This is a genomic window from Candidatus Chryseobacterium colombiense (assembly GCA_029203185.1).
Lineage (GTDB): Bacteria > Bacteroidota > Bacteroidia > Flavobacteriales > Weeksellaceae > Chryseobacterium > Chryseobacterium colombiense.
In genome coordinates, this window is record CP119310.1 from 2,018,504 (window position 1) to 2,133,846 (window position 115,343).

Here is a 115,343-nt window from a genome sequence, read left to right on the forward strand (position 1 = left end):
ATCCCCTATTACACAATCATGAGCAATGTGAGATGTAGCCATAATCAGACAGTTTTTTCCGATCTTAGTATGTCCAAGAGCTTTTGTCCCTCTGTTAACTGTTACACACTCTCTGATCGTAGTATCGTCACCTATAATAACCTGTGTATCTTCACCGTCGAATTTCAAATCCTGAGGGATTGCAGAAATGACAGTCCCGGGAAAAATCCTACAGTTTTTACCGATTCTTGCACCATCCATAATGGTAACATTCGGCCCAATCCAGGTTCCTTCTCCTATTTCCACATCTCCTGCAATGGTAGTAAAAGGTTCTACGATTACATTTTTGCTGATTTTCGCACGTTTATCTACGGCTGCTAATTGATGGATCATTTAATCAACTTTATTTTTTGCAACTTGGGCCATTAGTTCTGCTTCTACCGCTACTGTATCTCCAACATAACCATAACCTTGCATGTGTACAATACCTCTTCTGATAGGTTCAATTAATTCAATTTTGAAAATAAGCGTATCTCCTGGAATTACTTTTCTCTTGAATTTTACTTTATCAATTTTAATGAAATAAGTAGAATAGTTTTCAGGATCCGGAACGCTTGCCAAAACAAGAATTCCACCGGTCTGTGCTAAAGCTTCTACCTGAAGAACTCCCGGCATTACAGGTTCTTTAGGAAAATGCCCAACGAAGAAAGGCTCATTCATTGTTACATTTTTAAGACCTACAACATGAGAATCTGAAAGTTCAAGAACTTTATCGATCAATAAGAACGGTGGTCTGTGAGGCATTAATCTCATAATTCCGTTGATATCAAAAACCGGTTCTTTCATTAAATCAAAGTCAGGAACGTTTTTCTTTTTCTGCAATTTCCACTGACGGTTCAGTTTTTTCGCAAATTGAGTATTTACGTAATGGCCTGGTTTATTAGCAATTACTTTACCCTTTATTTTCACTCCCGCCAAAGCCAGATCACCAACTACATCCAGTAATTTGTGTCTTGCAGCTTCGTTTGGATAATTTAGATTTAAGTTATCAAGAATTCCGTTAGGTCTGATTGACACATTGTCTTTACCGAAGGCTTTCTTTAATTTTTCTGTAGTTTCAGGAGTAAGATCCTTATCTACATATACAATGGCATTAGAAATATCTCCACCTTTGATCAAACCGTGATCTAAAAGCATCTCTAATTCATGTAAGAAACTGAAAGTTCTTGCAGAAGAAATTTCTTCTTTGAACTCAGAAATATTTTTTAATGTAGCATTTTGAGTTCCTAAAACTTTAGTCCCAAAATCTACCATAGTAGTGATTTCGTAGGTATCTGAAGGAATGATTGTGATTTCTGATCCGGTTGCAGGATCGCTGTAGGTAAGAACTTCTTTTACAACAAGGTATTCTCTGGCCGTATTTTGTTCTGCAATTCCAACACTTTCGATGGCTTCAACAAAATACTTTGATGATCCGTCTAAGATAGGAGGTTCAGAAGCATCCATTTCCAAAATAGCATTGTCAATATCACAACCGACTAAAGCAGCTAAAAGATGCTCGCAGGTATTGATCTTTACTCCTAATTTTTCTAATGTTGTTCCTCTCTCTGTAGCGACTACATAATTAACATCAGCTTCAACCTGAGGATGTCCCTCTAAGTCTGTTCTTACGAATACAAAACCTGTATTTTCTTTTGCAGGTTTGATGGTTAGTTTTACTTCTTTACCAGTATGAAGTCCGATTCCGGAAAGTGTCACTTCTTGCTGAAGTGTTTTTTGCATATCACTCATTAGTTTTATCTTTTGAGTTATTCTCAAGATTGTTTATTTTGTTTACAATTTCAGGCAAATTCCTGAAATGTACATAACTCCTTAAATAGTCGTTATAGCTGATTGCAGGTGATCCATAAATAGTTTCTCTATCATTCACACTGGAGTTAACCCCACTCTGTGCCTGTATTTTTACCTGATTTCCTATTTTAATGTGTCCTACAACACCAACCTGACCTCCAATTTGATTCCAGTCGCCAATAATGGTAGATCCAGCAATCCCCGCCTGTGCAGCAATCACATTATTCTGTCCTATTTTTACGTTGTGTGCGATTTGGATCAGGTTATCGATTTTAGTTCCCTTTCCGATCATAGTAGAACCAATTGTAGCCCTGTCTATACTACAGTTTGAACCAATTTCAACATCATCTTCAATGATCACGTTTCCTAATTGTGGAATTTTCTTGAATCCTTCCGGAGTAGGCTGAAAACCAAACCCATCACCTCCAATTACCGTATTGGAATGGATGATGCAGTTATCACCAATAATACAATAATCATAAATTCTCGCTCCACTGTCAATCTTACAGTTTTTACCGATCTTTACTCCTTTTCCTATGTAGACATGGGGATAAATCTGAGTTCCTTCTCCTATTTTTGCCTTTTCAGATACATAAGTAAAGGCACCAATATATACATTATCACCTATTGCAGCAGTATCATGAATGGAAGAACCATCTTCAATACCCTGTTTTCTACCCTGCATTTCCTGATACAGATTCATTAAAACCTGAAAAGAAAGGTAAGCATCCTTTACTGCAATTACAGTAGGATTATATATATCTTTTGATAAAAGTTTTTCTGAAACGATGATAACGGAGCATTTGGTCGTATCCAAATAATGAGAAAATCGATCTTGTGCTATAAAAGAAAGATGTCCTGTTTCCCCTCCTTCGATAGGTGAAACTCCAGTAATAAGCGCATTCTCGTCACCTATTATTTTTCCGTCAATAAAACTTGCAATTTGCGAAGCTGTAAATTCCATATTCTGCAAAGATAAGAAATTCTGTAATTCGCAAACATTTTTTTAATTTTTGGATTGTGAATTTTAATATTCTTTAAGAAATCATCTATTAAATATCTCTTGGAAACATGAGAATGTATCTTGTGGTCTTATTGGTAATCAATCCCGATAAAAGCTGATCTTCCGATTCTTCAAGTCTTATTTTTTTTCCATTTTTCTGTAATAGGAATATCGGCTGTTTTTGAGTATCATATGGCAATAATTTTCGTTTAATTTCATGCACTAATTCATTTCCATTATCGATTCCGAAAAATTTATTGGTATTTTTTATTTTTTCTTCAATAAAATTGGCATCAAATGCATGTGACGAAATAATTGTCTTAGGCAGGTTCCTCTGGATCACACATTGGCACCAATATGATAAAATAAAATCATCTGCCGACTGCCAGTTTTTCATTACCTGAATAACGTCGTTATCATCAAGCTGTGTAAATCTTTCAACATCTTCATCTGTAGCGGAGTTTTTTCCTCTGTATAAAAAATATTTCAGATTTTCGGTTGCGGGAAGATCCATACCTTGCGAAATAAGATATTTCGCTCGCTCTAAAATTTTCACCAAAAGAAACTCTGCCAATGCTGAGGTTTTATGATAATATACCTGCCAATACATGAACATTCTTGCCGTCAGAAAATTCTCAATAGAATAAATTCCTTTGGCATCGATCACCAATTCACCTTCTTCGCAAACATTCATCATAGAGATAATCCGTTGCGTATTAATATTACCTTCAGAAACTCCCGTAAAAAAGCTGTCTCTGTTCAGATAATCCAAACGATCGACATCTAATTGTGAAGAGATAAGCTGATTAAAGAATTTTCTATGATATTTTCCCTGAAACATTTCAATGGCAACAGATAGTTTACCTTCGAACTCATCGTTCAATTTATTCATCAAAAGCAGGGAAAGGTTTTCGTGATGCCAATCATCCATCAGCATGCTTTCTAGGGCATGAGAAAACGGACCATGACCTATATCGTGCATCAAAATTGCCAACATTGCTCCTTTTTCTTCATCCTCAGAAATTTTCACTCCTTTTTGCTTAAGTGTTTCGAGTGCTGTAAACATGAGATGCATTGCTCCAATGGCATGATGAAATCTTGTATGGGTAGCTCCAGGAAAAATCAAATTCAGAAGACCAGTCTGCCCTATTCTCCTTAGTCGCTGGAAATAAGGGTGCTCAATAATGTCAAATAATATTTCGTGGGGGATTTTGATAAAACCGTGAACAGGATCGTTGATAATTTTTAACTTATTCTGCATTGAATGTTGATATTGTAACAAAGTTAGGGAAAAATTAACTTTAGCTTTTATTTAAATTTCGTTAATCTTAAAAACATAGGTTTCCATCCTTGACTCCTTCAATACGGTTATCATCGGAAATCAAACTGCCTGAGTTATGGTAATGTCATTCGATTTTCCATGGTTAGTTTGCCACTCGTCATTACCGGAGTAGTATATTTCATCTTACAGGAAAAGAAACCCAACCGATCGGAATTATTCCTGACATTGTAATAAAACCTATTATTGAAGAAATGGATGAAGCCCCGGAAAGGGCATTCGACTAGGCAAAAAGAGTAAATTAGTAAACAATATTTTCATTTAACTAATATTTAACTATTAAAAGCCCTATTTTTATTGTTTGAAAAGAAATTTGGTCGAAATTTTGATACTATAACCATGAAAAATAAATATTATGTCGGAAAAGATATTATGGATAGATGATGAAATAGATTTACTAAAACCTCATATCGTATTCTTAGAAAAAAAAGGGTATCAGGTAACCCCTGTTAATAATGTAAATGAAGCCCTGGAATTGATGGATTCTGAAAAGTTTGCACTGACCCTTATCGATGAAAATATGCCCGGAATTTCCGGACTTGAAGCCATCCCTATGATTAAAGAAAAAGATAATTCTTTAAAAATTGTAATGGTTACCAAAAGTGAAGAAGAACATATCATGGAAGAAGCGATAGGTTCTCAGATTGCGGATTATATATTAAAGCCTGTAAATCCTAATCAGATTTTACTTTCCCTTAAAAAAAATCTTCAGGAAGATAATTTGGTTGAACAAAAAACCATTTTACAATATCAGCAGGAGTTCAGAAATCTTTCTATGGAGCTTTCTTACTTGAGAACATACCAAGAATGGGCGGAATATTATAAAAAGATTGTAAACTGGGAGCTTAAGTTTGACAAAGTTGCCGATAATGAATTTGCAGACCTGCTCCAGTCTCAAAAGGAAGAAGCTAATATTCAGTTTGCAAAATTCATAGAAAAAAACTACGAAGACTGGTTGAACGGTTCTGAAAAGCCTATGATGAGCCACACCTTATTTAAAGACAAAATAAAACCTGAAGTAGAAAAAGAAAAAGTTCTTTTACTGATGGTTGATAATTTAAGGTATGACCAGTGGAAAGTGATTGAACCTTTATTCACCAAACATTATAATAAGGTTTCGGAAGATTATTATTACAGTATTCTTCCTACCGCAACCCAATATGCCAGAAATTCATTTTTTGCGGGTTTAATGCCTTCTGAAATAGAAAAGCGTTTTCCGGACAAATGGTTTAATGACAATGAAGAAGGTAACAAAAACGAATTTGAACGTGACTTTTTGGAAGATCAGATGAAAAGAATTGGTTTAGCTTCTAAATCAATGAAATACTTAAAAGTTCTGAATGCCGATTTTGAAAGAAAGATCTATGATGATTTCAATCAGCACAAGAATAATGATCTTTTGGTGATCGTTTACAACTTTATTGATATTCTTTCTCACGCAAAAACGGATAATCATATTGTAGATCAGCTAATCAGAGATGACAAAACTTTCCGTTCCCTTACCCTGAACTGGTTTGAAAATTCATCTTTATTAAAAATAATTAAAGTTGCTGCTGAAAACGGCTTCAAACTTGTAATTACCACTGACCACGGAACAGTGTATGTGAAAAAACCAAGCCGTGTGGTTGGCGACAGAGAAACTTCTACAAATATCCGCTATAAAACAGGAAAAAGTTTAACCTATGACAACAGTGATGTATGGGCAATCTCAAATCCTGAAAAGCTGTTCCTTCCTAAAGGAAATTTAAGCTCAAAATATATTTTTGCTAAAAACAATATTTTCCTGGCTTATCCTAAAAACTACAATCACTTTGTAAACTATTATAAAGAGACTTATCAGCATGGAGGAATATCTTTGGAAGAATGTATTATTCCAATCAGTGTTTTAGAGCCTAAATAGTTTTTCATAAAACCACCATTACAACCAACCATTAAAATATAAAAAATGAAAAAATCAATTTTAATTTTACCTGCATTGGCAGCCTTATCACTTGTTTCATGTAAAAAAGAAAGCAGTAAGAGTTCAGAAGTTGCTTCAGATTCGACAAAAACGGTAATTACTTCAGATTCGATACAAAAAAGTACTTCAGATCTGTCTGCCGCTACACCAAAAGATTCTGCAGCAGTAAAGAATAATCCTATTGTAAAAGCAAAATCTACTGATACCGATGGAAAAAGCATTGATCTTACTTTTGACAATAGTAAAAATACAGCAACTATTGTTTATCAAGGTGAAACTATTGAATTGAAAGGTCAGCCAGCCGGCTCGGGAATTTATTATAAAAATGATCATTGGGAACTAAGAGGTAAAGGACTGGAAAACGAACTTTCGAAAGACGGAAAAGTAGTTTTTAAAGGAATTAAATAAATTAAATGTCGGCTTTGAGCCGACATTTGTTTTTTAAACAGGCTTTTGATATATTTCAAAAATGAAATTAATTACTTACAACGTAAATGGAATACGCGCGGCATTTACCAAGGATTTTTTAGGATGGCTGAAAACCGCTAATCCGGATATTATCTGCATCCAGGAAAGTAAAGCAGGTAACGATCAGATAGATATAGAAAGTCTTGAAAAGCTAGGATATCACAGCTATTGGCATTCCGCCGTAAGAAAAGGCTATAGCGGCGTTGGAATTGCGTCAAAAATAAAACCCAATCACGTAGAGTTTGGCTGCGGAATTGAAAGCTATGATAATGAAGGTCGAATTATAAGAGCTGATTTTGACGGCTATTCTGCGATTTCAGTATATGTACCTTCTGCGTCCAATATTGAAAGACTAGATTTTAAAATGCAGTTCTGCAACGATTTTTTAGAGTATATCAAAAACTTAAAGCAGACCATTCCTAATCTTATTATTTCCGGTGACTTTAATATTTGTCATGAGGCGATAGATATTCACGATCCGGTACGTTTAAAAAATGTTTCCGGTTTCCTGCCTATGGAAAGGGAATGGATCACCAATTTTATTAATGAATGTGAACTCATAGACAGTTTCAGATTTTTCAATCAGGATCCGGACAATTATACATGGTGGAGCTACAGACAAAATTCGAGAGCAAAAAACAAAGGATGGAGACTCGATTATAATTTTACAAGTTATGCTTTAAAGGATAAGCTTACAGGAGCTGTCATTTTAAAAGAAGCAGTACATTCTGATCATTGTCCAGCCTTGGTAGAATTAAATCTTTAAAAGATATTTTTCTAAATTTATTTTTGAAAGTCATACAATAAAAAAGCCAACTGAATTCAGTTGGCTTTACTTTTAAAATCATAAGTTTAATCGACAATTTCATATTCAACCGGAATCGTACCGTGATTGGTATTTCCGATCTCATCGAACGCGGCTTTAGACATATCTAATGCTCTTGATGAATGGTAAGGTCCTCTATCATTTACTTTTACGATTACTGACTTTCCATTGTCCAAATTGGTGACCTTAATGTTCGTCCCAAATGGAAGCGTTCTGTTTGCTGCTGTGAATTTTGAATTATCAAATACTTCACCGCTAGCTGTTTTTCTACCATTAAATTTATCGTGGTAGTACGATGCATAACTTGTTTTTTTCGCATCTGTGGTATTACTCGTAAAAGAGAAAATACCAAAGGTTGAAATCATCATTATGATTACGAGAATGAATCTTTTCATCATTTTGAATATTTTGGGGGTTTATGACGGAGCAAAAGTAACAGGATAATCTATACACACCTATTCAAAATGTTAAAATTAGTTAATAAAAAGTTAATAAAATATTAATTTAATCTATAACTCCCTATTTTCAGGCACTTTAAGCCATAGTGTTAAAAAATGTTAAAAAAAAGAGCAAAAAGTTAATTTAATTAACTCGCTACAGCATAATTCATTTCCTTTAATTTGAAAAACCCTTTAATAATCAATAATTTAAAGCATTTTAAAACATATTATAATTAATAAAAAAACCAATGAAATAATCACTGGTCTATTTTATATTCATTTTATTCTATACAAGTTCTCCGTACAGATCAAACTCTTCAGCTGAGGTAATTTTTACATTGGCGAATTCCCCGATAGAGATATAGGTATCTTCTGCAGATACTAAAACGGTATTATCTACATCCGGAGAATCATATTCTGTTCTCCCGATAAAATAGTTACCTTCTTTCCTGTCAAAGACACATTTAAAAGTCTTTCCGATTTTCTCCTGATTCTTTTCCCAGGAAATCTGAGACTGAAGCTCCATAATCTCCTCTACTCTGGCTTCTTTTACTTCCTGTGGAATATCATCTTCCAAAACGTAAGCTGTAGTGTTTTCTTCATGCGAATAAGTAAAGCAGCCTAATCGGTCAAATTTCTGTTCTCTTACCCAGTTTTTAAGCTCCTGAAATCTTTCTTGTGTTTCTCCGGGATACCCTACAATAAGCGTAGTTCTGATGGCCATATCAGGAACCTTCTCTCTGAACTTAGCCAATAAAGCATCCGTTTTTTCATGAGTTGTTCCTCTTTTCATCGATTTAAGAAGATCGGAATTGATATGCTGTAAGGGAATATCAATATAGTTACAAACCTTAGGCTCTTCTCTGATAATATCTAATACATCTTCCGGGAATCCACTTGGAAATGCATAATGTAATCTGATCCATTCGATTCCTTCAACCTTTACCAATTCTTTCAGAAGATCTCCCAAAGCTCTCTTTTTATAAATATCTAATCCGTAGTACGTAAGATCCTGAGCAATAAGGATTAATTCTTTGGTTCCTTTTTTGGCAAGTTTAGCTGCTTCATTTACTAATTTCTCAATCGGAGTAGAAACATGTCCTCCTCTCATCAATGGAATAGCACAAAACGAACAAGGTCTGTCACAACCTTCTGATATTTTAAGGTAAGCATAGTGTTTTGGAGTAGTCGTCAATCTTTCTCCTACTAATTCATGCTTATAATCTGCTCCCAAATGTTTCAAAAGAATAGGAAGATCTCTGGTTCCGAAATATTGATCTACATCAGGTATTTCTTTTATCAAATCTGGTTTGTATCTTTCGGAAAGACATCCAGTTACGAAAACTTTCTCAACCTCTCCTCTGTTTTTTGCATCTACATAATCTAAAATAGTATTGATAGATTCTTCCTTGGCATTATCGATAAATCCACAGGTATTAATCACTACAATATCTCCTTTATCCTCATGTACCACTTCTTTACCATTGGCTTTAAGCTGGCTCATTAGAACTTCAGAATCGTACACGTTTTTGGAGCATCCCAATGTGACTACATTAATTTTCTTTTTACCTACAGATTTTGTTCGCATCTTTCTATTTTTCAGGGTGCAAAGATACAAAATATTAAAAAGGATAAATTAAAAAAATAAAACCACCTTAAAAAAGTGGTTTTTAGTATTCTGTTGAATCTTTTCAGTCCAATATTCCGGATTTCTAATCAATAAGCCTGCTCATCTCCTTTTACTATATTATATAAGGTAAGAAAAATGATTTTAATATCCAGGAAAAAAGACCAGTTCTGAATATACCAAATGTCTTTTTCAATACGCTTTTCCATATCTCTGTGAGAAAATATTTCTCCTCTGGAACCCATTACTTGTGCCCACCCCGTAATTCCGGGTTTTACAATATGGCGGGTCATATATTTTTTAGTGATCTTTGAATATGTTTCCGTCTGTGACAACATATGCGGCCTCGGACCGACAATCGACATATCACCAAGAAAAACATTAATAAACTGCGGCAATTCGTCTATACTCGTTTTTCTCATAAATGCCCCAAATTTTGTTACTCTTGCATCATTCTTTTTAGTCGTTTCCAAATCTGCATTTTCATTTGCCGTCATACTTCTGAATTTAATACAATCAAAGGGTTCATTATTCAACCCTGATCTTTTCTGCTTGAAAAATACAGATTCGTTACTCTCGAGTTTTATAATTAAAGCAATAACAGGAATAAGCCAAGACAGAATAAATACGATGACAAAGAAAGAAAAGACAATATCAAATGTTCTTTTCAGTATTTGTTTTTTGGGATTTGCTAATGGCTCTCTTATTAGTTTTAAGAAAGGAATCTCGTGAACGACATCATAATAATGCGGTCCAAGATTCAGATATTTAAAATCAGGAACCATATAAATTCTGATCATTTTATGTTCAGCAACCTCAACAATCTGTTTGTATAATTCAACTTCAATCTTACTATCGCAAAAAATAATATTATTAATTTTAGAATTTTCTAAATCTTCAAATAGTTTATCTATTCTCCCTAAATATTTATTTTTAGTTTCTGTTTCTCCAGCAGTATAAGTACCTCTTATTCCCATAGAATTCCTCAGATCATGATTTGATAACAAGGAGGTCGACAATTTATTCTCTCCAACAAGCACTGTATTCAAAGAATAGAATTTTCGCCCAATTTTAATTCTATTTTTTTTTCTATATAAAAACAAAACAAATCTTGTAAGTGTCATAAAGAAACCAATTAATAGAAAATAAAGGATTACATTTCTATAATTAATTTTTACTGGCAGAATAAGACAAAAGTATATTGCCGAAAATAAGGCTAGTAAAATAAAAGATTTTGTCAATGCGTTAAAATGCAGCGAAGATTCTTTTATTTTAAGACATTTATATGGTTTAGTCATTGTTGTAATAACAAACCAAGAAATATTTAAAAGAATAAATTGAGTAATATAGCTTTGAACCAAATCTCCTTTATCTGAGTTTAAAACATATAATTTCCCCAGAATCAAAAAAAGATTGATAATAATATAATCCCCAATTAGAAAGATTTTGGGTAAATGTTTAAAAAAATAAACTAGCATAATCCGATTATGATTCTTCTAACTTTTAAAGTTGCTGCATATTCAACGTAAATTAAAAATTGGGTTATTAATTCTTATTCAGTTTCGAATATATTAAAAATTTTTCAAAGAAAACACAGGTTGAACTTTATCTTTTTCTGAAAGAATAATATCTTCAAATGGTAACTGCCAATCAATACTTAAATCAGTATCATTCCAAAGAACACCACCTTCGGATTCTTTATCATAAAAATTATCACATTTATAAGAGAACACTGCTGTTTCGCTCAAAACAGAAAAACCATGCCCAAATCCTCTAGGAACATATAATTGTAATTTATTTTCGGCAGTCAATTCAAGCGAAAACCATTTTCCAAACGTGGGAGAATCTTCACGTAAATCTACTGCAACATCAAGAACTTTTCCCTCCAGGCAAGAGACTAATTTAGCTTGAGCTTTGTCTCCCTTCTGTAAATGTAGTCCTCTAAGAACACCATAACTGGATTTTGAAATATTATCTTGTACAAAATGACCATTCATTCCTGTAATCTCATTAAATTTTTGCTCGTTGAATTTTTCGTAAAAATATCCTCTGTCATCTTCAAAAACAGTGGGTTCTATAATATAGCAATCTTTAAGTGAAGTAGATTTTATTTTCATAATTTTATCATCATTCTTTGTTGATCCAATACCATTAATTTTAAAATAAGCACAAATATAAAAAATAGTTGAGTAAGTAATTGTTATTTTATTATTCCTTTATAAATGTTAATAAGCTTCAAAAAATTATTTTTTTTATTGTATTCCTTAAATACTTTTTGATATGAATTATTTCCCATTTCAATTCTTTTTTTTTCATCAAAAAAATACTTAATTTTTTTTATCCCTTCGTCAATTGTATCATAAACAAAACCATTATAATTATTGTCTACTGTATCTTTATTTCCTATGACATTACTTACCACCAGGGGTTTTCTCATTGCCATGGCTTCTAAAATTGCGATGGGTAATCCTTCCCATAACGAAACTTGTAAATAAAGATCTAATGAATTGATTTTTTGTAAAAGTTCCTCTCTTGTTCTGACCCAGCCGGTTACAGTTATGTTTTCCGCAGTAATTTCATCAATAAGCTCCCCGTTTCCAATCCATACGAAATTGACATCAGGCATTTTTAAGGCAATTTCATTAAAGGCCTTTGGATTTTTCTGAGGAGTCAGCCTGCCAATCGTTCCTATGGTTAAAGAAGAATTTACCTGAGGAGAGAATATTTTTTCTGGCAGATCAAAATCGACCCCATTTCTTACCAATACAGACTTACCTATTTTTTTTGACAATTCAAATTCCGTATTTCCAGAAGCTACAGTAGTTCCACCAAATAATAAAGGCATGGCACATTCTATAAATTTGAAAAATAAAACTTTAGCTTTTGAAATATTTTGCTGAACAAAAGAATATCCGTGTGGTGAATAATAAACATTATTTTTTGATACCAGTCCCAAACACGCAACCCTTCCGATAACACATGCTTTGGCAGAATGAAGATGAATAATATCAGGTTTTATCTTTTTTAAGATCTTCCTTGTCTTTTGAATAACGATTGTATCTTTCTTCAGATTTATGGAACGCTGCATATCTATCTCATAGAGAAAAACATCAGAATGAATTTCTTTATGAAATAATTCTTTATCAAGCTCTACACGATTTGGGCTATAAATTAAATGAATCTCACAATTAATATCAGATTGATGCGTTGCTAAGAAGTTACTCAAATCCTTCACATAAGTATAGACCCCTCCCCCAAAAGCTTCTACAAATTGAACGATCTTAATTTTATTTTCCAAAACCAATAACAATTTTATTAATACCTAATCAAATGACATCATTCAAAACTATTTTGAAATCATCACATAATACAACGTCTTGGGACTCATCTCTGCAATAGTAATTGTAGCCCCTTCTTTGCTTACTTTAACACTCTGTTTTTCATAAAAAACTATATTTTCTAAAGGTAACTCTTTTGTTTCAGGAATCTTATATACCTTCAATTCTAAGGTTTTAACATTTTTATGTAAGCTTGATAAATTTTTCAGATTAATTTTAGTATTAACAACCTTATTACCACTATTGTTATTGATTAAAATATATTCTCCGCTATTATCATAAGATGCAAATGCAGAAACATGTTCATAATTAGAAGTAAACTTCACCCTGTTCTTAATACTTTGATTATATAGCTTATAAGCCCACCAAACCGATCTGGGCTTCCCGTCTTTATTCAGTAATCCATTCATGGAATTATTACAATTAAAAACACCGTTGCTTTCGGCCCAACAGCCTTTACAGGCACCATCTATACCATTGCTCTCCAAATACCTGAATACTTCAAGTATTTCTGAGGGAGAGAATTGAGAATACTGATTAATGATTTCACCTAAAACGATTTTCTTAATTCCCACCTTGGAATATTTAGGCAAAATGATCTCTTTCAATTTTTTAATATCTTTCGAGAAATCTTTTAAATAATCCTGATCTCTCCATTCATGCCAGGACAAAACATCTACTCTTATATTATTTTTGTTACAAAAGTTTAAAAAACCCTCTATTTCCTTTTCATCATATCGATCAAAAGATGGTCCGGTTAGTAAAGCCTTTTCTCCTCCCGGTAAAGATCTGATTATATCATGAGCCTTTTTAAAAATCTGATAATATTCTTCCGTGTCAAAATCACCAAAACCTTCCTGATGAAAAGGTTCATTCCAGATATCATAGATGACCGTATTTTTAAATTTTTGGTATTCGGCTGTTATGATATTTTTTAACCTATCTGTATACAAAGGATGAGGCCATTCTTTATTATTTTTTTTGCCTGGATATGCATAAATATCTGACAAAACCAAAATAGGAGTAATATTAAAGCTCCTTAGATAACTGATATCTGAGACCGATTTATAAGACCAGCCGACTCTCCAATATTTGGGTTGTAATGCAATAATATTGTTTTGAAGTGCTCTAATATCATCATAATGTAAAAAACCGGACATTGAGTGAATAGTACCCGCCTTTTTAAGAAAATCAATTTCTAAACTTACAGAATCTTTTATTCTCTGGCTTCTGGCTATATGAAAAGAAAAAAAAGAAATGATTATAAAAATCATTTTATATTTCTTAGAAATAGAATTTGATCTCATATATACTTTATATAGGATTATTTTTGTATACCCAATTTATAAGGAATACCAACTTTTAGCAGTTCCATAAATGTAAGCCATCTTTTATAAAATTTCATATGAAGAGGTCTATCACTTCTGGTTAGCAAACTTCCCAATTGAGTTACTGTATTATTTGATCTCCTATAAAGAAGATAAGGTTTTTCAATAAATTTTACTTTTCCTACAACTTCTGCAACTAATCCCAGCCATAAGTCAATAGCAACTTCTTTATTTTTAGGAAATGGCATAGAATAGTTTAAAACTCTTCTATTAAATGCCATACAGCACCCATAATAAGTACTGCAAATTAAGTTTTTAAAAACTCCTGTTCCTGAATTATATATACTAAAAAAAGAAGAATTAGTTACATTTAAAAATTCATCTGTAACCATAGAGTTTGTTACTACTAAATCGTTGACTTTCAAACTTTCTAAAACAGCAGTGTATTTTCCTGGTAACCAAACATCGTCCTGATCAGATATAAAAATAACATCTCCGAGAGCCTCTTTTAATGCATTTTGAAAATTAGGTGTATAACCTTTTTCACCTTTGTTAATTAAAATTTTTATCCTATGATCTTTAATATTTTTTATAATTTCCAATGTACTATCAATAGAACCGTCATCGGAAACAATGATTTCATCATTGTTTCCGATTTGCTCCAAGATTGAAGTAATTTGCTCTAATATAAACTTCTCACCGTTATAAGTCGCCAGACATACACTTACTTTCATTTCTTTATTATTTTTGTAAATGCATCCATAAATTGATTTGCCGAACTTGCCCAACTTTTTTCTCCTCCAAAATATACTTTCTCTATATTCCGGGACATTTCGTCTAATACGCCTTTATTCTTGTAAAGCTCCCATACAGCATTATAAATGGCATCAGAACTTTTGGGCTCAATTATCAATCCTGTTTTCTTATCTTCCACCATCTCCGGCAGTCCTCCTACATTAGTTGCAATCACAGGTTTCTTAAACGCATAAGCAGACATAATCACCCCGCTTTGGGTAGCATCTGTATAGGGACAAACGACTACCGAAGCCTGAGAAATAAGATCCGCTAAATTTTCAGGATAAATATACTCATTCAGGATATTTATTTGCGGGTATTGTTTATAAACTTCAATATTAAAATCAAAATTTCCACTTCCTGCAATAGTGAGTGTCATATCTGCATCAGGCTGAAGGTCTATCATCTTCACAAAAGCATCTAATAAAAATCTGATTCCTTTATAAGGTGATATTCTACCAAAAAATAACAGATTAAACCCAGAAGGAGGAGAAGAATTATTCGTTTTACAATATCTTAAATAATCATATACACTTAAAAAAGAAGTATAAATATTATCGGGATTATAGTTATAGTGCTGTATAAAATCTTTTTTTTGATTTTTGTTTAATAGTATTTTGTTATCTATAAGACTAAACTGCAGGCTTCGTAACATACGGTCCATCATAAAGTTTTCACCTGAATGTAAAAACGGATCATGTACAATGAGCAACATTTTCTTACGGTATGATAATGTTGAAAAAAAATAGGTAAGCATGTAATTATCTATAATAATCACATCAGGATTTATTTTTTTTAAATATAGATTTATTTTATATGAGATATAAAGCTTTTTAAGAATATTTACAGTACGTGTTCCCTTTATGACATAGGTCTTATCAAGATCTATAAGTTCATGGAAACGGGAGAGTTCATCAACTTCCGTCCCTTTCGAAATATTTTCTTTTAATTTTTCTTTGTTTAAAAAATTATATACTTCGTGAAGTGCTTCTGTAAAGAAATATACATCATTTTTTTTCCTGAGTGCATGAATCAAAGAAATATTGGCATCTAAAGCAAATGTAGATAAAAAAGCAACCTTCATTGTGAAATTTTCCGTTTATACTATTTATTTCTTTGGAGCAAGAATCTTATCTATATGTTTATTAAAAATAAAATAAGCTCTACTGATCGTAGGTTTATCCCATAAGATATTTTCATATTTTCTAATAATAAAATTATTAGCCTTATACATCTTCAAAATCCCAAATAATAACAATACAAAAGTAAAGATAATTTTTACCACCCGATTGAGTACAACATATAAATAAGGATACAATATCCAATAACAAACTACAAAAAGGGTTGTCATTCTGTCAATCAGAACGGAATATTCGGATAAAAACAAGTAGGTTGTCGTAAATATAAAGAACAGATTGAAAAAAATATTAAGCAATTTTTCATCTTTTATATATTCTCCTATTTTATCATAAGATTTATAAAATATGATAAAGGTTAAGAACTTTTCCAGGTATCCTATTGTAATTCCATATCCATAGCTATACATACTGCTTTTTGAATACGCTTCTGCCATGATAGCATAAAATCCTCCAAAAAAATTCCCAATTGCAATAACTATCGGTGTGATAAATTTAATCTGTCCCAAATACAACACATTTCCCAGTATAAAAGTCCCCCAAACAAATGCAGGAGCGAACTTTTTATGCAGAAAAAAGTAAAGAGGAAAATAAAAAATCGCAGAGGAATGGAAAAGCAATCCTATTCCATTACATATAAAATATTTAAAAGCATTTCTTTCTTTAATAAACTGTAAAGAATAGATAAAAAGAAAGATTGCTTTTGAATTTCTAATCAGATTGATTTCTATAACCAAACCTGAAAATATCAAAAACATTATGAAACCCAGTATATACTGAGGAGAATATTTCTTAAAAAAATAATTGAGAAATAGTACATCTATAAAAGAAGAAACGATTTGCAGTGAAAAATAGCTTTTATTAATACTCTTAAGAAGAACCAATACCACTTTAAAACCCGGTTCCACTTTCAAAAGAAAATCTTCACCTCCTGAGAAAAAATTAGAAAGCCCGCGAAAGTCAGAAAGAGTAGGTGCTGTTTCATATAATGGATAATAAACAGCAAAATCTGTATCAATATACCCTCTAAATCCAAAAAAAATAAAAAATATCAACATACCTAAGTATCTGATTATTTTTATATCTCCGTCACTATTTCTTAATTTATTTTCCCAAAGAAAAAGAACAAAATAAATCAAAAAAAGAATAATATATGGGATTGAATATGTAAAACTAAAAGTAGGCTCCATGAATTATCACATTTTCAGATATTTTGTTAATTGCAAATATAAATAAATGATTAACAATCAACTCTCTATAATTAATTTAAAAACTAGTCTTCTTTTTTGATAATCTATTATCTATATACAAATTCAGTCCTTCCTTATAAGCTTTCAAAGCGACCAGCCATTGATGCCGGGAATATCTGAAATACAATATAATTAAAATGTAGAAAAAATTGTACACTACAACATATGTCGCATAAAAAGAATGATAATTTTTAAGTGCGAAATAAATTAAATTCCGCCAAAGAAATCTTACTGAAAAATCGCTCATTTTTCCGGTTGAGGTAGATTCATTATGCTGAATAATTGAATCCGATATATACCATAGTTTTTTCTTCTTGTTCAGAGCCCTGTATACAAAATCGGTATCGTCAAAATACACAAAATAGTTCTCATCCATCATTCCTACACTATCAAACACTTCTTTTTTTATGAGCATAAAACAAGTCGGCGCATAGGTTACCTGCTTATCCAGATTAAACTGTCCGTTGTCTTCCTCTTCCTGCCCATATTGTACCGTAATTCCATTGCGTTTATTATAACCTCCCCCTACTGCCCAGATTGTATTGGTACCATAAAAATATATTTTCGGAACTGCCATATCTGCATTATGCTCATGTAGACCTGTCAGCAATTTTATAAGGGCTTCATTTTCAATTGCAATATCATTATTAGATAATAATATTAAATCACATTGATCTTCAATAGCTCTTCCTATGCCTATATTATTTCCTTTAGCAACGCCATAGTTTGCATTATTCTTAATAATTACAGTTTCAAACTCATAATTTGATGCTAATTTTTCACTTAACAACAAAGAGTTGTCCGGAGAAAGATTATCGACTACATACAAAACAAAATTGGTATAAGTCTGCGTATTTAGGGTCTCAAAAAACTCTTCAAGAACAGATTCACTATTATATAAAACGGTAACTATACCTATTTTTTCACTCATTTATACAAGCCTTTGTTTTTCATCTCCTCAATAGATACTTCATATTTATCCTCAGGAATTTGCTGTTTATTAACCCAACTTGTAAAAGCTTCTATTCCTTTTTCAAAACTCCATTGTGGCTCAAAACCTAATTCTTTCTTAATTTTGGATATGTCTGCAAAATTATGTCTTATATCTCCTAATCTATAATTTCCGGAAATCTGTATTGGGACTTGCTGTTGATAGAATTTAGATAAGGTTTCGGCAACCATTACCACATCCGTTGCAACACCAGTTCCTACATTATATACTTCACCATTGGCCTCTTCTTTTTCCAGTCCTAGAATAGTGGCTTCTGCAACATCATCTATAAAAACAAAATCTCTTGTTTCTTTACCATCTTCAAAGATATTGATTGCATTTCCGTTTTTAATTCGGGTAGAAAAAATAGATAGTATTCCTGTATATGGGTTCGACAAAGACTGTCCGGGACCATACACGTTTTGATATCGATAGGCAACGGCTGCAATTTTTAAAGATTTACATACCGCTAAAACCAGCTGCTCTTGATTTTGTTTAGTAATACCATAAACAGAGGTTGGATGAATTTTACTATCTTCTGTAGTAGGGAGTATTTCAACAGTTTGGTGGCATATAGGACATTTACATAAAAAATCTCCTTTTGCCATATCCTGATCTAATCTTTCGACCGGATATACAGTCCCATGCTCTTGACATTTATATTTACCCTCTCCGTATATCGCCCGGGAAGAAGCAATAATAACTTTTTTCACTTGATGAGAGGTATTCGCAAGTATATCGAGCATACGAGCCGTTCCTCCTATATTTACTTCAGTATATTTTTGAATTTCATACATCGACTGCCCGGTTCCTGTTTCCGCCGCCAAATGAATGATTGCATTCTGATCTTTAACAGCGTTCATCCAGTCATCTATTAATGTGACAGAACCTTTTATAAATCTGACTTTATCAAATATACTTTTGTAAAGAGGTGAAGTGATTTCGGGATTATCACCATGAATCTGTGGTGACAGATTATCTAAAACCGTCACGTTCCATCCTCTTTCTATAAGTTTCAATGCTATATTTGAACCTATAAAACCTGCCCCTCCCGTAATTAATATATTTTTTTTCATCATTCAATAAAATTGCCTTTAGCATCTGTCTTTAACCATGCCTGTTTTTCAAATGAATAACGCTTTATAATTTTTGCCGGCGCGCCTGCCGCAATACAATAATCAGGAATATCTTTTGTAACAACAGAATTTGCTCCTACAATACTGTTTTTACCTACACTCGCTCCGGAAATGCAAACATTTTCCCCGATCCATGAACCCTCCCTTATGATAACATCAGAAAGCTGAACAATTGCCTGCTCAATCACAGGACGGTTAATATCCTTATATCCGTGCTGATTATCCGAAATATAAACTCTGTCTGCAATAAGCACGGACTTTTCAATGATAATACTTTTGGTACAATAAATGTGAGAAGAATTTCCTATATAGGTATTGTCCCCTATTTCCAATTTACAATTATCATAACCAGTTAAAGGATTAGCAGCTAACCATGCGAATTTACCAACAGAAACATTTTTACCTATAAATATATTTTTAGGCTTTTCTATCCGAATACAATTTTTGACCGAAGATCTATATCCAAAAGCTCCGAATTTCATTTTATTTAGTGGATATAATACTAAATTATAGTAAATCATTACAGCAATGGATTAAGGTTAATCAATTTTTTTATGTCACATAGGTTTTCAGAATTCAGCTGTATCCATTCATGGCTTTTATCCCACCATTTTAATTTTAACAAATAATCAATTTCTTCCTGCAGAAACCTATATTTTACCAATTTACCGGGTGAGCCTACAACAATTGCGTATGATTCTACATCAGATGTGACAACAGTGTTTGCTCCGATTATGGCTCCATCCCCGATTTTAACTCCATTAAGTATAATTGCATTTGCTCCAATCCATACATCGTTACCAATCATGACATTTTTTTTATATTCAAAAATATCTTCTTTAGAAAAATTCTTCAAAAGATTAGATGGGTTAGAATAGATGGAAGGATGTGTACTGGCAAATGTATGGGTAGGATGTTTTCCCGGTGCTATTCTGACATTGGGTCCTATGGAACAAAATTTTCCTATTTTAGTTTCACAGATTACCGAACTCTCGGCAATGTATGAGAAATCATCAATGGAAGAATTTATGATAATTACATTATTCCCAATCCAATTGTATTTTCCGAAAACAACATTAATTAATTTAGACATATATCCCAGTCTAAGGTACTCATACTTAGATTGGTATTTTATTTTCGTAACCAACCATTTCAAATAATTAGAAAAGGGATTTTGTAAATAAGATCTATCAAACATTCCTTTTTATTTTTTTATGGATGAAATTAATTGTTTAACATTTTCATTTCTAAAAATAACAGGTAAATATAAAAATAGTGAAAATATGCCTAAAATCACTTTCAGATTATTTCTTTCTGCAGAAATAATCTGATATGAAAGAACATTTATAATAATAATTAACAAACTAACCCATAATAATTTAGCTTCTTCTTTTCGGAAAACATCAAAGAAATTAATTTTTAAAGATTTATTATAGCTGATAATGACCACTATCGATCCGATAGAAAGAGCAATTGTCCATGCTAAAATAATTCCATATCCCCCTGCATACAAACCTAAAACTATTCCTAAAATAATATTAATAACAGCCATACTCACATGAACGATCACTAATACATTCAATTTCCCTTCTCCCATTGAACTAAAATAGGCCGGTCCACACATAATATTAATAAAAGTGGAGATCACTAAAAAAAACATTGAAAAAATAAAATCAAAATTAAAACTACCTAGCCACAGTAAAGAAATTATAGGAGTCGCTAAAATTAAAAAAGTAGATAATGGCAAATTAAATAAAAGTAAAATACGATTCATTTTTATATAAAAGCTTTGTAAAAAAGAAGAGCCTTCTGTTTTAGCTTTTTCGGCAACAACAGGAACTACGACCTGATTTGCACTCGTTAATAAAGCCCGAAACTGATTGACAGCTTTAGTGGCCATTTCATAATGTCCAAGCAATGCAAGCCCGCCATATTTACTCAAAAGAAGTTTCGTAGCCGGCTCATATAAAAGCTGGCTGATTGAAACCAATTGAAATTTATAACCATAATTAAAAAGTTCCTTAAATGAGTCTTTGTTCCATTTCCAATAACGCATTTTATTATTTGGGCTAATTCTCACAGTAAATACTAAGGCTGCAAGAAAAATAAAAACAGACTGAATAAGTTGTGCAATGGCAACCCCTTTAAGATGATATACAGGAGTTAATATAATTGCCCCACCAAACATAATCATCCCTGAGACCACATAAATAAAATTTCTGATATAATTCTTTTGATACCCTTCCAAAACGGAAGTAAAAACCCCTCCTACTGCATTGATGCAAAGTGAAGCTAGAGAATAAGGAAGTATTTCCAATGCAATGCTTAAAAATTGTTTATCAATTACATACTTTAAAAAAAACTCTGCTCCAGAAAGAATAATTAAACTTAGTCCTATAAAAAGAATTGACATTGATAGAACAGAAGTAAAAATCAGTTTTCCCAATTTACTTTTATCATGGTCTAAAATATACTCTGCAACAAATTTTACCAATCCCGAAGTCATTCCTAAATTAGCCAGATTAGCAATAGAAGAAAACGATAATATTAATGACCATATTCCTAATTGTTGCACTCCAATCGTGGTCAACAGGTACTTATATAAAAAAAAATACAATAAAGCTGTAAATACTACTTGTACTACTGCTGAAAAAGCATTTATTGTAATTTTTTTTGAGGATAGCATTATTTTAATTGTATATACTGATTCTAAAATTTTGAATATTCTTTTACTAAAGATATTTTTAAATTTTATTTAAAAATATCTTTGCCACCACTTTTTTTCTTCAGCATGATATCCATATCCATATTTATTTCCATATCCGAAATTAGATTCTTTGATACCATTCAGAACAATACCCACATTCTTAAGTTTATTGTCTTCAATAGAATGATTTAAGAACTCTATATAGCTTTTTTCAGAGATTTCAGATCTTGTAACATACACAATGGCATCACTTTTATCAGCAATAAGGAAAGAATCTGTAACCAATAAAAGAGGGGCTGTATCTAAAACAATATATTTATATTTATTTTTCTCTTTAATAACATATAAAAGCTCATCCAGTCTGCCATTCTGTAAAAGATCTGTTGGATTGGGAGGTATAGAACCCGAATAGATAAAATCACAGTTCTCATTATATCCGCTTGAATGTATAATTTCATTAACATCTGAAACATCTCCACTTAAGAATTCCGTCAAGCCTTTTGCCAATTTCATAGAAGGATTGTAACGCTGAAGTTGTGGATTCCTTACATCTGCTCCTACTACTAGGACTTTATCTCTAGAAGAAGCCAATATAATTGACAAATTGGTAGAAATAAAAGTTTTTCCTTCTCCTTTTACAGAAGAAGTAATCATAATAGTATAAGGAGATTCTTTTCCGGGCAGAAGAAATCTTAGATTTGTAACAAATATCCTAAAAGCCTCAGCAATAGGAGAAACATCATTAAAGTGTACTAGAATATTGTCTTTATTTGTCAGTTTTGGAATTTCAGCAATTACCGGCAGATTAGTTAATTTTGTGAGATCAGCTCTCTTAATAATTGTACTCTGAAGAAGACCTTTTAAATATATCCATGCTAGAGGTATCAAAACACCCAATAAAACGAATGCTCCCAATATCATTAATTTTTTAGGTGCAACAGGTTTTTTAAATACAAATGCTTTATCTATAACTCTTGCTTTCTCCGCAGTAATCTCCATAGTGATCGCGGCTTCTTCCCTTTTCTGCAAAAGTAACAAATATAAATTTTCTTTTATTTGCTGTTGTCTTTCGATACTTCTGAATAACTTCTCCTGAGTTGGTATTTTGCTGATCATATGTTCAGAACCTCCAAGCTGACTTTCTACTTTTCTCTTGGCTAATTCTAAAGAAATTACATTTTTTTGTAAAGATTGTGATAAAGAAGATTTTATTTCTTCAATCTGCTTATTTAGCTCCTTTACCAATGGGTTATCTGGAGTAGCATTTTCCAGATATTTGTTTCTCTGTAATACAAGCGTATTATAATCTTGAATTGATTTTGCTGCGGCGTCACTTTCCAATCCTATATTGATTGGCAAAACATCACCTTTACCTTTTTTATTAAGGGTATTCTGAAGAATTTTATTCAGTTCTAACTGAGTACCCAGTTCCAATATCTGAGCTTTGCTCTGTTCTTTTAACTGAAGATTAATTCGGGCTTCCGATGGTAAATCTACAATATTATTATTGGCCTTATATCCTTCTTTTTGTGTTTCAACATCTCCTAATTCACTAGAAATAAGCGCAATTCTTTTATCAATAAAATCTTTGGTTTTCTTAGACTCAATATTTTTATCGCTAATTGCGTAGATATTATATTGCCTTACTAAACCATTAAGAAAATCTTTCGCTTTTTCTTTATTTTCAAAATCTACCGCAAGGCTAATAATGGTACCATCTTTATCCAGTAAATCAACTGCCAAAGCCTGCTGAAAATCATTTACAGTATTATCAAAACTATTATAAATGAAGAAAATATCAGATAAATTTATTTTTTTAGGCGCCCTATAGCTTGGGTTTTTACCAATCATTATTGTAGCAAAAGGCAAAACCGTTGTTTTGTTAAACGAAGTTTTTATGTCTTGTTTCCACTCCTCAGAAGATAATACAATGTCATTTCCCTCATTTTTAATAGATATAGATTTTTCAGGAAGATCCGCATCTTCTTTTTCCTGAATAATATGGATAATATAAGGATTGGATGCCCCGTAAAGCTCTAAATTATAAAAAGTTTGCTTAGCATATACCGGTGTCTGAAAATTATGCTCTTTTAAAACATCTTCTACAATTGCTTTAGATTGAAAAACTCCTACTTCATTTTCAATACTATTCGTTCCCATTCCACTAAGGCCACCTAAACTCTGAAGCACTCCAATATCTCCTGAGGCAACAGACATTTTTTTAGCATCTTTAATCAAAACTGAAGTCTGAGCTTTATATATAGGCACCGTAGATTTCATATAAAAAACGGCTAAAATAAACATCAACGCTACTGACGCTACAAAATATTTCCAATTTTTTAAATACGGAGCTAAAATTTCCTTTATACTAGTTTCTTCCTTTAAATATTTTTTATCCATTTTTTCGGATTATCACATCAATTATACATTCTCTCAGAATTTTATCTGAAATCCTGCAAATATATATTTTTTTTATAAAAAGCTTGGCCTATTCCTCTTGTTAATTGCTATTTTAGTTATCATTATCTGACTTAATTTATCAATATACAAAGTAAAATCGCATTTAACAATAATCATCTATTTAGATCTGAAGATTCTTTCCAAGAAATGATTTCCAAGGTGATATAAACGTTTCGGCTTGTAAAGAAACTTTAGAATTTATCGGTTTTTCAATTCCTATATTATAAATTCCTATAGGAACAAATAATGTATTGACCTTTAATTCGGTTTGGGCACTTAAAAAAGTAGACGAAAACAAACCGATCATTAATAGAAAACCTTTCAGCATATAACTCATACCTTAATAACTTTTTCCCTTTATAAATATTATCCTTTGAAAATCGAAAACGTTTTGAGCAAAATAAGAATATCAGTCTTAAAAGAAAGCTGATGATAATACTTTAAGTTCATTTTCACTTTATCCGGAAAAAGTACTTCATCATTATACTTTAATGGATATGGTTGACTCTCAAGAATCTTTGATTCATTTCTGTATTTAATACCTGCTTCAGAAGTAAGTCCTGGTTTTAATCCTAATACTAATCGGTCATCACCTTTCAGCAGATCATAATAACCCGGTATATCAGGACGCGGTCCGATAAAAGACATATCCCCCTTAAGGATATTGAAGAGCTGTGGAAGCTCATCTAATTTGGTTTTACGCATCCATTTTCCAAAATTAGACTTTCGTGAAGTCTTCGAATGATAGGTCTGAAACTTATAGATCACAAAAAGCTTTCCTTCCTGTCCAACTCTTTTTTGTGTAAAAATACCCGGAAAACCCGTGTCAATAGAAGTTAAAATTACCAATATTATAAACAAAGGAATAAAAAGCACGACTATAATCAATGCTAAACTATAGTCCATTAAAGCTTTCCACCAAGGATATTTTTTCACCATTTTCGAATTACCTACAAAGATATAAAATATAGCAGATATAGTTTTAAACGCTATATTAAATATCAACCACATCTTGAAAAGATTAGGCTGAAAAGATATGAATTTAATTCCCGAATTTTTTTACCCGGATGTTCTTTTCTTTCACTTTTATAACGAACGGATGAAGTACAGATATTTTACCAGCCATACTTTCCGTATCTATATAGGTCTGTTCACAATATGTATTTACAGGAAGGGTACTTTCATTTAAAGAAATTCTATACTCTCCGGTTCCCAGAAATGCTAAAAACTCTCCGTTTTCATCTGTAGAAATTCTTTGTAGAAGCTTTTCTCCCTGAAAAACATTAATGATAACTCCTCCTAATTTGGGGTTAAATTCTTGTGCGGTTTTAGCATCAAAATCATAGGTTATTTTTCCACGAATGGTTCCGTTTCTGTGAAGCGGTATTTCTAATGAACGTCGGTGAGAATTCATTTCTATATCCATTTCATCATAGTACCAACCCTGCTGAATTACCTGTTTTAAACGATATTTCCCATAAGGAATCTGGTTATATTCAATATTCCCTTCTTTATTACTTTTGAATGAAATAGTATTGATCATAATAACATATCCATCAGCTGCTTCATCTCCTTCATCATATCTTCCGTTATCATTATTATCATAATAAACGAAAGCTTTTATGCTTCCTTTTTTACCCGGATCTAATGTATTGGTTGGAAGATTAAGCGTAACTCCAGCTTCAATTGTCAGCATATTATTATGCAAACTTCCTACAGAATATTTATACCAAGATGAGTTTAAGTAAAGTCCATATTGTTTTCCTAAATATTTCAGGTTAAAAAAAGCGGATGGAGCTTTACCGTACAGAATATCATCTGTATAAGATACTCCCGAAGTAAGATTAATTTTATCCTTAAAAAAAGCCTTATTATAAAAAGCAGATAAAGAGAGCTTTTTATAATCTTCTGTTTTGTTCATTACTTTTGAAAATGCATATTCGGAAAGAAAATAGGCTCCGTACTGATATATATAACTAAAGCTGAAAGCCTTATATCCATAATTCCCTGATAGTTTCATCTGAAATTTTGGTTTCTCCATATCAGGATACGTAACTAACCCTGCTTCGATCCCTAAAATCGAAGAATGCTTTTTATCAGGGCTCGTCCAGTTCGTATATTCTGTTAATCTTTGAGCCTTTAATTGGTTTTGCTCAAAAGAATTTAATATTCCAAGAAAAGCGTTATAGTTATTAGATGTTTCTTCCTGATACTGATATCCTATTCCCCAACCAAAATCTCCTTTTTTAGCAAAATTAATTCCGGTATCCAATCTCAGATTTTTAGACCTTATATTATAATCATAAGAAAAATATTTAGGAGAAAAATCAGAAACAAGGATGTTAGCATACCAATAATGTTCTTTAAAGATATTCTTGGAGAAACTTTGCTGTATCTGTAAAACACCTCTTCTGTTGCCCGGATAGTAATCTGTACTGTAGAAATAACTTCCGTTAAGGTTTATTTTACTGATTATACCTGAGTACTGAGATTCTACTCCAAGAGAAGGTTTTGTAGAGTGATCCGCTTCATAAAAACTCATCCCTGAATATAATTTTGCATTCAGCCTCCAGTCTTTACTGAAAAGATATTGCACATCTGTTCCTAAGAGATTATGATCAGCCTTTTCGTAAGGATCATTTCTAAAAACATACACACCAGAGATACTTCGGGAAGTATTCTGAGCCCCAATTGTCCCTTTGGCATACAAACCATAACCATTTTGCAGGAAAGGTGTTTTGTCAATCAAATTAAAACTCTGATCAATAAATCCAATCTCTACTTTTTTATCTTTATCCGCAGAGGTAAAACTATATTCCGCACCCCTACCAAACAGAGGCATTTCGAGCGATTTATTTACATTTCCTAATGTAACTACAGAATTTCCCCTATGATAAGAAATATATGTATTATTTACTATCGGATCGCTCTGATTATTCATTGCATATATATTTCCACTGATAAAAACATAACCTGCAGGAAGGTTGAATCCTCCCGATCCTATTAACTGGTACATATCCGCATTATCGCCAATTCTTCTATAGCTAGCTGTGATACTGTTTTTTGCATAACTGGTATAACCTGTCAGAGGCTGCATATCACGATAACGCTGCGTAGAAGAAATATTCTGCACGGAAACAGAAGTATTTCCAAAAATTTCTTTTTCAGGTTCTCTAAATCCGACGATGTTTACCGTCATCTGTGTCGATTTCAGAATATGAGCAGGAATAAATTTGAAGCTGAATACAGTATCTTTTAATACATCAACAATTCCCTTTCTCTCTACAAAAATAGTCCCCTGCGCGGTTTCAGGAATTTTAAAGACTACTGTAACCTCCTGTCTTTTATTACCCATGTTGGTTACTCTTGCTTTTATTTCTACAGAATCGTTGATGTTATTCTCATTCATGTAGATAAGAGGATTTTCAGCATTCAGTCTGAGAGCATTATTTTCCTGTACCTTATAAGTGAGTTTCTTTTTTACAATGAGTTCGTTTGCAGAATTGGTACAGCTAAATATAATTTCCTCTTCTCCAGATCCTGCATCATTGCTTACCAGTATCTTTACGGGTAAAAATCTTTTTTCTCCAACATTCAGCTCTACTTTTATCTGATTTCCGGAAACACTTCTAAATCCTTTAGGAACATCAATATAAATATTCCCGTTAAATTTTGAAGAAGTTTCATTTTTCACCAATACCACCAGATCTACAATATTGGGCTTATCTGCAGAAGATTCATTACGAATCTCCATGTCTATTCCGGAATAGACCTGTGCCGAGGTAAATATAAAAGAAATTGATATCAAAAAAATAAGAACTATTTTTCTGAACAAATAATGAAACATTGGGATTGGTTTTGTTATTGAGGTATTATCTCATACTGAATTATAGTTGCATAGTCTTCCATCTTTGCCTGTACAAATCTATTATCATTGGCCGAGGTAGAATATTTGATATCATAATATACATTAGCACTTTGTGTAGTTCCTCCTTTCGCCACCAATTGGGAAGAGGTACTTAATGAAATAGGAAATACACTTCCTGTATTTCCGGAAACGGGGTTTAGTACCATCTGCACTGCATCGAGAGGCAATGTATTCCCCGCCGCAGAAATGAACTGCCCCTGCATCGATTTCACTTTAACCTGATAATTGGTGTTACTTTTTACAATGAGTGCACTTGGATAAGACACACTTACTCCGTTTATATAGTCCTGCATTGTTTTAAACTCCAATGTCCCATTGATTGCATCAGAGGCAAGTTTCAATGACATTTCAGTACTAGTCGGAGGTGTACCCGAAAGCTGTGCAATCTGTAGTTTAAAATAAATGACTGATTTACCAATCAGATTGTTGTACTGGTCATACGCTGCCATTTCAACAGGAACGGTAAATTCTGTCCAAGCAGGATAATTTCCAAGATAAGCGCCACCCGCAACAGTTAAACTGAATCCCATCTCCATATAGAAAGGACCATTTGAGTTAGACGTATTCGAAAGAGGAGCATTAGAACTGGGTACCAAATATTTTTCAACGTTTTCTTGTAAAAAAACACTTGCAGGCATTCCAATCTGCTGAATAGTCGGAACCGGCCCAGGTGTTGCACTTCCTGTAGTAAAAACAGGCTGAAAAGAAACTTTATCTGCAGGAAAAGTATAAGTTCCGTTGGTAATTATTCCTTTTAACTGTGCTGAAAGTCTCCATTTAGGTTCGTCAATATTTCCATTACCATCAAATCTTACCGTGAAAGCATTTTGGCTCATATTTCCATTGTAAGAATTAATTTGAAGAAAGCTATTATTCTCCCAAGGTTTAAAAGTTAATTTCCCCGCAAAACAATAAAACGAAACGAACAAGAATATAATAAAGATTTTTTTAGTCATAATTAAAGTTTAACTCTCCAACTTCCAAATTATTGGCATCGCCGTAGTCAATCATTACAGAGGCTGTATATTTTCCTTTCTCCAATTTTGTAGGCAGAACAATATCCATATCTCTTTTGTTTCCGGGCATCGTATAAAAAACAATATTATCCAGCGTTGTTTTTTTTCCGGTTTGTGTGTTTACTAAGTCAGTGTATACTCTCCCGTCTATCCATACATTTCCCTGGTTTTCAAAAAACAGAGAAAGTTTATTATTAGATTTATCATACACCAGATTCTGAATTTCAATTTTCTTGACATTGGCAGAAGAAAGTTTATGAAAAAGTTTAATTCCAGAACGGATGCTTACTTTTATATTGGCTCCTTTACTATCCACATCATCTACGGGATTCATTTGACTTACATATAAAACCGCAGAATGAGCAGCCAACTTATCCGATAAAGTGTTTGGAACCGTTATAGTAACATCAATATCTTTCCTTTCTCCCGGAGCCAGTGTAAAATAAGAGTCTTCTTTTTTTACAGAAATCCAGTTGGCACAAGAAACAGGTAAAGTATTGGCAGGATACATCATATTTTCACCTTTACCATCATATTCCCAATCTCCTAAACTTACTGCCAAGTCCAATGAATTTTTCACACTTACATTAGTAATGGTAACCTGCTGTGTATTGCTACGTCCTAAATCTGACTCAAAATATAATCTGGGAGGAGAGACTGAAACACCGGTTTGTGCATTTATTTTACACAAAACTGAAACCATAAACAACAAAAAAGTTACAACCCGTATTTTCATTAAAATATTTTTTGTAATAATACAGAAAAAGTGCCACATTTCTCTGCAACACTTTCCCCTTCATATCCTAATTATATATTTTATTTTGCAAGAATTGTATATGTTAGTGTAGTTGTATATGTTGTTGGCGTTTGACCAGCGATATAGTTATTAACATAAGTATCTGCACCTGCACCTGCATAAGTAACGTTAATATTTTTATTTACACCTCCTGTAGCAGAAGTAGCAATCACCTGATCGTTATTAGAAAGCGATACCGGTGTATAAGTAGCACCTGTAATTGAGTTATTTGCTCCGTTACTAGCTGTAATAGTAATCGTGTTTGAAGCGATATTTTTTGCTCCGTTTACCATGTTAGCATCTCCACCTTTTACTTTTACTTCAAATCCTCCTGTACTGTACACCGTTAAGTGATCTGCCTGAGTAGAAGAAACACCACCTGAATAATCAGCAGCAGTTGTATAGATTAAGTCTACAGCTTTTTGAGCCGGGTTTACTACAAGAGTCTGGATTGGCTTTAATTTAACGTTTAATGTAACTTGGTTAGTTTGAGCGTTTACTGTTGCGAATCCTAAAAAAGCGAAAGATGCTAAGATAAATTTTTTCATTGTTGAATTATATTTTCTGTTTATTAATTATTCATTAAATTATCGAGTGCAAAAGTAGACGCAATAAATTAGAGTTATTTTGTAAAAAAAGACTTTAAACTTGTAATTTTAAACAAGTTTTAAAACCATATCTCACAAACTAAAATTGAGAATAAAACAGAATAAAAGAAAAAATACAACAATATTTATTAAGCATAAAATATTATATATATCAAATAATGTTGCAAAAATTTAAAAACGCTAAGAATACAATAAATGCAAAAACAGAAAAAATATTATTTGGCACATAGTGAATTTTCGAAAAAAAGGAAATTTTACTGAGAAATAATCGTATACACTAATGTGTGATATACATTATTTGAACCTAGATTAATTTTATTCACATCGCCTTCTGATAGAAAATCATTACTTATAGCAATTTTTTCATCAATTCCGCCTTTACGTTTATCAATAAAAGCATAGTCTTTATTATAATTATTTTCTACTGCAAAAGTTTTTTTATCGGCATTGTAAATTTCTCTGTGCATTTTCACCTGAAAACCTGAAAGGCTTGATACTTTAATATATTTAGCATCAGATACTACAACAGAAGTTTTATTTTGTGCTAAAGTTTCAGAATTATTGCTCGGAACAGAAAGGGTTTGAATAGGATACAGCTTTATATTAAGTCTCACACTCTCTTGTGCAAGGCATTTCAACGATGCAAATAGGAAAAACATTAATATAAAGTGTTTACAGTACATATCCCGCAATTAGATTTTTCACCAATTAGATACTTAGTAAAAATATGAAAAAATTTTGACTATTTCATATTTTAGGGATTTTTTTATTTATGTTTTTTACCCATGTTTTTTAAATTCCTCTTTAACACTCATTTAGTTTATAAAAACACATTAAATAAGTTGACAATCTATTTTAAAACTTTATTATAATTTCTATAAAAAATATTAGCTTTACCATATTATTTATTTCTATGATGAAAACACTTTTTAGTTTTTTACTCCTTCTATTATTACCTCTTATGTTGTATAGCCAAGAAAATCTGACTTCAGATGACTTGTTTGCTAAAGCCCGGAAAGCAGCTTTTGATGAAAAAGACTATCCTACTGCGATCAAACTTTCTCAGCAAGCTTTGGAAAAATCACCGGATTATACAGATATATCCATTTTTTTAGGAAGAGTATATACTTGGAGTGATGACCTACCTTCTGCAAGACTGGTTTTTGATAAACTCGACCAAAGAAATGTTAAGGATGAAGATTTTTTTATTGCCTACGCTTCTCTTGAATACTGGAACAATCGATATGACAAAGCTATAAACATCCTCGACAAAGGCTTAAACTATCATCCTCAATCAGAAGCATTATGGCTTCTGAAAGCAAAAGTGTACAATAGCAATAATCAATATATTGAAGCTGAGAAGGCTACCTCATCAGTTTTGGGAATCAATCCTAAAAATACCGAAGCCAGAGCCCTTGCTAACAGAATTAAGGAATTAACTTCAAAAAACGCCTTAGGAATTACTTACAATTACTCTCATTTCGATAAACAGTTTGATAACGACTGGCATATTATAGGAGTCAGCTACAAAAGAGCAACTTCCATAGGTTCTTTCATCATAAGAGGTAATTATGCCAATAAATTTGCACAAAACGGAACCCAGATTGAACTGGAGGCTTATCCAAGAATCTCAAAGACATTTTATCTTTACGCAGGAGCAGGGTATTCTAATGATGTAGGCATATTCCCAAAATACCGTACAGGGGTTTCACTGTATGCAAATCTTCCGCACAGTTTTGAAGGAGAACTTGGATACCGACAGCTGTATTTCAGCAGTAATATCTGGATGTATACTGCTTCTATCGGAAAATATTACAAAAACTTCTGGTTTAATCTTCGTACTTATATTTCTCCAGATAATAAAAATATCTCGCAATCCTATACAGGAACGATGCGTTATTATACGAAAGGAGCTTATGATTATTTTGGTTTCCAGATAGGAACAGGAATAAGCCCGGAAGAGAGCATTAATAACCTTCTGCAAAATGAGACCTACAAATTAAAAACCTTCAAGATTGGCGGAGAATATAATTTTTCTATCAACAAATCAAACCTATTTTCGGTTTCAGCCACGTATTACAACCAGGAATACCGGCCAAACGAAAAAGGAAATCAATTTGATATTAATCTAGGATATACCAAAACCTTTTAAGGTTTTGGTATTTTTTTATTCATAAAGTTGGCTACTACAGAATCAGGTAATAGTTTTCCTGAGGAGTAAAACTTATTATTTTTCGTTTTAAATTCATCAAAACGTCTTTTCATATCGTTTTTAACCGATTCATCATTTAGTACATCTTCATCAAGATTAGACTGTAATATAAAAAGGCGATTGTCTACAAAGTGATATTTGCGGTATACATAATCAATAAGCTGATTTTTACTTTCCATTAAAGGAGTTCCCTCGTTTTCATTTTCATCATCATTAGTCAGCCCTTTTCCGATCCATGCTACAGAAGACGGAGTATGCAGTTTATAATTTGTTCTATAATATGCCAGAATAGACGGAGCTAAATCGAAATGAGTTACTCGTTTCTTAAAACGTTTCGCTTCTTTTAATAAAGGAGAATAGATAATCAAAGGAACATGATACCTGTCGATCTTGGTTTCAAAAGGAATCTCCGGCATGCTGTGATCTCCTGTAACCACAAAAATTGTATTATTAAAATCCGGCCGTTTTTTGTAGTTTTCAAAGAATTTCTGCAAAGCATCATTCAGATTGAGAACAGAAACCAGCTGCTTTCTATTTTCCAACGCCCACTTTTTCTGTGATGCCGACATCTGTCCTGACTGCAGTTTTTTGTCAAACACTGATTCGTAATATTTTGAATTGTTAATTAAAAACGGATTATGGGTAGACAATGTAAGAAGCATATTAAAGTATGGCTGATTCCGTACTTTCTGCACTTCAAGCATTTTTCCAAAAACCGCCTGATCTTCATATCCCCAGCTTTCACCGTTATTTTGAGGCAATTTACGATAAGGAGCTTTAAAAGATTGCTGATCTATAATATGATCTACTTTACTATATTCTAAAAACTCTCTCATCCGGTCAAACGAAGAATTACCCCCGTAGTAAAATCCGGTTTCAAATCCGTTTTTTTTCAGAATGTTGAATAAGTTGAAATTGTCAGGAGTTTTCTCGATTTCCAGAAATCCGTTTTTTCCAAAAGGCAAAGAGCCAGTAAGTGTGGGAATTGCAGCAAATGTTCTTCCTGAAGAGCTCAAGTTAAATTCCCAATACAAACTTTTATTTGCCAAAGAGTCGATAAAAGGAGTAAAGTTTCCAATATATCCATTGGGTGAACTATACGCATGGCCAAGTCCTTCTACAGTGATGAAAACCAAATTCGGAGGAGTCTGCGACTGGTTTAAATAGGCTCCGAAAAAATCTTTTGTCTTTTCTTTCCTCCAGAAAGGAAATGCCTGGTCCAGCATTTCAGGATCTGCAGCCAATGTTTCCGGGCCATTTAAAATATCGGATATTTCCGGATGATCACTGATAAAATTATCGGTATTTGAAATAAAGAAATATGCCCATTTGCTCTGTCCTGCCTTTTGTTCAAATTCATTTTCATTTTTTGCTTCTAAAGAGAACAACGTATCTTTAGGAATAAAAAATGCAGATAATCCGATCACCAAAGTGATTGCCCCAATATAAAATGATTTAAAACTTGATTTGGCCGCAAACCAGAAAGGAATGAATGCGCCTACTATTAAAAGGCACATTAATGCTATATTTTCAGTATTCAGCATTCCGCTCGCCTCAAGAATCTGCTTCATTTCATCTTTACTATAATACAATACATCTGCACCTAATATATTATGAGATTCGAAAAAGTATAAAAACAATATATACTGAGCAACTATAATCACCGTAAACAATGTCATGGCCAACATTTTTGCCCATTTCTCTTTTATGAAGTTCAGGGTCAGATACAAAATCCCCATGCCGAAAATAATCTGGAATACAAATATTAAGTTATTTACGAAAAGACTTTTTATTAATAAAGAATCATCAAAATCTTTGAAATTATAGCGATACCACGCCCATTCTATCAATATTCCTAATGTAAATAAAAATAAGAATACCATAGCGAAAACACCCCATTGTCTAAGACCTAGTTTAAATATAGCAAGAACACGCTTCTTCCAGGGTAAATTTTTATCTTCCTGGCTAAAGCCCTGCCTCGTCATTTCGCCCCAGGCATGTGATTTTTTAAAATAATCTATAAATCCTTTTACTCCTGCTTTTACCACGACCGGATGAAAATAAAAAGGTTCTATCACAGCCGTAAAAATTAAGGTAAGAAAATCCTTTCTTTTCGTATATACCTGCCTGCTTATAAGATCTACCAGAATGGCATAGATAGAATAAAGAATCCCGGTGGAGATTACTAATGCAAAAAGTACCAAAAAGAATGGCCAGTTAACTATTCCCAGAATTAAAAAAATAAAGAATATGATAATTCCCGAAAATTCTACCAAAGGACCTAGAAATTCAAAAAAGAACCAATATGGAAGACTTATCATACCCAATTTACCGTAATTAGGATTGAACATAAGTTTTCTATGTTTCCAAAGGGTCTCCATAGTACCACGCATCCAACGGTTTCGCTGTTTTTTCAGAATATCTTTTGTTTCCGGTACTTCCGTCCAGCACAAAGGATCTGGGATATTCACGACTTCATAGGGCTCATTTTTTTCTTCCATGTACCTTCTCATTCGTACCACCAGTTCCATATCTTCTCCTACGGTATTTCTGTCATATCCTCCGCAGGCCAAGACTATACTCCTATCAAACGCTCCGAAAGCTCCTGAGATCAGAATTAATCCGGATGCTCTGGACCACGCCATTCGCCCTAATACAAATGCTCTTATGTATTCTAATGCCTGACTTCTTCCCAGCCAGGTTTTAGGTATATTTACATCGGTAACCTTACCGTTTTCTATTTTACAGTTGTTTGCCAATCGGATTACTCCTCCACAGGCAATTACTTTTTTATCAGTCTGCTCCAAGAATGGTTTTGCCAGCCTCAGAACCGCATCCTGCTCAAGAATACAGTCAACATCTATACATACAATATATTCTCCGGAAGAAATATTGACTCCAACATTCAAAGCATCAGCTTTTCCTCCGTTTTCTTTGTCTACAACGATAAGTTTTTTAAAAGCTGGATTTTTACTTTTATAAATTCCACGTATCGGTTTGGTTTCGATATCTCCCTGTACAAAAAATGAAACGGATTCCAGCTCATATGCCTGAATCAGTTTTTCCATAGAATCATCTTTGCTCCCGTCGTTGACAATAATTATTTCCAGATTATAATAATAGAGCGATAACAGAGATCTCACATTATCTACAATGGTCATCCCTTCATTGTATGCAGGCGCAATAAGACTGAAAACAGGAGCATTGGGATTGGCAGCAATGATACTGTAATCTGTAAAAGTGTTTTCGTTTTTATACCGAACCACCGCTCCGAGGGCATAAATTCCTATCCATGCATAGATGAGAAAAACAGCAGCCGAATAGAGTAAAAACAGCCAAATAACAATCTCATAAATAATATGGGAGAATTCTATCATATCTTTTCTTGTAATGCATGTTTAATAATCTGAACTAATTGCGGACACGAAGCATCATTTTCTATGATTTCCAGCAGATAATCATGATATCCTAACGAAAGAAGGGCTTCAGCAGCAGCAATTTTTATCCCCGGAAGATTTGTTCCGTTCAATTTTTCTTTATAAAAATCAGCACAACGAGGGTCGTGAGATAATTTCATCGCTTTCAGCATTTCTATCTGTACCTCAAGAGGCTGCTCTTCATAGATTTCTTTAAATTCTGTAATGGTAGAAGGTGTTTCCAGCGACTGTAATGCTTTTACCGCTTCTATACGGACATCTATGGCCGGATGAGTCAACAAAGCTCTTGCTTTATTATAAAAAGCCAGCATCTGGAATTTTCTAAGCAATCGCAAGGCAAAAATAATCACCGAAGTATTCTGGCTGTCTAACCAGACATTAACGACCTGCTGACACTGATCGGGATCCAGATTGATTGACCTGAGTAAACGAAGCTGCTGCCAGTCAGAAATGATGTAAGCAAAGTCATTAAGAAAATGCAACCCCTGAAATCCGTTGAACACAACCATTGCATACTGCGCCTCCTGATATACCTGAGGAGAAGGATGCTTCAGAAACGGCATAATTTTAGGAACCGCAGATTCTACTTTCATCGCCGTAAGCTCCTGTATACCTTCTGCAATAAGATGAGGCTTTTTTTGTTCTAGTTTTTTGAAGGCCTCTTTCTGCAGATTATAATCCGTAAAAATTTTTTTAATCTCATCCTGTGCTCCTCCTGAAAATTTTTTCTCAGAAGCCACCAATCTTTCTAAAAACAGGTTTCTGAATGAAGATTCCTGTGAATAGGTATTAAAAATCTCATCGTCTTTTTTTTCTTCCGGACCATAAACGATCGCCTCCGAAACTTTTTCGTCGATCATATCGGACCATTGATGAATATGAGTCAGTGTTTTGTACTGATGAAAGCTATATGAAAGTACAACTATAATTAAAAGCAGTACCAATATTAATATTCCTAAAAAGGTAAGGAACAGCTCATGTACCGAAACATATAGAAATAGTGCGGTCATTTTTTCTATTTAGCGGTGAGTCTTTTTATACGTAGTATTAATTCATTGGGACTAAAAGGCTTTACCATAAAATCTGAAGCTCCTAAATCGAAAGCTTCCAACACCACTTCTTCTTGTCCTAAACTGGAAAGCATGATCACCGGGATTTTTTTACCGAATGATCTTACTGCAGCAAGTATCTCCGTACCTGAAGCAAAAGGCATCATAATGTCTGTAATAATGAGATCTATTTCTCTTTCTTTAATGGTATCAATAGCGTCTTTACCATTGCGTGTAACCACTACTTCATAACCTTCTTTTAAAAGTTTGTGTTCTACTGTTTTTAATATCAACTCATCATCTTCAGCAATCAAGATTAACATACTTATTATTTTTTTAGTTTTTATTGATTTATTAGTTTATTTATTAAGCTTTCTCCTATTGTTATTTCCTCTTTTATGGCAGCTTCCATTACTTCATAATCAGAATTCTGATCTAAATTCTTTTCCCAGTCTGAAGCTGATTGTGCCAATCTAAACAAGCCGGCAGTTCCCGAGGTTCCTTTTAATTTATGTAAAAATGCTTTTGCCGCATTAAGATCTCTTTCTTCTGTAATCTTTTTTAGTTTTTCTGATGATTGGGTAAGCTCCTGAATGACCAAATTTAAGAAGAATGTTTTAAATCCTTCGTCTTCCCCAATCTGCTCTTTCAGCATATCCATATCCAAATATTCTCCTATCGGTACATCATCTTTTATTGGTATTTCTTCTGCGTGTTCATGAGCTAAATACTTTTTCAACATATTGAAGAGATCATTCTGTCTAAGAGGTTTAGGCAGAAAATCTGACATTCCAGATTCTAAGCATTTATCTTTTTCTCCTGTAACGCTTCCTGCTGTTACCCCTATAATAGGAATGTTTACATAATTTGATAACAGACGAATATGTTTTGTAGCTTCAATTCCGTCCATGACAGGCATCTGAACATCCATTAAAACGAGATCAAACTGTTCTTTTTTACATTGATCCAAAGCTTCCTGCCCGTTTACAACTTCTACTAGCGCAGCATTAGGAGTAAGTGAGCTCATCATTCTTTGATTAAGTGCCATATTCACCGGATTATCATCCGCCAATAATACTTTAAGAGGCTGCATAAATACCGACTCATTGGCATTTGGTTTCGCAGCAGGAACTTCAGCATCTTTTTTAGTGTATTGAATTGCCCTGCTCAATGTTGTATAAAGTTCATCAGATTTAATAGGCTTCAGCAAACAATATGATTTTTCATCCTGACGGAAAGAGGAAATCACTTCATGTTCTTCAGAAGAAGTGTGAAGTACAATAAGCGGTGTCATTTCTCCCTGTTTCTTAAACAGCTCTTTAATTTTATCTATCGTTTCAAGACCTGATAAAATTGGCATATGATAGTCCATTAAGATGACATCAAATCTTTCGCCCTGCATCAGGAGCTGAATGGCTTCCAATCCGTTTGCTGCTAATTCAGACTTTATGTTTTTATATTCCAGCATATGCTTCAGGATCATTCTGTTATTTTCATTATCATCCACAATAAGCACACGCTCTATTTCTAAGTCTGCAATATCATCAAGATCCTCTATTTCATAAGGGATTTCAAGATCAAAGAAAAATACGGATCCTTTTCCAATTTCGCTGCTCAATGAAAGGTTGCTTCCCATATATTTCAGGATATTGTTAGAAATAGTGAGGCCAAGACCTGTTCCTCCGTACTTTTTACTTACCGAACTGTCTTCCTGGGTAAAGGCGTCGAAAATACGCTGTTGTTTTTCTAAAGGAATTCCTATTCCTGTATCTCTTACAGAAAAACGAATCGTGACCTTTTTTTCATCACTTTTCAGTTTTTCAATTTTAAGTTCAATTTCTCCCTGTCCTGTAAATTTCACTGCATTTCCCAAAAGATTGATCAAGACCTGCTTGATTCTGGATTCATCCAGCCATAACGTTCGAGGTAATCCCTGCTCGATATTAAGAAGCAGTTCCAGATCTTTTCTTTGTGCCTGATACAGAACTACATTTACAACCTGATTTGCCAGGTCATAGATATTATATTTATCTATAAACAGCTCCAGCTTACCCGATTCTATTTTAGAGAAATCAAGAATATCATTAATTATATTTAATAAACTACTGCCTGATTCGTTTATGTAATTCAGATACTGAACCTGTGTGTCATTTAACGGGGTTTTTAACAAGAGATCTGAGAATCCTATCACACCATTAAGAGGAGTACGGATTTCATGGCTCATATTCGCTAAAAACTCAGATTTTGCTCTACTCGCAAGATCAGCCAGTTCCTTAGCTTTTTTAAGCTCTTCATTAGTTTTTACAAGATTTGTAATATTCTGCGTAAAAATAATGACTCCTCCTATTTCTCCATCATTCATATTCCAAGGAATTACTTCCCAGTTAAAATGTTGAGGTTCATCAAATCCTACGATCTCAAATACCTGGTTTTCATTTTTATATGGAATACCCTGTAGTGCATCTTTATAAATTTTTCTCCTTTCTTCCGGTACATCGGGATAAATACTGAATAGATTTTTCCCAATAATATCCTGGCTTCCTTGGTGAAACTCTTCTTTCCACCTTTTACTTACTGAAACATGGTTCAGGTCTTTGTCAAACATAGCAACCGCAGCAGGTACATTATTGACAAAAGATTGAAGCATCGCCTCTTTTCGTTCCAGTTCAAGATATGTTTTTTTAGCCGCATCGATATCCTGAATAATTCCAAAAATCCTAACACATTCATCACCTTCGAATTCAGGGATTCCTTTTACTCTTACCCAAATAACTGTTCCGTCTGTTCTCTTAAGCTGGAATTCTTCATCAAAGGAAATTCCCTTTTCTATTGCTCTTGTCAGCAGGAATCTCATTCTTTTTTCACTTTCCCTTTCATAAAATGCAATCAGGCTTTCAAAATCCGGAGTAAAATTTTTATCGACTTTATAAATCTCCCTTGTCGATTCTGACCACAGCATTACACGAGATTTAAGATTCATTTCCCAACCTCCTACCTGAGCAACGGAACTCGTTTGTTCCAGTATTTTTTTTGTATTGATCAAATCTCTTTCCAGATGAATACGTTCGGTCATATTCAATGCTGTACTTACTACATATGGAGTGCCTGTTTCGTCGGTTTCTACCATATTGTGATACATCCAGTAGATCTGTTCTCCATCTTTTGCCTGAAGGATCATCATTCCCGAATCTTCTCTATTAGCATTAATGCGCAATAAATACTGATTCAGTAATCCGCGATGACCTGCAGGTACTAAATCCTTCAGATTTAAAGAAGCAACCTCTTCTTTAGGATATTTCAGAACTTCACGCCCTTTTTCATTTACGGACAAAATATTGCCCTCCATATCATGCATACTCATCAATCCGATAGCATTCTCAAAAAAGTTTCTGAATCTGCGCTCCGAACTTTCCAGTTTCTGGCGTTCCTGCATTTCCTGAGTAATATTTCTACCAAAACAGAAAATCTCAGTTTTCCCCATATTCTGTTTCACCTGCCATTCTATAATGATATCTCCGTCAGCTGTTGCAGTATAGGTTGTATAGTCTATTCCATTTTCATTAGAGGGTAAATCCCTGTACAATTCTTTCAGTTTTTCGTTATTTTTCCCTAAAAGACTTATGAAGTCTCTTTCAATAACATCGTTTTTATTCAGCTGAAAGACATTTTCGAAAGCCGGATTTACATTTTTCAATTTGAAGCCGTTATCCAGCACACAAATAATATTGTTGGTTATAGCAAAGGTTTCAGAAAAATATTCTGCCTGAATATTCTTTCTTTTACTTATCAATATTTTGGTAATCGCCTCTCCCAGTTTCTTCAAAGAATTGATTTGAGGTTCGGAAAGTGTTTTAGGCTTGTAATCTATAACGCATAATGTTCCCAGAATCAAACCTACTTCATCAATCAACGGAACTCCGGCATAAAAACGGATACCACCCTCTCTAATGATTGCATTAGAAGATGATCGGTAGTCTAAAAAAGTATCATTAATTACCAATACTTCCCTATCCATAATAGTATATTGACAGACTGTATCCTTACGGGCAACAAAATCTAAAGACATTCCCACACAGCTTTGAATCGTCTGTGTTTCCTGTTCCATCATAGCAATGAGTGAAGCAGGACAATCGGCAATAAGACAAGCCGCTTCGGCAAATACATCCAAATCAGGATCTTTTCCAAGATTTAAAAGATCATAGATTTTCAGTCTTTCCAATCTTTCTGCTTCATTTTCAGGAACAGGGTATTTCTTCATACAGTATAGGTTTGTATATTATTCAATCTAAGCATCAAAATTAGCCATTAAAAGATTAAAATTCATTCAAGAAAATATCAAAATATCTTTATGAAAATATAATCTTCAACTATTTCACTTAATAGCGTTTTAATATGGTATAAAAATAAGGAATTAGAAAATAAGATGACAAACAAATATCGACAGCTTCCATTTATTCTCATAATCCCTTTGCATAAAAAAATCTGTAGTTTCCTACAGATTTCTATTATTTAATGTTAAAATTATTTAGCTAAAGAAATTCTTTATCACATTGGCAATCCTTTCACGGTCTTTATCAGATAAGTTTGATCCTGAAGGTAAACATAGTCCATTATCGAATAATTCTTCCGCAACATTCCCGCCATAGTAAGGAGCATCTGCAAACACTGGCTGTAAATGCATTGGTTTCCATAAAGGACGAGACTCTATAGTATCTTCCAAAAATGCTAATCGCAGTTCTTCACGGTTTCTTCCTGTTATTACCGGATCAATGATAATAGCTGACAGCCAATGATTGGAATAAAAATCTGAAGTCGGCTCTGAAAATACCTCAACTCCATTTATATTATTAAAAAGCTCTACATAAAACTCATGCATTTTTCGGCGAGCATCAACTCTATTTGATAAAACTTCCATCTGCCCTCTTCCTATTCCCGCAGTAATATTACTCATCCGATAATTATATCCAATATGAGAATGCTGATAATGAGGAGCATTATCTCTTGCCTGAGTAGAAAGAAATACTGCTTTATCTTTGTCTTCTTTTGTATGACAAACCAAAGCACCTCCACCTGAAGTTGTAATAATTTTATTTCCGTTAAAGGACAAAATTCCGAAACGTCCAAAAGTTCCGCAAGCCTGATTTTTATAGGTAGAGCCTAAAGCTTCTGCCGCATCCTCAATGACCGGAATCTCATACTTTGCTGCAATTTCATTAATTTCTTTCATTTTCGCAGGCATTCCATAGAGATGTACCACAATGATCGCTTTAGGCTTTTTCCCCTTTTGGGTGCGATCTTCAATAGCTTCTTGTAATGCTTTCGGACAAATGTTCCAAGTTTCTTTTTCCGAGTCGATGAATACAGGAGTGGCTCCGCAATAAGTGATGGGATTGGCCGAAGCAACAAATGAAAAGGTAGAAGTAAGAACCTCATCATGTTTTTCCACATTTAACATTACTAATGCTAAATGAATGGCAGATGTGGCAGAATTCAATGCCACCAGTTCATGATTATTACCTAAGCATTGTTTTAAATCCTGCTCGAAACCATCTATATTTTCCCCAATTGAAGTGACCCAATTTTTCTCAAAGGCATCGCTTACATAAAAAAGTTCTTTTCCTGAAAGATGGGGTGAAGAAAGCCATATTTTATCCTGCATTTTACTGTTTTAAAGTAAATTTAATTGATTTAAAGTAAAATGGAAAATTATTTTTGGATTCTGTCTCCCTGACCTTTTCCGCTAACGGTTGCAAAAATATACTTAAAATAATCTGAAAGTGTAAGGTTCTGAATCATCTCCGCATCTTTAATCGCAAGCTCTAAAGGGGTTGACATATCGATTTCGTTAATCTGTGAAAGACCAGTAATTCCAGGTACTACATTATAAACCCCTCTTTTATCTCTTTCTTCAATTAATTCAGTTTGGTTAAATAAGTTCGGTCTTGGCCCAACTAAACTCATATCGCCGGTTAAAACATTGATCAATTGCGGAAGTTCATCCAGTTTAGATTTACGTAAAAAGCTTCCAAATTTTGTGACTGACGCCTGATTTGAGAGATGTGTAGCCACAGATTTAGTATTGACATGCATGGTTCTGAATTTAATTAGTTTGAACGGCCTCTTATAGCGTCCTACTCTTTCCTGAACAAATATGGGTGAACCTGTATCAAACAATCCTATTATATATAAAATTACAAGAATTGGCCAAAGGAATAAAAGTCCGAAAAATGAAAATAAAAAATCGAATATGCGAATCATAATTTTTAAATGTGAGTGTGATAATTTTAAGTCTATTTTTTTTCTTTAAAGCTTTTAATTGTTTTGATAAGGCCTTCCTCTGCTGATAAGGGTAGTTTTTCAATTCCTAACGCAGATTTTATTTTTTGGTTGGAAACCACATAGGATTCTGTAAGCTTTTTTAACCTTTCAGAATTTAACGGAAGCTTTAGTTTATCCCCTAAACCAGCAATTTTCTCAATCAAGCCTTTAGAAATTGACCAAAGTTTTGGTTTTTTATTCAAAGCTTTATTTATTGTTGAAATTAATTCATTGGTGGAAAGAGCTTCATCATCTGCAAAATTATAAATTCCTGATTGTAAATCATCTTTCATAAGCATTTCATATATCAGATAATTCAAATTATCTATCCCAAAAAAAGATCTTTGATTATGAAATGATGCGAGAGGCCAAGGCAAGCCTTTTTCAACAATTTTATAGAGAAGATTTAGGTTTCCTTTGTTTCCCGGACCATGGATCATACAAGGTCGAATGATATAAACTTTCTTTCCTTCAGGTAAATTTTGATTTAAGATATATTCTTCTGCTTCGATTTTTGACTTCCCATAATGTGTTATCGGATTAGCTTCATCGCTTTCCGTCAAAATTTCTTCGACAGAATCTGCTGCGGCTTTTACAGAACTGAAATAAAAGAATTTTTTTATATCTGAATTTAAAAATTCATTAAATATTTCAATAGTCAAATCACGATTTATTTTATAATACTCATCAGGGTTCGAGACATTTGAAGTGTCGTGAGCTTTACCTGAAAGATGAATAATCGCATCGGAAGATTTTGAAAAACCTGTTTTCCAGTTCTTACTTCTTAAAGAAAAAACGTTTATTACACAATCTTTTTGTTTTAAAAAAAACGAAAGATTTTTTCCTACAAAACCGGATGCTCCCGTAATAGTTACAATCATTTTTTATTTTAATAAATCTTTATAGATTTCCAAATGTCTTTTTATAACAGCATTTACATCAAATTCTTTTTCTGCCTTTATTCTAGATTGATATCCCATCTTTTCTATCAAATCAGGATTTACCACTAACTTTTCTATGGCATCTGCAAGTTCTCTAACAGAATATACCGGTACTTTTAATCCATTAATACCTTCATCTACACACTCCCGGCAACCTATGGCATCAGTTGTAATAATAGCTCTACCAATGGCACAAGCTTCTATTAATGTTTTAGGCATACCTTCTCTATATGACGGTAATATTACAATGTGTGAATCTTTGTAGACCTTTACCATATCTTTTTGGTAGCCAATCCACACGACATAATCTCCATCTTGCCAATCGTTTAAATAGCTTGCAGGAACTCCTGCCTTATTATCTTCGTCTGCCAAACCAGACAAAATGATCTGTAACTGATCATGATATTTTTCCTTGAGCAATTCTGATGCTTCCCTCAGTTCCTTCACCCCTTTATCCCATAACATTCTTATAGGCAAAACTATTTTAATTCTATCAAAAGAAGGGAAAAGACTTTTTTCATATTTTACCAGGTCAACCCCAGAACCTTTTATCCTTGCTATTGTATTTTTTTTAGATAGTATTCTTAAATTTTTGAAAACCCTTTGATCATCATCATTTTGAAAAATAACCGTTAATTTATCTCTATCGAATCCATAACGCATTAATCTTATCATTAACCTCTGGACAGAACCTTTTCGATCACCAGTGAAATTATATCCTAAACCACTTACAGCATTTAATACACCTTTCATATTCAAGGTTCTTGCAATAATTGATCCATAAGTTACCGGCTTTAATGTAATATGGTGAACAACATCTGGCTTAACTTTCTTATATAATTGATAGAACTGACCTAAAGTCTTAAATTCTTTAAGAGGATTTATTCCGGATCTTGAAAATTTAAAATCTATAAAAGTTATCCCATCAACTTCTATTTCTTTTTTTCTTCCTGTGTCTTCACAAGCAACAAATACTTTCCACCCATCTTTACTTGCTTGTTGCGCAATACACAACCGATGAGAAATAAAAAACCAGTCGACGTTAGCAACCATTAAAAGTGTATTCATAACAAACACATATTATCAAAAAACATTAAGCACTATTTTATTTAATATCATCAAATATTTATAAATTCTCATAAATATTTTTATACCATTTTTGGAAACAATAAAACGTCCAAACTTTAAAGGAATGATCTTCCAAAGAATTAATATGACTCTTTACCATATTTACAAGCGAATCTGTGATAAATAAATTTTGTTTATTTAAAAAACCAAGATCAATGTAAGACTCTAATTCTTTTCTCATTCCATGTCTCAACCAATCACCAACAGGGACTCCAAAACCCTGCTTTGATTTTTCTAGAAAATCATTTGGAAAATACTGTTCGAACGCCTTTTTAAGGATATATTTTTTATTATTTCCTTTAAGTAGAAAATGTTCAGGAAGAGAATTGGTGTAATTCCAGAGTTTTCTATTTAGAAAGGGTGCTCTGCACTCGAGAGAAGTAAGCATACTGGTTCTGTCTACTTTAACAATCATATCTCCTTCCAGACTAATCATTTTATCTACTTCCCTGAAATCAGTAAGTGATAGTGGCGCAGGAACTTTAGTTTTATATAATTTTAACGGGTCAGTATCAAAGGAATCATTTTTTAAATAATGCTTCATCTCCAGATCTGAGAAACCAAGCTTGATAATATTATAATAGAATTCACTGCCATAGTTTATTGAGTTTAAAGATTTTCTAATTTTAAATTTAATTCCTCTTTTATCTTCTTTTTGCCTTGTAAATCTATCGGTAATTTGTAAAATATTTTTATGAAATGACTCAGGAACTAAACTTGTGTACCTTCTATTGATTTTTCCAATTAAATATTTGTTATAACCACCAAAGATCTCGTCTCCCCCATCTCCGGTGAGTGCCACCTTAACATATTGACTGGTCTTTTTTGAAACCAGATAGCTCGGTAATGCTGAAGAATCTGCAAAAGGCTCATCAAAATTTAATATTATATCATTTAAATCTTCTGATAAGTCTTTCTCCAAAATTACAAACTCATGATGGTTGCTTCCTATTAATTTAGCTACTAACCGTGATTTTTCTGTTTCATCGAATGCTTTTTTTTCAAAGCCAATTGAAAAGGTATTTATCTTTTCGCTTTTATTTTGTGCCAAGCAAAGACTCACTATTGAAGAATCTACACCACCAGACAGAAAGGTTCCGATAGGGACATCTGATATACTTCTTGATTCTACAGATTCATGTACCAGATCAAAAACTTCTTTTTTTGCATCTTCGAATGAAATATCTTTTTTTCTAATTTCTTCAGGAGCATTTATTATTATAATGTTGAGCTCATCTTTTTTGAGATCATATTCAAGATATTTGTTTGCTTCTAATTTATGAATTCCTTCGTATATTGAATAAGGTGCAGGAATGTATGTAAGCTGGAAAAAAAGAGATAATCCTACTTTGTTGATTTGGGGTTTATAATTCAATATTGACATTATGGATTTCAATTCTGAAGCCCATATTAGTTCATTATTATTTGTAGTATAATACAGTGGTTTTTCTCCAAAGAAATCTCTAACGATGTAGATTTTACCATTTATTTTATCATAAATAGAAAAAACAAACATCCCGTCTAATTTATTAAAAGCTTCCGTCCCATATTGTTCATATAGTTTCAATATGACCTCTGTATCTGAAGTGGTATGGAAAGTAATGCCTTTATCCTCTAAATCAGCTCTTAATATCCTATAATTGTATATTTCACCATTAAAAACAATTACTTTCGACCTGTCATCCGTAAAAATCGGTTGTTTTCCTGATGACAGATCAATAATTGATAAACGACGCATGGCAAAACCTATTCCCGTGTTGTCAAAATGGTTTGTAAAAAAGCCATCATCATCGGGACCGCGATGAATTATATGGCGATTCATCACTTCCAAGTTTTTTAAAATTTCATTCTCAGAAATATTTTTTTTTATAATTCCATTAACACCACACATATTATTATTGTAAAATATTAAAATTTAATTGTTTATAAATTGTTTCTAAAGAAAAGTCAAGTGATCTTTTAAAACTGAGTCCGGAGTATTGCTTTCTTTTTTCCGGATGATGGTATAAAAATGAAATTGCTTTTGCCAAACCAATACTATCATTTACATTCACAAGTATTCCGAATTTTGCTTCAGCAAAGTTACCTTGTGCCACCTGAATATTTTCCCCATTATTCAACAATTCCAACGGTCCTGATTTACAGTTTGTAGAAATAACAGGCAGTCCCATTGCCATTGCCTCTAATAGGGCATTAGGAAAGCCTTCTGAGTCTGAACTTAAAATAAAAAAATCTGCTTTTGCTAAATATTTATTTACATTATTTGAATTACCAACGAGGTTTATATTTAATTTCCCAACATAATACTCTAATTTGCTTCGCAAGTGTCCCTCCCCGACAATTTCTAGAAAAATATTATCTTTTTGTTCTAACAGCTGTATTGCTTTAGGAATTAAAACTTGGTTCTTTACCGGTATTAAACGGCCAACTGTAACAATCCGCAATTTATCATCATTAAGTTCATACTGATTATGAGACATTATATTGACAGGATTATAAAGTACTTTCATTTGATTTCTAACTCCAAAATTACTGAACAAATCATTGTTTATTTCTTTTGAATTCGAAAATACTAAATCTGCCAAATTATAATATTTTTTAATTAAAATTTTATAAAGCTCATATTTCAGTCTCGAAGATTTATATTCCATTGAAGGATAACAGCGTTCACTCAAAATAAACTTTGTATCAGGAAAGTGACTTTTTAGCATTCCATTAATTAAATTTGGCTGTAAAAGAAAAGACATTGAAGCAAAAGGTTTTTTCTTTTGTAACAATTTTCTATATAGAGCCACTATTTTTGGCAGCATTTTAATTCTCTCTAAAGCACCTAGAGCTTGTTTTGGAGAAGCCACCTGTACTTCAACTTCACTAGGTATTGGATAATGAAGATTATTAATCACCAGAAATAAGGTGACTTTATAATCTTTTATCAGCATTGGTAAAAGCAAACTAATTACTCTCTCTGCACCACCGCTTCCCATTGACATAGTAAATATTAAGATTTCTTTTTTGCTCGACATATTTAATTAATTGTGAATAAAAACCAATCAGAGACCGTACAAATGTTAGGTATGTAGTAAATTATACGGTTGATAATAAGTTTTCATACTGTCTGATGATATTCTCTGCATTAAATTTGGAAGTAACAGATTCAGCAACATCTTCTCGTTGAAAATTATTTATTTCCCTGATTTTCCTTAAAATTGTACAAAATTCGGATTCATTTTCTACAAGAAAGCCATTAGTTCCATTTTTTATAATTTCTTTTGTACCACCCGGTGCATTAAATGCTATTACAGGAGTTCCAACACTACAGCTTTCCAACACAGCATTGGGGAATCCTTCTACAAAAGATCCCTGTAAAAAAAAATCATGCTTTTTCAGTTCTTCTAAAACTTCTGAAGTATAAGATATAAAGTTAATTTTCTTATCTAAGCCATTTATTTTTATTTTATCTTTTATAATGTTTTCCTGAGGACCGGAACCAACAATAGTGTATGTAAAGTCATAATCTTTAATTTTTGATAACCCGTCGATTATTCTTAAATATCCTTTTTCCTCGCTTAACCGCCCAATTGTAATAAACTTTATTTCTTTTTTAGCAGCAGAGCCTTCAACTATTGCCGGAACATAAGTCAAAGGATTATTGATAACGACTAAGTTTGATGGTTTTAAGCCAAAATATTTAATACAATCCAAGCGCATGTCTTCTGACTGGCAAACAATCCTTGTTAAGCAGCCATACAAAACCCTAGTTAAACTCTTTAGAATTTTAGAATTAAAATTAGTAAACTGGTTCATCTGAGACATCACACTCGCTTCTCTACCAATAAACTTTATTTTTTTAAAGAAAACACTAAAAAGCCCCATTGCCAAATTTACGTGACTAATGGTGCTAAATACAATATCAGGTCGTTCAGTAAAAATGATCTTAAATAGAGGGGCTATTGAAGTAATCAATCTGTCTTTTTGCAAATATTGGGTATGCATAGAGCCTGTATCATAAACCGTATCTTTTTCAAATCCTAATACAATTAATTTTACTTCAAAAATATCTTCCCTCAGTTTTGCAGCAATATAAGAAATAACACGTTCAGCGCCTCCCGCCTTTAAATTGGGCAAAATAAATATTATTTTTCTCTTCTTGGAACTCAATTTATTAATTTATTTTTTTTTATAAAATCCAAATTCCTGATACCATTTTGATAAAATATAGACTCTCCAAATATAAGACGAGTAATCATGTTTACCTGCTAAATGTAATTTAAACATTTTCTTAAATTTTTTTACATCCAGATTAGGAACCTGATTTAAAAAATCATCCTGTAAGTTATCTACAAATTCCTGTTTCAATTCAGTACGTATCCATGTACCGATAGGAACAGCAAATCCGCGCTTAGGCTGGTCAAAAACTTCTTCTGGTATATACTCTTTCAGAATATCTCTTAGCATTCTTTTTTTTCTACCCGGTACATATCGATAATCAACCGGTAATGTTCTAGCAAACTCTATAATCCTATAATCTAAAAATGGACTTCTTACTTCAACAGAGTAAGCCATACTGGCTCTATCTACTTTTACATTACTGTCATTTTCTAACCAAAGTTTAATGTTTAAATCTGCGGTTCTTTGAATTAAATCATTTGACAATACTAACGAATTTTTATAAGGTTTTAGCCAATTCAAATTACGTTTCTTAATTAAGGAGTTATAGCCAATAAAAACTCCTTTAATAAAATCATTATCAATTTTCGTCCTTAAGATTCTTTTAAAAGGTTCTGTCCTTTTACCAATGATATTTCCTACTAGAAATAAAGAACAAAAATAACGAACTGTAAAAGGTATCTTTAGTAATTTTCGAAATTTCACTACCCAATCGAAATGATTATATCCTAAGAAACTTTCATCTCCTCCATCTCCAGAAAGTGCCATCGTAACATGTTTTTTTGTTACTTTATTGAGCAATAACGAAGGTAATGCAGAACTATCTGCGAAAGGCTCGTCATACACTTCAATCAATTTCGGGATCATTTCCAGGATATCTTCAGGGCGGCAAATAGTTTCAGTATGTATAGACCCCATAATGTCTGCATATTGTGAAGCTATTTTACTTTCATCATATTTCGGATCATCAAACCCAATAGAAAAAGTTTTTATTTGATTCGTTGAAACTTTCGCAGCAATACTAGAGACAAGTGCAGAATCTATTCCTCCTGACAAAAAAGATCCGAAAGGTACATCGGATTGAAGTCTTATTTTCACCGCATCTTTCAGCAATGTGTGCAACTGATTTTTTGCTTCATCATAGGAAAGACCAGAATCTTTCACCTCCTTAAGGTTCCAATATTCTTTAATCTTTAACTCCGAAGTTTTTAAATCTATTATCAGGTTATTGCCGGGTGACAATTTATAAACATCATTATAAATAGTATAAGGACTTGGTATATAGGTACAGTCGAGAAATATTGATACAGCTTCTCGATTGATACTCTTATTTTCATGAATGGGTCTGAGCTGGCTGCAAATTTCAAATTGACCATCTTTCCAATAATAATAGAAGGGTTTAACTCCCAAACGATCTCTCGAACAGAATATTTTGTCGGTTTCGGCATTGTAAATAGCAAAAGCAAACATCCCATTCAGTTTAGGAACAAGAGATTCGCCCCAATGTTCATATCCTTTTAATAAAACTTCTGTATCACCAGTAGTTTCAAAAGAATATCCACACTCTATTAGCTCATTTTTTAAATCTTGAAAATTATAAATCTCCCCATTAAAAACAATTGTAAGATGTTTATATTTCATAGGTTGATGAGACCTTTCTTCTAAGTCTAAAATAGAAAGCCTGAGATGACCAAAAATCAAATTATTATCAGCCGTAACTCCTGTATAATCCGGGCCTCTGAATTGTATCGTCTCTAACTTCCCCTGTATAGCCTTCTCGGTAAAAGGTATGTTTGTTAAATAAATACCGCACATTTTTTATTATTTTATTATTTTATTATTTACTTTTTTATAAAATTAAGATCTAATATAAAATTAAATCATTTCTACGTCTGGTTCTAAAGCCTCATCATAATTTTGGCAATAATCAAAAGCCCTTAAACAGAGAAATACATTTGTTTCTTAATTTTGCCGTGACTTTCATAAAATATCTACAGTATTTTTTGAATTTGGACTTCCCATAGCTTTTTCACTTCAGCCATACTAAACTTTTTGGTAGAGGCCATTGCCTTTTTACTAAATTGATCACAAATATCAGGATTATGCATAAGAATAGATAATCTATCTTCTAATTGTTCTATATTACCCATTTCTATCAGATAGCCATTTTCATCATTTAGTATAATCTCAGAAGGTCCTGATGGGCAGTCTGTTGAAATACATGGTAGTCCAAAAGACATTGCTTCAAGTAAAGCATTCGGAAACCCTTCCGAATTTGAAGTAAAAGCAAAAATTTTAGCCTGATTGTAATAGTCCCAAACATTTTGCACATTTCCGACAAAATCGACCCTGTGATCTATTCCTAAAGATATGACTAGTTCCACATACTCATCTTTCAGAATACCATCTCCAACTATTACTAATTTCCAGCCATCAACGTTTAAATTAGCAAATGCTTCGATCAACATTTTCTGATTTTTATTTGAATCTAAACGGCCTACAGTTAAAATAATATTTTCTCTCTCTTTGTAAACCAATCTTGAAGATGAAACTGACTCATCAATCGGATTAGGAATAGTAATAATCTTACGATTTGAAATAATGTTCTTATAAAAATCATTAATGAATTCTGTTTGAACAACTAATCCATCAGTTAGATGATAAGTTAAATTTCTCAGATTTCTCCAGAAAAAATTTGGTACATAAACCTTTGGATTATTCCTTTCACTGATGATATTAGGTATTCTTAAGAAATACGCACATAATACAGTAATAATATTTACATTGGTTGTAAAGCCAATTAAAATATCTATTTTATTTAATCTTATAATTTTAACAACCTTTTTTAAAAGGAAAAAATTATTTCTGATCGCTTGAAAAAAAGAGACACTATGCGAAAAAGTGTCTTGCAAATAAATTAATTGTACATTATCATTTACTTTATAAATAGCTTTAGCCTTTGTAAAGGCAATTAAAAAGACATTAAATTTATCTGAAAACTTATTGGCTAGCAAAACGCCAACCCTTTCAGCACCGCCAGCTCCTAAACTTGGTAGCAGAAAAGCAATTTTCTTCTTGGACCTCATTTATTTAAATTTATTAGGAAATATCTTGAGAAAGATTTCATAGTATAAATAATATAAAGGTTCTTACTGAAAATAGATCGCATGAATGTTAAATATAATATTTTCTTCAATTTTATTAGAAATTTTATTACAAAATGATGAACAACAATTATAACAATCCCCATTTCGTATAATATCATCAAATGACATTATGAACTAAACTCTCAAAGCTCTTTTTTCTTTCTCAACAATAATCACAGTATGCATCTTATTTAAAATAAAGCTTTAAAGATTAAAAAATAACATACTCGATCTTAAAACTTATGCAGAATCCATCTTTTTTTGATATCTAAAAAAAACAAACAATACTCCGAAATTAACAATATACACTATAGCCGTAGCCAATGCCAAACCATTAATTTCATAAAACTTTACAAAATAAACATTGAGAATGACATTCAAAACTAGATTCAAAACCGAAGCATAAAACATATAATTGTTTTTATTTATACTGGTAAGAAACTTTATTATGATTATTGATGAAACATAAAAAGGGATATATATCAATAGTATCTGCTGTATTCTCGCTACTCTAATAGTATCGTTAGACGTAAAATTACCTTTTTCAAAAAGTACAGATACAATATTCTCTGAAAAAATAAATAAAATTCCAATAAATAGTAAAGAAAATAAAAATGTATATATAATAGATTTATTTACCACTTCATATGCTTTGGTACGATTATCATAAGCCAAATTTGAAAAATAAGGTAACAAAACATTACCTAAAGCAATAATCAGAATTGTTACCAAAAAAGAAGGAATTTTTTGTCCATAGTTAAATGCAGAAAGAGAACCGACCATTAATTGAGCTGCAAAAAATTGATTTACAAAACCTGTTGAACCTGTCAAAAAACTTGATCCTACTTTAGAGGGAATCTGTTTAAACAAAATAATAACATTATCTGATCTGAAATCTGGCTTGGATAGTTTCGTTGTATTTTTATAAATTGAAATAAAAAGTAAATAAACAAATTCTAAAAAACTTCCTAGAAGCATACTGATAGAGAGCAAAAGCCACCCCATTTTATTCTGAAAGAAATATATGTTTACTAAATAAACCAATGACGTAATTATTGGATAAATAGTTGAAAAGCGAAAAAGCCCATTTATTTCCAGTACGCCACTCAATAAAGAAGAAAATGACCAAAAAAATATACAGGGTAGTAAAATGTAAAATTGAATTCTAATCAAATGGTAATACTCAGCAGAATGTCCACTAAATAAATCTTCAATAAAAAAATCTGTAAACCAGTAAGCGATAAAAGACAGTACTAAGGCCATACAAAAAGTAAAAATAACACAAGTACTATAAAATGAGGAGATATCTTTACCTTGTCTCATTTCCATAATATAGTTTGGAATAAATATATTCTGAAAAGATGACATGAAAACATTATTGACAAAACCAGGAACCAAAGAAGCCATAAAAAAAGTATCTATAACTTCTGAAAGTCCAAAAGTTCTTCCAACCTCCATCTCTTTTAGAAATCCGACTGATTTCACTATCAATGTTACCAAACCAACAAGAATAACATTGAAAAACATCGGTTTTTTTAAAACAGTTAGAATATATTTATTTATTCTGTATAATAATTTCATAATAATTTCATCACAATTGATTCTCTTTCCTCAATGTATACTCTGAATGAGTGAGCAAACCTACAATAATATTTGAGATACTTATCATATAAGGATATGTTTTTCTTTAAATCTTAAAATCAATCGATTTATATTATTTTATATGATCTTTTGAATAATTATTTTACGATCTAAGAAAAACACAATTCCTATCTTATATTATTTAAAAACTTAATTTAAATTCCTTTTTATTTTTTTCTGTATTTTCACAAATAGCCACAAAGAAATAAATAGAATTAAATAATTATCAAAATAATTATGATTTGTTAGCATATACATGAATAGAGAAAACGACATTAAAAAAAAGATTGGCTCATCTCTAAATATTTTAATGCCTTTTACCATAAGGGTCCCATAAATCCAAATGAAACATAAGAATGCAAAAATTCCTGATTCCCCTATTATCATTAACGGCGTATTATGAACTCCCATTTTGACAATTCCTGTCTCTCCTGAACCGATTGTTTCTCCAGAAAAAGATAAATAACCATTTCCAAATAATGGCCTCTCAAAAATCTTATCATAATAAAGGGCCCAAGTTTCGGTTCTGGAATCCTCTTCCATATCACTATTTATTTTACCATCTAAAATTGCTGAAAAAGCTTCTAATCGTCTTGTGTTGAAATCAAATTTATCTCCGAAAGAGAGAAAAAAACTAAATAAGATTATCCCAAGAAGAATTTTGTAAGCATTTTTATAACTTACCCACAACGAAACTACATTAATAATAACCCAAAGCAATAAAAAAGTTCTAGAGAAAGTAACAAACCCGGCTATGGAAAACAATATTTGTCCTATTATCCGGAGTCTTTTGTTATTGATGGAAAAACTCAGACAATAACCTAAAATACAAATTAACCCTGCAGAATTCGGATTCAAATAAAAACCACTAAATCTGCCTCCAATATCTTTTATAAAAATTGACTCAAATAAGATACTTAAAGCCCCTAACAACAATACAATGTATATATCCTTGTTTGTGGTATCTTTTACCAGCTTAATACTCAATATTATAAAAATAAAATACTTAATAAAGGTTACTATAAAGCCTTCGGTATCTTGGGCATCCACCAATACTGAAATTAGAAAGTATAAAATTCCTAATATAATAAAAGGACTTGTAGATTTTACTTTTTTATTTAATAAAAAATATACAATAATTAGAAGAAAAGTCCCATAACTTAAAAGTGTCCCAGCCATAGAGTCAACATTGACCAAAGCAAAACTGGGGAGATTCCAAAAAATTAACAGTAAAATAATTAATTTTAAATACTTCATCCCGGGATGTCCTTTTTTTGTTGATACAGTACAGACATAAGTATATTTGATATTAAAAAAGCATTTTTATTAATTAAAATAATAAAGTATTTAAAATATTTATTAGTCTATACATGATAATACAGTTTATAAATAATCTAATATTAAGATGATCTATATTAAAATTTCCTAAACAAGAAGATAGTCAAAATTAATATTATTTTTTACAAATAGTTTATGGCAAGATTTATAAATGATTTTTAAATACTTTATAAAAAGGGATTATAGAAATATAAATTTATTTACAGCTTGCCATCAACTTCGTGATGAAGGATTCCCTTCACATCATATAAAATGGATGTTTCCCTCTGCAATAATTTCAGATCCAGATTCATAAACTCCTTATGTGCTACTCCCAACACCACAGCATCAAATTTATCCGCAGGTAGTTGGTCTGTTGTAATCAAGTTATACTCATGTTCCACTTCCTTAGGATTAGCCCAAGGATCATAAATAGAAACCTTAATTCCGTAGTCAGTTAGAGCCGAAATCACATCTACAATTTTTGTGTTACGAACATCCGGACAGTTTTCTTTAAAAGTAATTCCCAGCATAAGAATTTCCGCACCATTAACGTTGATATTTTTCTTAATCATCGTTTTTACAACTTGTGATGCAACATATTCTCCCATTGAATCGTTCAGTCTTCGTCCTGCCAAAATAATTTCCGGGTGATAGCCAAACTCCTGTGCTCTCTGCGCCAAATAATAGGGATCAACACCAATACAGTGCCCACCAACCAGTCCTGGTTTAAACGGTAAAAAGTTCCATTTAGTACCAGCCGCTTCTAATACAGCATGAGTATCAATATCAAGTAAATTAAAGATCTTAGCCAATTCGTTTACGAAAGCAATATTAATATCCCGTTGAGAATTCTCGATTACTTTAGCTGCCTCGGCTACCTTAATTGTAGGTGCCAAATGAGTCCCCGCAACAATTACAGACTTATACAAATCATCAACAATCTTTCCAATTTCTGGTGTGGAACCAGAGGTTACTTTTAAGATTTTCTCTACTGTATGTTGCTTGTCTCCAGGATTGATTCTTTCCGGTGAATACCCTCCATAAAAATCTTGATTGAACTTTAATCCTGATTGTTTTTCTACTACAGGAATACAATCTTCTTCTGTTGCACCAGGATAAACAGTAGACTCATAAATAACAATATCTCCTTTTTTTATGACTTTACCCACTGTTTCACTTGCCTTTATAAGTGGCGTTAAATCAGGACGATTGTTTTTATCAACAGGTGTAGGAACAGTGATTATATAAATATTTGCTTCAGAAATATCGTCTAAAGTTGAGGAACAAAATAAACCATTTTTTTGTTGAATCGTTGAGTTGTTTAGTTGTTGAGAAAACGGGTTTTCTTTTACTAAAACCGATTGGAGAACATCGTCTTCGACCTCCAGTGTAAGATCTTTACCAGAATTAAGTTCTTCAATTCTTTTTTGATTAATATCAAATCCTACTACAGGATATTTTGTCGCAAATAAACGCGCTAAAGGTAAGCCAACGTATCCTAATCCTATAACCGCTATTTTATGTTGAGTATTCATGTATGTATTATTTTAAGTTTTCCCAATACCATTGTACAGCCTCTTTTAAGCCTTTATCAATCGTATGTGTGGGTTGGAATGTTAATAATTTTTTTGCTTTTTCTATAGAAGCCAATGAATGCGGGATATCCCCTTGTCGATTTGGACCATATATTATCTCAATATCAGCAATTTTTTCATCGAAGTTGCTCAAATACTGTTTTAAGTATTGAACCAGATCATTCAATGTTGTTCTGTCTCCAACTGCCGTATTATATACTGTATTAATTGCGTCTTTATTTTCTGTTAACATTGCCAATTCATTCATTTGAATCACATTGTCTATATAAGTGAAATCACGAGAGTAATCTCCAGTTCCGTTGATTACAGGTGATTCGTGATTCACTAATTTTTTTACAAATAAAGGAATTACCGCTGCATAAGCTCCGTTTGGATCCTGACGACGACCAAATACATTAAAATATCGTAACCCTATGCATTCTATTCCATATGTCTTAGAAAAAATATCTGCATATAGTTCATTAACATATTTTGTAATTGCATATGGTGATAGCGGCTTACCGATCACTTCTTCAACTTTAGGCAGAGATTCAGAATCTCCATACGTAGATGAAGAGGCAGCATAAACAAAACGTTTAACATTAGCATCGCGAGCTGCTGTTAACATGTTTAGAAATCCGGATACATTTACCTCATTACTTGTAATCGGATCTTTAATGGAGCGAGGTACCGATCCTAAGGCAGCCTGATGCAAAACATAATCTATTCCTTGAACCGCCGTATGACAGGTTTGCAAATCACGAATATCTCCTTCAATCAATTGGTAATTCGGGTTTTGAAGAAAGGATTCTATATTATGACGGTGCCCGGTTGCAAAATTGTCTAAACAGCGCACTTCATATCCTTTATTTAAAAAATATTCGGTAAGATTAGAACCAATAAATCCGGCTCCTCCCGTTATTAAAATTTTTTTCATTTATGTTTAACGTTCTTATATTTCTTAATTTAACTTTTTGATTCTACTTGGAATAATTTATACCAAGAACCTACTAAAAATGGTGATTATTATAAATTAATTCATCAATTTTTTCCACCAAGATTTTTTAACATCTGCATTATAACCGTAGCCGTATTTATACCCATAGCCATAGCCACTATTCATTTTTGATACATCATTCAGAACAAATCCAACATTATGAATCTTTTTGTCCTTGATTTGATGATTGGCAAATTTAATTAGCTCTTTTTCTGTATGTCCTGATCTTGTAACATATACTGTAACGTCTGCTACATCCGCAATCAAGAAAGAATCTGTTACCAGCATCAATGGTGCTGTATCTAGAATAATATAGTCATAGTGCGGTTTCAAGCTTTCAACCAATTCCTGATATCTGCCATTTGACAATAGTTCTGTTGGGTTCGGTGTAATAGCTCCTGAATAAATCACATCACAATATGGATTAAATGATGTTGGATGAATTATTTCCGCAGACTTCATCTGGTTATCATACATAAATTCTGAAAGCCCTATTAATCCTCGCCTACTTTCGTTATATCTTTGTAGTTGAGGATTTCTGATATCAGAACCAATAATAATTACTTTCTTTCTAGGGGTAGCCAAGGTTAAAGCTAAGTTCACCGAAGTGAATGTTTTCCCTTCTCCTTTCACTGTAGACGTAACGAAAATAACATTCCCTTTCTTATTTTTGGGTAACATAAAATTCAGATTGGTAATCAGAATACGAAAAGCTTCTGCCAGTGGCGATACATCATTCAACTGTACCAGCTCAGGATCACCTTTTTCCATTGATGGCAATTCACCAATCACAGATGCTCTTTCAGATAACTTTTCTATATCGTGTTTTGTCTGTACCTTATTATTAAACAGTTCTATTAAATAAATTATTCCAAATGGAATCAGTAAACCAATTATTAAGGCTGCCAAATAAATGATCATTTTTTTAGGAGAGACAGGAATAGGGTTTGTTAATGCATCATCTACAATACGTGCTTTTGGTGCTGCAATTGCCAATGAAATAGCCGCCTCTTCCCTTTTCTGTAATAATAATAAATACAACTGCTCTTTGATATTCTGCTGTCTTTCGATACTTCTGAATAACTTCTCCTGTACCGGTATTTTAGAAATCATCCCTGAAAGACGGTTCTGCTCCATCTGGATATTGGACCCAGTAATTTGTAACGCTGATTTGCTTTTCTGCAGGCTCGCTCCAATAGCAGTTCTCATTCCGTTGATCTGCTTAGTAATATCCTGTACCAATGGGTTTGCCGTAGTAGAATTCTCCAACAATCGGTTTCTTTCAATCACCAACTGATTGTATGCTGCAATATCTGAAGCTGTATTTGAATCTTTCAATCCTACATTTAATGGCAGTACCTGAAAATTTCCTTGTCTGTTCAAATAATTTATTAGACTATTCACCAATTCCAACTGTGATTCGTTCTCTAACTGAGTATCCCGAGTAGCAGCAACGCTTTTTAGTGAAATTTCAGCCTCAGTCTGAATATCAGCAATGTTATTTTTAACTTTAAAATCTTCTTTTTGATTTTCTACTTTCCCAAGCTCCTGCCCAATAAGCCTGATTCGTTCATCAATAAATGTTGCTGTTTTTTGTGCTTCGGAACCTTTATCATTAATTGCTTCCTTATTATAGTTAATTGCTAGATGATTCAGAATATTTTCTGTTTTTTCCGGAACAATATCATTCATTGAAATTTTAAGAACTGTTGCTTCTTTCTGTACCAAAGTAACATTCAACTTACTCAAAAGATTTCTTGTACGGTTTATTCCCGACATAAACTGTAAAGCATATTTTCCTTCATCTTTTGAAGTCTTTTCAAAATGATGATTTTTCTGAAAAATTACAATACAAAAAGGTAATCTTATTGCTTTATTGAAATCTGCATATATATCCTGCTTAAAAGATTCTGATTTTAATACAATACGTCCGTTTTGTATTGATGCCAATACTTGTTTGGGTGGATATTTAACCTTAGGAAATTCTTTAATCACTCTTACCGTAAACGGTGCTGTTTCTTGATATAACTCTGTATCCTTTATCTTTCCTTTGGCATAAATACTTGTTTCCAATCCCAGTTCTTTCACCACAGAGAGCATCAGCTTTTTGGATTTAAAAATCTCAATTTCATTATCTACTGAGTTAGTTCCCATTCCGCCAATCCCACTTAATTCTGAAATTACCGATAATTCCGGTTGTCCCGAACTAGATTTTTTAACTTCTTTAATAAGTAATGTCTCTTCCGTATTATAAACAGGAACACTATATCTTAAGAAAAACCAAGCCCCAATAATTGTTATAATAACTCCAATGATAAACCAATACCAACGGTGCAGATAAGGTTTAATTAATTCCCTCAAGTTTAAAGACTCTTCCTGATTCTGATCCAAATAATTCTGATCCACTATAAATGATTAGGTGTGTAAAATTAATTTTTTGTTAATGCTAAAATACCGATTGCTAAAGAAGCAATAACAGATGCAATAGATATATATAACCCAGTATTCGGATCTACCCTTGCCGCTTTTTCTCTGTTGGCATTTGGCTGTACATAAATGATATCGTTCTGTTTTAAATAATAATATGGAGAGTTGATGAATTGAGCACTTGTAAGGTCAATCCTTTCTTTGGTAAACTGGCCATCAATATTTCTTACCACCAATACATTAGTTCTGATTCCAAAAGCCGTAAGATCTCCAGCTAATCCCAACGCACTTAACAAGGTAGCATTTCCATCAGGAACCAAATAAGTTCCCGGCCTTGCAACTTCTCCTAATACAGAAACCCTAAAATTGATAAGTTTGACATCTACTACAGGATCTTTGACATATTCGCGAATTAAATCTGTCAGTTTCAGTCTGAATGTTTCCAGATTTTCATTTTTGGTATTTACCTTTCCTATTTGCGGAAATACGATATTCCCATCAGTATCAACGTTGTAGGTAGGCCCCGAAACAGGAATCTGTTGAGGAAGATTATTGGAACTTGGAGTAGAATATTGTGTAATTGTAGTACCCGATGAATATGTCTGATTAAAAGGCTTGACCACATCCATGTCTTTTGCAGAAACCGTAATCAGCAATTGGTCTCCAGGCTGCAAAGTACTTCTGCTATTCTTAATGGAATTATCTAATGCTAGGTTTTCAATATCTTTCATATAGTTGATCTCCTGTCTTGTTCCACATGAAAACAATAACACCGACAGCACAGCGCCCCAAATACAATTTTTCCAATTCATTCCTAATATATTTTTCACAAAAATATGATTATTATTTTTTAAACTAAAATCTTAATTTTATTTTTTATTAACACTAAAGTTAGTCGCTAAAGAATTAATTTTATTATAATTCGCGAATTTATATTTTCTGTCAGCTAATATTATGGAATGATAAATTCTTCATTTTTAGCATCTAAAATTTCAAATTCTGAATTGTTGCTTATAAATTCTGGAACTATGACTTTCAATATTCTAACAACCTCTAATCTATCTCTTTTAACTGCTGATTTGATAATTTGTAAACACAGCAAATTAATCTTTTCAAAACTTATGCTAGGGTCTTTAGAAATCATAATTTTTTCGTGATGGGTAGAAACTGTAGTTGCATTATCGCTCAACAATTCTTCATATAATTTTTCCCCTGGTCTTAAACCTATAAAGCTAATCTTAATATCCAAATCAGGAGTATATCCCGACAGTTTTATCATTCTTTTTGCCAGATCTAAAATTTTAACAGGTTCACCCATATCAAAAACATAGATTTCACCTCCATTACCCATTGTACCAGCCTGTAATACCAATTCACATGCTTCAGGAATTGTCATAAAGTAACGAATAATATCAGGATGGGTAATCGTAATTGGACCTCCTTTTTCAATCTGTTTTTTAAAATGAGGAATTACCGAACCATTTGATCCCAGTACATTTCCAAAACGTGTTGTAATAAACTTAGTGGTATTATCTTCAGAATTTTGTAGAGACTGTACAAAAAGTTCTGCTGCTCTTTTTGATGCCCCCATCACATTTGTAGGATTCACCGCTTTATCTGTAGAAACCATTACAAAACGATTGACTTTATATTCTTTGGAAAGTAAAGCAACATTTTTAGTTCCTAATACATTAACAAAAATTGCTTCGTGAGGGTTATCCTCTATTATGGGTACATGCTTGTAAGCCGCAGCATGATAGACCATTGAAAACTGATGGTCTTTAAATATTTTTTCTAGTCTATATTTATTTGAAATATCCGCCAGTACAAATTTAAAGTTCTGATTCGGGAATTTCTCCAGCAATTCTAATTCAAGTTCATACAAAGGAGATTCAGCCTGATCAAGAACTACAATTAAAGAAGGACTAAATTGAGCTACTTGTCGTACAATCTCGCTTCCGATAGATCCCGCCCCACCTGTTACTAAAACATTTTTGTTAAAATGCCTTTTTTTCACTTCTTCATTTTCAATTTTGATAGGTCTACGGTTTAGCAAGTCTTCAATCTGAAGCTGACGTATCCCACCTACTAAATCAGAATCTCTCATTTTACTCAATGAAGGTGCTTTCAAAACTTTTAAACCATTATCCAATGCTAAAGTCATCCATTCTTCAAGTTCCTGCTTGGTCATGATTTCCTTAATAATCAATACCGCATCAAACTTTCTGATTAAATTTTCGTTTTTAAAAAAATACTCCTGATTATAGATTTTATGCCCTAATAACATTGCACGGTTGGAATCTGAGCGCTTTGTCAGAAAACCATATAATCTGTAAGGATAGCTAGGATTATGCATAATAGCTCTCGCTACCGAAACCGATGCATCCCCCACTCCTATAACAGCAACCTTTACTTTATATGAAAACCCTTTATAATCAATCAACATATTGAAAAACTGTTTTGTTACCATTCTAAAAAAGAACATCGCAGAAACAGAAATAAAAAAGTAGAGAAACAGATTAGGATAAAGATAAGGAGCTTTTCCAAACATTGTTTCTGAAAAATAATTAATAACCAATAGAGAAACTAAAGTGCTTCCAGAGGAAAACATAATCTTAAAGAAATCAAAAAAAGTTGAATGCCTTATAATACCCGCATACGTTTTAAATACAAACATAAACAGTACATTAATAAAAAGTACTACACTTATTTTTTGAAATGTATATTCTGGAAAACTGTCTCTTACATGGAGCTTCTCTAAAAACAGAGAAGAAAGCACTATAGAAAACAGTACAATAAGAACATCTATGACAATAACTAACCAACGAGGGACATATCTCAACTTGGTAATCTTCAATATGTTATCCCCATCGTACAGTACCCTAAAAGCATCAAGCAGCTTTTTCATTCAACATCAATTGGTTTTATAATTTTGGGACAAAGATAATAATATTATTCATTCTTATCACTTAGTCTTGAATTTATTTTTCATTTGGTAAATATTACTTTAAAAACAATCAAAAAAAACTATTTAGCAATAGAAATATATCTCTATGCCAGCAATTTAATCATTTATTTCAATTACTATTTTTTCAGCAAAATAATAATGTTATATAAAAATCCCGAAGCTAATCGGCTTCGGGATTAAATATGCTGTTAAAAAGAATCAACTGTTTTTTTGCGTTTAGCGAAAACAATCGCCATTCCTATAGCTGCTGCTATTAAAAATGGAATTTGCTCATCTATTGGTGCAGAAGGATCTCCGGGGTCAGCCGGACTTTTTCCCACTTCTGATGTTTGTGATGGTTCATCATATATATAAGGATTATCTGAATGTTGTGCAAAACTAAGACCCGAGAAAACTATCGAACTTATAATTAGTATCTTTTTCATATTTTTTTCTTATTTAATTAGTTTTTTTGTATACTCTTTACCTCCCGATATTGCTCTCAAAATATACATTCCTTTTATTTCTAATTTGAATTTAGCAAAACTCGCGTTAGGTTTTAATTCTACTATTTTTCTACCTGAAGCATCAAATATTTCTATTTTCTCAATGTTTTTAGAGTTTCTTGCTACGAAGTCTTCTCCATCTTTATATACTTCAAGAGTTGTTTTTTCAATTTCCTGTGTTGCTAAAGCTCCAAATTTGTATACAATTTCGAATCTGTTCGTAAATTCACCTGTGTTAGCTGAGAAACTATAATTTCCGTTTTGAAGATTGGTATAAATACCTAATTCTTTATCATGAAGATAAATTGCCTGCCCGTTATTGAAAATACCTTCTTTTTGAGTCAGTGAAATCACAAAGTTACCCGCCTCAAAATGTTTATTTCCTAATGGCACAACATCATCAATGGTAAATGGTGCTTTTCCTTGAATTACCAGTTTTTCAGTACCCACAGTACTATAAAAAGCATCTGATCCGATTCCCATGGCTCTTGAATCAAACTTATCAAATGTATTCTGTGCTCCTGCCTCATAATTAACAGCCAAAGAAGTATAACTTCCATAAGGTGTTGCCAATTTTAACCAATACTTACCTGTATCATTACCATTTAATTTATTAAATGTATTTCCTGTAGTGGAAATTCTCATTGCGTTGGTAAATGTTGCTGTAGTTCCTGTTGCTTCAACAATAAAACCTTGTCCTACTGCTGCCGAACTTCCTGAATGTGATGCTAAAGAAGACGGAGCTTCTGTCCAGGTACCAGATCCTGCCGCATTATATGTAGCATATCCTACATTGGTTGTTGTATTTCCTGTTTGTGTGGTTACATTATTGCTTGTATTATCCCAGAACCAGAATGTAGAATTCACAGAAGAAGAGTTTGCATTATAAAATGCATTCAGGTCAAGATTCGACGGATATGGATTTCCAATCAAATTATATTTGTTTGTGGATGTATTATTTAATGTAACAGCTATATTTCCATTATTTGGTTGTGCAGTAGCACCTCCAAAAGTAGCTATAGCATTTGCTGAAGGCATTTTCACTGAATAACCTACTCCAGGTGTAGAAGCTGTAGGATTACTCAAAGTTGTGTAAAAATCTGTTGCACTATCATAAGTCATTACATACTGAGGTGTAGATGTATGAATTCCATACATATTTTGAGAAACCGTTGGCGACGCCCAGAATACATATTTGTTAGCTGCACTTGTAGTGTTTTTCAATACATTAAAAGCTCCTGTATTAGTTAAAGTAGAACCATCTCTTTGAATAAAGTTTCCTCCGTTTTCTACCGTAACTGAAGCTGCACCAATAGTATTCCCAGAAGTAATTTCCAAGACACCCCCATTTTTAATAGTAATATTTTTAGCAGTGAAAGCCGGTTGTGAAGTTGTTGAATATACCCCTGTAATAATAACATCTTTATTTCCTGGATTTCCATTTGACCATGCAGAGCCATTCCAAGTTGTAGATTCAACCATTTTGTAAAGCTCTAAATCAAAATAAGCGAATCCATCAACATTGCTTGTAGCATATTTTCCAAATATGGCACCATTGTAAATCAAAGCTCTAGTTATATCCGCTTGACTTGTTAATCTAAATAAGCTCGAAACCAAACTTACTCCCCATTTTTGTCCATTCCCAGATACTGAAGCAACTAATGATAAATCTGCATTACCAGTACCTGAATTGGAAACATATCTATTTGCTGTTTCATTAAAAATTGTTTTAATATTTCCTGCATCAGTTTGTACCTTCCAAACAATAGACGTTGCTGGATTGGCAATTTGATTACCTACAACACTAACTGTAGTCGCCTGCAACTTGTTACTTGCAACTGTTGTATTCATAGCATTTGTTCCGTCGCCTACAACTACATAATAGCCATCTGCTAAATCTGCTAAGGAAGTAATTTTCTCAAATCTTCCCACTCCATTATAAGTTACTGGATCATTGGTGACCGTTAAAACAATTTGTTGACTGAAGGCATTCCAATTATTATCACCAGCTTGAGTAGCTGTAATATTTGATGTTCCTACGCCTGTAATTGTGATTGTATTTCCTGAAACCGTTGCCACTGAAGGATTCGAACTTACATAAGTTACAGCCAAATTGGCATTTGTTGTATTTGCCGGGAATGTAAAAGGAGTATTACTCAAATATTTTGATTGATCTACAAAACCTGTTAATATTTGTGTTCCTTTAGCAATTGTAAAGTTAATTGTGGCAGGTATAGAAGTTCCTGCTCCATTTGTAGCTGTAATATCTGTTGCAAAAGTACCTGCCGTTGTAGGTGTCCCAGAAATAAGCCCGCTAGTTGTATTCAATGAAAGCCCTCCAGGTAAATTGCTTCCGCTAGCTACGGCATAAGAACTTGGCGAATTTGTTGCCTGTATTTGATAAGAAAACGCAGAACCTACGTTTCCAGTTTGATTACTCCCTGTTACAATAGGAGCAACAGCAGGAACTTCTTTATATAAGTATACAGAAGATTGCCCTGAGTTGTAACAAGAAAATAAGCCACTAGTATTATTATATCTTAAAATATTATTACCAACGCCAGATTGGCTAGTCATTGTTGCAGCATTACCACTAGCTGCAATTGTTATTGTCCAAGTTGTAGACGTAGATTGATTCTTCAAATAATTACTACTATTACTTGCCGCATATAAATATCCTGAATTTGCCGCATCATAAAGCGTCCAAGCTCCAGACGTTCCACCAAGTGTAGTTTCATAAGGATTACTTTGATCTGAAGATGTTGAAGCAACATTAGTTGTTATTTGCAATGATGAATTAACTGTAACTGCAGCTTGGGGTCTATTGTTTGTATTTTGATACCCCAATGCATAACCTGCTCCAGCTGTTCCTCTACTTACTACTAAGTATTTACTTCCAGCAACTAAGTCAGCCGTACTTGTTACCAATTGATAAGTTTTCTGCCCCCACGTCCAAACCGAAAAGAGCGCCATCAAAAATGCTAAAGTCATCTTTGACAGAGGTTGTAATTTTGAAATCATAGTTTTATTTTTAAGTATATGGCAAAACTATATATTTTTTCTTAAAAAGCAAGAATATCAAAATTATATAAATGTTAAGTATCAATAAAATGTAAAATTTCATCATATTCAAACCCTCTACTTAAAAGATATTTAATGGTTTTTGATTTTTTATGAAATTCTTTCAATCCTTTTTGTTTACTGTAGTAATCTTCATATATTTTTCGAAGAGTTGCTTCATAATCCATTTCATCAATTTCGTCAAAACAGAAATTAATGAGTTTTTCAGAAATCTGTTTCTGCTTGAGATTCAGCTTAATTTTATTCCTGCCCCAATGTTTGATGTAAAATTTTCCACGGATATAACTTCGTGTAAATCTTTCTTCATTTAAATAATTTTCTTTCATCAGATAAAGCAATATTTCTTCTTTAGCTTCATCAATTAAAAGAAATTCCTTCATTTTTTGCTCCACTTCTGCATGGCAGCGGTCCTGATAAACACAGTAGTTTACCATTTTCAGCTTAATTTCATCAAAAGTAAAAGATTTCTTTTCCATACTTTAGAGATAAAAAAAGAATGAGCAAACGCCCATTCTCTATATTATTGTAACGAAGATAAATATTAATAATTGAATAATGCTTTACCTTCCATCAATTCATTAACTTTCTTTCTTACAGAAGTAATCACTTCTTCATTTTTGATGTTGTCAACCACTTCAGAAATTAATCCTGCAATAGTATCCATATCGTTTTCTTTTAATCCTCTGGTCGTGATCGCCGCAGTTCCCAATCTGATACCGGAAGTGGTAAATGGCGACTTATCATCAAACGGAACCATATTTTTGTTACAAGTTATATCAGCAAGAACCAAAGCTTTTTCAGTTTCCTTACCGTTTACATTTTTATTTCTAAGATCAACAAGCATTAAGTGATTGTCTGTTCCTCCACTTACAATATCAAATCCTCTGTCGATCATTGCTTTAGCCAAAGCCTGAGCATTAGACTGAACCTGCTTTGCATACGTTAAGAACTGATCATCCAAAGCCTCGCCGAAAGCAACCGCTTTACCTGCAATCACATGCTCTAATGGACCACCTTGAATTCCTGGAAAAACAGCTCCGTCAAGAACCTGGCTCATCATCTTAATCTCTCCTTTTGGTGTTTTGTGACCATAAGTATTTTCGAAATCTTTGCCCATCATAATCATTCCTCCTCTTGGACCTCTTAAAGTTTTGTGAGTTGTAGTCGTAACAACATGACAGTGCTCGAACGGATTATTTAAAAGTCCTTTTGCAACCAAACCTGCAGGATGCGCAATATCTGCCCAAAGTGTAGCTCCGATCTCATCCGCAACCTCTCTGAATTTAGCATAATCCAGATCTCTTGAATACGCAGAGAATCCAGCAATAAGCATTTTTGGTTTTTCTCTCAACGCCACTTCTCTCATCTGATCGTAATCGATAAGACCTGTTTCTTTTTGAACTCCGTAAGACACTACATCATACTGAATTCCTGAAAAATTAACCGAAGAACCGTGAGTAAGGTGACCTCCCATTGAAAGATCCATTCCCATGATTTTATCTCCAGGTTTCAAAACTGCCAGATAAATTGCCGCATTTGCCTGAGAACCGGAATGTGGCTGAACATTTACATAATCTACTCCGAAAAGCTCTTTAGCTCTGTTGATCGCTAAAGTTTCAACCTCATCTACTACTTCACAACCTCCGTAATATCTTTTACCGGGATACCCTTCAGCATATTTGTTTGTCAACACACTTCCCATTGCTTTCATGACGTTCTCAGAAACGAAATTCTCAGATGCAATCATCTCAATTCCATGGGTTTGTCTTTGTCTTTCTTTTTCAATCAGGTCGAAAATTATGTCCATTTTACTTTTAGTTTTTGAAATTTTTCATGCCAAAAGTACGAAATTTTCAGCGAGATTTCAGCATTGGTAAATATGATTTTTAGTTTTAAAACATATCAAATTGCTTTAATAAATGTTTTCTTTAATGAAATTCTCGCAATATTTCTTTATTTCTTCACGAACATTTCTAAATTGCTGATCAATCTCTGCAGATATTCCTGTAGCTTTAGCCGGATCCTGAAAATTATGATGGAATTTTAAAGCTCTAGTTGGAAAGTATGGGCAATTTTCTTTTGCATGATCACAAACCGTAATGACGAAATCAAAATTAATATCCTTATATTCCTCAATATGGTTAGAAGTGTGATGGGAAATATCAATTCCATCTTCTTTCATAGTAGCAACAGCTTTGGGATTTACGCCATGAGTTTCTATTCCGGCGCTGTAAATTTCAGCTTTTCCCTGGGCAAAATATCTCAAATATCCCTCTGCAATCTGACTTCTGCAGCTGTTCCCGGTACAAAGTACCAATATTTTCTTTTTCATATTTTAAACAAATAGCCAAATGATATTGATGATGCAAAACTTAGGATCAAATCCGAAAATAAGCTGCAAAACAATAACTGAGGTTGTGATAATTAATGGTTTTCTGTATTTAATCAATGGGATTTTCATGCTTTAGCAACAGCCTGAATTAGGCGAACAAGAGTTTTTTTTATTTCCGGACAATTCACTCAAATTTATTTTTTGTTTTTGCGGAGGAATTCCGCATGCATCTTCAGCAAGACATGCCGTAGTTTTATTTTTGAGAATAAAATGTCTTCCATTAAAATCAAGATCATACTTACCGATCGTTTCAGCCTGATATTCCACTTCAATTTCAAAATTACCTATCCCTAATTTTTCTTCAGAAAGATGAATAATCTGAAGTAATTTTATCGGCTTTAAACGGTGTTCATAATCATCGGCATTCCAAAGTTGAAAATTCACTTTTTCTTCCTTTCTGATCGTTCCGCCACAGTCAATAAAGTTTTTAGTAACCATTCCGATTTCTGTTACATGAAAATGCTCCGGAACAACCTGTCCGTTTTCAAGCTTAAACTCCACATTATCCAATGTCGGAAGTATTTCTTTGATTTGTTCTAGTGTCATATTTTATTATTTTAAATTGCAATATCGCAATATTACGATTATTTATTCCAAAAAATTTTAACAGCAATTCTGTTTTTTTACGGAAGAGATTACCTTAGAAAAAAATACATTCAAAACTTCAAATGCCTTTTCATCAATACAGTAACAAATTGATTTTCCATCAATATTTCCTTTAATCAATCCTGCATTTTTCAATTCTTTCAGATGTTGAGAAACAGTTGGCTGTGCCAATGGAAGTTCATTTACAATATCTCCGCAGATACATTCATTTACTTTTAATAAATATTCAATGATGGCAATCCGTGCGGGATGTCCCAATGCTTTCGCTATTGCTGCCATTTTATTTTGCTGTTCGGTAAAAAAATCGGCTTTGGTCGCTCCCATTACTTAAAAATATATCGCAATATTACGATAATAAATTTTCCCGGCCAATTTATTTCTAAAAAATCCTTTCAAAAATTGAAAGGATATAATATTATATAAAAGTATATAAAAGTTTAAAATTCTTCTTCCGACAGTTCTTTATTCACAACAGCACCTGCAAAGTTTCCCTGTGCAACGGCATTGGCAACCGATCTCATCATTGTAACATTATCTCCGTAGGCAAAAATTCCAGAAATACTGGTCTTCTGCATTCCATCAACTTTGATAAATCCCTGTTCATTCAATTCAATTCCTAAATCATCAGTCTTGATATTCTGTTCGAAAGGGATTTTTGCATATAAGACTTCCAAAGGAATCTCTTTTCCGCTTTTAAGAATCACTTTTTGTATTTGTCCGTTTCTGTGCACAACTTCTATAACCTTATCCTCAACTATGTCGATCTTATTCTGATTGAATTTTTCAAGCTGCTCTTCAGTTAAAGCCGATTTTCCATTTGTAAATAAAGTCACCTCTTTCGTTAAATTATAAACAAGCTTGGTAAAATCAAAAGCCAGATCACCATTTGCCATAATTCCGGTAGCTTTTCCTTTTACTTCATATCCGTGACAATATGGACAATGAATCACGGAAATCCCCCAACATTCTGCAAATCCTTTAATGGAAGGCATTACATCTTTTACACCTGACGCAAGAATTAATTTTTTAGCATAAAATATTTCACCCTTTTCTATTTCAACTTGAAATTTTTCGCCATTCTTTGAAATTTTAACCACTACTCCATCTTGAAATTTTACCGTTTCATATTTAGAAACCTGCTCTTTAGCCAGATCAGAAATTTCTTTCGGAGTTTTCCCATCCTGCGTAATAAAATTATGCGAATGTGGAGTTTGTCGGTTACAAGGTTTTCCGCTGTCTATAATTAAAACGTTTCGTAAAGATCTTCCCAAAGTCATTGCGGCAGATAATCCTGCATAGCTTCCTCCTATAATGATGACATCAAATTTAGTTTCCATAATATTTCTTGTTGATAGTTGATAGTTGATAGTTGATAGTTGATAGTTGATAGTTGATAGTTGATAGTTGATAGTTGATAGTTGATAGTTGATAGTTGATAGTTGATAGTTGATAGTTGCAAAGGTAAATAAATTTTCACTAATGCGACTTGATCGCAATAATAATTTTTATATTTGCAGTATGGCAAAACGAAATACCATCACAAAACAGTTGATTCTGGACTCTTTAAAGAACTCAAAATCTGCTGTAAGTCAGGAAATTTTACAGAAAGAACTGGGAGAAGCCGTAGATCGTGCAACGATTTACAGAGTTTTGAATAGTTTTTGTGAAGACGGAATTGTTCACAAAATCTTAGGAGATGACGGAAAATTTTATTTTGCGTTTTGTGTAAATTGTTCGGAGAAAAAACATCAGCACAATCATTTTCATTTCAAATGCTTAACCTGCGGAAAAATCGAATGCCTGCCAAACGAAGTTGATGTAAAACTTCCGCAAGGTTATCAGTCTGCTACTTTCAATGGATTTATTTCAGGATATTGTAAAAATTGCTCTTGATCAACAGAAACTAAATATTAACATATAATTCAATGTTAATAACCGTTTTTCTCTTCATTAATTTCATCCTGTAATCTTTTCCTTATATCTGTTTTTGCTCCTTCGAAATTGAAAATGGTTGCTCCTTTTTCTCTTGCAAAAGGATTGGTCACTGAATCTATTATTTCAGATTTTCTGAAAAATGGACTTGTCTCCTTCAATTCATTTCTACCGTTCCCCGGTTCTTTCACCCGAATCACATTGACGTATTTTTCACTTAGATCAAACCAATTAAGATAATCCGCATTGAAAGAAACTGCTTTTACCTTCTGTTTGGAATAATAATTAATTGCTCCGGCTTGTCCGTAATTGTCACAAAGAACTAAGGTTTTCCCGGATTTTGACAGTTTTGAATATTCTTTATCCACTTTTTGAGCCATTTCTTTCCAACCCTGCATATCTGCGAAATCCTGCGGCAAAAAATGATCTTTGCCATCTTCCCAGCGAAGCAAACCGAATTTCTTATAATTTTCAGGATGCTCTACAATATATTGAGGACTTTTATTCGGGAAAGCCAGATTGTATAAAGGCAAAAACAACAAGACAGGAATTAAAATACCAACCGGCATTACAACACGTCTCTTCCAGCCTTTATCAAAAAGACGAGCAAGAAAGACCGCACCTATGCCAATGTAGGCAGGGTAAAGTCCTATCGCATAATAATCTTTGGCCTTGAAAAATAAAAACAGTGCAATCGTAAAAACGTATGCCCAAAACAGAAATCTGATCTTTTCGAAAGGCTTGTAAAAAATAAGGGCATAAAATCCCGCAACGATCACAAAAATCACCCCAAAGAAAAACAGAATCTGAGACTTAACAAAATTGAAACGATCGACATTCACCAGCTGTCTTTCCGAAAGCTGCTTCATATGAAGAATGACCGGAAAATTATTATGATACTGCCATAAAATATTAGGCAAAATAATCAGCAAAGCTAATAATGCAGCAAAGTACAAATGCTTTTGAAGGAAAATTTTACGTTGTTGGGTTATCAACATCGCCGGAATTAATCCTAAAACCGAAAATGCAATATTGTATTTATTCAGAAAACCTATCCCGAAAATGATGGCTGCAATGTAAAGCCATTTTATTTTTTCCGAGTTGAAATATTTAATTAAAGCATAATACAACATTGTCCAAAGCAAAACTTCGAGAGACGTCGGCTGGAAAAGCATATTCAAACGAAGTAAAACTGATAATAAAATTCCGGTTGAAGCTAAAATCTGAGCATAGAAATTTCCTTTTAACTCCTCGACAATTTTCCAGACAGCAACAATTGTTAAAGCTCCGAACAGTGCAGGAAAAAACTTAACCCAAAATAAAGAATTGCCTAAAAATTTAACAATAAAAGCTAACCAAGAATTTACAGGCGGAACCGATAAATATCCCCAAGCTAAATGATCGCCTTGGTCCAGGTGTAAATATTCGTCGCGGTGGAGTTCGTATTCAGGATCGATTATAGAATATTGCAGGATGAATTTTGCCAAAACAAAAAGGAAAAGGATCAGATATTCTTTTTTCATAAAAATGGTTTGCTTCATAAAAGTAAGACATTTCAGAATAAGGTTTTATTACTTCTTTTCACACTATATTTCAAAATAAATACAAATAGTATTTTAATATCACTATTTTTCTGATAATAAAACAATTTTAAAAAAAAAATCCTGAGCAAAAATATCTCAGGATCACAGTTTAAAAATTTATAGTGTTAGTTTACTATTTTTTTGATTTTTCTTTAAGCTCTTCTTTGTCTTTATCTGACGGGTTCCAAACTTTCACTTCAGAATTCTGGTCAATTCCTGATCCTGGAAGAACCTGAACATTAATCCCATCGCTTGCTCCCAGTTTAACGTATGTCTTTTTAAATTTTCCGTCTTTTTGTTTCACTTCTACAAAAGGAACATCTTTTCCATTCTTCTTTTCATATTGAACTAGAGATTCATCCAATAATAAAGCATTTTTCTGAGAGTTCAGTACAATTTCCCCATTCGCTGAGAAACCGGCTCTGATATATTCATTGTTCGGGTTTTGAACATCTCCTTCCACAGGAAATTTTATTGTCCCACTCGTATCTTTTCCTTTAGGAGCAATCATAGTAAGTTTGCCTGGAAAAGTTTTGTTTTGTAAAGCACCAATTATGATATTCATGCTCATTCCCTGTTTTAATTTTCCAGCCTGAGCTTCGTCAATTTCCCCCTGGAAAATCAAAGAATTAAGATCTGCAATAGAACAAATTGTTGTACCTGCGTTGAAAGAGTTGGCTTCAATTACCTGGCTTCCTACTTTTACAGGCACTTCAAGTACTGTTCCTGAAGCTTTTGAACGGATCTGTGTCGTTGCTAAACCTTGTAATTCAGGTGTTGAACCTGTTTTTGCGATCTGTAATGCTTTTTGTGCAGTTACTAAAGCCTGTTGAGCATTTTTAAGCGTTTGCTCCTGAGAATACAATTGTTGTTGCGCATTTAAATAATCTTGCTTTGAAACTACTCCTTGATTATACAATTTGGCCTGCATATCAAATTGCTTTCTCATATTATCTACGTTCAACTTTGCATTGCTAATCTGAAGTTGTTGATTACTCACATTCTGCTGTGCACTGTTCACATCAGAAAGATTGGGAACAATTCTTACCGTTGCAATCAATTGTCCTACTTCCACTTTATCTCCTTCATCTACCAAGATTTTATCAATGATTCCTGCAATATTCGGTTTGATTTCAATTTCTTCTTTCGGAACAATTTTTCCGGTTGCCATCACTTTATCATCCATATTCTGAATGGTAGGTTTACGAGTAAGGAAAGCCTCGCTCTCTTTAGAATTCGATTTCACCAAATACCCGATTCCCGAGAATAAAGCCACTGCAAATAAAAGCCCCAAGAAAATGTAAATGGCTTTTTTCCAAGTGAATTTCTTTTTCATATGTATAGTTTATTTTTTAAATTTTATTAAAAATTGAAAAATTCAAGATTACTTTTTTATTATCAAATTTTCAAATTGATTCATTTTCAAATTATTCCGTTCTTAAAGCTTCAATAGGTCTTATTTTTACAGCCCTCTGTGCCGGAATCATTCCGATGATTAATCCCAGAATAACCATTACCGCCATTGCCGCGAAAACGTTTCCGTAATTTACTGTCGGATTATAAAACGGAAAGGAATCCTGTCCCTTTGTAGCAATATCTAAAATCATTAATACAAAAATCCCCGACATGAATCCGAGCAATCCGGATGAAAGCGTGATGACCACACTCTCCAGCAAAATCTGGTTTCTTACTTCAGAAGGTTTTGCTCCTAAAGCTCTTCTGATCCCAATTTCTTTAGTTCTTTCTTTTACCGTAATTAAAAGAATATTTGAGATGGCAATTACTCCCGCAAGAATCGTTAATGTTCCTACAATAATCGTTAAAAGCTGCATTCCCGATAAAAATCCTGTCAGTTTTTTAAATTCTTTTCCAAGATTAAAAGTTCCGAAAGCATTCGTATCATCCGGCGATACATTATTTTTGGATTTCAACTGTTGCCTTACTTTTTCCTCCACTTTATTTACATCCGCATTTGGCTTGCTTACAATAGCGAAAAAATCTACTTTATCACCGTTGTTATACATTTTTGTAAAAGTTGAAAGCGGGATAAAAACCGTTTGATCATTTTCCATTCCTCCTCCTTTTTTCACTCTGAAAACTCCAATCACATTAAAGAAAATACCTTTGATATTAATGGATTTTCCTAATGGATTTTCATTCTTTTTAGCATCGAAAAAGTTTTTGTAAACTTCTTCTCCAATGACTACAACATTTTTATTTTGCGAAATATCCGCATCGTTGAGATATCTTCCGAATATTAATTTTTTCTCTGAAATTTTATTTCCCAAAGGATAATCGCCATTTAAAGTATAGGTAGCTGATTTTCCGTTTCTGGACATTTGCTCTCCTGCATTTCCAAAGTTTCCTCTTGAATTCTGTGGAGAAATGTAATCTATTTCCGGAATTTTCCTTTTCAATATTTCAATATCTTCAAGCTTCAGATGAACCTGTCTTCCTTTAGGAAAACCGTCGTAAGGAATCGATGTATTCTGAGCCCAAAGGAAAATAGAGTTTGTTGCAAATCCCGAAAACAATTTATCGAAACCGTTTTCCATTCCTTTTGCCGCCCCAAGCAAACTTACATACAAAAACATACCCCAACCCACACCAATCATGGTAAGGAATGTTCGAAGCTTATTATTCCTCAATGAATAATAAATTTCCTGCCAAGTATCTTTTTTAAATATTATGTTCACTTTATTTAATTATTAATGATGAAATTATTAATGATCACTTTCAGCCTGAATTATTCCGTTCTTAATGCTTCAATCGGTTTAATTCTTGATGCTCTGTATGCCGGTACAAACCCTGCAATCAATCCTGAAAAAACCAGCGCAACAAACGCCATAATAATCGTTCCCCATCCTACGCTCGGACTTTTAATAAAGTATTCTTCGAGATTATTTCCGATTAAATTTAAAGCTAAAACACCCAGTCCTACTCCCACAAATCCTGAAACTACTGTTATCACAACGCTTTCCTGAACAATCAGAGCAACAATACTTCTCGGTTTTGCACCAATAGCCTTTCGAACCCCTATTTCTTTAGTTCTTTCTTTTACGATGTAAACCATGATGTTACTGATCCCGATAATCCCAGCCAACAATGTCCCCATACCTATAAATCCTACAATCGCCGTAAGAACGGCCATAAAAGTAAATGTATCATTCATGTTTTTAGCATTATTCCAGACTCTTACACCATTTTCGTCATTAGGAGAAACATTTTTTCTGGCCTTTAATCTTTCTTTTAATTCGTCTCCATATTTTATAGCTTCCTCCGGACTTAATTTATCATTATAAGCGATATAATTTATGCTAACCGTATCAGAACCTTTTTTCATTTGCTGCAAAGTCGTGATAGGAACTGTAATATGTCTTTCATCCCAGTCACCGCCGTCATCAGAGAAAACACCTACCACCTTAAACATTGTACCGTTTATATTTAATTCTTTCCCAACCGGACTTCCATTTTTAATTAAATCTCTTTGCACCATTCTTCCGATTACGGCAACATTCTGCTTTCTTTCCAAATCTGTCGGCGTCAGATAACGCCCGTCCAACATTTTCCGGTTTTCGATGATTTTCTCTTCAGGCTGAGCTCCATTAATCTGATAATTCCCGCTTTCTTTACCATATTTAACTAATAAGTTCGCGGTATATCTTGGTGTAGAGCTTCCTACTTTTTCTTTATCTACATTCACCAGGAAATCGTAGTCAGAATTATTCATCGTGACAATTCTGTCAGATTGAAGTCCTTTATAGGCAATGGTTGTTTTTCCTGTAACGATTGAAATCAGATTCTGGGCATCTCTCGCAAAGCCTTGTGTAAAGGCGTTCTGAAGTCCCGTTCCGATTCCGAAAAGCACAATAAAAATAAATAACCCTAAAGCCACGGTAAAACCGGAAAGCACCGTTCGCAATACATTACTGCGAATGGAACTGAATATTTCCTGCCAACGATCTAGGTCGAACATTTTTTTATTATTAAAAGATTAAAAAATTGAAATATTAAAGCATTATTACTGACTTTAATATTCAAGCTCTTTCATTGTTGAGTTTAAATAATCTATAAAACAATTTGTTTTATAAATGCATCACTTTCTATAATCCCGTCACGCAGAATAACATTTCTCTTCGTTTGCGCAGCTACATCAGGTTCGTGCGTTACAACAATGATTGTTTTTCCTTCATTGTTAATATCCTGAAGAAGCTTCATAATATCGTGCGTCGTTTTAGAATCTAAAGCTCCAGTAGGTTCATCTGCCAAAACGACTTTGGGATTTGTGATCAGAGCTCTCGCAATAGCAACTCTTTGTTTTTGCCCCCCGGAAAGCTCATTCGGAAGGTGATTCGCCCACTGAGCCAACCCTACTTTTTCCAAATATTCCATAGCTTTCTGATTTCTCTCTTTTCTCGGTACATTCTGATAATATAAAGGAAGTGCCACATTATCTAATGCAGTTTTGTAGCCGATCAAATTAAAAGATTGAAAAATAAATCCTAAAAACTTACTTCTATATTCCGCAGCCTTCACTTCAGACAAGTGCTCAATAGGAACACCATCCAATTCATAAGTCCCCGAATCTTTTTCATCCAAAATACCGATGATATTAAGAAGAGTAGATTTTCCGGAACCAGAGCTTCCCATAATAGAAACAAATTCCCCTTCCTCAATATTCAGATTGATTCCCTTGAGAACGTGCAGTTTACTCTTACCCGTATCGTATGACTTATGTAAATTTTGAATTACTAACATTAAGTGATTTCATTTAGTTTTATTATAAGTAGGAGATATTTTTATTTTGTTACAAGAATTACAATTAATTAAAATATTTCTCTGTTTAATATTTAAAAAACTAAAAACCAATCATTTAAAATAAAACGTTTAATTAAAAGCATCACAAAACATTTAATTTCATAAGCTAAGTATCTCGAAACCAATGATAGAGCAGGTTCCTAACAAATGTGGAAAACTTTTACCTTTAAAATTCAAACATTTAAGCTTTTCCCCTTTCAAAATAGATTGTCGTTTTCTAACTTTGTGCTTCGCAGGTCACAAGAGATGAAGGAAAATTCAGGTGGATAAGTTTACCAAGCAACCATTTGACAATCAATCCATTATTTATTTCTTGAATGTTATTCACACGGATCGTTTTTTGTAAATTTTTAAAGACATTATTTTAATATGGGAATTTTTGATAAAAGAGTAAGTTATAAACCATTTGAATATCCGGAGGTTCTTCAATTTGTAGAAGCGATCAACAAATCGTTTTGGGTACATTCGGAAGTAGACTTTACTGCAGATGTTCAGGATTTTCATTCACAACTTGAACCTCACGAAAAGCATGCAGTAAAAAACGCATTGTTGGCCATTGCACAGATTGAGGTATCAGTAAAGACATTCTGGGGAAATCTGTACAACCACCTTCCAAAGCCTGAATTTAACGGTCTGGGAGCAACTTTTGCAGAATGTGAATTCCGTCACTCGGAAGCTTACTCAAGACTTTTGGAAGTCTTAGGATATAATGAAGAATTTTCAAACGTAATAGAAATTCCTGCTGTAAAAAAGAGAATTGACTTTCTGTCAAACGTTTTGAAACACGCTAATTCTGCAACACCTAAAGAATATGTATCTTCTCTTTTATTATTCAGCATTCTGATTGAAAACGTTTCGCTTTTCTCTCAATTTGCGATTATCCTTTCTTTCACAAGATTTAAAGGATACATGAAGAACGTTTCCAATATCATCGCCTGGACTTCTGTAGACGAGCAGATTCACGCCAATGCAGGAATCTATTTAATCAACAAAATCCGTGAGGAGCAACCTGATTTATTAACGGATTCAGATATCGAAGATATTTATACTTTGGTTGATCAGTCCGTAGAACTGGAAGGCGAAATCCTTGACTGGATCTTCGAATTAGGTGAATTAAGCGTTTTCTCAAAAGAAGACCTATTAAACTTCATGAAATACCGTGTTGATGACAGCTTAAAGAAAATCAACATGAGAACAAAATACAACGTTTCTCCGGAACAATACAGACCAATGGTTTGGTTCGAAGAAGAAGTATTTGCTAACTCTATGGATGATTTCTTTGCAAAAAGACCGGTAGATTACACGAAACACGATAAGAGTATTACTGCGAACGATCTTTTCTAGTTTTAGAAAAAGCGCGAGCGAAGCGAGCGTCAAAGCAGTTAGTATTAGTGATGTCATGCTGAGCGAAGTCGAAGTATCTCTAAAAAAGATTCCTCGTTCCTCGGAATGACAAAAGCCATCAAAAACAAACACAAAACATGATTAATGTACTCGTAACCTATACCGTAAAACCGGAATTCGTTTCAGAAAACAAGGCGAATATTCAGAAGTTTTTGGATGATTTCAAAAAATTAGACCAGAACAATTTTGAGTATAAAGTATATCTGAAAGAAGATGGCGTTACATTTTTACATTCTTCAAACTATATCAATGAAGAGGTACAGCATGAGGTTTTGAACGTTCCATCTTTTAAAGAATTTCAAAGATTAAGAGATGAAAGCGGATTGAACGGTTCGCATAAAGTAGAAATTTTACAATCAATATAAAACAACAACAAAATTCCTGAGTGTGTAAAAGCATTCAGGAATTCGAAAATATAAAGACTATGGAAGAACAAAATTCAAATATATGGTGGCTCAATGAAGAGTCTGAGCAAATGCTAAACAGAGGCTATTTGCTGAAAGGCGAAACTGTGGAAGGAGCTATCGACAGAATTACGACTGCAGCTGCAAAGAGATTATATAAACCTGAACTTCAGCCGGCATTCAAAGAGATGATCACAAAAGGATGGATCAGCTTCTCTTCACCGGTTTGGGCCAATATGGGAACGCAGAGAGGTCTTCCTATTTCTTGTTTCAATGTTCATATTCCTGACAGCATCGAAGGAATCACTCACAAAATGGGTGAAGTAATCATGCAGACAAAGATCGGGGGTGGAACTTCAGGATATTTCGGAGAGCTTCGTAACAGAGGAACTGCAGTAACGGATAACGGGAAATCTTCGGGAGCGGTTTCTTTCATGAAATTGTTTGATACCGCAATGGATGTTGTTTCTCAGGGCGGAGTAAGAAGAGGAGCTTTTGCAGCTTATCTTGATATCGACCACGGAGATATTGAAGAATTTTTATCTATTAAAGACATCGGAAGTCCTATCCAAAACCTGTTTACGGGAATTTGCGTTCCTGACTACTGGATGCAGGATATGATCGATGGAGATATGGAAAAACGTAAAATCTGGGCAAGAGTTTTGGAAAGCCGTCAGCAAAAAGGACTTCCTTATATCTTCTTCACAGATAACGTAAACAGAAACAAACCACAAGTTTATAAAGACTTAGGATTACCTGTAAATGCAAGTAACCTTTGTTCTGAAATTATGCTTCCTTCCTCTATGGAAGAGTCTTTCATCTGCTGTTTATCATCTATGAACTTAGAGTTATATGATGAATGGAAAGATACTGACGCTGTGAAACTGGCAATCTATTTCCTTGATGCTGTTTTATCGGAATTTATCGACAAAACGGAAGGTAATTATTATCTTCAGGGAGCCAGAAACTTCGCAATGCGTCACAGAGCGCTTGGATTAGGAGTTTTAGGTTACCATTCTTACCTGCAGAAAAATATGATTCCGTTTGAAAGTTTTGAAGCAACTCAGTTCAACGCAAGAGCTTTCAGACACATTAAAGAACAGGCGGAACAGGCATCAAGAGAGCTTGCAAACATCTACGGAGAACCGGAATTACTTAAAGGATACGGATTAAGAAATACCACAACCATGGCTATTGCTCCTACGACTTCAAGTTCTGCGATTTTAGGACAGACTTCCCCTGGAATTGAGCCGTTTGCTTCCAATTATTATAAAGCAGGTCTTGCGAAAGGAAACTTTATGCGTAAGAATAAGTATTTGGCAAAATTATTAGAAGAAAAAGGTCTTGACAACGAAGAAACATGGAGAACCATCATGTTGAATCACGGTTCTGTTCAGCATTTGAAAGAATTAACTGAAGAAGAAAAAGCTGTATTTAAAACCTTTAAAGAAATTTCTCCGATGGAGATCATTTCTCAAGCAGCACAAAGACAGCAATATATTGACCAGGCTCAATCACTGAACTTACAGATTCCTTCCACCATGCCTGTAAAAGATGTAAACTATCTTTATATTGAAGCATGGAAAAAAGGAGTGAAAACATTATATTATCAGAGAAGCTCTTCAGTTTCTAAAGAACTGATGGTAAACTTTGTTACTTGCTCAGCTTGTGAAGCATAGCAAATAGTAAACAATTAAAAAACTAGGGAAACCGCAGAGTATTCTGCGGTTTTTATTATTTAAAAAAAGTAAAATAGCCTTTACATTTTGTAAAAAATTTATTACATTTGAATACCCAAAAAATAGATTATGAAAAATACATTAAAACTTTTACCAAATCATTTCAAAAAAATCGGCTGGTTTATTTTTATCCCTTCTTTGATTATGGGAATAGTCTCCCTGGCTAACCTTTTTACTTTGCCGGAAATTTCTTTACCCGTTTTTTACAATTCAGGATTCCCTCTAAGCAATGAAAAGCACGGATTGTTTACAAAAACCAATATTGATCTCTTTCCAAACCTCTTTGGAATACTCATCATTATAGGAGGAATATTAATCGGATTCTCAAAAGAAAAAATTGAAGATGAATATATTTCTGGTCTAAGGTTAAAATCCGTATTCTGGAGCTTAGCAGTTACCTATTCTCTTATTTTACTTTTATTCCTGACCGTATTCGGAATCGCATTTTTTACCGTAATGATTCTCATTATATTTTTACCACTGGTTCTGTATATTTTCAGATTTAATTATGTATTGCTTAAACAATGAAGAATAAGATTAAAATAGAAAGGGCTGTAAAGAATATTACTCAGGAAGATCTCGCAAAAATAATAGGGGTCTCAAGACAGACTATTAATGCCCTGGAAGCCGGAAAATATATACCTTCTACAGTGTTGGCCTTAAAAATTGCAAAATATTTCGAAAAAAAAGTGGAAAATATCTTTTTATTGGAAGATAATGATTAAAATTAATTTAAAAATAACCATAGAATTTCTATGGTTATTTTAGTTATGACTTCTTCTTACTAAACATTTTTCACAGAAAAAAAGAAGGATTTTACAAGTATTAAGGAGAATAAACGGCCATATTAATGCCTTAAATTCTTAAATTAGCCATAGACTAAAAATACTCTTATGAAATTCGGACAAGTAGAAGACCCTTCAAAAATAGATTTCACTTTACCCAAAGATCATCCCAGAACGAAAGATATTTTAAAGCAAAATAAAAAAGGGCTAGAAAACATCTCAATCGGGTGTGCTAAATGGAACAAAACCGATTTGAAAGGATTCTATCCTAAAGGCACGAAAGACGAGCTGTCTTACTATTCTACGCAATTCAATTCTATTGAACTGAATGCTACTTTTTACGGAATGCCTACTCCGGATCAGGTACAAACCTGGAAAGAAAAGACACCACCAGATTTTAAATTTTTTCCGAAAATCACCAATACAGTTTCTCACTTTAGAAGATTATTAAATATTGATGATGTGGTCACTCAATTTGCTTCAGCTGTACTGAACTTTGATGAAAAATTGGGAATGGTTTTTCTACAGCTTCATGATAATTTTAAACCAAAAGATTATGAAAGGCTGGAAAAATTTGTGAATAACTGGCCACAAGAAGTTCCCTTGGCCATAGAATTAAGAAATACGGATTGGTTCAGTGATGAGGAAATCCTCAATAAAACCTGTGAACTCTTTGAGAAAAATAACATTACAAACATTATTGTAGACACAGCAGGAAGAAGAGATATGCTTCATATGAGGCTTACCACTCCCAATGCTTTTATCAGATATGTCGGCGCGAATGCAGAAAGCGATTACGAAAGATTGGATGACTGGCTCAAACATCTTACGGAATGGAAAAAAGAAGGGCTTCAAAACCTTTATTTCTTCGTCCATCAAAATATTGAAAAAGCATCCCCACTTTTATCAGCTTATTTCATCAAAAAAATGAATGAAGAATGGAAAACCGAGCTTAAAGTACCTCAAATGGCTACCGAAAGCATGCAAACTTTATTTTAACACCCAAATAAAAATTTATTAAAACAATATTATCAATAATAACTCCCTAAAAAAAACTTCTTAAAAGCACAAAAAAACCATCAAAAGACACAAAAGATCAACACTTTAAAATATTTTATAATATTTTATAATATTTTATAAAATTCACTATATTGTGATAGTTTAAATCACATTATGTAGAGTAATTAATAAAACTAAAATAATGGAAAAAGAAATTTGTACCATCACCCTCACAGGAGATCAGGCGGAACAGTATACATTCTACAATGACAATACAATAAAAAAAGTAGAAAACAATAATGATACTAATCCATTAATTGAATGGGTAACTCCCAGTCAGATTAACAAACATAATAAAGACAGAATTATCAGAAGCTGTCCGGAAGATGTAAAAGAAATCGTAATGCAAATATTAGATTATCCTTAACAGGATAATCTAATTTATTTTTTTCTTATGAATAAAGAAAGATTTAAAAACAGAAGCAGGAGATCTAATGTGATGAGAACTCCCAGTTTAATATTTTCCTGATTATAGATCTCTATTTCTTTTTTAGCAATGCCAGACAGTTTTACACTTTGGTTAATGTAATTCTGCACCTCGATCATTTGGTCAATATTTTTATTCGGAACTGAGTGCTGAGAAAAATAAACGGCATTTTTTTTACCTAAATATCCGATAATCCAATATTCATCAGAGTTTTTCATTTTGAGGTATTCAACTCTGTAATATTCAGGACGGATTTTCCCCAAATGCATGACTTCAAAACCATCACTCTTCCCGTTTTTGACATTCAGAACATAAAAATCCAATGGTTGGGGAAGCTTATTAATCAGCTGCAAAGCAACAGCATTCTGTACAATACCGATTGAACTTTTTTTAATGAACCAATAGGTAAAAAGAGAAATGGAAAAAACCAATATTACAGCTCTGAAAATCTTTGCCCATCCTAATTTTACCTTTGATAAAAAAAGTGAGATGATCAAAGTAATCAATATGATAAAAAGAAGATACCCCATTTCACAAAGATAGTCAATTAAGAAATCATCTAATCAACATTCCATTCTTTATAAAACTGATCAAGAAAACTCAGCATAAAATCATGTCTTTCCTGTGCTATTTTCTTACCTTCAGAAGTATTCATCAGATCTTTCAGCAAAAGAAGTTTTTCGTAAAAATGATTAATTGTCGTCCCGTTTGATTTTTTATATTCTTCTTTAGACATATTCAGGCTTGGTTTAATATTCGGATCATACATCGGGTTATTTTTAAAACCACCGAAATTAAACGTCCTTCCTATTCCAATTGCTCCAATTGCATCAATTCTGTCGGCATCCTGAACGATTTTAAGCTCGATCGGAAGATTTTCAGGCGCTTCTCCCCTATTTTTAAATGAAATATTTTTGATCACGAATAAAACCTGTTCAATAATATCTTCGGAAGCATTCTGACTTTCTAAAAATTCACGCGAAATTTTTAAGGCCAAGGTCTCATCTCCATTATGAAATTTAGGATCTGCAATATCGTGCAATAACGCAGAAAGTTCAACGACCTCAACATTACACTCTTCTTTTTCAGCAATCTTTTTGGAAAGCTTCCAGACTCTTTCGATATGAAACCAATCATGTCCCGCTTCTGCCCCTTCTAATTTTTCTTTCACAAATTTTATTGTGTTAGCAATTAAATTATTCATTTTTCAATTCTTTTAAAATAATTTCCCAGAGTTTTTTATTATAACTCCTGAAAAAATTAATATGTCCTATTTCCCCTTTTTCGGATTCAGAAACCTTTACCAATCTGTAAGTCGGATTAAGATTCCGGTAAGTATCCTCCAATAAGCTCCTTACTCCTTTTTCTGTAAGCCACACATCATCCTCCGCCCGGATCACCAATACTTTTTGATATAATCCCTTAGAATAATCATCTATTTTTTCCAACAGACCGTTGGTAGATTTCCTGTTCAAAATTAAGGTTCTCCAGTCATAAGCGCAATTTTTTGGAAGACTTTCTCCCAACCCAAACCAATTTGCAGGGAAATATCCTAAAAGCTCCGTAAATAAAGGCTGTGCCACTCCAAATCCCAAAAGAGCCTCTGCCTTTGTCTGCCATCTTAGATTCCCTACAAAAGCATTCTGAGTACCCACAAAGACAAATTCATCAAATATTTTAGCATCCCGGTTCATTCCTAAAATCAATGCACCGACAGAATGTCCTAAACAATACTTTCTATAGGTCGGGAAATTTTCCTGTATATAATCGGTAAGTGTTTTAAAATCCTTTGTTCCCCAAGTTCTCATGGAAGCTTTAAAATTCTTCATCTTTAAAGGCTTTGAAAGGCCAATTCCCGCATAATCATAAGTAATAACCGTAAAACCCTGTTCTGCGAAAAAGTGAGCAAATGAAAAATAGATCTGCTGTTTTACTCCTGTTGCAGAATTAATCAGCAAAACTTTATGATTAGTATTTTCAGGAATAAAAACGTGAGCTGCCAGATGCATTCCGTCTTCAGTTTTAAGAATAATTTTTTCCATAAAACAATAAAAAGTCCACTTCAAAAATGGACTTTTTATTTTAAAATATTTTATCTAAAAACTTTATTTCAGTATGCGGTAAATAGTTATTTAAACTTATTAGCCCACAAGCACTTCTATAAACTCCGTTACAATTTTAACCGGTTCCCCGTTTTTATTATAAGCAATATAGCTCGCATAAAATCCTTCTCCATACCCGGTTTCAAAAGCAAAAATAGTTCCCGGATGATCTTCCAAAGGTTTTAAGAATGCATACTGATCGATCGCTCCGTTTTCATCAAAGAAATATTCATGGAAAAACTCTTCATAAATTCCCATGAAGTCAGCTCCCTTATTTTTGTATAATTTCTGTTCCAGCTCATTAAGGCTGTTTTGCGTATCAACATCCATAAAGCAGCCCATTCCGCTTTCTACAGGATAACCAAAAACTTCTCCATCGGCCAGATCTTTTTCATTTTGTCCGGCAGTTGTTGCCATTTTCCATTCAGCAATCTCTGAGTTGCTAAAAATAATTTCAGCATAAGCTACACAATTGCTTTCTCTTTCTTTGTGCAGTAAAACAGAAAAGTCTCCCTTTGGAAATTCTGTTGCGAAAGGCTGCATGTCGTTTGTAATCAGAGGATCACAAGACACAAGCTTTCCGCTTGAAAGGTAGATTTTCCCAACTTCGAAGCTTTCCAACAAAGGACTTTCCACGAAATTTTTCGAGAATAATTTTTGTATATTTTCTAAATGTGTCATTTTAATTTTTTAGGCCAAGATTAAGGTTTAGGCTAAGCTGAGACTCAACCTAAAACAATAAAATTATAAATTCGTCAATTCTTCTTCACTAAATATATTTTGAATGTTGAAAAATAAATGATTATTCTCCAATAATATCAATTACATTCGGTGATGATTTGGAATATTTTACCTTTACTTCTTCACCAATATAATAGTGTTCAAACTCTTTTTCAGTAACGATTTCACTTGCCAGAATTTCTTGTCCGTCCGCAGTAACGAATGCTACTTTAATTTCTGCAGAAGCATTATTCCTTTTTTTCAGAATATAGCCATCTACAATTTTTCCGGTGGTTACCAAAGAATCGTTCATCATTTCATCAGATTCCTGAACCGTTTGATAGTAAATAATTCCTCCAGAAATCACAAAAAAGAAAATAATCAATCCAAACACTACAAATCCGAACGATTCACTTTCCCGGATATTTTTAAAACTGAAAAGAAACATTCCTGAAAATATACTGAGTGAAACACCGAAAAGCATGGTTAAAGCAATTAAATATTCCGTTAAAACACCTAAAGGCAAAACAAAGATGATGACTAAAATAATCAGTATCGAAACGGCTGCAATAATTCTTTTTTGTGAATCTTTCATCGTTTACAAACTTTTCAGCTTTTCTTCTAAGATCGCAATCTTATCAAGAGCATCTTTTTGCTTTTTGCGCTCAACTTCTACAATCTCTGGTTTTGCATTGGCAACAAACTTTTCATTAGAAAGCTTTTTATCTACCGAAATCAGGAATCCTTTTAAATATTTCAATTCTTCTTCAGTCTTGATTTTCTCTTCTTCTAAATCCAGGTTTTCACTTAAAGGAATTGAAATTTCCGTTGAACCAACCAGGAATGTAAAACTAGGTTTATCGGTTTTCGTTCCAAAATGGATTTCAGAAACGTTTGCCAATTTTTTAATTACCGATTCATTCGCGAATTCTGAAGCGTTTGTATAAATTATTGCAGCTTCTCTTGGTGAAATTCCTTTTGTCTGACGGTAATTTCTAACTCCAGAAATAATCTCAGATGCTGTTTCGAAGTTTTTAATAATATCTTCACTAAATGCTTCTGCTTTTTTCTGTTGAGCAATAACTAAAGCCTCATCAGCTTTTCTCTCAGCAATCAACTGCCAGATTTCTTCTGACTGGAATGGCAAAAATGGATGAACCAATTTCATTAATTCTTCGAAAAGAGCAACTGTTTTGTTATAAACTTCTTTAGAAATTCCTTCTCCGTAGTTGGGCTTAATAGCTTCTAAATACCATCCACAGAAATCATCCCAAATGAGTTTATAGATCAAATGTAAAGCATCAGAAATTCTGAATTTTTCAAACTGATCATTAATTTCAACAATTGTTCTATTTAATTTATTTTCAAACCATTCTATGGTCTGAATTTCTGTACTATTTGCTGGTTTATCTTCATGATTCCACATGTTGATCAGACGGAATGCACTCCATATTTTCGTCATGAAATTTCTTCCTTGCAGCATCAAATCTTCATCAAAAAGAAGATCATTTCCTGCCGCAGAACTTAATAAAATTCCTACACGAACTCCATCTGCACCATATTTGTCCATCAGTTCCAACGGATCCGGTGAGTTTCCAAGAGATTTTGACATTTTTCTTCTCTGCTTATCTCTTACAATCCCTGTGAAATAAACATTTTTGAACGGAACTTCTTTTCTGTATTCCAATCCTGCCATGATCATTCTTGCTACCCAAAAGAAGATAATATCCGGACCTGTTACCAAGTCGGAAGTCGGATAATAATAATTAATATCTTTATTTTCAGGATCAAGCAATCCGTCGAAAACGGACATTGGCCATAACCATGAAGAAAACCATGTATCAAGAGCGTCTTCGTCTTGTTTTAAGTTATTGGTTGTTAGTTGATCGTTGTTGGTTTTTTGCTTCGCAAGTTCAAGTGCTTCTTCGATAGTTTCTGCAACTACAAAGTCATTTTCTCCGTCTCCATAGTAATAAGCAGGAATTTGCTGTCCCCACCAAAGCTGACGGGAAATATTCCAGTCACGGATGTTCTCCATCCAGTGCTTATAGGTATTTTTAAACTTCTCGGGATAAAATTTAACCTCATCATTCATTACAACATCCAAAGCAGGTTTCCCGATTTCAGACATTTTCAAGAACCACTGAACAGAAACTTTAGGCTCAATCACCGCACCTGTTCTTTCTGAAGTCCCTACTTTATTCACATAGTCTTCTGCTTTTAGCAAAAGATCTTTTTCTTCCAGTTCTTTTGCGATCTGCTTTCTTACTTCAAATCTGTTTTTCCCTGCGTAATGCAAGCCATAATCATTCAGATTTCCATCATCATCCAAAGCATCAATCATCTGGAGATTGTGCTTCTGTCCGATCTCATAGTCATTAATGTCATGAGCAGGCGTAATTTTCAATGCTCCCGTTCCGAATTCGATATCAACGTATTCATCTTCGATAATCGGAATTACTCTGTCAACAATCGGTACGATTACTTTCTTACCTTTCAAATGAGCATATCGCTCATCATTAGGATTGATACAAACCGCAGTATCCCCGAAAATAGTTTCCGGACGCGTAGTAGCCACCGAAAGAAATTCTTCCGAATCTTCGATCTTATATTTTAAGAAATAAAGTTTTCCGTTTTGCTCTTTAAAAATTACTTCTTCATCAGAAATATTGGTTTTTGCTTCCGGATCCCAGTTTACCATTCTATACCCACGATAAATCAGTCCTTTATTATATAGATCAACAAAAGATTTGATTACCTGCTGAGAAAGTTTAGGCTCCATCGTGAAACGTGTTCTGTCCCAGTCACAAGAACAACCTAGTTTTTTCAACTGCTCAAGAATTGTCCCTCCATATTTATCCGTCCAGTCCCAAGCATGTTTTAAGAATTCTTCGCGGGTAATATCAGATTTACTGACCCCTTCTGATTTCAGTTTAGCAACAACTTTAGCTTCAGTAGCAATTGAAGCGTGATCTGTTCCCGGAACCCAACAAGCATTGAAGCCCTGCATTCTTGCACGGCGGACCAGAACATCTTGAATGGTATTGTTCAGCATATGCCCCATGTGTAAGATCCCCGTAACGTTGGGTGGAGGAATTACAACAGTGTAAGGCGGCTTGTCATTCGGCTCTGAATGGAAATATTTGTTTTCCAACCAGTAATTGTACCACTTTTGTTCTGTTTCCTGTGGATTGTACTTTTCTGAAATCTGCATAAATTCTATTACTTTAATTTACAATTTGCAAAAATAGTCTAAAGAAAAAAAATTTTAAGTATGAATTAAAATAATTTTTAACTTTGTTTCTTAAAATTTATCTAAACAAACGTATTAACATTCAAGAATATGAAAAAATTAATTGCAGGAATTGCATTATTCGGGACATTTGCTGTTGCATCTGCACAAAGCATCACTTTCGATACTACTACATTTGACTATGGTGCTATTAAACCGGGAGCTGATGGAACAAGATTTTTTAATGTAACGAATACTGGAGATAAGCCTTTGATTATTTCAAACGTAAAGCCATCTTGCGGATGTACTACTCCTGAATTCAGCACAGATCCTATTCTTCCTGGAAAATCTGCGAAAATTAAAGTTGGATACAACACGGCTAATCCTGGTGCTTTCAACAAAATGATCGAAGTATTTTCTAATGATCCGGTAAACAGCAGAAGCGTAATCTATATTAAAGGTAACGTAGATCCTAATGCTCCTGAGCCAAAGCCTTTGACTCCTGAAGAGCTAAAAGCAAAAGAAAAGGCTGAGAAAAAAGCGGCTAAAGTAGCTGCCAAAGAAGCTAAAAAAGCTGCAGCTGCAAAGTAAATCTCTACTCAAAAAATAAAAAACCGTCTCGATCGAGACGGTTTTTTTTTATTACATTTATACTACACTTACTTATTCGAATTAAAACCTATTAACACTTACAAAATATGGATAAAGATTTTTCAGATGATTTTCTCATTAAAGGAAGTTTTTCTATAAAAAAAGCTTCAACTCAATATAAAGGAAAACTTACTAAGGAAGAAGGAGAATCACTTCTTATCAAGGAAAAAGAAAAGCTGCGTGAACTACAGGAAAAACTGTATTCAGACGGAAGCCAATCTCTTCTCGTTGTCCTACAGGCAATGGATGCTGCAGGAAAAGATAGCTTAGTGGAACATGTTTTCGGCGGAGTGAATCCGCAGGGCTGTAATGTGACAAGTTTTAAAACTCCGAGTTCAAAAGAATATTCCCACGATTTTTTATGGAGACATTATTTGGCATTACCACAAAAAGGAATGATCGGGATTTTTAACCGTTCCCATTATGAAAGTGTTTTGGTATGCAAAGTTCATCCTGAGTACAATTTGAGTGAAAAAACCTGGAAATCCGTAAAAGATTTTGATAAGAAGTTCTGGGAAAACCGCTACGAAAGTATCCGAAATTTTGAAAAACACCTTTCACAAAACGGAACAACAATAATAAAAATATTTTTGAACGTTTCCAAAGATGAGCAAAAGAAGAGATTCCTGGACAGAATCAATGAACAGGAAAAAAACTGGAAATTTTCTATGGGAGATCTTCCGGAGCGGGCTTTATTTGATCAATATATGATGTGTTATGAAGAGGCCATCAACGAAACTTCAAAAGATTACGCACCATGGTATGTTTTACCGGCAGATAATAAATGGTTTGCAAGAGTAGCTGCTATTCAGATCATTATTGACACCATGGAAAAAATGAATTTAAAATATCCACAACTTTCAGAAAAAGATAAACAGGAACTGAAAGATGCAAAAAAGCAGTTGGAAAATGAATAAATATTAAAGGCTCTTCCAACAGCTGATTACAATAGTTTCTCAATTAATAAAATACACCTAAAAGTGAATAATTTTGCCTTGGTGTATTTTTTTATTTATATTTATATTTATATTTATAAAACTAAATCATTAAACTTTAAACATGAAAAAACATTTATTGTTATCAGCCTTTATAATATTAGGCTTAACATCTTGCAGTAATGAAAGAGCAGCGATCGATAATGCAGAAAGTATGAAAAGCCCGGAAATGGAAAATTTCAACAAGGCATTGAGAAGTATAAACCAACCTCAAAACAGACCTACTGCAGAAGAAAGAAAACAACATTCTTTAGAAATGAGTGATTCAAGAAAAGAACTTTTAGTTCCCGCTTCAAAGGATTTAATTCTTTCTACAGGTATTTCCGAAAAAGAAATGATGCGTCAAACCGGAGGTGATAAAACAAAAATAATTGATTGGGCCAATAAGATTTATTTTGAAAAAAGCAGGCAGATCAATAGAAACCTGAAACTTGAAAACTAATTCATTTACTATTTAATCCAATCAAATTGTATTCACCATGAAAAAAATAGCACTATTAATACTTTTATTCTTAGGAATTTTCGCATTTTCTCAAAGCCACACTTTAGTTATTATTAATAATACCGGGCTTGATGCTGTAGGCAGACTCATCACAGCAAGCCGTACAACTCCTGGCGGACCTTTTATGTTTGCATTTCCCAACCCTCCTTATACCTCATACACCGTTCCTGCAGGACAACATGCAGATTATAATAATTTTGATAAAACAGGAGATCCACCGGTAATTTTCCCAATTCCCGGCTGGAATGTGGTAAATAACCCCAATCCTGCATTTAATGGGCCTCAGCCTTATAATTCTCCAGCCGTAAGTTCAATGGTAACATTGAATGAATGGGCAGGCTTTCTTTTCAGTTTGGTTGATCCTATAACAGGGGATCCTGTTGATGATTTCGAAATAGGAAATCCGGCAATTGCTGCCAATGCAAGTTTTGTTGTAAATACAGATCAATTTGGAGCAAATACAGGCATTTATGTACAATGGGTGTATTCAGGTTCTTATATTTACTTATTTATAGGATAATTAAAGACCTTAGATAACAGAAAAAGCGGAGATAGTCTCTCCGCTTTTCTATTGTTATGCAATTTAAATTTTATCAAAATCACGAGAAAATCTATAAGCCGGATTTTGTTCTTCAAAAAAGAAGTGCCTGTTATTTATCTGCGTCGTGCATTGCTGCAAAACTTTAGCTGATTACCCCTCGGCTTTCAGAGCGAGCAACCCCTATTTCCATTGCTGAAAAGAACCGATATACTTATCATTGCACCACAAAGAGTTTACCTGATTTCACTACAGCCGAACTGTACATCCTTTCTGTTGCACTTGTCCTACCCTCACGGGTGACGGATGTTATCCGCTTTGATGCTCTATGGTGTCCGGACTTTCCTACCCTTGCCAAAGCAAGAATCAACAAGCCGATTTTCTCGTGGCTGCAAAGATACAAATTTAGTTAGGAGTTGAAAGTTATAAGTCATGAGTCTTTAAAATCTTCGTTGTATTAGAATTGCTCAATAAAACTTATAACTCATAATTAATAACTTATAACTATTCAACAATTCCCACATTATCACTATATTCGTACAACTAAACTACATATCCTCATTGGGTTCAAAAGAAAAAGAATTTGCACAGCTTATTAAAGATAATCAGGGATTGATTATCAAAGTTTCGCGTCTTTATACCAATTCTCTTGAGGATGAAGAAGATCTTTTCCAGGAGATCGTCTTACAGCTTTGGAGAAGCTATGGCTCCTTTAAAGGAAATTCTAAAATTTCTACCTGGATGTATCGTGTGGCTTTAAACACTGCGATTACGCTTTTCAGAAAAAAAAGCAAAAGCCCGCTTACGAACGAACTGGATATTAATCACAAAGATTTTGTAGAGGATGACGATGAGAAACAGCAACAGATTTCTCTTTTATATACCGTGATTAAAACCCTTCCCAATATAGAGAGAGCCATCGTCATGATGTATCTGGATGATTTGCCTTATAAGGATATTGCAGAAAACCTCGGGATCACCGAAGTCAATGCGCGTGTGAAAATGAACAGATTAAAGAAAACCCTTAAAGAAAAGATGGAAAAATATGCCTGAATTTGATTTAGACAGCTTTAAGAAAACATGGCAAGAACAGCCTGTTCAAGAAAAATACGACAACACTGAGATTCTTCAGATGCTGAATAAAAAATCACGTAATTACGTTAAATATATTTTCTGGATCAGCGTTGTAGAGTTATTATTCTTTTCCGGCATAGGGTTATTTTACGTTATAAAAGGAGACGAGTCCAATAGTTTTTTAAAGCTTCTGGAGAGATTGGGAGCACAAAAAACCCCGGAAATCATTGCCAATTTTGATACCATTTATTTTGCTATAAAAATTTTAAGCTTACTTGTTACAGCTTATTTCGTCTTTAAATTCTATCAAAACTATCACAAGATAAAAATTGAGGAAAATCTAAAGGGGCTTATTACCCGTATCATTCAATTTAAGAAAACTGTAAATGCTTTTATTTTAATAAGTATCGCCATATTACTTTTATTTATCATGACATTCACAGCATTCATTTTTTATGCATTGAATTCCCAAAACATAGAGCCAAAAGGCTCAGACCTTATGATCGTCATTGGTATAATTATGGTGAGTACAATATTATGCGTACTACTTATCTGGCTATACTATAAGCTTGTTTACGGAATTATCATCAGAAAACTTGACAAAAATCTAAAACAGCTGAAAGATATAGATTCACAGGAAATTTAATTCACCCATCCGTTCCAAGATAAAGATATAATTGTTAATTTTATTTATCAAATCTTAATCTATGCCTTTATCTTACGTTCATGGAGCATCTAATATTCCGTTATTGGGACAGACTATTGGAGCTAATCTAAAAAATACCGTAGAAAAATTTCCACATCAAGAAGCATTGATCTGTGTACACCAAAATTACCGCGCCACTTATCAGGAATTTTATAACCAAACCACTGCTGTTGCAAAAGCCCTTATATTTTTGGGAGCAAAAGCGGGCGACAGAATCGGAATTTGGTCTACTAACCGCTATGAATGGGTTCTTTTACAATATGCCACAGCCAGAATCGGTACTATTCTGGTTAATATTAACCCTGCATACAGAACCAGTGAGCTGATCTTTGTGATCAATCAGTCCGAAATGTCACACATTTTCTCCTCTTTAGCCTTTAAATCAAGTGATTACAAAGCAATGATTACTGATGCCAGAGAATTCTGCCCTACTCTAAAATCAGAAATTTTCTTTGATGACAATTGGGAAGATTTTTTAAATAACGGACAGGAAATCTCTGACGATGTTTTACACAGCTATGAAGAACATGTTCAATTTGATGATCCGGTAAATATTCAATATACATCAGGAACAACAGGTTTTCCTAAAGGCGTGACCCTTTCCCATCATAATATTCTGAATAACGGATATTTTATCGGAATACGATTAAAATACACGGAAAAAGACAGAGTTTGTATTCCTGTTCCTTTTTACCATTGCTTCGGAATGGTAATCGGAAATATGTGCTGTACTTCTCACGGAGCCTGCATGGTGATTCCAAACGACAGCTTTGATCCCGATATTACCTTAAAAGTGGTTTCTGATGAAAAATGCACCTCTTTATATGGAGTTCCCACCATGTTTATCGCTGAACTGGCCGTAAAAGATTTTGATAGTTTCGATTTTTCAAATTTAAGAACCGGTGTAATGGCGGGTTCTGTCTGTCCGCCTGAGATCATGAAAAAAGTAGAAAGCCTTATGAACATCAAAGAAATGAGCATCTGTTATGGAATGACGGAAACCTCCCCTGTTTCCACCCAGACTTTAATTGGAACGCCTTTTGAAAAACAGGTAAATACGGTAGGAACTGTCCAAAACCATTTAGAAATAAAAATCATTGATGAAAACGGGAAAATCCTTAAACGTGGGGAACATGGAGAACTCTGCACAAGAGGATATTCTGTCATGTTAAAATACTGGAACGATACTGAAAACACCAAAAAAGTTATTGATGACGGACGGTGGATGCATACAGGAGATATGGCCGTGATGGATGAAGAAGGCTACATCACCATTTCCGGAAGAATTAAAGATCTGATTATCCGGGGTGGAGAAAATATCTCCCCCAAAGAAATTGAAGACTTTCTATATACATATCCTAACATTTTAGATGTCCAAATCATCGGAGTTCCCAGTGAAAAGTTTGGAGAAGAAGTCATGGCATGGGTAAAGGTAAGAAAAGGATTCAATGTAACAGAAGATGAACTTTTAAACTATTGCAAAGGAAGAATTGCCCATTATAAAGTTCCAAAATACTGGAAATTTGTAGAAGAATTCCCGATGACGATCTCAGGAAAGATAAGAAAAGTAGAGATGAGAGAGGTCTCCATGAAAGAGCTTGGCCTGGAACATATAAAAGAATAAATCAGTAAATAAAAAAAGCATTTCAGATTGAAATGCTTTTTTTATTTTTTTAGAGTTCTTTTCTTAGTCTTGCTACAGGAATATTCAGCTGTTCACGATATTTTGCGATCGTTCTTCTGGCAATATTATAGCCCTGCTCTTTTAAAATCACTACCAATGCATCGTCTGTCAATGGTTTTCTCTTGTTTTCTTTATCGATAACTTCCTGAAGGTGGGTTTTAATCTCTTTTGTCGAAACTTCTTCACCATCATCATTGGTTAAACTATCAGAGAATAAATCTTTAAGATAAACAATTCCGTTCGGAGTATCTGCATATTTACTTTTCACCACCCTGGAAATTGTGGAAATATCAAAACCGGTAATATCTGCAATATCCTTTAAAATCATTGGTTTTAATGACTTCTCATCTCCGGTAATGAAATAATCTTTCTGGAATTTCACAATCGCAGTGATAGTCTGTAATAAAGTATTCTGACGCTGGTTAATGGCATCAATATACCATTTTGCCGCATCCAGCTTTTGTTTGATAAACAAAGCTGCCTGCTTATGTTCTGCAGAATTCTTATCATGAGAATACGTTGATAAAATATCTTTATATTCCTCAGAAACCCTTAAAGTAGGCGCATTTTTGCTGTTCAGCATCGGAATTACCTGTCCGTCTTTTACCTGAATAACAAAATCGGGAATGATTTCCTGATTAATGGTTATAGTCTGAGTATCAAAATTGCCTCCTACTTTTGGTGATAATTTTGAAATTTCATCCAAAGCATCTTTCAGATCTTCTTCTTCAATATCATACTTCTGAATGATCTTATTATAATGCTTATTGGTAAGTGCATCAAACTGATGTCTCAAAATACTAGCCGCCAGAGAAACTGCTTTATCAGAGCTTACTTTCTTTTCAATCTGTAAAAGAAGGCATTCTTGTAAATTTCTTGCACCCACACCGGATGGATCAAGCTTCTGAATATAGTTTTCAAGAATATCTTCTACTTTTTCTTTGGTCGTGTAAATCCCTTGGGAAAAAGCCAAATCATCTACAATCGATTTGATTTCTCTTCTCAAATATCCATCTGTATCCAGATTTCCTATGACGTATTCAGCAATTTTCACGTCTTCATCTGTAATATTTACCAGGTGAATTTGCTCCATTAAGTAATCATATAAAGACTGACCTTCCGTCAGGAGACTTTCATTGTCAAACTCTTCATCATCAGGAGAATAGTTACTGGATGCCGTTTTATAGCTAGGTTCATCATCATAAAGGTATTCATTCACATCGAAATCCGTTTCAATACTTTCTGTACCCTCACTCTCGTAAGAATCTTCAAGAGAAGAATAATCATCTTCCTTAGAGTCTTCTTTTGCTATTTCCAACGCAGGATTTTCCTCTAACTCTCTTTCCAATTCCTCCTCAAACTCCAGAGTATGAAGCTGAATAAGCTTCATCAACTGGATTTGCTGAGGCGCCAGCTTCTGTCCTAATTTGAGTTGTAAGTGTTGTTTAAGCATATCTGTCTTTGTGTTTTAACATACATATTCTACGAATTTAATAAATTTATTTGTAGAATAATAATTTTTAGCACGATTTTTGTATTATAGATCTTTATAATAAACTATTTTAAATAAACGAAAAAGCCTTAAAAATTACTTTAAGGCTTTTTGTTTTTTAGAATTCTGCGTTTTTCGGTGTTCTTGGGAAAGGAATTACATCCCTAATATTGGTCATTCCCGTTACGAAAAGAACTAACCTTTCTAGCCCTAATCCAAATCCTGCGTGTGGGACAGAACCGAATTTTCTGGTATCTAAATACCACCAAAGCTCATGTTCATCCACATGCATTTCTGCCATTTTCTGTTTCAGAACATCCAGTCTCGCTTCTCTTTCAGAACCTCCGATAATCTCTCCGATTCCAGGGAAAAGAACATCCATTGCCGCAACGGTTTTATTATCGTCATTCAGCTTCATATAGAACGCCTTTATTTCTTTCGGATAATCAAAAAGAACTACCGGGCTTTCGAAATGTTTTTCAACCAGATATCTTTCGTGCTCAGACTGAAGATCGGTTCCCCAGTTTTCAACCGGATAAGCGAATTTTCCTTTTTTATTTTCTTTAGAGTTCATCAGGATCTCAATGGCTTCCGTATAAGAAACTCTCTTGAAACGTTTAGCAACAACATTTTCAAGTTTTTCGATCAATCCTTCTTTTGCTCTGTCTTTTTCTGCTTTTCCTTTTTGTTCTTCAGCAAAACGTTTATCTAAGAACTCCAGATCATCTTTACAGTTATCCAGTACATACTGAATCACATATTTCAGGAAATCTTCCGCCAAATCAATGTTGTCTTCAAGGTTATTGAAAGCAACTTCCGGCTCGATCATCCAGAATTCTGCCAAGTGACGCGTTGTGTTTGAGTTTTCTGCACGGAAAGTAGGTCCGAACGTATAAATCCTTCCCAATCCCATCGCTGCAGTTTCCCCTTCCAGCTGTCCTGAAACCGTTAAGTTTGTTTTTCTTCCGAAGAAATCCTGAGAGAAATCAATATCTCCCTGTTCATCTCTTGGAATATTATTTAAATCAAAGTTCGTTACTCCGAACATTTCTCCTGCCCCTTCTGCATCAGCACCCGTGATGACAGGTGTGTTGATATAAAAGAACTGGTTTTGGTTAAAGAATGAATGCACTGCAAAACTAACAGCGTGACGCACTCTGAACACCGCTCCGAATAAGTTCGTTCTGAATCTTAAGTGAGCCTGATCTCTCAATGTTTCCAATGAGTGTTTTTTAGGCTGAAGAATCGTTTTATCTCTTTCCTCCGTAAAGTTATCTCCTAAAATAATAATCTTTTTAGCGATGATCTCTACCGTTTGTCCAGCTCCCTGACTTTCTACAACTTCACCTACCACTTTCAAAGAAGCCGCGGTACTGATTTTACTAATAATCTCTTCGTCGAAATTTTCGAAATCAACAACTATTTGCAAATTATTAATCGTAGAACCATCATTAAGCGCAATGAAGCGATTAGAACGGAACGCTCTTACCCAGCCGTAAACCGTAATGTCATGATGTAATACTTTCTTGTAATCCTGTAGGATTTCCTTAATGGTCTGCTTTTTCATTTGTTGATTAAAATTTTTGTATAAAAATTAATGTGTGCAAAGTTACAAAAAAACAGCGCAACTTAATGGTTACGCTATCTTAATTAAAAATTGATTTATCGATTATTTAATAAAAAACTATGCTTTAAATATGAACTAATTAAAGAAGATTGATTTTTTACGCTTTTTTCCATTGCGAATTCTCCAGGCATGATAGGAACTCGGAACATCATACTGCCATTTTGGAAGAAGTAAAATGATAAGGATAACATCGATATGGGAAATAAATCCTAATCCCACTGTGAGATAAAAAGCCCAACCTGCCTGTTGAAATCCAATTAAATAAGTAAAAGCAATCAGCAGACTTACTCCCCACATTTTTGATAAAAAAGCATGAGTACAGGTTTCCTTACCGAATTTCAGAATACTTATAATATAGCATAAAGCTTCCATCCCGAAAATTAGCACGATTCCTTCCCACTGTTTTTTTATTAGTTCAGGATTTAAAAAGTAAGCAGCAAACCCCAACGAAAGCCAGAAAACCAGATCGGTCTGACTATCCAATCTTCTTAGTTTTTCGGAAGAAACACCAACTTTACGGGCAATAATTCCATCGAAAATATCTGTTAACAACCCGAAATACATTAATGCTAAAATTAAAAATCCGGATTCCTCTCCTTCGAAATAAGCTAATGAAAAGATGATGGGTGCAAGAATAAATCTTGTAGCAATTAAAATGTAGGGTAATGTTTTCATTATAAATATTATTGGATTTTTTTATATTTTTCAGCATAATTAATAGTGTAACCAGCCCACATTATAAACAAAGCCGCACCACTGTTATCATAATAGTCCTGAATCAGTAAATTCTTTTGGGCAGTAAGACCAATTCTACTTTGAAAACTTTGACATCCACCAAATAAAAAAGGAATTCCATGACATTTTGAGGTATAATTACTCAAGGAAAGCAAACCGCTTTTGAGGGTGGCATTGTATTTAAAAGAATATTTCAAAGAATCATTTTTTAAAAGCTTAAAGTCTATTTCGTATGTTTTGGGTTTGGCTAAAGGGGTTGATCTTATAATAACCTTATCACAATCTGCAATTTTAGAATTATTCAAATTAATCATTCCTGCGAAGTCTCTCGTTTCCTCAGATTTTTTATTTCCGGCATTAATATGTTCATATCCTTTAAATTCGTATTCTCCATCAATCATCAAAATATTTTCTTTGGTAATAATCGACAAATCATCTTTAATCATTTTTCTATTGAAAGTCGTACAGGAATTAAGAATCAGAACAACTACGGAAAGTATACATAACTTTTTCATGGCTCATTTATTTAAAATTATACTTCAAAATTATCTGCGAAAAACACAAATCCGAATGCGAAAAAAAATTAAAATAAATAAGTACATTTGTGAAAATCACAAAACCATGCATCAGGAACGTTTGCTTAAGGAAATCCGAAAGAAAATTGGCGACAAATCGCTGATCGACGAAATTGCGAATATCCTGAATATTAGTTATGATGCAGCTCATAGAAGAACTTCCCTGAAAGCTAAGTTCAGTTTTGAAGAAGGTCTGGAACTTGCAAAATATTACCAGATTCCGGTGAATCAGTTTATTACTTCAGATCAGCAGATTGTAGCACAAAAAACTACAGCGGTAACAGAAACAAACGATTTAAAGTCATTTTTCCAAAATAACCTCAACGTTTTTGAAAATCTCCCTCTTTCAGATGGAATGACGATTTATTATTCAGCCAAGGATATTCCGTTTTTTTATACACTTTCAGACAATTTACTTTCCCGTTTTAAAATTTATGTATGGATGAATCTGCTGAATGCGAAACAGGTATTCATTCCATTTCTTCAGTTTTCTCCACCTAATTTCGAACCTAATACAAAGGAGTTAAAGAAGAAATATGAAGAACAAAATGTGGTAGAATTATGGAATGACATGACGGTTTCCAGTATTTTGCAACAGATTTTATTTTACTATGAAACCGGACTTCTGAAAACCCATGAAGCCCGCATTATTCTTGAGGAATTAAAAGAATTAATCGAATATATTGAGCAAAAAACAGAAAATGATTCAAAATTTCATCTCTATGAAAATGAATTGATGCATCTTTCGAATGATATCTTTTTTCATCATCCGCAACAGTCGCTTTTTGCTTTACCGGCAAATATGTTCGGCTATATTTTGATTAATGATGCTAAAACTTGCAATGAGACCAAGAATTATTTTGAACATCAGATCAAAAATTCAAAATCTTTGGGAACATCCGGAAATCGTGACCGGAAAATATTTTTCAATAAAATATATGGCCAGATTGAGAATTTAAAACAAAAGTTATAATATGAAAAACCTTCGTAATGGGCAATTTTTTGGAGAGACCAACGAGACCATCAGTTTCGATGGAATCACCATTACAGATACAGAATACACCCATCCTTTTGTTGATATCCATCAGCTTTTGCTGAATGTTTTCAATCAATTATCCGATCAGAAAAGAAGCTCAGAAAAGAAACCGCTTTGGGTAAAACATATTGATGAAATCTTGCATGAACATTTCTCAGAAAAACTGAATTTAGTTGAGCTATCTAAAACACTGAGTATTCAACCGATGCATTTGAGCAGGGATTTTCAGAAATATTTTCAATGTAATCTGGGTGAATATCTGAGAAAATTAAAAGTTGAAAGATCTTTGCCTCTTTTGAATAAATTTGAGACTTTATGAGAAGTTGCACTGGAATGTGGATTTTCAGACCAGAGCCATTTTATCCGCTGTTTTAAGGAAAACATTGGAATTACACCTTTGAAATACCAGAAGCTTTTAAAATGATCTTCTCATTTTGTCAATTCTCATATAGCCGAATAGATTCTTCACACCGCTTCTCTTTGTTGACAGCCTGCATTAGCAGTACATATTACATGGAGTGCAAAAAGAAAATCAAAAATGTTAATTTCATTCTATTTTTTCTAAAAACTGATATCTATTTTTGTTAAGATAAAATTGACAATGAAACCAATCATCTTTTTTGTGTTAGTACTTATGTCTGGTTTGTCTTCTGGACAAACTTCAAACATCATTGAGCCTGAAAAAATTGAAAACTCCGTTCAAAAAAATCATTTGAACAAAATTATGTTTTTAGACAGAGTCATTCCTCTAGAAAAGACAAAAGAAAGTGATTTCCTAAAAACCATGACATTCCAGGAGGATAAAGATTTTGATATTCGTGTTTTTCTCGGTAATTCATTGGTCAATTATTTACACCAGCTTGAACCTCATTTGACTACAGATGAACTCCTGAAAAACGGAAACTATCAATTCAATTTCATCGTTGACGGAAAATTAATATATACTGAAAATCTGAATCCGGGAGCAGGAACTGCAGAAAGTAAAAAAAACAAAACCAATTTTAGAATTCCTTTTATAAGCGCAACAAACGAGGATTCCTGGGGAAGATATTTGTGGATGCGTTTCTATCTTGCCAATAATGGAATTGATGCATTGGAACCGGGAAATCACATCCTGAACATTGAAATAAAACCTTACTTAAAAACATCAGCCTTGAAAGTAGGAAATGTAATTGCTGAAGGAGAGCTTCAACTAATTATTCCTAAAAAAAGTATTTCTGAACAACAAATTACAGTCCAGAATATCAAACCGGGAAGTGGCTGGAAAGTTTCCGAAGAGAAATTCACTACTGAACGGATAAGAGCTTTGAATCAAAGAATAGCAGAAGACAGGTTTCGTGACATTACCGGAATTGTTGTGATAAAAAATGAGAAACTGCTGTTGGAAGAATATTTTAACGGATATAAAAGAGACAGTTTAAATGATACGCGCTCTGTTGGAAAATCCTTTTCCTCAGCATTAATGGGAATAGCAATAAAAGAGGGTTATATTAAAAGTGAAAATCAAAGCCTGAAAGAATTTTATAATACAGAACAATTCAATAATTATTCATCTAAAAAAGACAGCGTTACCATTAAAAGCTTACTCACCATGAGCTCTGCTTTCGACGGAAATGATGAAGATTATGAATCTCCCGGAAATGAAGAAAATATGTACCCGACCGACAATTGGATAAAGTTTGTTATGGATCTTCCTATGACCGAAAACAAAATCGGAAAAATCTGGAATTACTTTACCGCGGGAGTAGTTTTGACAGGAGATATTCTGGATAAATCTATTCCAAACGGACTGGAATATTACGCTGATAAAAAACTTTTCCAACCTCTCGGAATTAAAGAGTATAAATGGCAATTCACCCCTCAACACAAACCTTCTTTGGCGGGAGGACTAAGAATGAAAGCTTTAGATTTCGCCAGATTCGGACAGCTTTATAAAAACAACGGAATCTGGAATGGAAAACAGATTTTGGATCAAACATGGATTAAAAAGTCTTTTACCAATTATTTTTCTGATTATAAAAACTTTGAAGGTTATGGGTATCTGTTCTGGAGAAAAGTGTATAAAGTTGGTAACAAAGAATTTGAATCCTATCAGTCCAATGGAAATGGAGGAAACAAAATTATCATCTTTACAGAAATACCAGTCGTGATAGTTATTACAGCAAAAGCATATAATAAACCTTACGCACATTCTCAAGCTGATAAAATTGTACAGGATTATTTATTACCCGCAATTAGTGAGTAATAATTGGCAGGAACAATAAAATATTGTGAATAAAATGAATGTTCAGTGGTGAATTGCTCACCAACATCAAAAAGAAAAATTATTCGTCTTTTTTAGAAGGAACTAAAAAGACATCAATAAGACCTTCAGGAAGTTCCATTTTAATGAATCTTTCTTCTCTGTTTACTTCAATAATCCAGTCTTTAATAGTAGGAATTACCACTTCTTTTCCGTCCAGATTGGTAATAAAATATACTTGTGCCGTTTGATCATTTACAGATCTGATCACACCGCAGTCATTTTCGTTTTCATCGAAGATATTATATCCGATGATTTCGTGATAGTAGAATTGCTTTCCTGATAGTTTTGGCAGTGAAGTCAATGGTAAATAAACATTCTTACCTAGAGACTGGTCAACCAAAGCTTCTGTAGAGTTTTTAAAAGCAATATTAAGAGCATCAAGTTTGCTCCATGATGATTTTTCAATAAAAAAAGGAACCAATAATCCGTTGATTTCAACGAATATTGATTCCAGTTTATTGTAAAGCTCGGGTTGGTCTGTATCCAGTTTAAGGATTACGTTTCCCGCAAGTCCGTGTCTGCGTGTGATTTTTCCTAATAAATAGCAATCTTCTTTACGCATACCGGAATTTTCTTAAGCTTCAGTATTTTCTTCTGTAGATTCAGCAGCAGCTTCTCCTTCTGTAGCAACTTCTTCAGCAGGTGCATTAGCAGCTTCTTCAGCAGCCTTAGCATCAGCTTCAGCTTGTGCAGCAGCAGCGATTCTAGCTTCATTTACTTTTACTTCAGCTTCTAAAGCAGCTTTCTTAGCGTCAGATTTAGCAGTTGCCAAACCTTCTACTTTACCTTGTACTTTAGAATCTTTAGCTTCTACCCAAGCATTGAATCTTTTTTCAGCTTCAGCCTCATCAAAAGCTCCTTTAGCAACACCACCTTGTAAGTGTTTTTTGTAAAGTGCACCTTTGTAAGAAAGAATAGCTCTTGCAGTATCAGTTGGCTGAGCACCGTTGTTTAACCACTTCACAGCAGAATCAACGTTCAAATCGATAGTTGCAGGGTTAGTAATTGGGTTGTAAGTTCCTAGTTTTTCGATGAATCTACCATCTCTTCTTGATCTAGAATCTGCAACCACGATGTGGAAGAAAGGTCTCCCTTTTGATCCGTGTCTTTGTAATCTGATTTTTACTGACATAATGTTTGAATTTTACGGGAACTCGTCCCAGTTAAATATTTAAGAGTGCAAAGATAAACAAAATTTTCAATTCAAATAGTCTGAAACTAAGATATTTTTATTTCTTTTTTACTAAAACAAAATAAAAGGCAATACTGTTGAGAGGATTACAGAAATAAAAACAGCTAAAAATACGATAAGATTATCTCTGGTTTTTCCTGTAATAGCTTTAATTACCAAATAGTTTACAACATAGAGAGGAATCAATAAAAGAAACGAACCTTCGTTGGTTATTAAAACGAAATCCCTTAATACCAGGATTCCGATGACTGTTGATATTAAAATACCCAAAAGGCTTCTGTAAATAGTTCTTTTGTCGATTGCATTATTTTCTTTGTAGGATGAAAATTGATAATACTTTTCGATAATGAAATATTCCAATTCTTTTTTAGTAAGAATATCAGATGAAATATTACTCTCAATAACATTAAAATCATCTCCTTTCCGAACCCTATTATGAACCTCAAAAGAAATCCGTCCTTTTTCTTTAATTAAAGCCGTCCTGAAATTAGCTTTCTTTACAAACTCATTATAATCGAATTTCTGACTGATTGCCTCTCGCATTTCATCATTGATTTTACCTGTATGCTCTACCATTGAAAGGTAGGCAACGATCAAATCTTCTTCGTTATAATTTCTGTAAAAATTTTTCATTTTTAGATATGCCCCATATAAAACAAACCAAGGCATTTCTGGTTCTCTTCAATCGTCAAAGACTCTTTCAAATGATCTACAATTTTCGGAGAGCTCCAGTAACATCCTATTTCATTGGCCGTACAGGTAAGATACATATTCTGAACCGCCATAGAAACTGCTGCGATTTCTTCCCATTCAGGAACCATTCCACTGAAATTAACCACAATAGAAATTACGGCATCTGCTTTATTGATTTTAAAACCAATATCATTATATTTTTTTTCCAGAAAAAGTTGTTCGGGCTGGGTTGCTTTGTAAATAGACTGCATTTCTAAAGCCAGTTTGGCTTTTTCCTCGCCTTTAAATATTTTAAAACGCCAAGGTTTTGTGCGTTTGTGATTGGGTGCTAATGTTGCTGAATGTAAAATTTCATCAATAATTTCCTGAGAAATTTCATTTTCATTATAATCTTTTGGAAAGATACTTCTTCTTTGCTCTATGATTTCTTTTAAAACTTCTGCTTTATTCATAAAGCAAAATTACAACATGAAACTCAATATTTTTTATGATTCTAAATTAATTTTTTTGTCATTCTGACGAAGGAAGAATCTCAATAAGATGAAGGAAAAATTTCCACAATAAGAACAGAATCTTTATTTTGTTTTACTTTATTCAGAACGACAGAGAAAAGATCTTATAAAACTTCAATAATCTCCTGATGAATTTTATTTAATGTAAAATCATCACCGGATTTCATCCCCATCATTTTTTTGGCCATTGGGCTTTCCGGGGAAATCGCGTAAAAACGATCACCTTCAAAGAAAAATTCACCCAATGAAACCGAAATATAAAAACGGGCTTTATTGGTAATCACCAAAGAACCCAACTGGATACGTTCAGTAGAATTGATTAAGACCTTCGCCATATTTCTCTTCAAATCATTCAAAGCTCCAAGCTGTCTCTGCATTTGGTAAATTTCCTCCTGCATTTCCTCTCTCATACTGTCATATTTCGGAGTTTTTTTGATATCGCGACTTGCCTCCTGGGTAAACTCAATAAAGCTTTTAAGCTTCTCGATCTTCTCAGCAATCACGTTTTTCACATAATTTCTTATGTCATTTTTCTCAAATACTATCTTCTCCATACATCGAATCTTTATATAAAGATAATATTTTTAAATAATATTTATTCAACTTAATATAAAATTACTATTTCTACTATTTCAGAGGAATCTTAAAATAATTTTTACATTTGTTCTCCTAAAAAACTAAAATCATGTTTGAAAATCCATTTTCAAGTACAGGAAGAATCAGAAGAACAGAATTCGCACTTTCCTATTTAATCTATTTTATCGTATTGCTTTTTACAGTCATTTTAGCAGGTGTCACAAAATTCTCTCTTTTTTATCTCCTTGCAGTTTTTGTATGGTTTGTCGGATTGATTTTTCGGGTGATGCAGGGCGCAAAAAGATGTCATGATTTAGGAAACAGCGGATGGTTTCAGTTCATCCCTTTTTATTTTATAGCAATGATTTTTGCGGACGGCGAACAGAGAGCCAACAGATATGGTCCCAATCCGAAAGGTATTGGAAATTACAATTCTATTAACGAAATCGGCAAAAAAGAATTGTAAATAAAAAGCCTTGCAAATTTTCTACAAGGCTTTCTATATTTATTTTTCCACTAATTTTTTCAGATTATCCAATCCTTCTCCATAAGATTTTCCCATCTGATAATCCATCATCGGTCTCATTACTTTCATCATAGGGTCTTGTTCAGTATCCATACTCCAAGTCACTTTTGTGGCATTTCCTTCAGGAGTCAGTATAATGTCTGACGTAGCTTGTCCTTCAAACGGCTTTTTAAAGATCATTTCTGTTTTCTGTTTTTGATTGGGAACCAGTTCCTTAATTTCCTGACATCCCGATCCTGCATGCTCATTCTGGCTATCCCAGCAATATTTATCACCTACTTCCCCTGCATTCCCCGTATAGGTAAGCGTTATATTCTTATCTAATTTCAGCCAGGGATTCCATTGGTTAAAAGCTTTCATAGAACTTACCTGTTGCCATACTTTTTCTTTTGGAGCGTTGATTACGATAGATTTTTCATAATGGTAATTTTTGCCGAAAGCCAATATTGCCACTACAGCATATACCAGAATTAAAAGAATAATGACACCCAGAACTTTTAAGATTTTTTTCATAGTTTTAATTTATTTAGAGTTAAAATTTTCAACACTTAGCTGTTGCCAAAAGTAGTCATTCCAACTTCATTTTAACTTCGCCTATGACAAGATTAATAAAGATAAACAAATTTGTCACATCTTTTCATTCAGGCATCATTTTTGAGCACTCCCCTCACAAATCACTATGATTCCTTACATTTACAATCATTAAAAATCAAAAAATGAATATTTTAACAGAAAAATTTAACACACCATATCATTCTGCTCCATTCAATTCCATTAAAAATGAAGATTATCTTCCCGCTTTTAAAGAATTAATACAAAACTCTGAAAAAGAAATCGACGCTATTGTCAACAATCCTGAAGAACCTACATTCGAAAATGTAATTGAAGCATTGGCTTATTCGGGAGAACAGCTGGATGTTGTTTCCAATATATTTTTCAATCTGAATTCTGCTGAAACAAGTGATGAGTTACAACAAATTGCTCAGGAAGTTTCCCCGATCTTAACGGAATATTCTTCTAAAATTTCTCAAAATGAAGCTTTATTTAATAAAATTAAAAAAGTATATGATGAAAAAGAGAAATATAACTTAAATGAGGAGCAGCAAATGCTTTTAAATGAAACCTATAAAGGTTTTGTAAGAAGCGGTGCTTTATTGAATGAAGAAGACAAGGAAAAACTAAAGAAAATCAGTATGGATTTGTCTTTAAAATCGCTTCAGTTTGGGCAAAATGTATTGGCTTCAACAAATAATTATTTTAAACATATCACCAATAAAGAAGATTTGGCAGGAATTCCGGATGCCATTCTGGAACAATATGCAGAAGAAGCAAAAGAAAGAAACCTTGAAGGTTGGGTGGTGACATTACAATATCCAAGCTACATTCCTTTCATGACCTATGCGGAAAACCGCGAGCTGAGAAAAGAAATCGCTTTGGCAAATGGTAAAAAATCTTTTGACGGAGGTGAATTCGATAATCAACATTTAATCAAAGAGCTTCTTAGTTTAAAACAGCAAAAAGCTGAATTATTAGGATATAATAATTATGCAGATTATGTTCTGGAAGAAAGAATGGCAAAGTCTCCATCAAAAGTAATTGACTTCCTGAATGAACTTCTGGTAAAAGCAAAGCCTTATGCACACCAAGAAATTGAAGAATTAAAATCTTTGGCAAAAGCAGACGGAATTGATGAGATGCAATCGTATGACCATGCTTTTTATGCCGAAAAACTTCGTAAAGCTAAGTTTGACCTTAATGATGAGGAATTAAAACCGTATTTCCCATTGAACCAAGTCCAGGATGCTGTTTTTGGATTGGCACATCAGCTTTTCGGATTGACTTTTGAGGAAAGAAATGACATTCCGAAATACCATGAAGACGTAAAAGTCTATGAGGTAAAAGAAAACGGAGATTATAAATCTTTACTGTATGTAGATTATTTCCCGAGAAAGGGCAAAAGAGCCGGAGCCTGGATGACCAGCTATAAAAATCAGTATAAAAAAGATGGTGAAAACTCACGTCCGCATATTTCTATCGTTTGTAATTTCAGCAAACCAACAAAAGATACCCCGAGTTTATTGACCTTTCAGGAAGTAACTACTTTGTTCCATGAATTCGGTCATGCTCTTCACGGAATGCTGGCCAACACGCAATACCCTACTCTTTCCGGAACTTCTGTGAAATGGGATTTTGTAGAATTACCTTCTCAGTTCCTTGAAAACTTCTGCTATGAGCCGGAATTCTTAAAAACTTTTGCAAAACATTATAAAACAGGAGAAACTCTTCCTGATGAAAAAATCGAGAAGATCGAACACTCCAAAAATTTCATGGAAGGTTACCAGACTTTAAGACAACTTGGTTTCGGATTATTAGATATGAATTACCATACAAAAGTAGCAGAGCTGGAAAATAAGTCTGTAAAAGAATTTGAAGATGAATATACGAAAGCTACGCAATTGTATCCTGCAAATCCTGAAACAGCAATGAGTCCTAGTTTTTCCCATATCTTCCAGGGTGGATATTCTGCAGGATATTATTCTTATAAGTGGGCGGAAGTTCTGGATGCCGATGCTTTCCAGTATTTTAAAGAAAACGGAATTTTCAATCCTGAAATTGCCGCAAAATATAAAGTTCTTTTATCTTCGGGAGGTACGAAAGATCCTATGGAGCTGTATAAGAATTTCAGAGGTAGTGAGCCAAAAGTGGAGAGTTTATTGAAGAGAGCTTTTGGGTAAACATAATAAAGTCAATTATGAAACTAGGAAAAAGTATAAGAATATATTTAAAAGAAGGTTCTATAAATGATATAAAACTTGCGGAATTATTGAACTTAACTATTCAAGCCCTATCTTGCCCTAGAGATAAAATATTTGAATTAAACCTATCTTTCCAAAATCAAATAAATAAACAAGGTGTATATTTTTTGATTGGAAATGATGATTCAACTGGTAAGTTAAAAGTTTACATTGGAGAAGCTGAGAATGTATGGGAAAGAATAAAAAACCATGCAACAGGTAAAGATTTTTGGACGGAGTTGATTTTAATCACAAGTAAAGATGATAATATCACAAAATCACACATAAAATATTTAGAAAGTAGATTAGTTGATATAACAAAAAATGCAGATAGATATATTTTAGAAAATAGCAATATTCCTACTTTAACTTCACTTCCTTTACCTGATCGTGACGCTATGGAAGAATTTATCTTAAACATTAAACTATTAAATGGAATTTTTGGACATAAATTTCTTGAAAAACAATTGCCATCCAAAAATAATACACTTGATGAGCTATCCAACAAAACAGATGTATCAGAAGAAAGAAGCCTGGTTTTTAATTCAAAATCAATAAAAGCCAACGCTATACAAACAGATGAGGGAATTGTAGTACTTACTGGCTCTCAAGTTTCAGCAGCTGAATCAGTAAATTATGGTTATAAAACGTTAAGAGAAGAATTAATTTTAGACGGAACCATTTCAAAAAATTCTTTAGGAAATTTAATCTTTAATAAAGACCATTTATTTAATAGTCCTTCAGCCGCGGCTGCAGTAATTGTAGGATATTCAATTAATGGAAGGAGAAATTGGAAAAACAAAGAAGGTAAAACATTAGATGAAATTGAAAAGAGTAAAATTGCTCAATAAACATTAATAATACAATCTTTAAAATCTCTTATAAATGTCACAAATCATCCTTTACATCGCTCAAAGTCTCGACGGTTTCATTGCCAAACCTGATGGCAATCTGGACTGGCTCACTTCCACTCCGCCTTCCGAATTGGGAGATTACGGATACACTGAACTTTTCAGCAGTATCGAAACCATTATCATGGGAAGAAAAACCTACGATATTATTATGGGATTTGAAGAAGAATGGGCCTATTCGGAAAAGGAAACTTTTGTAGTTACCAGAGATCAAAATTTAGAAATTAAAAGTCCGAAAACCCATCTTTTAACAGGAGATCTCTTAGCTTTCATCTCTGAACTTAAAGCAAAATCCAGCAAAGACATTTGGTTAATGGGAGGTGGAGAGCTGATTAAATATTTCATCAACAATAATCTTTTGGATGAAATGACCATCTCTATCATTCCAAAAATCATTGGTGATGGAATCCCATTATTTCCCGATGGTATTTCAGAAACAGAATGGAAACTGAAAAATGTTCAGCCCTACGAAACCGGACTTGTCAATCTGATGTATGAAAAATAAATATTTATAAATCACAAAGTTTCTGAATTTTCAGAGACTTTTCTTTTAATTTGTACCATCAATCTGTATTTAAACAATGAACACTATCCCCAAAAGACTAGAAAACATAAAAAAGCTCCAAGCCAAAAGATGGGACAACGAAGAAGAACACTGGGACGAGATCAACGAGCTTTTAATCAACGAGCTGGATGAAATTTTACTGATCGAACCAGAAAACACAGTGGCTTTAATCGATCTGGGGACTATTTATTCTGATCTGGGAGAAAATGAAAAAGCAATCTATCATTTAAAACAGGCATTGAATCTGGGCTCGGAAGATAAAAATCTTTATATCAATCTTGCCATTGTAATGGTTGATATGGGAATGCATGCGGAAGAATATCACGAATATCTTGAAATTGCAGAGGATAAAGAAGAAGATCCGCTGACTTTTAAAGCCTATTTTGATCCACAATCTTATTAATATATTAATTATGTTACTGGCCATTCTCCTTCCTTTTTTATCTTTCATCGTTCGTGGAAAAATTTTCACAGGAATCATCTGTCTGATATTACAAATCACATTAATAGGTTGGCTTCCTGTTGCAATTTGGGCAGTTTTATCTTTACATAATGAAAGGGCAGACAAACGAACTGAAAGACTTATTCGCGCGATGAAGGAAAATAAAAAATAATTCTCTTTTTCAACATAATAATCAATCTGTTCCTGACAATTAATAAAATATTCATGAAATAATCCCATATCTTCATATGATGTCATTTTTTTCGTTACCTTAGAGTAGAAAATGTTGAAAAACCAGGCGTTGCATAAGATTATGGCAGAAGAACTTTATTTTATAAAACCCAATCCTGTTGTTGCAAAAATTAATTTGTATCATAAGCTATGCAATGAAGAGGATAATTTCCTACGTTTTTTAAATACTGATCAACAAGTAAATCTTGAAACTATTAAAAATAAGCTTCAGGATTCTATAGAAACCCTGAGTCCGAAGGAACTTCGGCAACTTTTTGACTGGTTTAAATTCCAATACAATTCAGTAATCAATGATGAAGTAAAAACCCAGCTCTACATCAATGGGATTGAGCTTTTCCATGAAATTCCACCGGTTCCTGCCAAAATGTACGACAGCATCCTGAATGATTATGAAAAAGTAAATCAGTGTGATCTTCAATATATTTCAGCAGCAGATCAATTTAACAAATTTCTATTATATGGTCTTTTTTACACCAGTTTTACGCAGGAAGTAAACACTGAAAAACGTATTCTCATTGACTATTTAAAAACACAACATACTACGATTTACGAAGCAGCACAAGCTGAGTTTAAAGAAAAAACAAACCAAACAAACTTTACAGAAGATTTGAATACTAGCGGAATTGTACTATTTGACAATTTCTCTGAGCTTTATGATTCAACCAAGTTTTACAAAGGTTCAATCATTCAGCTTACGGATATTTAAAAAAATGACCGGAAGAAAACTTTCCCGGTCATTGTATTATTTTTTTAAATAAACGATTATTCAAACTCTTTTTCAGCAAATGCTTTGTTTCTTGCTTTTGCCAGCATAGGAATGGAAATAAGCCCCATTACCAACATAATTACAATCTGTAAGGGCAAGGAAATAAAAGAATACGTTAATCCCACTTCACCTCCCAATTGTCCGCTTTTCCCCATTGAAATGAACAAAGCCATAAAACCATATTTCATAGCCAGGTTAAAAGCTCCAATCCCGCCACTTGCAGGAATGATCATTCCTAATGTACCTACAACAAGAATTAAAAAACCATCATCAAAAGTAAAATTTGAAGTTTCCGGAAGTGCAAAACATACAAGAAATGCTGCAAAATAATAAGAAACCCAGATTCCTATAGTATAAAGGATAAATTTTCCTTTCTGTCTCAACTTAAATATTGAAGTTAGCCCCTGAATAATTCCATCAATGAATTTGATTATTTTATCTAAAACAGGAATATTTGCCAATCTTTTTTTAAAGACAAAAAACAAGACTGCTCCTACAATTAATATTCCGACGATAAATAGAATTTTGTTCGTATTAATATTAATTCCTGAATTTTTGTAGAAAGACAGAATTACTTCTCCTTTAAATATCAGGGTCAATCCTAAAAAAACAACCATACAAACCAAATCCACAACCCTTTCCAGAATAATGGTTCCGAAAGATTGGTCAACAGGAACCTTTTCTACCCCATACAATGCAGTTGCTCTTGCCACTTCTCCACTTCTGGGGATCGTAAGATTCATTAAATACCCAAAAGAAATTGACCACAATGAATTGGAATTTGAAATCTGATGTCCCATAGGTTCCAGCATCAGGTTCCAGCGAATAGCCCTGAACCAATACGCCGCAATTCCAAAGCAGGCCGCAAATAAAACCCACCAGTAATTCGCTTTCGCTAGTGATTTCTGTATTACTTTAAAATCCAACCCTTTAAGGGCAAACCATAAAAAAAAGCCTGCAAAAGCAAGCGATATTACTATGGTGAGTAATGATTTTAAAGGATTTTTTACTTTTTTCTCCATCGGATTATGTCAAAAGATTGGTCTTTTCATCCGGGAAAACAATTTTCGGCTGGAAATCCTTAGCTTCTTCGGGAGTCATCTGCGCATAGGCAATA

General features: G+C 33.4%; 107 protein-coding genes, 1 other RNA gene and 1 pseudogene (2 of these 109 running past the window's edge). 30 read left to right on the forward strand and 79 right to left on the reverse strand.

Annotation, left to right across the window (positions count from 1 at the left end; genetic code table 11):
* The 4 genes from lpxA to P0Y62_08975 all read right to left on the reverse strand — a co-directional run.
* Window positions 1-372, reverse strand: partial view of an acyl-ACP--UDP-N-acetylglucosamine O-acyltransferase gene (lpxA, locus tag P0Y62_08960; protein WEK71683.1) — the 5' portion only. 420 nt of this gene lie to the left of the window's left edge; only the first 372 of its 792 coding nucleotides appear in the window; its start codon is at window positions 370-372; its stop codon lies beyond the left edge, outside the window.
* The gene (locus P0Y62_08965; protein ID WEK71684.1) at window positions 373-1,770 is read right to left on the reverse strand and encodes a bifunctional UDP-3-O-[3-hydroxymyristoyl] N-acetylglucosamine deacetylase/3-hydroxyacyl-ACP dehydratase; all 1,398 of its coding nucleotides are present in this window, start codon (window positions 1,768-1,770) and stop codon (window positions 373-375) included.
* Window positions 1,763-2,794, reverse strand: a complete 1,032-nt coding sequence (lpxD, locus tag P0Y62_08970; GenBank protein WEK71685.1) for a UDP-3-O-(3-hydroxymyristoyl)glucosamine N-acyltransferase — start codon at window positions 2,792-2,794, stop codon at window positions 1,763-1,765. The genes P0Y62_08965 and lpxD overlap by 8 nt, the downstream gene beginning before the upstream one ends.
* An 88-nt stretch (window positions 2,795-2,882) precedes the next feature.
* Window positions 2,883-4,094, reverse strand: a complete 1,212-nt coding sequence (locus P0Y62_08975; protein ID WEK71686.1) for an HD domain-containing protein — start codon at window positions 4,092-4,094, stop codon at window positions 2,883-2,885.
* Between the two features lie 433 nt (window positions 4,095-4,527).
* Here P0Y62_08975 and P0Y62_08980 point away from each other — a divergent pair, with 433 nt between their 5' ends.
* The 3 genes from P0Y62_08980 (at window position 4,528) to P0Y62_08990 (ending at window position 7,366) form a co-directional block, all read left to right on the forward strand.
* On the forward strand, window positions 4,528-6,072 hold the full coding sequence (locus P0Y62_08980) for a bifunctional response regulator/alkaline phosphatase family protein (protein ID WEK71687.1): 1,545 nt from the start codon (window positions 4,528-4,530) through the stop codon (window positions 6,070-6,072).
* A 45-nt stretch (window positions 6,073-6,117) separates the two neighbouring features.
* A complete protein-coding gene (locus P0Y62_08985) occupies window positions 6,118-6,540 on the forward strand; it encodes an MliC family protein (GenBank protein ID WEK71688.1) in 423 nt (140 codons plus the stop codon).
* 61 nt (window positions 6,541-6,601) lie between these two features.
* On the forward strand, window positions 6,602-7,366 hold the full coding sequence (locus P0Y62_08990) for an exodeoxyribonuclease III (protein ID WEK71689.1): 765 nt from the start codon (window positions 6,602-6,604) through the stop codon (window positions 7,364-7,366).
* 86 nt (window positions 7,367-7,452) lie between these two features.
* Here P0Y62_08990 and P0Y62_08995 read toward each other — a convergent pair whose 3' ends face one another.
* From P0Y62_08995 to P0Y62_09100, 22 genes are all read right to left on the reverse strand, one after another.
* Window positions 7,453-7,824 carry a septal ring lytic transglycosylase RlpA family protein gene (locus tag P0Y62_08995; protein WEK71690.1) on the reverse strand — a complete coding sequence of 124 codons (372 nt, stop codon included), beginning with the start codon at window positions 7,822-7,824 and terminating at the stop codon, window positions 7,453-7,455.
* 328 nt (window positions 7,825-8,152) lie between these two features.
* Window positions 8,153-9,454, reverse strand: a complete 1,302-nt coding sequence (rimO, locus tag P0Y62_09000; protein ID WEK71691.1) for a 30S ribosomal protein S12 methylthiotransferase RimO — start codon at window positions 9,452-9,454, stop codon at window positions 8,153-8,155.
* A gap of 128 nt (window positions 9,455-9,582) precedes the next feature.
* The gene (locus tag P0Y62_09005) at window positions 9,583-10,971 is read right to left on the reverse strand and encodes an exopolysaccharide biosynthesis polyprenyl glycosylphosphotransferase (protein WEK71692.1); all 1,389 of its coding nucleotides are present in this window, start codon (window positions 10,969-10,971) and stop codon (window positions 9,583-9,585) included.
* Between the two features lie 93 nt (window positions 10,972-11,064).
* Window positions 11,065-11,610 (reverse strand): dTDP-4-dehydrorhamnose 3,5-epimerase, encoded by a 546-nt coding sequence (rfbC, locus tag P0Y62_09010; protein ID WEK71693.1) that lies wholly within the window; start codon window positions 11,608-11,610, stop codon window positions 11,065-11,067.
* An 83-nt stretch (window positions 11,611-11,693) separates the two neighbouring features.
* Window positions 11,694-12,791: a glycosyltransferase gene (locus P0Y62_09015; GenBank protein ID WEK71694.1), complete on the reverse strand. Its 1,098-nt coding sequence runs from the start codon at window positions 12,789-12,791 to the stop codon at window positions 11,694-11,696.
* Window positions 12,792-12,839: 48 nt separating this feature from the next.
* Window positions 12,840-14,105: a hypothetical protein gene (locus tag P0Y62_09020; GenBank protein WEK71695.1), complete on the reverse strand. Its 1,266-nt coding sequence runs from the start codon at window positions 14,103-14,105 to the stop codon at window positions 12,840-12,842.
* 50 nt (window positions 14,106-14,155) lie between these two features.
* The gene (locus P0Y62_09025) at window positions 14,156-14,893 is read right to left on the reverse strand and encodes a glycosyltransferase (GenBank protein WEK71696.1); all 738 of its coding nucleotides are present in this window, start codon (window positions 14,891-14,893) and stop codon (window positions 14,156-14,158) included.
* Complete coding sequence (locus tag P0Y62_09030; GenBank protein WEK71697.1) at window positions 14,890-16,038, reverse strand: glycosyltransferase family 4 protein; 1,149 nt, start codon at window positions 16,036-16,038, stop codon at window positions 14,890-14,892. Before P0Y62_09030 ends, P0Y62_09025 begins: the two co-directional genes overlap by 4 nt.
* Before the next feature lie 24 nt (window positions 16,039-16,062).
* Window positions 16,063-17,148 (reverse strand): EpsG family protein, encoded by a 1,086-nt coding sequence (locus P0Y62_09035; protein ID WEK71698.1) that lies wholly within the window; start codon window positions 17,146-17,148, stop codon window positions 16,063-16,065.
* Window positions 17,149-17,356: 208 nt separating this feature from the next.
* Window positions 17,357-18,271 carry a glycosyltransferase family 2 protein gene (locus tag P0Y62_09040; protein WEK71699.1) on the reverse strand — a complete coding sequence of 305 codons (915 nt, stop codon included), beginning with the start codon at window positions 18,269-18,271 and terminating at the stop codon, window positions 17,357-17,359.
* A complete protein-coding gene (locus P0Y62_09045; protein WEK71700.1) occupies window positions 18,268-19,410 on the reverse strand; it encodes a GDP-mannose 4,6-dehydratase in 1,143 nt (380 codons plus the stop codon). Before P0Y62_09045 ends, P0Y62_09040 begins: the two co-directional genes overlap by 4 nt.
* The gene (locus tag P0Y62_09050) at window positions 19,407-19,988 is read right to left on the reverse strand and encodes an acyltransferase (protein WEK71701.1); all 582 of its coding nucleotides are present in this window, start codon (window positions 19,986-19,988) and stop codon (window positions 19,407-19,409) included. Before P0Y62_09050 ends, P0Y62_09045 begins: the two co-directional genes overlap by 4 nt.
* On the reverse strand, window positions 19,988-20,560 hold the full coding sequence (locus tag P0Y62_09055) for a CatB-related O-acetyltransferase (GenBank protein WEK71702.1): 573 nt from the start codon (window positions 20,558-20,560) through the stop codon (window positions 19,988-19,990). The genes P0Y62_09050 and P0Y62_09055 overlap by 1 nt, the downstream gene beginning before the upstream one ends.
* Before the next feature lie 111 nt (window positions 20,561-20,671).
* Window positions 20,672-22,153, reverse strand: coding sequence for an oligosaccharide flippase family protein (locus P0Y62_09060; GenBank protein WEK71703.1), 1,482 nt, complete (start codon window positions 22,151-22,153; stop codon window positions 20,672-20,674).
* 69 nt (window positions 22,154-22,222) lie between these two features.
* On the reverse strand, window positions 22,223-24,574 hold the full coding sequence (locus tag P0Y62_09065) for a polysaccharide biosynthesis tyrosine autokinase (GenBank protein WEK71704.1): 2,352 nt from the start codon (window positions 24,572-24,574) through the stop codon (window positions 22,223-22,225).
* 181 nt (window positions 24,575-24,755) lie between these two features.
* Window positions 24,756-24,971, reverse strand: coding sequence for a DUF3575 domain-containing protein (locus P0Y62_09070; GenBank protein ID WEK71705.1), 216 nt, complete (start codon window positions 24,969-24,971; stop codon window positions 24,756-24,758).
* A gap of 29 nt (window positions 24,972-25,000) precedes the next feature.
* Window positions 25,001-25,573, reverse strand: coding sequence for a sugar transferase (locus P0Y62_09075; protein WEK71706.1), 573 nt, complete (start codon window positions 25,571-25,573; stop codon window positions 25,001-25,003).
* A 103-nt stretch (window positions 25,574-25,676) separates the two neighbouring features.
* The gene (locus P0Y62_09080) at window positions 25,677-28,442 is read right to left on the reverse strand and encodes a hypothetical protein (GenBank protein WEK71707.1); all 2,766 of its coding nucleotides are present in this window, start codon (window positions 28,440-28,442) and stop codon (window positions 25,677-25,679) included.
* Between the two features lie 53 nt (window positions 28,443-28,495).
* Window positions 28,496-29,518 carry a hypothetical protein gene (locus P0Y62_09085; protein WEK71708.1) on the reverse strand — a complete coding sequence of 341 codons (1,023 nt, stop codon included), beginning with the start codon at window positions 29,516-29,518 and terminating at the stop codon, window positions 28,496-28,498.
* Window positions 29,511-30,314: a molecular chaperone gene (locus P0Y62_09090; protein ID WEK71709.1), complete on the reverse strand. Its 804-nt coding sequence runs from the start codon at window positions 30,312-30,314 to the stop codon at window positions 29,511-29,513. Before P0Y62_09090 ends, P0Y62_09085 begins: the two co-directional genes overlap by 8 nt.
* A gap of 80 nt (window positions 30,315-30,394) precedes the next feature.
* A complete protein-coding gene (locus tag P0Y62_09095) occupies window positions 30,395-30,922 on the reverse strand; it encodes a hypothetical protein (protein ID WEK71710.1) in 528 nt (175 codons plus the stop codon).
* 314 nt (window positions 30,923-31,236) lie between these two features.
* The gene (locus P0Y62_09100; GenBank protein ID WEK71711.1) at window positions 31,237-31,641 is read right to left on the reverse strand and encodes a hypothetical protein; all 405 of its coding nucleotides are present in this window, start codon (window positions 31,639-31,641) and stop codon (window positions 31,237-31,239) included.
* A gap of 254 nt (window positions 31,642-31,895) precedes the next feature.
* On the opposite strand from P0Y62_09100, the gene P0Y62_09105 reads away from it, so the two are divergent.
* The gene (locus tag P0Y62_09105) at window positions 31,896-33,134 is read left to right on the forward strand and encodes a YaiO family outer membrane beta-barrel protein (protein WEK71712.1); all 1,239 of its coding nucleotides are present in this window, start codon (window positions 31,896-31,898) and stop codon (window positions 33,132-33,134) included.
* Here P0Y62_09105 and P0Y62_09110 read toward each other — a convergent pair.
* The 29 genes and pseudogenes from P0Y62_09110 to P0Y62_09250 form a co-directional block, all read right to left on the reverse strand.
* Window positions 33,131-34,420: an LTA synthase family protein gene (locus tag P0Y62_09110; GenBank protein ID WEK71789.1), complete on the reverse strand. Its 1,290-nt coding sequence runs from the start codon at window positions 34,418-34,420 to the stop codon at window positions 33,131-33,133. The genes P0Y62_09105 and P0Y62_09110 overlap by 4 nt on opposite strands.
* Window positions 34,421-35,155: 735 nt before the next feature.
* Window positions 35,156-36,571, reverse strand: a pseudogene (locus tag P0Y62_09115) (glycosyltransferase).
* Window positions 36,568-37,641 (reverse strand): HEAT repeat domain-containing protein, encoded by a 1,074-nt coding sequence (locus P0Y62_09120; protein ID WEK71713.1) that lies wholly within the window; start codon window positions 37,639-37,641, stop codon window positions 36,568-36,570. Before P0Y62_09120 ends, P0Y62_09115 begins: the two are co-directional and overlap by 4 nt.
* Window positions 37,642-37,646: 5 nt before the next feature.
* A complete protein-coding gene (locus P0Y62_09125) occupies window positions 37,647-38,003 on the reverse strand; it encodes a response regulator (protein WEK71714.1) in 357 nt (118 codons plus the stop codon).
* Window positions 38,004-38,023: 20 nt separating this feature from the next.
* Window positions 38,024-41,938: a response regulator gene (locus tag P0Y62_09130; GenBank protein ID WEK71715.1), complete on the reverse strand. Its 3,915-nt coding sequence runs from the start codon at window positions 41,936-41,938 to the stop codon at window positions 38,024-38,026.
* 267 nt (window positions 41,939-42,205) lie between these two features.
* Window positions 42,206-43,339, reverse strand: a complete 1,134-nt coding sequence (locus P0Y62_09135; GenBank protein WEK71716.1) for an aminotransferase class I/II-fold pyridoxal phosphate-dependent enzyme — start codon at window positions 43,337-43,339, stop codon at window positions 42,206-42,208.
* A 47-nt stretch (window positions 43,340-43,386) separates the two neighbouring features.
* On the reverse strand, window positions 43,387-43,938 hold the full coding sequence (locus tag P0Y62_09140) for a sugar transferase (protein WEK71717.1): 552 nt from the start codon (window positions 43,936-43,938) through the stop codon (window positions 43,387-43,389).
* Between the two features lie 32 nt (window positions 43,939-43,970).
* Complete coding sequence (locus P0Y62_09145) at window positions 43,971-44,879, reverse strand: NAD-dependent epimerase/dehydratase family protein (protein WEK71718.1); 909 nt, start codon at window positions 44,877-44,879, stop codon at window positions 43,971-43,973.
* A gap of 3 nt (window positions 44,880-44,882) precedes the next feature.
* A complete protein-coding gene (locus P0Y62_09150; GenBank protein ID WEK71719.1) occupies window positions 44,883-46,007 on the reverse strand; it encodes a glycosyltransferase family 4 protein in 1,125 nt (374 codons plus the stop codon).
* A gap of 58 nt (window positions 46,008-46,065) precedes the next feature.
* Complete coding sequence (asnB, locus tag P0Y62_09155; protein ID WEK71720.1) at window positions 46,066-47,958, reverse strand: asparagine synthase (glutamine-hydrolyzing); 1,893 nt, start codon at window positions 47,956-47,958, stop codon at window positions 46,066-46,068.
* A gap of 4 nt (window positions 47,959-47,962) precedes the next feature.
* Window positions 47,963-49,090: a glycosyltransferase gene (locus P0Y62_09160; protein WEK71721.1), complete on the reverse strand. Its 1,128-nt coding sequence runs from the start codon at window positions 49,088-49,090 to the stop codon at window positions 47,963-47,965.
* Window positions 49,091-49,151: 61 nt separating this feature from the next.
* Complete coding sequence (locus P0Y62_09165) at window positions 49,152-50,192, reverse strand: glycosyltransferase (GenBank protein ID WEK71722.1); 1,041 nt, start codon at window positions 50,190-50,192, stop codon at window positions 49,152-49,154.
* A 42-nt stretch (window positions 50,193-50,234) separates the two neighbouring features.
* Window positions 50,235-52,049 (reverse strand): asparagine synthase (glutamine-hydrolyzing), encoded by a 1,815-nt coding sequence (asnB, locus tag P0Y62_09170; protein WEK71723.1) that lies wholly within the window; start codon window positions 52,047-52,049, stop codon window positions 50,235-50,237.
* A gap of 176 nt (window positions 52,050-52,225) precedes the next feature.
* Window positions 52,226-53,320 carry a glycosyltransferase family 4 protein gene (locus P0Y62_09175; protein WEK71724.1) on the reverse strand — a complete coding sequence of 365 codons (1,095 nt, stop codon included), beginning with the start codon at window positions 53,318-53,320 and terminating at the stop codon, window positions 52,226-52,228.
* 300 nt (window positions 53,321-53,620) lie between these two features.
* A complete protein-coding gene (locus tag P0Y62_09180) occupies window positions 53,621-54,961 on the reverse strand; it encodes a lipid II flippase MurJ (protein WEK71725.1) in 1,341 nt (446 codons plus the stop codon).
* 210 nt (window positions 54,962-55,171) lie between these two features.
* Window positions 55,172-56,278: an O-antigen ligase family protein gene (locus tag P0Y62_09185; GenBank protein WEK71726.1), complete on the reverse strand. Its 1,107-nt coding sequence runs from the start codon at window positions 56,276-56,278 to the stop codon at window positions 55,172-55,174.
* Between the two features lie 281 nt (window positions 56,279-56,559).
* On the reverse strand, window positions 56,560-57,876 hold the full coding sequence (locus P0Y62_09190) for a nucleotide sugar dehydrogenase (protein ID WEK71727.1): 1,317 nt from the start codon (window positions 57,874-57,876) through the stop codon (window positions 56,560-56,562).
* Window positions 57,877-57,883: 7 nt separating this feature from the next.
* Entirely contained in the window at window positions 57,884-58,852 is a 969-nt protein-coding gene (locus P0Y62_09195) for an SDR family oxidoreductase (protein ID WEK71728.1), read from the reverse strand.
* A gap of 96 nt (window positions 58,853-58,948) precedes the next feature.
* A complete protein-coding gene (locus tag P0Y62_09200; protein WEK71729.1) occupies window positions 58,949-61,318 on the reverse strand; it encodes a polysaccharide biosynthesis tyrosine autokinase in 2,370 nt (789 codons plus the stop codon).
* Window positions 61,319-61,341: 23 nt separating this feature from the next.
* Window positions 61,342-62,151 carry a polysaccharide biosynthesis/export family protein gene (locus P0Y62_09205; protein WEK71730.1) on the reverse strand — a complete coding sequence of 270 codons (810 nt, stop codon included), beginning with the start codon at window positions 62,149-62,151 and terminating at the stop codon, window positions 61,342-61,344.
* A 140-nt stretch (window positions 62,152-62,291) separates the two neighbouring features.
* Entirely contained in the window at window positions 62,292-64,247 is a 1,956-nt protein-coding gene (locus P0Y62_09210; GenBank protein WEK71731.1) for a nucleoside-diphosphate sugar epimerase/dehydratase, read from the reverse strand.
* Window positions 64,248-64,495: 248 nt separating this feature from the next.
* Window positions 64,496-64,732: a hypothetical protein gene (locus P0Y62_09215; protein ID WEK71732.1), complete on the reverse strand. Its 237-nt coding sequence runs from the start codon at window positions 64,730-64,732 to the stop codon at window positions 64,496-64,498.
* A gap of 9 nt (window positions 64,733-64,741) precedes the next feature.
* Window positions 64,742-67,813, reverse strand: coding sequence for a putative Ig domain-containing protein (locus P0Y62_09220; GenBank protein WEK71733.1), 3,072 nt, complete (start codon window positions 67,811-67,813; stop codon window positions 64,742-64,744).
* Window positions 67,814-67,887: 74 nt separating this feature from the next.
* On the reverse strand, window positions 67,888-68,349 hold the full coding sequence (locus P0Y62_09225) for a regulatory protein RecX (protein WEK71734.1): 462 nt from the start codon (window positions 68,347-68,349) through the stop codon (window positions 67,888-67,890).
* Between the two features lie 65 nt (window positions 68,350-68,414).
* Complete coding sequence (locus tag P0Y62_09230; GenBank protein WEK71735.1) at window positions 68,415-69,680, reverse strand: serine hydroxymethyltransferase; 1,266 nt, start codon at window positions 69,678-69,680, stop codon at window positions 68,415-68,417.
* 105 nt (window positions 69,681-69,785) lie between these two features.
* Window positions 69,786-70,205, reverse strand: a complete 420-nt coding sequence (locus P0Y62_09235; protein ID WEK71736.1) for an arsenate reductase ArsC — start codon at window positions 70,203-70,205, stop codon at window positions 69,786-69,788.
* A gap of 132 nt (window positions 70,206-70,337) precedes the next feature.
* Window positions 70,338-70,811 carry a DUF6428 family protein gene (locus tag P0Y62_09240; protein WEK71737.1) on the reverse strand — a complete coding sequence of 158 codons (474 nt, stop codon included), beginning with the start codon at window positions 70,809-70,811 and terminating at the stop codon, window positions 70,338-70,340.
* Between the two features lie 57 nt (window positions 70,812-70,868).
* Entirely contained in the window at window positions 70,869-71,195 is a 327-nt protein-coding gene (locus tag P0Y62_09245; GenBank protein ID WEK71738.1) for a metalloregulator ArsR/SmtB family transcription factor, read from the reverse strand.
* Between the two features lie 113 nt (window positions 71,196-71,308).
* Window positions 71,309-72,208, reverse strand: coding sequence for an NAD(P)/FAD-dependent oxidoreductase (locus P0Y62_09250; GenBank protein WEK71739.1), 900 nt, complete (start codon window positions 72,206-72,208; stop codon window positions 71,309-71,311).
* Between the two features lie 181 nt (window positions 72,209-72,389).
* Between P0Y62_09250 and P0Y62_09255 the strand changes: the two genes are divergently transcribed.
* Window positions 72,390-72,764, forward strand: coding sequence for a transcriptional repressor (locus tag P0Y62_09255; GenBank protein WEK71740.1), 375 nt, complete (start codon window positions 72,390-72,392; stop codon window positions 72,762-72,764).
* Window positions 72,765-72,799: 35 nt separating this feature from the next.
* Here the strand turns inward: P0Y62_09255 and P0Y62_09260 are convergent, their stop codons facing one another.
* The 5 genes from P0Y62_09260 to P0Y62_09280 all read right to left on the reverse strand — a co-directional run bounded on the left by P0Y62_09260 (window position 72,800) and on the right by P0Y62_09280 (window position 79,144).
* The gene (locus P0Y62_09260; protein ID WEK71741.1) at window positions 72,800-74,326 is read right to left on the reverse strand and encodes a glycosyltransferase family 39 protein; all 1,527 of its coding nucleotides are present in this window, start codon (window positions 74,324-74,326) and stop codon (window positions 72,800-72,802) included.
* Between the two features lie 193 nt (window positions 74,327-74,519).
* Window positions 74,520-75,722 (reverse strand): efflux RND transporter periplasmic adaptor subunit, encoded by a 1,203-nt coding sequence (locus P0Y62_09265; GenBank protein WEK71742.1) that lies wholly within the window; start codon window positions 75,720-75,722, stop codon window positions 74,520-74,522.
* Window positions 75,723-75,813: 91 nt separating this feature from the next.
* Window positions 75,814-77,082 carry an ABC transporter permease gene (locus P0Y62_09270; GenBank protein WEK71743.1) on the reverse strand — a complete coding sequence of 423 codons (1,269 nt, stop codon included), beginning with the start codon at window positions 77,080-77,082 and terminating at the stop codon, window positions 75,814-75,816.
* A gap of 50 nt (window positions 77,083-77,132) precedes the next feature.
* Complete coding sequence (locus P0Y62_09275) at window positions 77,133-78,362, reverse strand: ABC transporter permease (protein ID WEK71744.1); 1,230 nt, start codon at window positions 78,360-78,362, stop codon at window positions 77,133-77,135.
* A gap of 92 nt (window positions 78,363-78,454) precedes the next feature.
* On the reverse strand, window positions 78,455-79,144 hold the full coding sequence (locus P0Y62_09280; protein ID WEK71745.1) for an ABC transporter ATP-binding protein: 690 nt from the start codon (window positions 79,142-79,144) through the stop codon (window positions 78,455-78,457).
* 429 nt (window positions 79,145-79,573) lie between these two features.
* On the opposite strand from P0Y62_09280, the gene P0Y62_09285 reads away from it, so the two are divergent.
* The 7 genes from P0Y62_09285 to P0Y62_09315 all read left to right on the forward strand — a co-directional run bounded on the left by P0Y62_09285 (window position 79,574) and on the right by P0Y62_09315 (window position 84,962).
* A complete protein-coding gene (locus P0Y62_09285) occupies window positions 79,574-80,548 on the forward strand; it encodes a ribonucleotide-diphosphate reductase subunit beta (GenBank protein ID WEK71746.1) in 975 nt (324 codons plus the stop codon).
* 137 nt (window positions 80,549-80,685) lie between these two features.
* Window positions 80,686-80,973: a hypothetical protein gene (locus P0Y62_09290; GenBank protein ID WEK71747.1), complete on the forward strand. Its 288-nt coding sequence runs from the start codon at window positions 80,686-80,688 to the stop codon at window positions 80,971-80,973.
* A gap of 50 nt (window positions 80,974-81,023) precedes the next feature.
* Entirely contained in the window at window positions 81,024-82,691 is a 1,668-nt protein-coding gene (locus tag P0Y62_09295; protein ID WEK71790.1) for a ribonucleoside-diphosphate reductase subunit alpha, read from the forward strand.
* A 129-nt stretch (window positions 82,692-82,820) separates the two neighbouring features.
* On the forward strand, window positions 82,821-83,279 hold the full coding sequence (locus tag P0Y62_09300) for a hypothetical protein (protein WEK71748.1): 459 nt from the start codon (window positions 82,821-82,823) through the stop codon (window positions 83,277-83,279).
* The gene (locus P0Y62_09305) at window positions 83,276-83,476 is read left to right on the forward strand and encodes a helix-turn-helix transcriptional regulator (GenBank protein WEK71749.1); all 201 of its coding nucleotides are present in this window, start codon (window positions 83,276-83,278) and stop codon (window positions 83,474-83,476) included. The genes P0Y62_09300 and P0Y62_09305 overlap by 4 nt, the downstream gene beginning before the upstream one ends.
* Before the next feature lie 168 nt (window positions 83,477-83,644).
* A complete protein-coding gene (locus P0Y62_09310) occupies window positions 83,645-84,535 on the forward strand; it encodes a DUF72 domain-containing protein (protein WEK71750.1) in 891 nt (296 codons plus the stop codon).
* A 202-nt stretch (window positions 84,536-84,737) separates the two neighbouring features.
* Window positions 84,738-84,962 carry a hypothetical protein gene (locus P0Y62_09315; GenBank protein ID WEK71751.1) on the forward strand — a complete coding sequence of 75 codons (225 nt, stop codon included), beginning with the start codon at window positions 84,738-84,740 and terminating at the stop codon, window positions 84,960-84,962.
* A 14-nt stretch (window positions 84,963-84,976) separates the two neighbouring features.
* Here P0Y62_09315 and P0Y62_09320 read toward each other — a convergent pair whose 3' ends face one another.
* From P0Y62_09320 to P0Y62_09345, 6 genes are all read right to left on the reverse strand, one after another.
* Window positions 84,977-85,552 carry a hypothetical protein gene (locus P0Y62_09320; protein WEK71752.1) on the reverse strand — a complete coding sequence of 192 codons (576 nt, stop codon included), beginning with the start codon at window positions 85,550-85,552 and terminating at the stop codon, window positions 84,977-84,979.
* A gap of 29 nt (window positions 85,553-85,581) precedes the next feature.
* Complete coding sequence (locus P0Y62_09325; protein WEK71753.1) at window positions 85,582-86,226, reverse strand: HD domain-containing protein; 645 nt, start codon at window positions 86,224-86,226, stop codon at window positions 85,582-85,584.
* Window positions 86,219-87,064, reverse strand: a complete 846-nt coding sequence (locus tag P0Y62_09330; GenBank protein ID WEK71754.1) for an alpha/beta hydrolase — start codon at window positions 87,062-87,064, stop codon at window positions 86,219-86,221. The genes P0Y62_09325 and P0Y62_09330 overlap by 8 nt, the downstream gene beginning before the upstream one ends.
* Before the next feature lie 99 nt (window positions 87,065-87,163).
* On the reverse strand, window positions 87,164-87,805 hold the full coding sequence (locus tag P0Y62_09335; protein WEK71755.1) for a DUF4241 domain-containing protein: 642 nt from the start codon (window positions 87,803-87,805) through the stop codon (window positions 87,164-87,166).
* Window positions 87,806-87,926: 121 nt separating this feature from the next.
* Entirely contained in the window at window positions 87,927-88,439 is a 513-nt protein-coding gene (locus P0Y62_09340) for a hypothetical protein (GenBank protein ID WEK71756.1), read from the reverse strand.
* Between the two features lie 3 nt (window positions 88,440-88,442).
* Complete coding sequence (locus tag P0Y62_09345) at window positions 88,443-91,058, reverse strand: valine--tRNA ligase (GenBank protein WEK71757.1); 2,616 nt, start codon at window positions 91,056-91,058, stop codon at window positions 88,443-88,445.
* Window positions 91,059-91,187: 129 nt separating this feature from the next.
* On the opposite strand from P0Y62_09345, the gene P0Y62_09350 reads away from it, so the two are divergent.
* The 4 genes from P0Y62_09350 to P0Y62_09365 all read left to right on the forward strand — a co-directional run bounded on the left by P0Y62_09350 (window position 91,188) and on the right by P0Y62_09365 (window position 93,744).
* Complete coding sequence (locus P0Y62_09350; protein WEK71758.1) at window positions 91,188-91,667, forward strand: DUF1573 domain-containing protein; 480 nt, start codon at window positions 91,188-91,190, stop codon at window positions 91,665-91,667.
* Window positions 91,668-91,774: 107 nt separating this feature from the next.
* Window positions 91,775-92,644: a polyphosphate kinase 2 family protein gene (locus tag P0Y62_09355; protein WEK71759.1), complete on the forward strand. Its 870-nt coding sequence runs from the start codon at window positions 91,775-91,777 to the stop codon at window positions 92,642-92,644.
* A 142-nt stretch (window positions 92,645-92,786) separates the two neighbouring features.
* Complete coding sequence (locus P0Y62_09360) at window positions 92,787-93,164, forward strand: hypothetical protein (GenBank protein WEK71760.1); 378 nt, start codon at window positions 92,787-92,789, stop codon at window positions 93,162-93,164.
* Window positions 93,165-93,201: 37 nt separating this feature from the next.
* Window positions 93,202-93,744 (forward strand): hypothetical protein, encoded by a 543-nt coding sequence (locus P0Y62_09365; GenBank protein ID WEK71761.1) that lies wholly within the window; start codon window positions 93,202-93,204, stop codon window positions 93,742-93,744.
* A gap of 78 nt (window positions 93,745-93,822) precedes the next feature.
* Here P0Y62_09365 and rnpB read toward each other — a convergent pair.
* Window positions 93,823-94,148, reverse strand: an RNA gene (gene rnpB, locus P0Y62_09370) — RNase P RNA component class A.
* Between the two features lie 175 nt (window positions 94,149-94,323).
* Here rnpB and P0Y62_09375 point away from each other — a divergent pair.
* From P0Y62_09375 to P0Y62_09385, 3 genes are all read left to right on the forward strand, one after another.
* Window positions 94,324-94,815, forward strand: a complete 492-nt coding sequence (locus P0Y62_09375; protein ID WEK71762.1) for a sigma-70 family RNA polymerase sigma factor — start codon at window positions 94,324-94,326, stop codon at window positions 94,813-94,815.
* On the forward strand, window positions 94,808-95,482 hold the full coding sequence (locus P0Y62_09380; protein WEK71763.1) for a beta-carotene 15,15'-monooxygenase: 675 nt from the start codon (window positions 94,808-94,810) through the stop codon (window positions 95,480-95,482). Before P0Y62_09375 ends, P0Y62_09380 begins: the two co-directional genes overlap by 8 nt.
* A 61-nt stretch (window positions 95,483-95,543) precedes the next feature.
* Window positions 95,544-97,166, forward strand: coding sequence for an AMP-binding protein (locus P0Y62_09385; GenBank protein WEK68087.1), 1,623 nt, complete (start codon window positions 95,544-95,546; stop codon window positions 97,164-97,166).
* Between the two features lie 49 nt (window positions 97,167-97,215).
* On the opposite strand, the gene rpoN is transcribed toward P0Y62_09385, so the two are convergent.
* The 4 genes from rpoN to P0Y62_09405 form a co-directional block, all read right to left on the reverse strand.
* Complete coding sequence (rpoN, locus tag P0Y62_09390; GenBank protein ID WEK68088.1) at window positions 97,216-98,679, reverse strand: RNA polymerase factor sigma-54; 1,464 nt, start codon at window positions 98,677-98,679, stop codon at window positions 97,216-97,218.
* Between the two features lie 157 nt (window positions 98,680-98,836).
* Window positions 98,837-100,285: an asparagine--tRNA ligase gene (gene asnS, locus P0Y62_09395; protein WEK68089.1), complete on the reverse strand. Its 1,449-nt coding sequence runs from the start codon at window positions 100,283-100,285 to the stop codon at window positions 98,837-98,839.
* 135 nt (window positions 100,286-100,420) lie between these two features.
* Window positions 100,421-101,020 (reverse strand): CDP-alcohol phosphatidyltransferase family protein, encoded by a 600-nt coding sequence (locus tag P0Y62_09400; protein ID WEK68090.1) that lies wholly within the window; start codon window positions 101,018-101,020, stop codon window positions 100,421-100,423.
* Between the two features lie 8 nt (window positions 101,021-101,028).
* Window positions 101,029-101,595 (reverse strand): hypothetical protein, encoded by a 567-nt coding sequence (locus P0Y62_09405; protein ID WEK68091.1) that lies wholly within the window; start codon window positions 101,593-101,595, stop codon window positions 101,029-101,031.
* Between the two features lie 55 nt (window positions 101,596-101,650).
* On the opposite strand from P0Y62_09405, the gene P0Y62_09410 reads away from it, so the two are divergent.
* The 4 genes from P0Y62_09410 (at window position 101,651) to P0Y62_09425 (ending at window position 104,936) form a co-directional block, all read left to right on the forward strand.
* A complete protein-coding gene (locus P0Y62_09410; GenBank protein ID WEK68092.1) occupies window positions 101,651-102,628 on the forward strand; it encodes an XRE family transcriptional regulator in 978 nt (325 codons plus the stop codon).
* Window position 102,629: 1 nt separating this feature from the next.
* Complete coding sequence (locus P0Y62_09415) at window positions 102,630-103,010, forward strand: hypothetical protein (GenBank protein ID WEK68093.1); 381 nt, start codon at window positions 102,630-102,632, stop codon at window positions 103,008-103,010.
* Window positions 103,011-103,019: 9 nt separating this feature from the next.
* Window positions 103,020-103,115: an AraC family transcriptional regulator gene (locus tag P0Y62_09420; protein WEK71791.1), complete on the forward strand. Its 96-nt coding sequence runs from the start codon at window positions 103,020-103,022 to the stop codon at window positions 103,113-103,115.
* A 177-nt stretch (window positions 103,116-103,292) separates the two neighbouring features.
* Window positions 103,293-104,936: a serine hydrolase gene (locus tag P0Y62_09425; protein ID WEK68094.1), complete on the forward strand. Its 1,644-nt coding sequence runs from the start codon at window positions 103,293-103,295 to the stop codon at window positions 104,934-104,936.
* 79 nt (window positions 104,937-105,015) lie between these two features.
* On the opposite strand, the gene rimM is transcribed toward P0Y62_09425, so the two are convergent.
* The 5 genes from rimM to P0Y62_09450 all read right to left on the reverse strand — a co-directional run bounded on the left by rimM (window position 105,016) and on the right by P0Y62_09450 (window position 107,947).
* Window positions 105,016-105,558, reverse strand: coding sequence for a ribosome maturation factor RimM (gene rimM / locus P0Y62_09430; GenBank protein WEK68095.1), 543 nt, complete (start codon window positions 105,556-105,558; stop codon window positions 105,016-105,018).
* Window positions 105,559-105,570: 12 nt separating this feature from the next.
* Complete coding sequence (locus P0Y62_09435; protein WEK68096.1) at window positions 105,571-106,128, reverse strand: 30S ribosomal protein S16; 558 nt, start codon at window positions 106,126-106,128, stop codon at window positions 105,571-105,573.
* Between the two features lie 111 nt (window positions 106,129-106,239).
* Window positions 106,240-106,821, reverse strand: a complete 582-nt coding sequence (locus P0Y62_09440; protein ID WEK68097.1) for a hypothetical protein — start codon at window positions 106,819-106,821, stop codon at window positions 106,240-106,242.
* Between the two features lie 2 nt (window positions 106,822-106,823).
* Window positions 106,824-107,333: a nitroreductase gene (locus P0Y62_09445; protein ID WEK68098.1), complete on the reverse strand. Its 510-nt coding sequence runs from the start codon at window positions 107,331-107,333 to the stop codon at window positions 106,824-106,826.
* 164 nt (window positions 107,334-107,497) lie between these two features.
* Entirely contained in the window at window positions 107,498-107,947 is a 450-nt protein-coding gene (locus tag P0Y62_09450) for a hypothetical protein (protein WEK68099.1), read from the reverse strand.
* Between the two features lie 131 nt (window positions 107,948-108,078).
* On the opposite strand from P0Y62_09450, the gene P0Y62_09455 reads away from it, so the two are divergent.
* Window positions 108,079-108,435 carry a DUF805 domain-containing protein gene (locus P0Y62_09455; protein WEK68100.1) on the forward strand — a complete coding sequence of 119 codons (357 nt, stop codon included), beginning with the start codon at window positions 108,079-108,081 and terminating at the stop codon, window positions 108,433-108,435.
* 39 nt (window positions 108,436-108,474) lie between these two features.
* Here P0Y62_09455 and P0Y62_09460 read toward each other — a convergent pair whose 3' ends face one another.
* Window positions 108,475-109,008, reverse strand: a complete 534-nt coding sequence (locus P0Y62_09460) for an SRPBCC family protein (GenBank protein WEK68101.1) — start codon at window positions 109,006-109,008, stop codon at window positions 108,475-108,477.
* Window positions 109,009-109,211: 203 nt separating this feature from the next.
* Between P0Y62_09460 and P0Y62_09465 the strand changes: the two genes are divergently transcribed.
* From P0Y62_09465 to P0Y62_09490, 6 genes are all read left to right on the forward strand, one after another.
* The gene (locus P0Y62_09465; GenBank protein ID WEK68102.1) at window positions 109,212-111,230 is read left to right on the forward strand and encodes a M3 family metallopeptidase; all 2,019 of its coding nucleotides are present in this window, start codon (window positions 109,212-109,214) and stop codon (window positions 111,228-111,230) included.
* A 17-nt stretch (window positions 111,231-111,247) separates the two neighbouring features.
* A complete protein-coding gene (locus tag P0Y62_09470) occupies window positions 111,248-112,141 on the forward strand; it encodes a GIY-YIG nuclease family protein (protein WEK68103.1) in 894 nt (297 codons plus the stop codon).
* 34 nt (window positions 112,142-112,175) lie between these two features.
* On the forward strand, window positions 112,176-112,706 hold the full coding sequence (locus P0Y62_09475) for a dihydrofolate reductase family protein (protein ID WEK68104.1): 531 nt from the start codon (window positions 112,176-112,178) through the stop codon (window positions 112,704-112,706).
* Between the two features lie 76 nt (window positions 112,707-112,782).
* Window positions 112,783-113,169: a tetratricopeptide repeat protein gene (locus tag P0Y62_09480; GenBank protein ID WEK68105.1), complete on the forward strand. Its 387-nt coding sequence runs from the start codon at window positions 112,783-112,785 to the stop codon at window positions 113,167-113,169.
* A gap of 10 nt (window positions 113,170-113,179) precedes the next feature.
* Window positions 113,180-113,380, forward strand: a complete 201-nt coding sequence (locus tag P0Y62_09485) for a YqaE/Pmp3 family membrane protein (GenBank protein WEK68106.1) — start codon at window positions 113,180-113,182, stop codon at window positions 113,378-113,380.
* A 141-nt stretch (window positions 113,381-113,521) separates the two neighbouring features.
* The gene (locus P0Y62_09490; GenBank protein WEK68107.1) at window positions 113,522-114,166 is read left to right on the forward strand and encodes a hypothetical protein; all 645 of its coding nucleotides are present in this window, start codon (window positions 113,522-113,524) and stop codon (window positions 114,164-114,166) included.
* A gap of 56 nt (window positions 114,167-114,222) precedes the next feature.
* On the opposite strand, the gene P0Y62_09495 is transcribed toward P0Y62_09490, so the two are convergent.
* Both P0Y62_09495 and P0Y62_09500 read right to left on the reverse strand, forming a co-directional pair.
* On the reverse strand, window positions 114,223-115,248 hold the full coding sequence (locus P0Y62_09495; GenBank protein WEK68108.1) for a lysylphosphatidylglycerol synthase transmembrane domain-containing protein: 1,026 nt from the start codon (window positions 115,246-115,248) through the stop codon (window positions 114,223-114,225).
* A 4-nt stretch (window positions 115,249-115,252) separates the two neighbouring features.
* Window positions 115,253-115,343 carry the final stretch of an aspartate 1-decarboxylase gene (locus P0Y62_09500; protein WEK68109.1) on the reverse strand. Its footprint extends 260 nt past the window's final position, so the window shows 91 of its 351 coding nt (coding positions 261-351); its start codon lies beyond the right edge, outside the window; its stop codon occupies window positions 115,253-115,255.

What these genes read in the sequence shown, in the direction of transcription:
- asnB (WEK71723.1), bottom strand. Translation starts at nt 52,049, where the DNA reads ATGTGCGGTATTTATTTAACAAACATACCTTTTACCGAGAAGGCTATA.
- rpoN (WEK68088.1), bottom strand. Translation starts at nt 98,679, where the DNA reads ATGCTTAAACAACACTTACAACTCAAATTAGGACAGAAGCTGGCGCCT.
- P0Y62_09020 (WEK71695.1), bottom strand. Translation starts at nt 14,105, where the DNA reads ATGATTTTTATAATCATTTCTTTTTTTTCTTTTCATATAGCCAGAAGC.
- P0Y62_09260 (WEK71741.1), bottom strand. Translation starts at nt 74,326, where the DNA reads ATGAAAAAAGAATATCTGATCCTTTTCCTTTTTGTTTTGGCAAAATTC.
- P0Y62_09450 (WEK68099.1), bottom strand. Translation starts at nt 107,947, where the DNA reads ATGGAGAAGATAGTATTTGAGAAAAATGACATAAGAAATTATGTGAAA.
- P0Y62_09290 (WEK71747.1), top strand. Translation starts at nt 80,686, where the DNA reads ATGATTAATGTACTCGTAACCTATACCGTAAAACCGGAATTCGTTTCA.
- P0Y62_09085 (WEK71708.1), bottom strand. Translation starts at nt 29,518, where the DNA reads ATGACTAAAAAAATCTTTATTATATTCTTGTTCGTTTCGTTTTATTGT.
- P0Y62_08990 (WEK71689.1), top strand. Translation starts at nt 6,602, where the DNA reads ATGAAATTAATTACTTACAACGTAAATGGAATACGCGCGGCATTTACC.
- P0Y62_09455 (WEK68100.1), top strand. Translation starts at nt 108,079, where the DNA reads ATGTTTGAAAATCCATTTTCAAGTACAGGAAGAATCAGAAGAACAGAA.
- P0Y62_09145 (WEK71718.1), bottom strand. Translation starts at nt 44,879, where the DNA reads ATGATTGTAACTATTACGGGAGCATCCGGTTTTGTAGGAAAAAATCTT.
- P0Y62_09475 (WEK68104.1), top strand. Translation starts at nt 112,176, where the DNA reads ATGTCACAAATCATCCTTTACATCGCTCAAAGTCTCGACGGTTTCATT.
- P0Y62_09275 (WEK71744.1), bottom strand. Translation starts at nt 78,362, where the DNA reads ATGTTCGACCTAGATCGTTGGCAGGAAATATTCAGTTCCATTCGCAGT.
- P0Y62_09230 (WEK71735.1), bottom strand. Translation starts at nt 69,680, where the DNA reads ATGGACATAATTTTCGACCTGATTGAAAAAGAAAGACAAAGACAAACC.
- P0Y62_09175 (WEK71724.1), bottom strand. Translation starts at nt 53,320, where the DNA reads ATGAGGTCCAAGAAGAAAATTGCTTTTCTGCTACCAAGTTTAGGAGCT.
- P0Y62_09340 (WEK71756.1), bottom strand. Translation starts at nt 88,439, where the DNA reads ATGAAAGATTCACAAAAAAGAATTATTGCAGCCGTTTCGATACTGATT.
- P0Y62_09240 (WEK71737.1), bottom strand. Translation starts at nt 70,811, where the DNA reads ATGACACTAGAACAAATCAAAGAAATACTTCCGACATTGGATAATGTG.
- P0Y62_09345 (WEK71757.1), bottom strand. Translation starts at nt 91,058, where the DNA reads ATGCAGATTTCAGAAAAGTACAATCCACAGGAAACAGAACAAAAGTGG.
- P0Y62_09090 (WEK71709.1), bottom strand. Translation starts at nt 30,314, where the DNA reads ATGAAAATACGGGTTGTAACTTTTTTGTTGTTTATGGTTTCAGTTTTG.
- P0Y62_09325 (WEK71753.1), bottom strand. Translation starts at nt 86,226, where the DNA reads ATGAATAATTTAATTGCTAACACAATAAAATTTGTGAAAGAAAAATTA.
- P0Y62_09305 (WEK71749.1), top strand. Translation starts at nt 83,276, where the DNA reads ATGAAGAATAAGATTAAAATAGAAAGGGCTGTAAAGAATATTACTCAG.
- P0Y62_09120 (WEK71713.1), bottom strand. Translation starts at nt 37,641, where the DNA reads ATGACCGCACTATTTCTATATGTTTCGGTACATGAGCTGTTCCTTACC.
- P0Y62_08965 (WEK71684.1), bottom strand. Translation starts at nt 1,770, where the DNA reads ATGAGTGATATGCAAAAAACACTTCAGCAAGAAGTGACACTTTCCGGA.
- P0Y62_09405 (WEK68091.1), bottom strand. Translation starts at nt 101,595, where the DNA reads ATGAAAAAGTTATGTATACTTTCCGTAGTTGTTCTGATTCTTAATTCC.
- P0Y62_09490 (WEK68107.1), top strand. Translation starts at nt 113,522, where the DNA reads ATGGCAGAAGAACTTTATTTTATAAAACCCAATCCTGTTGTTGCAAAA.
- P0Y62_09460 (WEK68101.1), bottom strand. Translation starts at nt 109,008, where the DNA reads ATGAAAAAAATCTTAAAAGTTCTGGGTGTCATTATTCTTTTAATTCTG.
- P0Y62_09485 (WEK68106.1), top strand. Translation starts at nt 113,180, where the DNA reads ATGTTACTGGCCATTCTCCTTCCTTTTTTATCTTTCATCGTTCGTGGA.
- lpxD (WEK71685.1), bottom strand. Translation starts at nt 2,794, where the DNA reads ATGGAATTTACAGCTTCGCAAATTGCAAGTTTTATTGACGGAAAAATA.
- P0Y62_09380 (WEK71763.1), top strand. Translation starts at nt 94,808, where the DNA reads ATGCCTGAATTTGATTTAGACAGCTTTAAGAAAACATGGCAAGAACAG.
- P0Y62_08980 (WEK71687.1), top strand. Translation starts at nt 4,528, where the DNA reads ATGTCGGAAAAGATATTATGGATAGATGATGAAATAGATTTACTAAAA.
- P0Y62_09065 (WEK71704.1), bottom strand. Translation starts at nt 24,574, where the DNA reads ATGGATAAAAAATATTTAAAGGAAGAAACTAGTATAAAGGAAATTTTA.
- P0Y62_09205 (WEK71730.1), bottom strand. Translation starts at nt 62,151, where the DNA reads ATGAATTGGAAAAATTGTATTTGGGGCGCTGTGCTGTCGGTGTTATTG.
- P0Y62_09055 (WEK71702.1), bottom strand. Translation starts at nt 20,560, where the DNA reads ATGTCTAAATTAATTAATGTTGTTTTCGGAAAATACAATTGGATTGGG.
- P0Y62_09300 (WEK71748.1), top strand. Translation starts at nt 82,821, where the DNA reads ATGAAAAATACATTAAAACTTTTACCAAATCATTTCAAAAAAATCGGC.
- P0Y62_09445 (WEK68098.1), bottom strand. Translation starts at nt 107,333, where the DNA reads ATGAATAAAGCAGAAGTTTTAAAAGAAATCATAGAGCAAAGAAGAAGT.
- P0Y62_09160 (WEK71721.1), bottom strand. Translation starts at nt 49,090, where the DNA reads ATGTCGAGCAAAAAAGAAATCTTAATATTTACTATGTCAATGGGAAGC.
- asnB (WEK71720.1), bottom strand. Translation starts at nt 47,958, where the DNA reads ATGTGTGGTGTTAATGGAATTATAAAAAAAAATATTTCTGAGAATGAA.
- P0Y62_09480 (WEK68105.1), top strand. Translation starts at nt 112,783, where the DNA reads ATGAACACTATCCCCAAAAGACTAGAAAACATAAAAAAGCTCCAAGCC.
- P0Y62_09190 (WEK71727.1), bottom strand. Translation starts at nt 57,876, where the DNA reads ATGAATACTCAACATAAAATAGCGGTTATAGGATTAGGATACGTTGGC.
- P0Y62_09050 (WEK71701.1), bottom strand. Translation starts at nt 19,988, where the DNA reads ATGATTTACTATAATTTAGTATTATATCCACTAAATAAAATGAAATTC.
- P0Y62_09415 (WEK68093.1), top strand. Translation starts at nt 102,630, where the DNA reads ATGAAAAACCTTCGTAATGGGCAATTTTTTGGAGAGACCAACGAGACC.
- P0Y62_09330 (WEK71754.1), bottom strand. Translation starts at nt 87,064, where the DNA reads ATGGAAAAAATTATTCTTAAAACTGAAGACGGAATGCATCTGGCAGCT.
- P0Y62_09035 (WEK71698.1), bottom strand. Translation starts at nt 17,148, where the DNA reads ATGTTGATATTTTTTATTTTTTTTGGATTTAGAGGGTATATTGATACA.
- P0Y62_09360 (WEK71760.1), top strand. Translation starts at nt 92,787, where the DNA reads ATGAAAAAACATTTATTGTTATCAGCCTTTATAATATTAGGCTTAACA.
- P0Y62_09495 (WEK68108.1), bottom strand. Translation starts at nt 115,248, where the DNA reads ATGGAGAAAAAAGTAAAAAATCCTTTAAAATCATTACTCACCATAGTA.
- P0Y62_09255 (WEK71740.1), top strand. Translation starts at nt 72,390, where the DNA reads ATGGCAAAACGAAATACCATCACAAAACAGTTGATTCTGGACTCTTTA.
- P0Y62_09250 (WEK71739.1), bottom strand. Translation starts at nt 72,208, where the DNA reads ATGGAAACTAAATTTGATGTCATCATTATAGGAGGAAGCTATGCAGGA.
- P0Y62_09025 (WEK71696.1), bottom strand. Translation starts at nt 14,893, where the DNA reads ATGAAAGTAAGTGTATGTCTGGCGACTTATAACGGTGAGAAGTTTATA.
- P0Y62_09440 (WEK68097.1), bottom strand. Translation starts at nt 106,821, where the DNA reads ATGAAAAATTTTTACAGAAATTATAACGAAGAAGATTTGATCGTTGCC.
- P0Y62_09385 (WEK68087.1), top strand. Translation starts at nt 95,544, where the DNA reads ATGCCTTTATCTTACGTTCATGGAGCATCTAATATTCCGTTATTGGGA.
- P0Y62_09355 (WEK71759.1), top strand. Translation starts at nt 91,775, where the DNA reads ATGGATAAAGATTTTTCAGATGATTTTCTCATTAAAGGAAGTTTTTCT.
- P0Y62_09350 (WEK71758.1), top strand. Translation starts at nt 91,188, where the DNA reads ATGAAAAAATTAATTGCAGGAATTGCATTATTCGGGACATTTGCTGTT.
- P0Y62_09220 (WEK71733.1), bottom strand. Translation starts at nt 67,813, where the DNA reads ATGATTTCAAAATTACAACCTCTGTCAAAGATGACTTTAGCATTTTTG.
- P0Y62_09465 (WEK68102.1), top strand. Translation starts at nt 109,212, where the DNA reads ATGAATATTTTAACAGAAAAATTTAACACACCATATCATTCTGCTCCA.
- P0Y62_09425 (WEK68094.1), top strand. Translation starts at nt 103,293, where the DNA reads ATGAAACCAATCATCTTTTTTGTGTTAGTACTTATGTCTGGTTTGTCT.
- P0Y62_09315 (WEK71751.1), top strand. Translation starts at nt 84,738, where the DNA reads ATGGAAAAAGAAATTTGTACCATCACCCTCACAGGAGATCAGGCGGAA.
- P0Y62_09030 (WEK71697.1), bottom strand. Translation starts at nt 16,038, where the DNA reads ATGAAGGTTGCTTTTTTATCTACATTTGCTTTAGATGCCAATATTTCT.
- P0Y62_09125 (WEK71714.1), bottom strand. Translation starts at nt 38,003, where the DNA reads ATGTTAATCTTGATTGCTGAAGATGATGAGTTGATATTAAAAACAGTA.
- P0Y62_09195 (WEK71728.1), bottom strand. Translation starts at nt 58,852, where the DNA reads ATGAAAAAAATTTTAATAACGGGAGGAGCCGGATTTATTGGTTCTAAT.
- P0Y62_09310 (WEK71750.1), top strand. Translation starts at nt 83,645, where the DNA reads ATGAAATTCGGACAAGTAGAAGACCCTTCAAAAATAGATTTCACTTTA.
- P0Y62_09180 (WEK71725.1), bottom strand. Translation starts at nt 54,961, where the DNA reads ATGAAATTATTATACAGAATAAATAAATATATTCTAACTGTTTTAAAA.
- P0Y62_09135 (WEK71716.1), bottom strand. Translation starts at nt 43,339, where the DNA reads ATGCAGGATAAAATATGGCTTTCTTCACCCCATCTTTCAGGAAAAGAA.
- P0Y62_09225 (WEK71734.1), bottom strand. Translation starts at nt 68,349, where the DNA reads ATGGAAAAGAAATCTTTTACTTTTGATGAAATTAAGCTGAAAATGGTA.
- P0Y62_09130 (WEK71715.1), bottom strand. Translation starts at nt 41,938, where the DNA reads ATGAAGAAATACCCTGTTCCTGAAAATGAAGCAGAAAGATTGGAAAGA.
- P0Y62_09210 (WEK71731.1), bottom strand. Translation starts at nt 64,247, where the DNA reads ATGAAAAAGCTGCTTGATGCTTTTAGGGTACTGTACGATGGGGATAAC.
- P0Y62_09235 (WEK71736.1), bottom strand. Translation starts at nt 70,205, where the DNA reads ATGAAAAAGAAAATATTGGTACTTTGTACCGGGAACAGCTGCAGAAGT.
- P0Y62_09045 (WEK71700.1), bottom strand. Translation starts at nt 19,410, where the DNA reads ATGATGAAAAAAAATATATTAATTACGGGAGGGGCAGGTTTTATAGGT.
- rimO (WEK71691.1), bottom strand. Translation starts at nt 9,454, where the DNA reads ATGCGAACAAAATCTGTAGGTAAAAAGAAAATTAATGTAGTCACATTG.
- P0Y62_09150 (WEK71719.1), bottom strand. Translation starts at nt 46,007, where the DNA reads ATGAATACACTTTTAATGGTTGCTAACGTCGACTGGTTTTTTATTTCT.
- P0Y62_09060 (WEK71703.1), bottom strand. Translation starts at nt 22,153, where the DNA reads ATGCTATCCTCAAAAAAAATTACAATAAATGCTTTTTCAGCAGTAGTA.
- P0Y62_08975 (WEK71686.1), bottom strand. Translation starts at nt 4,094, where the DNA reads ATGCAGAATAAGTTAAAAATTATCAACGATCCTGTTCACGGTTTTATC.
- P0Y62_09215 (WEK71732.1), bottom strand. Translation starts at nt 64,732, where the DNA reads ATGAAAAAGATACTAATTATAAGTTCGATAGTTTTCTCGGGTCTTAGT.
- P0Y62_09110 (WEK71789.1), bottom strand. Translation starts at nt 34,420, where the DNA reads ATGCTGGACCAGGCATTTCCTTTCTGGAGGAAAGAAAAGACAAAAGAT.
- P0Y62_09435 (WEK68096.1), bottom strand. Translation starts at nt 106,128, where the DNA reads ATGTCAGTAAAAATCAGATTACAAAGACACGGATCAAAAGGGAGACCT.
- P0Y62_09470 (WEK68103.1), top strand. Translation starts at nt 111,248, where the DNA reads ATGAAACTAGGAAAAAGTATAAGAATATATTTAAAAGAAGGTTCTATA.
- P0Y62_09095 (WEK71710.1), bottom strand. Translation starts at nt 30,922, where the DNA reads ATGAAAAAATTTATCTTAGCATCTTTCGCTTTTTTAGGATTCGCAACA.
- P0Y62_09185 (WEK71726.1), bottom strand. Translation starts at nt 56,278, where the DNA reads ATGAAGTATTTAAAATTAATTATTTTACTGTTAATTTTTTGGAATCTC.
- P0Y62_09265 (WEK71742.1), bottom strand. Translation starts at nt 75,722, where the DNA reads ATGAAAAAGAAATTCACTTGGAAAAAAGCCATTTACATTTTCTTGGGG.
- P0Y62_09100 (WEK71711.1), bottom strand. Translation starts at nt 31,641, where the DNA reads ATGTTTTTCCTATTTGCATCGTTGAAATGCCTTGCACAAGAGAGTGTG.
- P0Y62_09070 (WEK71705.1), bottom strand. Translation starts at nt 24,971, where the DNA reads ATGAGTTATATGCTGAAAGGTTTTCTATTAATGATCGGTTTGTTTTCG.
- P0Y62_09335 (WEK71755.1), bottom strand. Translation starts at nt 87,805, where the DNA reads ATGACACATTTAGAAAATATACAAAAATTATTCTCGAAAAATTTCGTG.
- asnS (WEK68089.1), bottom strand. Translation starts at nt 100,285, where the DNA reads ATGAAAAAGCAGACCATTAAGGAAATCCTACAGGATTACAAGAAAGTA.
- P0Y62_09105 (WEK71712.1), top strand. Translation starts at nt 31,896, where the DNA reads ATGATGAAAACACTTTTTAGTTTTTTACTCCTTCTATTATTACCTCTT.
- P0Y62_09400 (WEK68090.1), bottom strand. Translation starts at nt 101,020, where the DNA reads ATGAAAACATTACCCTACATTTTAATTGCTACAAGATTTATTCTTGCA.
- P0Y62_09320 (WEK71752.1), bottom strand. Translation starts at nt 85,552, where the DNA reads ATGGGGTATCTTCTTTTTATCATATTGATTACTTTGATCATCTCACTT.
- P0Y62_09005 (WEK71692.1), bottom strand. Translation starts at nt 10,971, where the DNA reads ATGCTAGTTTATTTTTTTAAACATTTACCCAAAATCTTTCTAATTGGG.
- P0Y62_09365 (WEK71761.1), top strand. Translation starts at nt 93,202, where the DNA reads ATGAAAAAAATAGCACTATTAATACTTTTATTCTTAGGAATTTTCGCA.
- P0Y62_09040 (WEK71699.1), bottom strand. Translation starts at nt 18,271, where the DNA reads ATGAGTGAAAAAATAGGTATAGTTACCGTTTTATATAATAGTGAATCT.
- P0Y62_09285 (WEK71746.1), top strand. Translation starts at nt 79,574, where the DNA reads ATGGGAATTTTTGATAAAAGAGTAAGTTATAAACCATTTGAATATCCG.
- P0Y62_09410 (WEK68092.1), top strand. Translation starts at nt 101,651, where the DNA reads ATGCGAAAAAAAATTAAAATAAATAAGTACATTTGTGAAAATCACAAA.
- P0Y62_09280 (WEK71745.1), bottom strand. Translation starts at nt 79,144, where the DNA reads ATGTTAGTAATTCAAAATTTACATAAGTCATACGATACGGGTAAGAGT.
- P0Y62_09140 (WEK71717.1), bottom strand. Translation starts at nt 43,938, where the DNA reads ATGATTCGCATATTCGATTTTTTATTTTCATTTTTCGGACTTTTATTC.
- rimM (WEK68095.1), bottom strand. Translation starts at nt 105,558, where the DNA reads ATGCGTAAAGAAGATTGCTATTTATTAGGAAAAATCACACGCAGACAC.
- P0Y62_09245 (WEK71738.1), bottom strand. Translation starts at nt 71,195, where the DNA reads ATGGGAGCGACCAAAGCCGATTTTTTTACCGAACAGCAAAATAAAATG.
- rfbC (WEK71693.1), bottom strand. Translation starts at nt 11,610, where the DNA reads ATGAAAATAAAATCTACTTCACTTAAAGATTGCTATATTATAGAACCC.
- P0Y62_08985 (WEK71688.1), top strand. Translation starts at nt 6,118, where the DNA reads ATGAAAAAATCAATTTTAATTTTACCTGCATTGGCAGCCTTATCACTT.
- P0Y62_08995 (WEK71690.1), bottom strand. Translation starts at nt 7,824, where the DNA reads ATGATGAAAAGATTCATTCTCGTAATCATAATGATGATTTCAACCTTT.
- P0Y62_09075 (WEK71706.1), bottom strand. Translation starts at nt 25,573, where the DNA reads ATGGTGAAAAAATATCCTTGGTGGAAAGCTTTAATGGACTATAGTTTA.